85 protein-coding genes, 3 tRNA genes and 3 pseudogenes (1 of these 91 cut by a window edge) are annotated in these 102,492 nt (G+C 40.1%); 40 read left to right on the forward strand and 51 right to left on the reverse strand.

Going from position 1 to position 102,492, the window contains the following annotated elements; genetic code table 11:
* Together KJA62_RS04690 and KJA62_RS04695 are read left to right on the forward strand one after the other, a co-directional pair.
* On the forward strand, window positions 1–2,314 hold the 3' portion of the coding sequence (locus KJA62_RS04690) for an exodeoxyribonuclease V subunit gamma (protein WP_213318844.1). Its footprint begins 785 nt before the window's first position; the window shows 2,314 of its 3,099 coding nt (coding positions 786–3,099); the start codon falls outside the window, past its left edge; its stop codon occupies window positions 2,312–2,314.
* 11 nt (window positions 2,315–2,325) lie between these two features.
* Window positions 2,326–5,484, forward strand: a complete 3,159-nt coding sequence (locus tag KJA62_RS04695) for a UvrD-helicase domain-containing protein (protein WP_213318845.1) — start codon at window positions 2,326–2,328, stop codon at window positions 5,482–5,484.
* Here KJA62_RS04695 and KJA62_RS04700 read toward each other — a convergent pair.
* Entirely contained in the window at window positions 5,481–6,503 is a 1,023-nt protein-coding gene (locus KJA62_RS04700) for a rod shape-determining protein MreC (RefSeq protein ID WP_213318846.1), read from the reverse strand. The genes KJA62_RS04695 and KJA62_RS04700 overlap by 4 nt on opposite strands.
* A complete protein-coding gene (locus tag KJA62_RS04705) occupies window positions 6,490–7,686 on the reverse strand; it encodes an aromatic amino acid transaminase (RefSeq protein WP_213318847.1) in 1,197 nt (398 codons plus the stop codon). The genes KJA62_RS04700 and KJA62_RS04705 overlap by 14 nt, the downstream gene beginning before the upstream one ends.
* Window positions 7,687–7,758: 72 nt before the next feature.
* On the opposite strand from KJA62_RS04705, the gene KJA62_RS04710 reads away from it, so the two are divergent.
* Window positions 7,759–7,831 (forward strand) — tRNA-Ala (locus tag KJA62_RS04710).
* Between the two features lie 9 nt (window positions 7,832–7,840).
* On the opposite strand, the gene KJA62_RS04715 is transcribed toward KJA62_RS04710, so the two are convergent.
* The gene (locus KJA62_RS04715) at window positions 7,841–9,997 is read right to left on the reverse strand and encodes a GreA/GreB family elongation factor (RefSeq protein ID WP_213318979.1); all 2,157 of its coding nucleotides are present in this window, start codon (window positions 9,995–9,997) and stop codon (window positions 7,841–7,843) included.
* 114 nt (window positions 9,998–10,111) lie between these two features.
* Here KJA62_RS04715 and KJA62_RS04720 point away from each other — a divergent pair, with 114 nt between their 5' ends.
* Both KJA62_RS04720 and nqrA read left to right on the forward strand, forming a co-directional pair.
* A complete protein-coding gene (locus KJA62_RS04720) occupies window positions 10,112–10,546 on the forward strand; it encodes a hypothetical protein (protein WP_213318848.1) in 435 nt (144 codons plus the stop codon).
* Between the two features lie 33 nt (window positions 10,547–10,579).
* On the forward strand, window positions 10,580–11,968 hold the full coding sequence (nqrA, locus tag KJA62_RS04725; protein ID WP_213318849.1) for an NADH:ubiquinone reductase (Na(+)-transporting) subunit A: 1,389 nt from the start codon (window positions 10,580–10,582) through the stop codon (window positions 11,966–11,968).
* A 42-nt stretch (window positions 11,969–12,010) separates the two neighbouring features.
* On the opposite strand, the gene hemB is transcribed toward nqrA, so the two are convergent.
* Window positions 12,011–13,021 (reverse strand): porphobilinogen synthase, encoded by a 1,011-nt coding sequence (hemB, locus tag KJA62_RS04730; RefSeq protein WP_213318850.1) that lies wholly within the window; start codon window positions 13,019–13,021, stop codon window positions 12,011–12,013.
* A gap of 295 nt (window positions 13,022–13,316) precedes the next feature.
* On the opposite strand from hemB, the gene KJA62_RS04735 reads away from it, so the two are divergent.
* The 3 genes from KJA62_RS04735 (at window position 13,317) to KJA62_RS04745 (ending at window position 15,394) form a co-directional block, all read left to right on the forward strand.
* Window positions 13,317–14,939, forward strand: a complete 1,623-nt coding sequence (locus KJA62_RS04735) for an FAD-dependent thymidylate synthase (RefSeq protein WP_213318851.1) — start codon at window positions 13,317–13,319, stop codon at window positions 14,937–14,939.
* A 120-nt stretch (window positions 14,940–15,059) separates the two neighbouring features.
* Window positions 15,060–15,314, forward strand: coding sequence for a hypothetical protein (locus KJA62_RS04740; RefSeq protein WP_213318852.1), 255 nt, complete (start codon window positions 15,060–15,062; stop codon window positions 15,312–15,314).
* 6 nt (window positions 15,315–15,320) lie between these two features.
* Window positions 15,321–15,394 (forward strand) — tRNA-Pro (locus KJA62_RS04745).
* Here the strand turns inward: KJA62_RS04745 and KJA62_RS04750 are convergent.
* Both KJA62_RS04750 and KJA62_RS04755 read right to left on the reverse strand, forming a co-directional pair.
* Window positions 15,386–16,171: a coenzyme F420-0:L-glutamate ligase gene (locus KJA62_RS04750; RefSeq protein WP_213318853.1), complete on the reverse strand. Its 786-nt coding sequence runs from the start codon at window positions 16,169–16,171 to the stop codon at window positions 15,386–15,388. The two genes, KJA62_RS04745 and KJA62_RS04750, sit on opposite strands and share 9 nt — an antisense overlap.
* A 271-nt stretch (window positions 16,172–16,442) precedes the next feature.
* On the reverse strand, window positions 16,443–18,134 hold the full coding sequence (locus KJA62_RS04755; protein ID WP_213318854.1) for an RNA polymerase sigma factor: 1,692 nt from the start codon (window positions 18,132–18,134) through the stop codon (window positions 16,443–16,445).
* A 303-nt stretch (window positions 18,135–18,437) separates the two neighbouring features.
* Here KJA62_RS04755 and rpsT point away from each other — a divergent pair, with 303 nt between their 5' ends.
* Entirely contained in the window at window positions 18,438–18,722 is a 285-nt protein-coding gene (gene rpsT, locus KJA62_RS04760; protein ID WP_213318855.1) for a 30S ribosomal protein S20, read from the forward strand.
* Window positions 18,723–18,754: 32 nt separating this feature from the next.
* The gene (locus KJA62_RS04765; RefSeq protein ID WP_213318856.1) at window positions 18,755–19,642 is read left to right on the forward strand and encodes a hypothetical protein; all 888 of its coding nucleotides are present in this window, start codon (window positions 18,755–18,757) and stop codon (window positions 19,640–19,642) included.
* Between the two features lie 24 nt (window positions 19,643–19,666).
* On the opposite strand, the gene KJA62_RS04770 is transcribed toward KJA62_RS04765, so the two are convergent.
* Window positions 19,667–21,211, reverse strand: coding sequence for an AAA family ATPase (locus KJA62_RS04770; RefSeq protein WP_213318857.1), 1,545 nt, complete (start codon window positions 21,209–21,211; stop codon window positions 19,667–19,669).
* Window positions 21,192–23,066, reverse strand: coding sequence for a DUF1347 family protein (locus KJA62_RS04775; protein WP_213318858.1), 1,875 nt, complete (start codon window positions 23,064–23,066; stop codon window positions 21,192–21,194). Before KJA62_RS04775 ends, KJA62_RS04770 begins: the two co-directional genes overlap by 20 nt.
* A 184-nt stretch (window positions 23,067–23,250) precedes the next feature.
* Here KJA62_RS04775 and KJA62_RS04780 point away from each other — a divergent pair, with 184 nt between their 5' ends.
* From KJA62_RS04780 to KJA62_RS04790, 3 genes are all read left to right on the forward strand, one after another.
* Window positions 23,251–23,952 carry a response regulator transcription factor gene (locus KJA62_RS04780; protein WP_213318859.1) on the forward strand — a complete coding sequence of 234 codons (702 nt, stop codon included), beginning with the start codon at window positions 23,251–23,253 and terminating at the stop codon, window positions 23,950–23,952.
* Window positions 23,953–24,039: 87 nt separating this feature from the next.
* The gene (locus KJA62_RS04785) at window positions 24,040–24,675 is read left to right on the forward strand and encodes an LbetaH domain-containing protein (protein WP_213318860.1); all 636 of its coding nucleotides are present in this window, start codon (window positions 24,040–24,042) and stop codon (window positions 24,673–24,675) included.
* An 8-nt stretch (window positions 24,676–24,683) separates the two neighbouring features.
* Window positions 24,684–25,577: a polyprenyl synthetase family protein gene (locus KJA62_RS04790; protein WP_213318861.1), complete on the forward strand. Its 894-nt coding sequence runs from the start codon at window positions 24,684–24,686 to the stop codon at window positions 25,575–25,577.
* Between the two features lie 70 nt (window positions 25,578–25,647).
* On the opposite strand, the gene recA is transcribed toward KJA62_RS04790, so the two are convergent.
* The 5 genes from recA to KJA62_RS04815 form a co-directional block, all read right to left on the reverse strand.
* A complete protein-coding gene (gene recA, locus KJA62_RS04795; protein ID WP_246481901.1) occupies window positions 25,648–26,763 on the reverse strand; it encodes a recombinase RecA in 1,116 nt (371 codons plus the stop codon).
* A gap of 298 nt (window positions 26,764–27,061) precedes the next feature.
* Window positions 27,062–27,616, reverse strand: coding sequence for a 5-formyltetrahydrofolate cyclo-ligase (locus KJA62_RS04800; RefSeq protein WP_213318862.1), 555 nt, complete (start codon window positions 27,614–27,616; stop codon window positions 27,062–27,064).
* Between the two features lie 23 nt (window positions 27,617–27,639).
* On the reverse strand, window positions 27,640–28,953 hold the full coding sequence (locus KJA62_RS04805) for a toxin-antitoxin system YwqK family antitoxin (RefSeq protein ID WP_246481902.1): 1,314 nt from the start codon (window positions 28,951–28,953) through the stop codon (window positions 27,640–27,642).
* Window positions 28,943–29,566 (reverse strand): hypothetical protein, encoded by a 624-nt coding sequence (locus KJA62_RS04810; RefSeq protein ID WP_213318863.1) that lies wholly within the window; start codon window positions 29,564–29,566, stop codon window positions 28,943–28,945. Before KJA62_RS04810 ends, KJA62_RS04805 begins: the two co-directional genes overlap by 11 nt.
* On the reverse strand, window positions 29,563–31,002 hold the full coding sequence (locus KJA62_RS04815) for a hypothetical protein (RefSeq protein WP_213318864.1): 1,440 nt from the start codon (window positions 31,000–31,002) through the stop codon (window positions 29,563–29,565). Before KJA62_RS04815 ends, KJA62_RS04810 begins: the two co-directional genes overlap by 4 nt.
* Before the next feature lie 107 nt (window positions 31,003–31,109).
* Between KJA62_RS04815 and KJA62_RS04820 the strand changes: the two genes are divergently transcribed.
* Window positions 31,110–31,406, forward strand: coding sequence for a YggT family protein (locus tag KJA62_RS04820; RefSeq protein ID WP_213318865.1), 297 nt, complete (start codon window positions 31,110–31,112; stop codon window positions 31,404–31,406).
* On the forward strand, window positions 31,385–32,377 hold the full coding sequence (dusB, locus tag KJA62_RS04825) for a tRNA dihydrouridine synthase DusB (RefSeq protein WP_213318866.1): 993 nt from the start codon (window positions 31,385–31,387) through the stop codon (window positions 32,375–32,377). Before KJA62_RS04820 ends, dusB begins: the two co-directional genes overlap by 22 nt.
* Before the next feature lie 28 nt (window positions 32,378–32,405).
* On the opposite strand, the gene topA is transcribed toward dusB, so the two are convergent.
* Window positions 32,406–34,982: a type I DNA topoisomerase gene (gene topA / locus KJA62_RS04830; protein ID WP_213318867.1), complete on the reverse strand. Its 2,577-nt coding sequence runs from the start codon at window positions 34,980–34,982 to the stop codon at window positions 32,406–32,408.
* Window positions 34,983–35,213: 231 nt separating this feature from the next.
* Here topA and KJA62_RS04835 point away from each other — a divergent pair, with 231 nt between their 5' ends.
* On the forward strand, window positions 35,214–36,011 hold the full coding sequence (locus tag KJA62_RS04835; protein WP_213318868.1) for a hypothetical protein: 798 nt from the start codon (window positions 35,214–35,216) through the stop codon (window positions 36,009–36,011).
* 7 nt (window positions 36,012–36,018) lie between these two features.
* On the opposite strand, the gene rpoN is transcribed toward KJA62_RS04835, so the two are convergent.
* The gene (gene rpoN / locus KJA62_RS04840) at window positions 36,019–37,326 is read right to left on the reverse strand and encodes an RNA polymerase factor sigma-54 (RefSeq protein WP_213318869.1); all 1,308 of its coding nucleotides are present in this window, start codon (window positions 37,324–37,326) and stop codon (window positions 36,019–36,021) included.
* A gap of 2 nt (window positions 37,327–37,328) precedes the next feature.
* A complete protein-coding gene (locus KJA62_RS04845; RefSeq protein WP_213318981.1) occupies window positions 37,329–39,245 on the reverse strand; it encodes an ATP-dependent helicase in 1,917 nt (638 codons plus the stop codon).
* A 114-nt stretch (window positions 39,246–39,359) separates the two neighbouring features.
* Here KJA62_RS04845 and ung point away from each other — a divergent pair, with 114 nt between their 5' ends.
* Both ung and KJA62_RS04855 read left to right on the forward strand, forming a co-directional pair.
* On the forward strand, window positions 39,360–40,049 hold the full coding sequence (gene ung / locus KJA62_RS04850) for a uracil-DNA glycosylase (RefSeq protein WP_213318870.1): 690 nt from the start codon (window positions 39,360–39,362) through the stop codon (window positions 40,047–40,049).
* Window positions 40,046–40,282, forward strand: a complete 237-nt coding sequence (locus KJA62_RS04855; protein ID WP_213318871.1) for a hypothetical protein — start codon at window positions 40,046–40,048, stop codon at window positions 40,280–40,282. Before ung ends, KJA62_RS04855 begins: the two co-directional genes overlap by 4 nt.
* Here KJA62_RS04855 and KJA62_RS04860 read toward each other — a convergent pair.
* Window positions 40,265–40,885 carry a non-canonical purine NTP pyrophosphatase gene (locus tag KJA62_RS04860; RefSeq protein ID WP_213318982.1) on the reverse strand — a complete coding sequence of 207 codons (621 nt, stop codon included), beginning with the start codon at window positions 40,883–40,885 and terminating at the stop codon, window positions 40,265–40,267. The genes KJA62_RS04855 and KJA62_RS04860 overlap by 18 nt on opposite strands.
* Window positions 40,886–41,043: 158 nt before the next feature.
* On the opposite strand from KJA62_RS04860, the gene KJA62_RS04865 reads away from it, so the two are divergent.
* The 4 genes from KJA62_RS04865 (at window position 41,044) to KJA62_RS04880 (ending at window position 44,916) form a co-directional block, all read left to right on the forward strand.
* Complete coding sequence (locus KJA62_RS04865) at window positions 41,044–42,282, forward strand: exo-beta-N-acetylmuramidase NamZ family protein (RefSeq protein WP_213318872.1); 1,239 nt, start codon at window positions 41,044–41,046, stop codon at window positions 42,280–42,282.
* A 201-nt stretch (window positions 42,283–42,483) separates the two neighbouring features.
* The gene (gene groL / locus KJA62_RS04870; RefSeq protein WP_213318873.1) at window positions 42,484–44,124 is read left to right on the forward strand and encodes a chaperonin GroEL; all 1,641 of its coding nucleotides are present in this window, start codon (window positions 42,484–42,486) and stop codon (window positions 44,122–44,124) included.
* 111 nt (window positions 44,125–44,235) lie between these two features.
* Window positions 44,236–44,309, forward strand: a tRNA-Arg gene (locus KJA62_RS04875).
* Window positions 44,310–44,328: 19 nt separating this feature from the next.
* Window positions 44,329–44,916: a peroxiredoxin gene (locus KJA62_RS04880; protein WP_213318983.1), complete on the forward strand. Its 588-nt coding sequence runs from the start codon at window positions 44,329–44,331 to the stop codon at window positions 44,914–44,916.
* On the opposite strand, the gene KJA62_RS04885 is transcribed toward KJA62_RS04880, so the two are convergent.
* From KJA62_RS04885 to KJA62_RS04915, 7 genes are all read right to left on the reverse strand, one after another.
* Window positions 44,913–45,290, reverse strand: coding sequence for a hypothetical protein (locus KJA62_RS04885; RefSeq protein ID WP_213318874.1), 378 nt, complete (start codon window positions 45,288–45,290; stop codon window positions 44,913–44,915). The two genes, KJA62_RS04880 and KJA62_RS04885, sit on opposite strands and share 4 nt — an antisense overlap.
* Before the next feature lie 91 nt (window positions 45,291–45,381).
* Window positions 45,382–46,008 carry a LysM peptidoglycan-binding domain-containing protein gene (locus tag KJA62_RS04890; protein WP_213318875.1) on the reverse strand — a complete coding sequence of 209 codons (627 nt, stop codon included), beginning with the start codon at window positions 46,006–46,008 and terminating at the stop codon, window positions 45,382–45,384.
* The gene (locus tag KJA62_RS04895; protein WP_213318876.1) at window positions 45,998–46,573 is read right to left on the reverse strand and encodes an OmpA family protein; all 576 of its coding nucleotides are present in this window, start codon (window positions 46,571–46,573) and stop codon (window positions 45,998–46,000) included. Before KJA62_RS04895 ends, KJA62_RS04890 begins: the two co-directional genes overlap by 11 nt.
* Complete coding sequence (gene tolB / locus KJA62_RS04900; RefSeq protein ID WP_213318877.1) at window positions 46,570–47,898, reverse strand: Tol-Pal system protein TolB; 1,329 nt, start codon at window positions 47,896–47,898, stop codon at window positions 46,570–46,572. The genes KJA62_RS04895 and tolB overlap by 4 nt, the downstream gene beginning before the upstream one ends.
* A 31-nt stretch (window positions 47,899–47,929) precedes the next feature.
* Window positions 47,930–48,826 carry a hypothetical protein gene (locus KJA62_RS04905; protein ID WP_213318878.1) on the reverse strand — a complete coding sequence of 299 codons (897 nt, stop codon included), beginning with the start codon at window positions 48,824–48,826 and terminating at the stop codon, window positions 47,930–47,932.
* A complete protein-coding gene (locus KJA62_RS04910) occupies window positions 48,823–49,236 on the reverse strand; it encodes an ExbD/TolR family protein (RefSeq protein WP_213318879.1) in 414 nt (137 codons plus the stop codon). The genes KJA62_RS04905 and KJA62_RS04910 overlap by 4 nt, the downstream gene beginning before the upstream one ends.
* Before the next feature lie 9 nt (window positions 49,237–49,245).
* Entirely contained in the window at window positions 49,246–49,938 is a 693-nt protein-coding gene (locus KJA62_RS04915; protein ID WP_213318880.1) for a MotA/TolQ/ExbB proton channel family protein, read from the reverse strand.
* Between the two features lie 200 nt (window positions 49,939–50,138).
* On the opposite strand from KJA62_RS04915, the gene KJA62_RS04920 reads away from it, so the two are divergent.
* From KJA62_RS04920 to sdhB, 5 genes are all read left to right on the forward strand, one after another.
* Window positions 50,139–52,271, forward strand: a complete 2,133-nt coding sequence (locus KJA62_RS04920) for a protein-disulfide reductase DsbD family protein (RefSeq protein ID WP_213318881.1) — start codon at window positions 50,139–50,141, stop codon at window positions 52,269–52,271.
* Between the two features lie 122 nt (window positions 52,272–52,393).
* Window positions 52,394–53,197 carry a TatD family hydrolase gene (locus tag KJA62_RS04925; protein WP_213318882.1) on the forward strand — a complete coding sequence of 268 codons (804 nt, stop codon included), beginning with the start codon at window positions 52,394–52,396 and terminating at the stop codon, window positions 53,195–53,197.
* A gap of 109 nt (window positions 53,198–53,306) precedes the next feature.
* Window positions 53,307–54,164 (forward strand): succinate dehydrogenase/fumarate reductase transmembrane subunit, encoded by an 858-nt coding sequence (locus KJA62_RS04930; RefSeq protein WP_213318883.1) that lies wholly within the window; start codon window positions 53,307–53,309, stop codon window positions 54,162–54,164.
* Window positions 54,165–54,179: 15 nt separating this feature from the next.
* Window positions 54,180–56,066: a succinate dehydrogenase flavoprotein subunit gene (gene sdhA / locus KJA62_RS04935; RefSeq protein WP_213318884.1), complete on the forward strand. Its 1,887-nt coding sequence runs from the start codon at window positions 54,180–54,182 to the stop codon at window positions 56,064–56,066.
* A gap of 9 nt (window positions 56,067–56,075) precedes the next feature.
* Window positions 56,076–56,864 (forward strand): succinate dehydrogenase iron-sulfur subunit, encoded by a 789-nt coding sequence (gene sdhB / locus KJA62_RS04940; protein WP_213318885.1) that lies wholly within the window; start codon window positions 56,076–56,078, stop codon window positions 56,862–56,864.
* Window positions 56,865–56,868: 4 nt separating this feature from the next.
* Here sdhB and KJA62_RS04945 read toward each other — a convergent pair whose 3' ends face one another.
* The 14 genes and pseudogenes from KJA62_RS04945 to thrS form a co-directional block, all read right to left on the reverse strand.
* Window positions 56,869–57,792 (reverse strand): porin, encoded by a 924-nt coding sequence (locus tag KJA62_RS04945; protein ID WP_213318984.1) that lies wholly within the window; start codon window positions 57,790–57,792, stop codon window positions 56,869–56,871.
* A 62-nt stretch (window positions 57,793–57,854) separates the two neighbouring features.
* Window positions 57,855–58,736: pseudogene (locus KJA62_RS04950) on the reverse strand (porin); the annotation flags it as partial.
* A gap of 32 nt (window positions 58,737–58,768) precedes the next feature.
* Window positions 58,769–59,722, reverse strand: a pseudogene (locus tag KJA62_RS04955) (porin); the annotation flags it as partial.
* A gap of 32 nt (window positions 59,723–59,754) precedes the next feature.
* Window positions 59,755–60,756 carry a porin gene (locus tag KJA62_RS04960; protein WP_213318985.1) on the reverse strand — a complete coding sequence of 334 codons (1,002 nt, stop codon included), beginning with the start codon at window positions 60,754–60,756 and terminating at the stop codon, window positions 59,755–59,757.
* 21 nt (window positions 60,757–60,777) lie between these two features.
* Entirely contained in the window at window positions 60,778–63,633 is a 2,856-nt protein-coding gene (locus KJA62_RS04965; protein WP_213318886.1) for a hypothetical protein, read from the reverse strand.
* Between the two features lie 77 nt (window positions 63,634–63,710).
* Window positions 63,711–65,573, reverse strand: a complete 1,863-nt coding sequence (locus KJA62_RS04970; RefSeq protein ID WP_213318887.1) for a PP2C family serine/threonine-protein phosphatase — start codon at window positions 65,571–65,573, stop codon at window positions 63,711–63,713.
* A gap of 6 nt (window positions 65,574–65,579) precedes the next feature.
* Window positions 65,580–67,400 carry a PP2C family protein-serine/threonine phosphatase gene (locus tag KJA62_RS04975; protein ID WP_213318888.1) on the reverse strand — a complete coding sequence of 607 codons (1,821 nt, stop codon included), beginning with the start codon at window positions 67,398–67,400 and terminating at the stop codon, window positions 65,580–65,582.
* A 150-nt stretch (window positions 67,401–67,550) separates the two neighbouring features.
* The gene (gene eno / locus KJA62_RS04980) at window positions 67,551–68,825 is read right to left on the reverse strand and encodes a phosphopyruvate hydratase (RefSeq protein ID WP_213318889.1); all 1,275 of its coding nucleotides are present in this window, start codon (window positions 68,823–68,825) and stop codon (window positions 67,551–67,553) included.
* A gap of 15 nt (window positions 68,826–68,840) precedes the next feature.
* Window positions 68,841–70,823: an excinuclease ABC subunit UvrB gene (gene uvrB, locus KJA62_RS04985; protein ID WP_213318890.1), complete on the reverse strand. Its 1,983-nt coding sequence runs from the start codon at window positions 70,821–70,823 to the stop codon at window positions 68,841–68,843.
* A gap of 9 nt (window positions 70,824–70,832) precedes the next feature.
* Window positions 70,833–71,870 carry a tryptophan--tRNA ligase gene (gene trpS, locus KJA62_RS04990; protein WP_213318891.1) on the reverse strand — a complete coding sequence of 346 codons (1,038 nt, stop codon included), beginning with the start codon at window positions 71,868–71,870 and terminating at the stop codon, window positions 70,833–70,835.
* 7 nt (window positions 71,871–71,877) lie between these two features.
* Window positions 71,878–72,435, reverse strand: a complete 558-nt coding sequence (locus KJA62_RS04995; RefSeq protein ID WP_213318892.1) for a CT584 family type III secretion system tip protein — start codon at window positions 72,433–72,435, stop codon at window positions 71,878–71,880.
* 9 nt (window positions 72,436–72,444) lie between these two features.
* Window positions 72,445–73,212 carry a CT583 family protein gene (locus tag KJA62_RS05000; protein WP_213318893.1) on the reverse strand — a complete coding sequence of 256 codons (768 nt, stop codon included), beginning with the start codon at window positions 73,210–73,212 and terminating at the stop codon, window positions 72,445–72,447.
* A 7-nt stretch (window positions 73,213–73,219) separates the two neighbouring features.
* Window positions 73,220–73,984: a ParA family protein gene (locus tag KJA62_RS05005; protein ID WP_213318894.1), complete on the reverse strand. Its 765-nt coding sequence runs from the start codon at window positions 73,982–73,984 to the stop codon at window positions 73,220–73,222.
* Between the two features lie 12 nt (window positions 73,985–73,996).
* Complete coding sequence (gene thrS, locus KJA62_RS05010) at window positions 73,997–75,910, reverse strand: threonine--tRNA ligase (RefSeq protein ID WP_213318895.1); 1,914 nt, start codon at window positions 75,908–75,910, stop codon at window positions 73,997–73,999.
* A gap of 236 nt (window positions 75,911–76,146) precedes the next feature.
* On the opposite strand from thrS, the gene KJA62_RS05015 reads away from it, so the two are divergent.
* Entirely contained in the window at window positions 76,147–77,064 is a 918-nt protein-coding gene (locus KJA62_RS05015; RefSeq protein ID WP_213318896.1) for a DMT family transporter, read from the forward strand.
* Between the two features lie 82 nt (window positions 77,065–77,146).
* Here KJA62_RS05015 and sctE read toward each other — a convergent pair whose 3' ends face one another.
* The 4 genes from sctE to KJA62_RS05035 are packed head-to-tail and all read right to left on the reverse strand — an operon-like array spanning window position 77,147 to window position 81,091.
* Window positions 77,147–78,505: a type III secretion system translocon subunit SseC family protein gene (gene sctE / locus KJA62_RS05020; RefSeq protein WP_213318897.1), complete on the reverse strand. Its 1,359-nt coding sequence runs from the start codon at window positions 78,503–78,505 to the stop codon at window positions 77,147–77,149.
* A 34-nt stretch (window positions 78,506–78,539) separates the two neighbouring features.
* On the reverse strand, window positions 78,540–79,970 hold the full coding sequence (locus KJA62_RS05025; protein ID WP_213318898.1) for a secretion system protein: 1,431 nt from the start codon (window positions 79,968–79,970) through the stop codon (window positions 78,540–78,542).
* A gap of 37 nt (window positions 79,971–80,007) precedes the next feature.
* Window positions 80,008–80,358, reverse strand: a complete 351-nt coding sequence (locus KJA62_RS05030) for a hypothetical protein (protein ID WP_213318899.1) — start codon at window positions 80,356–80,358, stop codon at window positions 80,008–80,010.
* Window positions 80,359–80,395: 37 nt separating this feature from the next.
* Window positions 80,396–81,091: a SycD/LcrH family type III secretion system chaperone gene (locus tag KJA62_RS05035; RefSeq protein ID WP_213318900.1), complete on the reverse strand. Its 696-nt coding sequence runs from the start codon at window positions 81,089–81,091 to the stop codon at window positions 80,396–80,398.
* Between the two features lie 225 nt (window positions 81,092–81,316).
* Between KJA62_RS05035 and mutL the strand changes: the two are divergent.
* The 12 genes and pseudogenes from mutL to KJA62_RS05095 all read left to right on the forward strand — a co-directional run.
* Window positions 81,317–82,939: pseudogene (gene mutL, locus KJA62_RS05040) on the forward strand (DNA mismatch repair endonuclease MutL); the annotation flags it as partial.
* A 190-nt stretch (window positions 82,940–83,129) separates the two neighbouring features.
* Complete coding sequence (locus KJA62_RS05045) at window positions 83,130–84,209, forward strand: M24 family metallopeptidase (protein ID WP_213318902.1); 1,080 nt, start codon at window positions 83,130–83,132, stop codon at window positions 84,207–84,209.
* A 100-nt stretch (window positions 84,210–84,309) separates the two neighbouring features.
* Complete coding sequence (locus KJA62_RS05050; protein WP_213318903.1) at window positions 84,310–85,656, forward strand: hypothetical protein; 1,347 nt, start codon at window positions 84,310–84,312, stop codon at window positions 85,654–85,656.
* Window positions 85,653–87,977, forward strand: coding sequence for a secretin N-terminal domain-containing protein (locus KJA62_RS05055; RefSeq protein ID WP_213318904.1), 2,325 nt, complete (start codon window positions 85,653–85,655; stop codon window positions 87,975–87,977). Before KJA62_RS05050 ends, KJA62_RS05055 begins: the two co-directional genes overlap by 4 nt.
* The gene (locus KJA62_RS05060) at window positions 87,961–89,508 is read left to right on the forward strand and encodes a GspE/PulE family protein (protein WP_246481904.1); all 1,548 of its coding nucleotides are present in this window, start codon (window positions 87,961–87,963) and stop codon (window positions 89,506–89,508) included. Before KJA62_RS05055 ends, KJA62_RS05060 begins: the two co-directional genes overlap by 17 nt.
* A 13-nt stretch (window positions 89,509–89,521) precedes the next feature.
* Complete coding sequence (locus KJA62_RS05065) at window positions 89,522–90,697, forward strand: type II secretion system F family protein (RefSeq protein ID WP_213318905.1); 1,176 nt, start codon at window positions 89,522–89,524, stop codon at window positions 90,695–90,697.
* A gap of 11 nt (window positions 90,698–90,708) precedes the next feature.
* Window positions 90,709–91,089: a type II secretion system protein gene (locus KJA62_RS05070; RefSeq protein WP_213318906.1), complete on the forward strand. Its 381-nt coding sequence runs from the start codon at window positions 90,709–90,711 to the stop codon at window positions 91,087–91,089.
* Between the two features lie 43 nt (window positions 91,090–91,132).
* Complete coding sequence (locus KJA62_RS05075) at window positions 91,133–91,558, forward strand: hypothetical protein (RefSeq protein ID WP_213318907.1); 426 nt, start codon at window positions 91,133–91,135, stop codon at window positions 91,556–91,558.
* Entirely contained in the window at window positions 91,551–92,006 is a 456-nt protein-coding gene (locus KJA62_RS05080) for a hypothetical protein (protein ID WP_213318908.1), read from the forward strand. Before KJA62_RS05075 ends, KJA62_RS05080 begins: the two co-directional genes overlap by 8 nt.
* Before the next feature lie 36 nt (window positions 92,007–92,042).
* On the forward strand, window positions 92,043–92,606 hold the full coding sequence (locus tag KJA62_RS05085; protein ID WP_281412406.1) for a DUF1494 domain-containing protein: 564 nt from the start codon (window positions 92,043–92,045) through the stop codon (window positions 92,604–92,606).
* Window positions 92,607–92,611: 5 nt separating this feature from the next.
* Window positions 92,612–93,607 carry a hypothetical protein gene (locus tag KJA62_RS05090; protein ID WP_213318910.1) on the forward strand — a complete coding sequence of 332 codons (996 nt, stop codon included), beginning with the start codon at window positions 92,612–92,614 and terminating at the stop codon, window positions 93,605–93,607.
* Window positions 93,608–93,693: 86 nt separating this feature from the next.
* Entirely contained in the window at window positions 93,694–94,188 is a 495-nt protein-coding gene (locus KJA62_RS05095; protein WP_213318911.1) for a hypothetical protein, read from the forward strand.
* A 131-nt stretch (window positions 94,189–94,319) separates the two neighbouring features.
* On the opposite strand, the gene KJA62_RS05100 is transcribed toward KJA62_RS05095, so the two are convergent.
* The 9 genes from KJA62_RS05100 to lpdA all read right to left on the reverse strand — a co-directional run bounded on the left by KJA62_RS05100 (window position 94,320) and on the right by lpdA (window position 102,365).
* Complete coding sequence (locus tag KJA62_RS05100) at window positions 94,320–95,189, reverse strand: EscT/YscT/HrcT family type III secretion system export apparatus protein (protein ID WP_213318912.1); 870 nt, start codon at window positions 95,187–95,189, stop codon at window positions 94,320–94,322.
* Between the two features lie 12 nt (window positions 95,190–95,201).
* Window positions 95,202–95,483 (reverse strand): type III secretion system export apparatus subunit SctS, encoded by a 282-nt coding sequence (gene sctS, locus KJA62_RS05105; protein WP_213318913.1) that lies wholly within the window; start codon window positions 95,481–95,483, stop codon window positions 95,202–95,204.
* Window positions 95,484–95,493: 10 nt separating this feature from the next.
* A complete protein-coding gene (gene sctR, locus KJA62_RS05110) occupies window positions 95,494–96,411 on the reverse strand; it encodes a type III secretion system export apparatus subunit SctR (RefSeq protein ID WP_213318914.1) in 918 nt (305 codons plus the stop codon).
* Window positions 96,412–96,419: 8 nt separating this feature from the next.
* Window positions 96,420–97,148 carry an HrpE/YscL family type III secretion apparatus protein gene (locus tag KJA62_RS05115; RefSeq protein ID WP_213318915.1) on the reverse strand — a complete coding sequence of 243 codons (729 nt, stop codon included), beginning with the start codon at window positions 97,146–97,148 and terminating at the stop codon, window positions 96,420–96,422.
* On the reverse strand, window positions 97,145–97,981 hold the full coding sequence (locus tag KJA62_RS05120) for a hypothetical protein (protein WP_213318916.1): 837 nt from the start codon (window positions 97,979–97,981) through the stop codon (window positions 97,145–97,147). Before KJA62_RS05120 ends, KJA62_RS05115 begins: the two co-directional genes overlap by 4 nt.
* Complete coding sequence (gene sctJ / locus KJA62_RS05125) at window positions 97,981–98,997, reverse strand: type III secretion system inner membrane ring lipoprotein SctJ (RefSeq protein WP_213318917.1); 1,017 nt, start codon at window positions 98,995–98,997, stop codon at window positions 97,981–97,983. Before sctJ ends, KJA62_RS05120 begins: the two co-directional genes overlap by 1 nt.
* 136 nt (window positions 98,998–99,133) lie before the next feature.
* The gene (locus KJA62_RS05130; protein WP_213318918.1) at window positions 99,134–100,021 is read right to left on the reverse strand and encodes a hypothetical protein; all 888 of its coding nucleotides are present in this window, start codon (window positions 100,019–100,021) and stop codon (window positions 99,134–99,136) included.
* Between the two features lie 14 nt (window positions 100,022–100,035).
* Window positions 100,036–100,968 (reverse strand): lipoyl synthase, encoded by a 933-nt coding sequence (lipA, locus tag KJA62_RS05135; RefSeq protein WP_213318919.1) that lies wholly within the window; start codon window positions 100,966–100,968, stop codon window positions 100,036–100,038.
* A gap of 11 nt (window positions 100,969–100,979) precedes the next feature.
* On the reverse strand, window positions 100,980–102,365 hold the full coding sequence (lpdA, locus tag KJA62_RS05140; RefSeq protein WP_213318920.1) for a dihydrolipoyl dehydrogenase: 1,386 nt from the start codon (window positions 102,363–102,365) through the stop codon (window positions 100,980–100,982).
* Window positions 102,366–102,492 lie beyond the last annotated feature (127 nt).

The following is a 102,492-nucleotide window of genomic DNA, read 5'->3' on the forward strand; positions in this document are numbered from 1 at the left end:
ATTAGCCAACTTATCTAGTTCCTGTAGATCAGCTCTCAATTTCTTTTTAGATAAAAATCTTCCATCAACTGAACATTTTTTTCCTCCGGAAGAAAATTCCTCTCTGGGACTTTTAAAGAGTGATATTTTCCAATTACGCGAAAGTACTGAGGAAGCTTTTTCTCAAAAACCTTCTAGTATCACCATAAAGAAGGCTCTTTCTAAAACAAGAGAAGTTCAAAATCTTTTTTGCCACATCTCAACCTTAATTCATTCAGGAGTCTTGCCTAAAGACATTCGTGTCTTATGTAAAAATATTAAAGAATATGCACCTCTTATTCGTTCTATCTTCTCTCCACATATTCCCTTATCTATCCGAGGAATAATTTCACCCTCAGGGGAACGTCTCCAAAATAAAATTCGTGTAATTTCCACCCTTCTGTTATCCAAAGGTGGTCTTTCAAGCTTGTACAAACTACTTACTCACCCTGACATACGAATATCTGAATCTAAAGAAGATTTACTGAAACAATTGTCTTTTTTGAATAAAATCTTTTATCAGGTCCCCATTTCGGAGAGAAAAAAGGGGATTCACCTATATCGACTAGCGGATTCTATTATTGATAATTACCCATTTTCAGAGGCAACAGGAAAAACCATTTGTCCAGAAATTTTGGGAGAAATGTCTCTTATTCTTTATCGCACGCAAAGCGCGGTAGAGGAGCTTTATACAAAAGAAGAAAATGAGATAAAAACCTTTCTTGAAATTATCTTTTCTCTAATGGAGGATATTTTTCTTCTTGACGACGATGAACTCTTCCTTTTGGAAAAACTTAAAAAACACTTATCCCTATACCGGGAAATCCGTTGTTCTCTTCACTTTTTTTTAGATTTCTGTGTCCATTTCATAGAAGGCTCTCAACAAGACACATCCCTTCCTGTAGGAAAGCTACTTGTAGGACCAATTCATACTTTAGCTTCAATTCCATCAGCACACACTTTCGTTCTAGGGGCTTCTTCCCCAACCTCTTCTGAAGAGTTTTCTATCGCTCCAGATCCAACAGAGTTAGATGAGGATAGCAACAATAGTGACGATAAAAATAGTTTGTTTTTGGATATTATTATCTCTACTGCGGAAAGTTTACACATCAGCTTTTCTTCATCTGGAGAAAATCCTGAAACTCCTCTCCCACCAGTCGAGTGGATAGCTGAAGCCTCTTATATTCGAATAGAAACCATTCCGGCCTTACCTTTCTCCAAAGAAAATTTCCAGGAGAAGAAAGATTTGCACTCTTCTTTCGCGCGAAACTTTGATTTAGCAAGAGCTTTTTACTCTCCAAAAAATTGCGTAGAAACCTTTATCCCAGAGAAAATAGGAGATTTCCCCAGCAAAGAAAAAACCTTGTCTCTTTCCATTTCAGACATTATCTACACATTACAAAATCCTCTAAATGCCTTTTTAGACAAAAAAGCAAAATTTTCTCCCTCTATCTTTCCGACCATTTCTTCCCCACTTTTGTATACAACGTCGTACAAAGACCTCCTGAAAATATGGACTAGTCATATCTCAGGAAAAACTAACATAGAAAAAGACGAAGACCTGCTTCCTCATAAATATCTCTCGGAAAAATTAAGATTAGAACTTCTGAAACATTCTCAACTTTTAACTTCTTTCTTACAAGATCTACAAAAATCAAAACATTCTTCATTATCTTCTGTTTGCTTCTCTCCTTTGCTATTTCAAGAAAGTTCCAAGGTAAAATTTATCCCAGAGATTGAGTGGTCTTGGAATGACCATAAAATTAAACTTAGAGGATCTATTCACGGCGTCAGTTCCAGAGGATTGAGCATCCTATCTCCGTCAATAGGCCTGAAGTACAAAAAAAGTTTTCCCAACTCCATTTTTTCCGACAACCATCCCTACCTCTACCATAGGATAGAAGCTAAGCTCCACCTAGCATTACTTTCTCTGGCAAAAATATTTTCTTCTGATCACCAAAAAAAAATTTATGAAATTTTTTGTCTTCCCAACGAGATCTTTGTGGAACATCACTTCTTAGACGATTTTCAACCAGAAAAATACCTACAAACCGTTCTGGATACTTACTTCTCCGTATTAGAGGCTCCTTATCCTTTATATCAAACATTAGATCAGACTCATCAAATAAAATGGTCTTGTATGTCCAAAGGAGACTGGAGAAGATTTTGTGTTCCTAAAAATCTTGCCAGAGATCTCTCCCCTTTGTTTTGGGCCACGCAAAACAGGGAGCTTTTTTCAAAAGAGCTCGAAGAACAGACAAAGAATGTTTTCGATTTATATAATGCATTGCTGTAAATAAACAGGTTATGACAAAAACAGAACAAACAGTTGACTTCAACGTTGCAAATTTAGAGAGTTCTGTTAGAGGAAAATTCTTTCTGGATGCCTCGGCAGGAACAGGAAAAACTTTTGCGATAGAAAACATTATTTTAAGATTTGTCCTCTCGGGCGACATTTCCTGCTTGGATAAAGTTCTTGTTATGACTTTCACAAGAGCGGCCACAGAAGAGTTGAAAACCAGAATCAAAAGAACTTTACTATCAGCAAAAAAAAACTTAAAGAAACTGTTAGATCACCATGGGACTTCGATCGAAGATCGGCCTTACTATCTATCTCCAGGAATAAGTCAAGAAGAAGTAAAGCAGCTTTACATACGTGTACGATCAGCTCTTTCCACCATGGAGAGATCTTCCGTTTATACGATACACGGTTTTTGTAGAAAAATATTGGATAATTACTTACCCGGATTTCAAATACCCGCCCCTCCACCGGGAATGACTCGATCTCAAAGCTACCAAGAAGCTATTTCTTATTACTTATCCCAAGATTTATGGAAAGAAGTTCTTTTCCCTCAACAATTTCATTTTTTAGCTTACCAACACAACCCTAATAAACCGGGAAGTAATAGTTTAACGCAGAAATTGAAAGAATCTTTAAAAACAAATCAACCCGACCATCCAACAAAAGACTACTTCTCAAAAAAAGCTGGACATTACGCTTTAATCTTCGAACCTTTATTAGAAATGCCTTGGGAAGTTGTGTACAAGTCTCTAGACGCAGTAAGAAAAGAGCTAAAAAAAGAAATCCCCATAACGGAAACAGATCTCTCGTCTTTCTTGCATAGTTTATACAACTTAAAAAGTTTCCCCGAAAATGATTATTCCTTAGAAACTTCTGCTCCCTCTATATTCCTACACTATCGATTAGCTATGGCCTTTTCAAATAACGTCAAGAAGTCTGCCCAACAGGTAGATAATGTCATATTTTCCACCATAAAATCTTCGGGTTTACTCTCTGATATTTTACTTTTTTTTCATGAAGAGAACCTATTTTCTATTTTGTCTAATGATGTAAGAAAGTACTTAGAATCTATTTTTGGTCCTTGTCTCTCTTTTGATGATCTCATTTCCACAGTAGAAAGCCTGGTTTGTGGTAACTCCACGAGAAGCAATCAAATCCGAAATGACATCAGAAACCAGTACCAGTTAGTCTTGATCGATGAATCCCAAGACACAGACAAAACTCAATGGAATATTTTTTATTCTTTGTTCATTACCAAAGAGTATGGTGGCAATTTGTTCATCATTGGTGACCCAAAACAATCCATATATGAGTGGAGAAAAGCAGATTTATCCGCTTATTTAGACATTAGAAGCGCTTTTCCCTCTAAACACCTTTTACAAATGAACGTCAATTATAGGTCCACTCCAGATCTTATGCGTTCAATAAATAGTTTTTTTTCTCTAAAAAAACCTTTTGTATCTATTCATTCTAAAGAAACAGATACGCAAAAAGTTATTAACTACTGCCCCAGCCTGCCGGGAAGAAATGAAAAACCTCTTTCTCTTCCTAGAAATCCCATTCATTTTTTCCTTGCAGACAGTCTCGAAGATGCTATTTCCAGCATCAGCCAAGAAGCTTTGCGATTGCATAATGAATATGCTATTCCCTTCGGGGATATGGCTGTCCTTGTGTCACAAAATGACCATGCTTTCACTTTTATTCGAAACTCTTTACTTCCTACTTCTCTATGTAAATCCAAGTCTATATTTTCTAAAACACCTTCTCATTCTCTATTACTGATACTCCTAGAAATACTTTGGGATCCATGTAATGCCGACAAAATTTCTGCTATCCTTTCTAGCTGTTTATTCGGTTACTCTTCTTCAAAAATTCAACAAAGCTTAGAAAAAGAAATAGGATATTTTGTTGAATTGTCGGAATATTTAAAAACAAGAAAGTTGATTTCTACTTTTTACAAATTAATGAACCGTTGTGGGCCCACCCTATTATCAACAACTTCTGAAGGCTGCCTGATCTACCAAGAAATGGAATCTCTTAGCGTTTATCTAGAAAAACTAACGCCCTATCCTGATCAATATCTCATCTATTTAAAAGATTTAGAAGAACTAAAAGAGCAAGAAGAAGATTTACAAATTCATTTCTCTACGGAAGACAAAGAAACTGTAAAAATCACAACTATTCACAGCTCTAAAGGACTAGAGTATGAAATAGTCTTTCTTTTAGGATTATTCCCATCCTCAAAAAAATCAACGACAGAGTCAATTCATGAAACTTACGTTGCCGTAACCCGAGCTAAGAGACAAGTCTACATTCCAATCAATACAAAAACCAAAACGTCTCTCTTTCATAACTACATAAAAGACTTCTCACATGATTCCGCAGAAAATTTTGCAAAATCACTCGCAAAAGAACACCCAGAATCATTTTCTTTTTCCGAAAAACTCATTCATTCGGAGACACATAAGGAGGACTTAACCGGTTTATTATGTCCACCAAATATATTCTCTCTTCCCCATGTAGAAGCTTCTGATGTTTTATCCTTTTCCAAAGTCTATGAATCTCACCATTCATACTTCTCTTCTCCTACTAAAGACAGCGAATCTTCTCCTGGAGGTCGTTCTTTTGGAATTCTTGTTCATGAAATCCTAGAAAAATTAGATTTCTCCATTTTTGTTTCAGCAAAAACAGAAGATAAAATACGAGAAATTCTAAACCCCATTGTCTGCAACTTTACTAAAAATACTCCCTTCCACAGCTATGATGCTTTTATAACTCAAATCATTTCTAAAGCCTTTACAACCCCCATAACCTTCAAAAAAGACACCTTCCAACTTTGCGAAATCAATCCACAAAAAATTTTTAGAGAAGAAGATTTTTTAACTAAAGATGATACCGACAATATCTGGAAAGGAGTAATAGACCTATTCTTCGAATACCAAGGATCCTATTACCTCATAGATTGGAAGACTACCACACTGGACAACTATGATCAAAAAAGTCTTTTGGAATACGTGCAACACAATAATTTTGATAAACAAGCCAATATTTATCTTTCCGCCACCAAAAAATTTCTTAGACAATTCGATATTCAATCAAGCCCAGAAATAGCTTTCATCTTCCTAAAAGGACTGCACCAAGGTGAAGGAATTTTTACTTTTTAATCCCAAGGTGTTCCAAAAATATCGGGCCTGTCATTAGGATTAAACGACATTGGAGATAAAATACTCACCCAATCCAACCGCTCCAAACCACTTATCAAAGATTTTGCTTCCAAAGAAAATGTGCAAGACCCCTCTTTCAGAGGAAAAACTTTTGTAACTTCAGCAACTAAAAGACCTGGAGGAAAAATACCATCCAAGCCTGTTGTTACTAAAATATCTCCAGGAACCAAAGTCTCTTCTCCACCCTTCTCGGAAGCACTATAAAACCCTTCTCCGTGCAAAACGTCTACCTCTCTACTCCATAAAGGGTTTCCAGAACCACAGAGAATCCCCCTGAAGACTGGACCCTCTCCTTCGCAGTAAATAGAACGAGAAAATTCTGATATCAAACGAGTAAAATTAGTCTTCTCTTTTTCTTCTAAACAAGCTTTTGGAAGAGTTTCCAGAGAAGAAACCAGCCTATCCGCCAGAATTTGGATACTACCAGATTTCATAGAGCACTTTGCAGAAGCCACAGAAGGTTTCATTCCTACGTCGGAAATGACTCGAACTCGAGATTGCTTCTCTCCTACATAATCCACGATTCCTAAGAGAAGTTTTCCGCAAACAACAGGACTATGCTTTTGAATAACACTATCCTTACCAACATCAATCCAAAGAGAACTTCCCCAGTACGTTGGATCTCTAAAAATAATTCTAGCTTCTATGGATTTTTTGTAGTATGGGCGCAAAAATTCTTCCATAATAGGAGACAATCTTTTTGCTTCACAAACAGCCCTGAGCAAGGCTTTAGTCGATTCTAACTCCCCCTTCAACAAAAGATTTTCTGTTTCTAAAAAACTTGAGTTTGTTTTCTCCAGCTCTTTACCAGTCAATTCCTTGAAAAAAAACACATAGGCATCCACAAAAGCTATTCTAACTTTTTCTTGAAAAGTCTTTGGAAGACTCAAAGCACCAAAGACGCCCAAAAAAACTAAGAAATAAACTTTTGCTTTTTTAGGAAACTTACCGCTGCGCATAAGCCTCTGAAAACCCTTTAACAACCCTGGCTACATTCTTCTCAGAGATTCCGTTAAGGTTAAATCTACCCCCAGGAGCTGTGTAAATAGCATGCTTTTCTCTTAAAAACTTTACTTGTTTCTCAGAGAAAGCTGGATACCCAAAAAAACCTTTTTGTTTGAGAATATAGTCGAAAGAGTCCCCGCACTCCAAAGATAAATTTTCCACAAAGAAGCTTCTTTTTTTGTCCATAGAGGACCTCATTTCTTCTAATTCGTCACGCCATTCTTGTCGCAAGTACGGATTCTTCATAATAGTATTAACAATCAAAGCTCCATGTCTTGGTGGGTTAGAATATTCTCCTCGAATTTTCTCTTTGATTAAGGAAGAAACCTTCTTGACTCCGTCTTCCGTCTGACAAAACATAGCGAACATTCCAGTACGCTCTCCATACAAGCAAAAATTCTTACTAGAACTTGCAGCTACAGCAACAGGAATCTCTAGCTTAACAAAAAGTTCCGCAGGGAACCGATCCTGATCTAGCCCCTCTCCAAATCCTTGGTAAGCCATATCTATGACAGGGAACAAAGCTTTTTCTTTGACAATTTGAGCTATTTCTCTCCAATCGTCACTAGAAAAATCAGTTCCCGTTGGATTGTGACAACAACCCTGAAACAAGATTACAGACTTTTCCGGTATACTTTTTAAAAATTGGAAAAACTCTAGAGTTTTCAGCCTATGTTGATTAGAATCGTAGTATGGGTATCTAATAACCTCCAAGCCTTGACTAGAAAAAATTCGTTCATGATTTCCCCAGCTCTGCTCCGATATATATACTTGCTTGTTGACTTCTGAAGCCGCCGAGAACAAAACTGCAGCCAAATGTAAAGCTCCAGTTCCTCCCAAAGACTGGCAAGAGAAAATAGTACTTACGTTCTCCACAGAGCCAAAAACCATTTTTCTCATTTCATCAACATAACCAGAAAAACCCTCTATGGGCAAATATAACTTATTTGTTTCTTCTTCTGTTATCAGAGTCATAGCTTTTTTTATAGCAGAACACCCCCCAAAGCGCTTTGTAGGATGTACATAAACTCCTATAAGAAGATCTACCTTTTCTTCCCGAAGATCATCTTTAAAAGCTGAAGACAAACCAAAAATAGAATCTGGTGGAAAAGATGGCAAATTGCTAAAAAAACTCATATAACCTCATGTTTTCATGAAGAGGGTATTGATTCCAATACCTCTATCATGCTAGATTTACTGCTTCCCTTTGGGGCATTAGCTCAGTTGGTAGAGCGCAACAATGGCATTGTTGAGGCCAGCGGTTCGACCCCGCTATGCTCCAATCCTTCGTTTAGACTTTTTCCAAAAACGATCCTATCCTCAATATGGAAAAGGTTTCCCCCTTAAAAGAGAACTTGTCGTTTAGCTTTAATCCCTTCATGGCTTGAGCAAATTTAGATTGCATGGACAGTATGCTCCTTTCTGGATCTGCATCCCAAGCCCCAAGAAGGGTATATTCTATATCCTTTCCGGACTCATTCCTTAAGGAAACAACGCAACCGATACCGACGCTATCCGTGAATATATCCTCTTTTGTTAAAATCCTGGCCTTGTTCACTTGCTCTGAGAGCATTTTTATCCGCTCTTGAATTCGAGATCTTCTCTCCAGAGCGAATTTGTATTCAGAGTTTTCTCTCAAATCCCCAAGAGCCCTAGCTTCCTCTATCTCTCGCGCATTATCAACCATTTCTTTTCCGACAAGAGATCCCAACTCTTCCTTCACTCGAGAGAAACTTTCTGAAGTGCACCAGAAAATTTCTTCCTCCTCTTGCTTATCTTTCTTTAACTCAGGATCAATAGCTTCAGAAATACCTTGAAGAGCTCCAAGGTCTGTAGAAGAAAATTGTGGACACTTTGTTGATAACAACAAAAATTCTTTTAAGTAATTGTTAGAAGCTGAAGATAAAATCTCCCTAACAACTAGGTACCGTTTAGCTACCAAGAATGTATGCATCTTCTTTCCTAAATCTTTGTACTTTGGGGAATTACTAGCCTCGTACATAAAATTCAGAGCGGATTCAAGAAACGATAATCTTATCTGCTTATCCTCCTGAGGAAAGATTCCATCCTCTTTTCCACATAATTTTATAAAAAACCAAACAAAAACATCGGGAAACATCATGGGTCTATCTATCAACCCAAATAGTTTGTTTTTTAGTTCCTCTTTGCCAATACTATCATTCCTGAGTTCCTTGAAGATATATTCCCTAACAACTTGTGAATTAGTTGAAAAGAACACATTAAAAAATAGCTCTAACCAATTGGGAATCTCTGTCTTCAAATAGGTAAGCATACCCTTCTGCAGACTTATTATCCCCATACCATTAATCAGAGCAGGCACGTCAGAATACGAGCTGACAAAATCTTTGATTTCTTGACGTCTATCCTCATCAAAAAAGTCTGTTATCAGCAGAAGAGATTGAACACAGATAGAAGGATCCACATCATCTGCCAACCTATCTAGCTCCCCTCGAATAAACTTCCGTCCTTGCTCTCTTCTAGCTTCCCCAGGAAAATCTCTAAGAAAATTATAAATAACAGTCAATCTGGATAGTTTATCCAAGGAGTTTATCTTCAAGACACTGTTCTTGAAGACATCTAAATGAGAAACTTCTTTGGTAGTTAAAAAGAAAGGGTCTCTAACATTCGATGGGAATGCTATTCGAGTGTCTTTCTTTACCTTTAGCTTAGCTCCTTGCCACCATCGATTCCAATCCTCTTGAGGAATAATGAGATCTAAAAATTCATCTTTAATCTCTTTAGCTGTTTTAGGCCCTAAATCCTTCAACATTAATATAATTGCTTCAACAGGATTCTCCTTAGAAAATTTTTCAAAAGCGTCTGGGTCACCAAATCTTCTTGTCAAAAAATGATCCTTAGATATTGGAGAAAGATTTTTTATGGCTGAGTCAAAAGAAACATCTTTAACAGACATAACTCCCTCAAACTCAATACAAACTTTCTTCTGTAAGAAAGAACTATCCATAACCTCGCCAACTCCCCATCCTCCAGAGTGGAAGACAAAATTGCCCACCCTCAAGTGTTGAATTAACTCGAACCGAGTAATAGCAAATTGAAAATCCCCTTTCTCTCGCAAACCAACAAATCGTAAAGCATCATTAAAGTGGTCATAATCAGAATACCTATCTGACAGAAACTTAACAGCTAACTCAAAAAATGTTTTCGAGTTAGTCGTTTGTAAATCAACAGCCAACCTAAAAACTTCGTCTTTCTCTTCGCTCTTAGGAAGCTTCTCCCAGAGGGGAAGCACTGTTTCTGCTATTCTACCAAAAATAGGTGCAACAGAGGAGTCTTTGATGCTTTTCAAAATACTGACTAACTCATCCCCTCTGATAAAATCGTTGAAGCAAAACTCTTCCCAAAGAGTCACAAACTCGTTAGGCTGGTTGGAATCTATAAAGTATTGAAGTTTTTCTAAGTAGTCCACGGCGATCTCTAAACTTTTTGAAGAAATATACGGAGACCACAAAAAAAGAGCAATAAAACATTACAATTAATAAACCCTGTTTTAAAATAATAAAAAAACAGGGTTTTTATTATTATGAACAACAAATCTACTCAACAAATATTAGATTCTATTAAACAAATACTACAAATATATAAAATAGATATTGATACCTCTTTTGAAAACGCCCTATCTTCTGGAGAAGAAGCAGACTACCAATACCTTATAGAGAAAACTCAAGAAAAGATCGAAGAGCTAGATAAAAAAAGCAAAGAAATCCTGAAACAAACAGGGATGACCGAACAGGAAATGGAAGTATTCGCCAGAAATCCGGACAATTTTTCCCCTGAAGAGTGGCTAGCTCTAGAAAAGGTTAGATCTTCTTGTGAAGCATACAAAAGAGAAACAGAAGCTATCATCGATGATATTTCTAGAGGCATAGGACTTAATACTCCTTCCACAGCACAACAAAAAACACCATCTAAGAGTGGTGAGAAAAAAAATAAGAAAAAAAACTGGATTCCCTTATAGATTCCCTTATAATTCTCCTTTATGAGAATTTTTGTGAAAAAAGGCCTAGATTTGTCTCTTGGAGGGGCTCCAAACCCTTCCAAGAAAATTAGCAAGTTCAAATCACAGCTTGTGGCTGTGGACTTGGAGTCTTGTTTCCCCATCCCCCTACGCGTACTCGTTAAAGAAGGTGATGAAGTATTCGGTGGTTCTCCTGTCGCCGAATATAAGCAACATGCAGAAGTAAAAATAGTTTCTCAACACAGAGGAACCGTTGTCAGGATCGTCCGGGGAGAGAAGCGACGTCCAAGATTTATTGTAATTTCTGTGTCTAAAGACGATACTTCTAGAAACGAGGACAAGGTTCCTCCTCTAGAGGATTTGAGCAAAGACTCTTTGCGAGAAATTTTTGAATCTAAGGGACTTTTTTCTCTATTGAGGCAGAGACCCTTTGATATTCCTGCCCTTCCGTCTACAAAACCTAGAGACATCTTTATCAACCTAGCTGATGATAAGCCCTTCTTTCCTCCTTTGAAGAAGCAGCTAGAGATTTTTTACCCTAGAGAAGATGGTTTAAAAGCTTTTGCTTTAGCTGTGGAAGCCTTGTTTAAGCTTTTTGGCGTTAGACCCAAAATAATAGAAAGAGAGCGGTTTATCCTGCCCTTCACAGATATCAATAATGCTGATTTCTACGAAGTTTCTGGGCCATATCCATCCGGATCGCCTTCTATCCATATTCAGGAAGTAGCTCCTATAAAAAATGAAAAAGACACCGTCATAACTTTAGGTTTTTACGAAGCTCTGTCCATAGGAAACTATCTCCTTAATGGATCTTTGTTAAATTCCCGAATCATATCACTTGCTGGTTCTGGCTTAAAAGAGTGCTTTAGATCTTATTTAGAAGTTTATAATGGATTTAACATATCCCAGCTGTTACCCGAGGACTCTATGGAGAGCCCTTGTTCTGTTATTTCCGGAGATCCGCTAAATGGAAGACTCTGCTATGATGAAAATGATTCTTTCTTAAACCAGAATCATCACGTAGTTTCTGTGTTGCCCAAGCCAAAATCCAGAGAGAGCTTCAGTTTTCTTCGGTTGGGTGCTAGAAAGTTCACGATAACTAGAACATATCTATACAGCTTCCTCCGCCAGGCTAGGCCAACTCCAGATACCAACCTCCATGGAGAACCTCGACCCTTTATAGATTCCGATATTTACGATAAAGTTATGCCCATGAAGGTTCCTGTAGTTCCTTTAATGAAAGCCATAATCACTAACAATTACGATCTAGCAATACAATTAGGATTTTTAGAAATAAGCTCAGAAGATTTTTCTCTCCCCACCTTAATAGATCCATCTAAAAACGAAATGGTTAAAATTGTTAGAGATAAATTAAATGAGTATGTCATAGCTAATGGCTTGCTCTGTGAAGAACCTCACTAGAAGTCTTCGCTTTTTTGTTCTCCAAAGAACTTCTTCATTACCTCACCATTCCAAAGGGTTCTCTCCACTTCTTATGAGAGTCGCGACATCTTTAGCTGCATAGGAAACTATCATGGAGGCTCCCGCCCGTTTTATACAAATTAATGATTCATAAAGAGCTCTATCCCTATTTAAAATCCCTTGTTGAGCAGCTATATTCAACATAGCGTACTCTCCACTAACTTGGTAAGCAGCTAAAGGTAATTGTGTTCTACTCCTGACCTCCTTAAGTATATCCAAATAATATCCAGCAGGTTTGATCATTAATATGTCAGCCCCCTCTTCCTCATCTAACTTACATTCTAAAATAGCTTCTAAGGAATTCTTCGGGTTTATCTGATATCCTAGTTTATGTCCTTGCGATAAATGAGATCCCAAAGCGTCTCTGAAAGGAGAATAGAAAGATGATGCATACTTAGCACTGTAAGACATAATAGAAACGAAAGTAAATCCAGATTGATCTAATTTGGAACGAATGTACTGTACCCTACCATCCATCATATCACTTGGAGCTACAATATCGATTCCCGCTTCAGCAAGCATCAACGCCTTTTGCCCCAGAACATAAACTGTTTCATCGTTTAAAACTTCTCCAGAAACAGGATCTAAAATACCGTCATGACCATGGTCTGTATAAGGATCTAAAGCCATGTCACCTATAACACAAAGATCTGGAAAGGACTTCTTTATGTTTCTGATACTCTTGTACAGAAAATTATGGTGATTCAAAGAGTAAGAGCCAAAAGAGTCTTTATTAGAAAAATCTATAACTGGAAAAAGCATAACAGACTGGACACCAGTTTCTAAAAGTTCTTCTATTTCAAATAAAAGCATGTCACAACTCCACCTATGAACTCCAGGCATGCTCAGAATAGGTTCTTTTTTATTAGATCCCTCTAATAAGAAGAATGGAAATATTAAATCTGAAGGCGCCAAAAAAGTTTCTTGATTAAGAGCTCTTATAGCCAAAGATTTCCTGTTCCTTCTGGGTCTTTTTAAGATATTTAGAGGCATTTCTCTCTCCTATAAACATTTTCCACAAGAGCATAATAGAAATATAAATACTATTAATAAAATTCTCTTATTCTTTAGGGGGTGTGGAAATTGTTTAAATATGGGTTTTTTCGAGTGGAAAAGCAGTGGAAAATTTGTTTAAAACTTTGTTTAAAAAGTGAATATTTTGTTTAAAACTTTGCCTGCTTTTTAGATTTTGCTGTGTAATCGACGATAGATAAACAGAAATTCCCCAAAAATCATTTTGATTTTTCCTAAAGTATATGGCAGGCTCTTGTTTTTTGAGGTTTGGGTTATGTCGGACAACGGTGAAGTTTTTTCTGATAGGCAAAAAAAGGTTTTATCTCAGTATGTTTCGAACTTAGAAGGGGATGTTTTTGTTCTGAAAAATCTTCCTGAAGTCATTAAGGGGGCATTGTTTTCCAAATATTCTCGCTCGGTGTTAGGGGTTAGGGCTGTTCTTCTTCGAGAATTTTTAGAATCAGATGAGTCTGGTTTTGCTTTTGAAGAAAGAAGTTTTTCTGATAACGAAGACGGAGTCCGTAAAGCCAGTGCATTTTACGAAAGAGTTTTGGATGGTTACGGTGATGACTCGATTGGAGAGCTTGGGGGGGCTCATTTAGCTGTTGAAAGAGTTTCTATGTTAGCGGCCAAAGTGTTAGAAGATTCTCGTATTGGCGGTTCTCCTTTAGAAAAATCCACTAGATACGTTTATTTTGATCAAAAGGTTGATGGGGAGTTCTTATACTACCGAGACCCCATTTTAATGACCTCAGCTTTTAAAACATTATTTTTGTCGACTTGTGATAACTTGTTCCAAACTTATTCCGACTTAATTCCAGAGGTTACGGACTTATTTGAAAAGTTATATCCAAAAGATTCTGACGTTCCTAAATCTTCATATAACATTTCCATCAGAGCTAGAGTTTTAGATTGTCTTAGGGGGTTACTGCCTACCGCGACTTTGACTAATGTAGGTTTCTTTGGAAATGGAAGATTTTGGCAAAGTTTGGTCCAGAGGTTGCAGTTACATAATTTATCTGAGGTTAAGAAAATTGGCGAAAACATTCTGTCCGAATTGAAGTCTGTAATACCTTCTTTTGTGAGTAGGGCTGAATTTCATCACAGACACCATAGGAGCTTGGCCAGGTTTCAGGAGGGAATGGTTGAAAGGATACGTAGTGTTTCTAACAAAACTAAGGTTCCTTTGATGCCTCTAGAAGCCGGAGTAAATCTTGTTTATGGAGATCCAGAAGGGATTTATAAAGTTTGTGCTGGAATCCTTTTTCCGTATACGAATATCTCCCTCTCTGAATTGGTTGATCTGTGTAAAAAAATGCCTAATAAAGAGTTGAACAGCATTATAGAAGCTGTAACTTATCCAAGAGAGAATCGTCGCCATAAATCTCCTAGAGGCTTAGAATGTGCAGAGTTTGCTTTCGATATTGTTGCTGATTTTGGAGGGTACAGGGATCTTCAAAGGCATCGGATGTTGACTCAGGAGCGACAGTTGTTGACAGCCAATCTAGGCTACGATTTTCCGAAAGAACTGATCGACACTCCCATGGAGAAGCCTTTTAGGGACGCGCTGGAACGTGCTGGTGAGGCTTATAAAGCTATGGCAGATGAATTTCCTGAAGAGGCTCAGTACGTCGTTCCTATGGCATATCACATTCGATGGATGTTTCACATTAATGCTAGAGCTTTGCAGTGGCTCTGTGAGCTCAGGTCCCAACCTCAGGGTCACATCAATTATAGGAGCTTAAGCATAGCTATGGCCAGGGCTGTTTGCGAGTTCGACCCTAGGTACGAACCTTTCTTCAAATTTGTAAATTACGACGACGTAGGTTTGGGTAGATTGGAACAGGAGATCCGAAAAGAAGCAAAAGCCGAGGCTGCACCAGCGGAACAAGAATAACATATTTCAAGAAAGAAGATTTGTCTTTTGTTGGAGTTAGATGGAATTCTTTCTTGAAAGGAACAAGAGAAAACTGCTAGTCTCTTCCCCTAATGGTTCCTTCTCTTTGTTTTTGTATTTATGAAGAAGTTTTTAGAAAATAATCTCGTTCGGTTTAAAAATATCTCAAAGAATAAACAAGGGATGTTTGTTAATTTTAAAGTTAAAGGGGAAAGAGGAGGAGCATCTTTCACAGCCTCTATCACAGTGGATATAGCTGCAGCAGAAGTTGACACTGGAGACTCTTTAGAAAAGATAATAGAGAGTTGTGCCAAAATTGGAATTTCAGAGTTTCAACGTTGCGAGTTCCAATTCGAAGGGATTACTTGTCTATAGGAATATCTGGGTGTAGCGCAGCCTGGTAGCGCACTTGCATGGGGTGCAAGGGGGCGGAGGTTCAAATCCTCTCACCCAGACTTCTTTTTTCGGTTCTTTGATAGGCTAACGACCTTTCCTCTGGTCTTCCATTCAGCCGAGGATAAGATTGGTGCGTAGATGTCTTTTTCTTCATTTGGGAAAAATGCCTCGCGTTCTTCATCAGAAGGTGGGGAACTTTTGAACCTTATCTTTGGGGCTTCTGTTATTACTGCTAGAGGAGTTTGTTCGTTGCCCTCTCCCATACAAAAAACAGCACTTGCGGCCAAAGCATCTATGATGTTCATCTCGGTAGTTTCTAAAGCTCTACCAAAGCAATCAGGCTTTCCTATGTAGCTGTGGATGGGATCTAAACCACACCAAGAGAGCGCTAACCCCGAAACCCCTTTCCTCATAGGTGTCGTGTGGCTATCCGTAAGAATGACCCCTAAGTAATTTATTTTATCCCTGTGTCGAAGAAAAGACCAAATTTGAGTTGCTGAAGCAAAAATATCCTCAGGATACAGAACATACCCATTTAAGGAGTTTGACTCGTCTATTCCAGCAGAAGCTATAAGAATATTATTTTTTTTGGTCAAGATGGGATAAGATGGATTAGAGGAAATAGGGTCGACGTACATGTCGGCGTGGTTTCTTACCAAAATTTCCTTCGAAGGGACTTTAGTTTTATCTACAACACATCCTTCACAGATGCTGACGATTTTTGAAGAAACGGCAACGACAGCCCCCTCTTCCAAAGGTGGAAGATAGGCGTCTAACACCTGTTCTAAATCGTCGGAAGCAGATATAGCATGGGTTTTGTAAGCTCTAACAAACATAGAAACATCCTGGAGAAGTATTTTATTAAGTAGATCGAAGAAACGGAAGAGAGTTCTTTGGTTGTAAAAGAAGAGAAGTCCCTTGAAGAAGACTCCGAAGACGGAAACTTAGCGTTATTCAGAAAGAAGGGACAAAATGGAGAGAAAACCAAAAGAGATCCTAAGAATAAATTCGAGAGCTAAAGATACTATTTTTTGTTAGAATAAGCTTCAAGAATAAAAATTTCTTAGAAGTGGGCAAAAAATCTTTTTAAGGGTTTTTCTATAAAGATTATTTTATTTTATTCACAGTAGGTTTTTCTTCTTCAAGCAGATCAAGAAAGGCTCGCAATTGCTTAGATCTTATGGGGTGGCGCATTTTTCTCAATGCCTTAGCTTCTATTTGTCGGATACGTTCTCTAGTAACATTGAAAGCAGAACCGACCTCTTCTAAAGTCTTGGGCTTGCCATCCAAAAGTCCAAAGCGGTGTATCAAAACAAAACGCTCTCTTTCTGTTAAGGTTTTTAGGACTTCTTTCATTTTATCTTTTAGCATGGAGTAGCCAGTAGCCTCCGCCGGAGATTCTACACCTGTATCCTCGAGAAAATCTCCAAAGGAGCTTTCTCCACCCTCTCCAACTTCAGCCTGTAGAGATATAGGGTGTTGGGCTATTTTATAAATTTCCCGAACACGATCTGGAGTCAGACCCAATTCCTCAGCAAGCTCTTCCGGAGTAGGTTCTTTCCCCGTTTCCATCATTAATTTTTTCGCTCCACGAAGGACTTTATTGATAGTCTCAATCATGTGGACTGGGATTCGTATGGTCCTAGCTTGGTCTGCTATGGCTCGGGTAACTGCTTGTCGGATCCACCATGTAGCGTAGGTGGAAAACTTGTAACCTCTACGATACTCGAATTTTTCCACGGCTTTCATCAAACCCATATTTCCTTCTTGGATGAGATCTAAAAAAGATAACCCTCTGTTTGTGTATTTTTTTGCAATAGAAATAACTAGACGCAGGTTGGACTCCACCATTTCCTTTTTTGCTTCCTGACTTTTATCCATCCATCGTTGTAGCATTCGAACATCCTTTTTGAATTCTTCTAGGGTTCTGCCTGCTGCTACTTCTCTATTTCTCAATTTTCTCCTTGCAGCAGACAACTTGGCCGCTGCAAATTTATTGCGCTCTGCCCTCACCTTAAGATCATTGATTTCTTCCTCCAGACTTAGGAAAGAATCATAAGCTTTGAAGACGACTTCGCCAAAATCTTCCGTGACGTTGTGTCGGCAGTGAAAGCATCTCAGATAAGCCTGAGTCCTAATACGACATTTCTCCAAAGCATCATTGAGTTTAGTGATTTCAGCTTTAGACAAATTGGGCTCTCTGAGTTGGAGTAAGAGGTTTTCTAAAACAGAGTCTTCCTCCTTCAGCAAGTTGATTAGCTTAGGAAGAAGCTCTAAGAAACGGGCTTTGTCTTCGACTTCTTTTTCAGAAATAATTTTATCAAAACGCTCCTTTCCGTTTATCAGGTAATTAGCTATGGAAATAGCTTCCTTAGTGGAGTAGCGAAACCTCAGAATGATGCGCTCTATTTGAATTTGAGCCTTCTCTATTCTTTTAGAGATTTCTACTTCCTCTTCTCTAGTGAGCAACGGAACTGTACCCATCTCCTTCAGGTACATTCTTACAGGGTCGTCTGGAGTTCCTTCGCTTCGTCTGGCGAGACCTTCAAGTTCTTTAGCTTCCTTTTTTCGCTCTTTTTGACGCTCCACATCGGCTTGGTTAAGAACTTGAATATCCATCCCCGTGAGAAAGATAAGGACCTGGTCAATTTGTTCTGGGGTGTCAAAACTCATAGGAAGGATATCATTGATTTCTTCGTAGGTAATGAATCCTTGATCTTTTGCAAGAGCTACTAACTCTTCGAGTTTTTTTTGAGGTTCTTCCTCCAGAGAAATGTCTGCGTCAGTTTTTGTATTCATGCTTGAAGTTGTGCCTCTTTGGGAATCAATAAAGCGTTTATCTATTGGTTGGAATGCAGTTTATCTCAATAAGCATAGGAAAGCTAGGTATTTTTGAATCAGAAAGACGTAGGGGATTGTAAATAAAAAAATTTACACTTAACAGTATTTTGTTTGATGAAAACTATTTTTTTAACAAAGATAGGAGCGCCGATGAATGTGTTCATAGAATTTGTTTCTCAATTATTTCATCATGGTTTACAATGAGCGCCCTTGATGACCCCTCTTAGGGTCTGTTTTTTCAATTTTTTTGACTGGAGTCTTATGGTCACCAAAAAAAACGCGAAGAATGCGAAGGTTAAACGTTCTAGTGCAGAAAAGAGGGTGATAACCTCTAAGAAGCGTAACTTGATTAACCAAAGTTTTAAATCAAAAGTTAAAACTGTTGCTAAAAAGTTTGAGGCTTCTTTGAAAACGAAGGATTCAGCTCTTATCTCCGAAAGTTTGAATAACCTCTATAGTCTTATAGACAAGGGTGTGAAAAGAAAGATCTTCAAGCTTGGTAAAGGAGCTAGGATGAAGTCTAGGGCAACAGCGAAGGTTGCTTAAGTTTTTAACCCTCAAAAATTAGGTGGTGTGTTGTGAGTGCTCTACCCTCTCTAAGTTCTATTTTTCGTTTGGGAACGCGTCCTTTGGGCGGTATCGATAACGTTCTGGCAGGTCTTGGTTGTAAGTCCAAGGTCTTGAGTGATTCTGCTGGTTTAATGTCCGATCTTTGCAGCGCTGCGGCACATTCTAGCTCGTTGGCGAAGCATATTTTGGCTAAAGATGTTTCTCAACGTCCCGGACCTGGAGGAAAGATTCCTTCTCCTTTGGGTGACAGAGAGCCTGTCTTTGCGAAAGTAGACTCTGTCCTTTCCAGCACAGCTCTTTTGGCAGAGGGAGCCGAAGCTCTCGGTCTTTGGGGTAGGTTTTTGACCGGACATCTGTTCTGGGAGACAACTGCTAATGGTAATTTTAGGTACAACTCCCGAATGGGGTGTGACGGGGTCGTTCGCAGCGAAAGGTGTCGGAGGTCTTATCTGAGCATAGCAGGAAAGACTGCAGCTGTGGTTGGAAGGACTGCCGGTTTTGCCTCTGGGTTACATGCCAAAGGTTTGGTTGATCTTGGAACTCATGCGAGGTGCGTCGGTTACTCCGCTGGGGTTGCTTTCTTTGGGTCGGCGGTAGAGTCTTCTGCACAATTGTTAGAAGCTTCTTTGGATATTAAGCATGCTAGGGATTACTATGCAGAAATTTCTTCCAAAGAGGGTTTTGAAGGGGATGTTGCTCAAAATACACAAAAGAGTGTCAGGTGTTATCTGAGAGAGAAAGTTCTTTGCCTTATAAGTAATCTCTTAAACCTAATAGCGCTGCCTCTTAGTGTTGGATTAGTTACGGGATTTGGCTTTGTTGGGACTACTGTGTCTATCGTAGTTTGCCTCTTGGCTTCTGTCTTAAATATTCTTCGAGATTTCATAGAAGATTAAATCTTTCTCTCTTGCGGCGGGTAGCTATCCTCCTGCCGCAAGTTTTTGCCCTTCGGTTTTTTGAAAAAAGAGCTTCCAGGTTGTGGGATCTGCCCAGATTTCTACTGATCGTTTTGCTCTCGTCACGCCTGTATATATGAGAGAGAGGTCGAATTTCTCACTTCCTTTGGGTATCAACAATAGGACCTGTTCAAATTCGCTTCCTTGGCTTTTGTGAATAGATAGTGCATAGTTAAAGGAGTATTTAGGGATAGATTTTATAGGAATAGAGCTTCTGTAAGCAAAGAACACTCTTTGAGTCTTGGGATCCAATATTCCTACGTCTCCATTGTATAAGTCGAGAGAAGGAAAGCTATCTGTAATTATAATAGGGACCGGCAGAAGGGGGTTCTTTTGTCTGATTTTTCTCGAGATATGAATATTTAAATTAGAAGATCCCCAAGGACCGAGTCTTAGCGGAGTTAGAACACAAAAAGGACTATCGCCGGAAAGGGGAGACTTCTCAGACAGTTTCTCAAGGAAAAGATCTGTGATGATATTGACAGCATTTTCTAATTCAGGAAGGGGCTGGGAGGGTACAGGATTTTTATTTAAAAGTGAAGAAGATATGTTTTGAACGAGAAGATTTTTTGTTCGTTTAACTTCTGTTAAATAGAAAGTGTTTTTTTCATACTTATGGATCCATTCTCTTAAGGGTTTTCCTGATCCGATCCCTATAGGAGGAAGTTGGTTTGGATCTCCTAGAATAGTGAGAGAAGCACTAAAGCTCTGATTAGAGGGGTTCCTGTGCCCTTTGATTCCCTTTAAAATACTTAAAAGCATTCCCGTAGTTACCATGGAACCTTCATCTATAAGTATGAAATCAGGATGAGGAATGAGATCTCTGCTGATTTCATGAACTAACTTGTGGATGGTTTTTACGGAAATTTTAGAGAACAAAAAAGGGGAAAGATTTTGTCTTAGAAGAGAAGCCGCTTTCCCGGTTGGGGTTCCAACAGCGATCTTTTTTACTTGGTCGAATGATGCAAGAGTTTCTAAAATATGGGTAGCTAGAAAGCTTTTTCCTGTTCCAGGACCTCCACAAATAAAAGTGAGGCAAGAAGATATAGTATTGGCAAGAACAGTTTTCTGTTCTTGAGTTAGCAAAGTTGAAAGCTTGTCAGGTTGGGGTAGCTGCAACAAAGGTTTAGAACTGGCTAGAACATCCAATTTCTCGTAAAGTTTGCTTTGTTCTTGGAAACTTGGTTTAAAGAATAAAATGCCGTTGTCTTGGACAAAGAGCGAATCTTTGATAGTTAAAGGCAAGGAAAGAAACATCTGGTAAAATAGCGAAGGGCTGATACTTCTAGGAGAAGGAGAAATAGATGCTCTATGAACCAGGAAGGAGGAAACGCCATCCCTTAGAACAGATGAGAGAGCGCACAAAAACAAAAGATCTTGGCTGCTTGAAATATCATGCGCATGTCTTAAAGCAAAAGCTATATCTATAGGGATGAAGTTTTTGTCTTCCAGTAGGAAAGAGACATCAAGACCTTTATACTTTTTTCTGTCAGTTGGGAATAATTTCATTGCTACTTTTCTGGTGAAGACTCCTCTTATAATCCATAAGTAAGTCTTGAGGCAAATGATTCTGGCATATTGTTAAAGCTCTGAGTACCTTGGTGTCGTTGATTTTTTCGCTTGGGGGAAGGTGATTAAAACATTCCAAAGCTTGTTGGTATTCTTTTTGTTTAGTTAAGCATAGCCCTAACAGACGGTAAAAATGAGAGCTTGGGGAAACTCTTATTAACCAGCGGCAATATAAGGCTGATTTTGCATAGTGCCCATGAGCAAATAAATACTCCGCATCGGCAAAGAAGTTAATGAGTTTTTCCTCAGACAGATTGGATCGGAAAGGGAGGTGTCTTTTCAATACGAAATCTTCTAGTTTTAGCAACCTTTCTACTTCGTGAGAAGTTTCTGCCTGAGAATAGGCCTTCTTTACGAACAAAAGTACAGCACTTTCGCATTTTATGTCATAATGGGTAAATTTTAGAAGTTCACTAAGGATGTTTAGTGCTTTTTCGTCATCATTTTGATTCCAAAGAGTTTTTGCTAAAGATACCAAAGAGTTTACAAGAGCTTGTCTGTCAATGTTGTAAGGTTGAATTTCTTCCCATAGAGACAGGTAATTTCGTAATTTTTTATTTTGCGGATCATTTTCCAGAATCATTTCTTGAAGGGCTTCTTCTGAGAGCACTAGTCTATTGCTCAAAGAAAGACTGTCATCGAGGCGGTGGATAAGAGAAAGAAATTTCTTGGCTTGAAGAATATCTGATTTTTGAATGTTATGAGAAAGGTTGTTGGTTAGGTTGAGAATAAGTTCTGCCTTATAGCCGGAAAATGATTCTGATTGGGAAAGAAGCGAAAGGAAAACGAAGAGGTTGGAGATGTTTTCTTCTTCAAAAGTTTTTTCTATAAGTGAGACAAACTGTTGTGGATTTGGCGGCAGGGAGTTTTGTTTCCATATTTCTAACAGTTTTATGAGTACCGTTAATTTTTCTGGTGGGAATGAGGGTAAGTCTCCGATGAGGAGGGATAGAAGGAGTTCTGAAGGAATAAAAGTTTCAAAAACTTGCCTTTGGTAGGTGTTAATTTTGGACAGGTAGAAAAGAATGGTTTCGTAATAGTTTATTTTATTGCCCTTTATCTTTTCAGCCTCGAGTAAATAGCTTCTGGCCATTAAGAGCATAAGAGCGTCATATTTTTCCGTATTCCAGGAAGTATCGTTTTTTATTAATTCTTGAATTTTTTTGTTTAAAATCAATCTGCCTTCGAAATAAGAATGAGTTTCTATATGACAACGAGCTTTCAAACAGTCCTTAATATCTTCTAACAATTGATTTGAAAGAATTTTTTCTTCTAGAAATTCTTTATTTTTAGGTTTTTGTTGTTCCCATAGGGTAAGCTGATCTAAAGCTTCTTTGTAATATGATTTTTGAGCGAGAATAAGTGCTGAGAAGAAGGACTTAAAACTAGACTGGGGAAAGTCTTTAATAAAAATATTGACCAATTTTTCTAGATCATTAGCTTGGTTGAGATAAAATGTGTTTAGAATTCTTCTCGAGAGAACTTCTTTTTGTAAGGAAAGAAAAGAGTTATTTTTTTGTTTAGCGAACTCTTGATGTATTCGAGAAAAGCATTGTTCTGCTTCTTTATATCTTTGTTCGTTTTGTAGGGAGATTCCTTGCGAGTATGTAAAGGACAGAACGCTATTTTCCGTCGAGGAGGGGTCAAAGCTTCTAGAAGAGCTTCTGATCGTGGATTCCGAGGGGGAAGTTTTTTTGTTAGAATAGAGAGAAAAAAGAAAAAACATTCCATTACCTGCTATGAAGCATGAAAATATCAGTATTAGAAACAAGTAAAGTACTTTGGTTGACTTCATATTGCGTAAGGGGAAAGTTGTTTTAGCGAGGTTTCTCTAATTGGTTGAGGTGTAATAGTATATTTGTTTTGAGGTTAATGCAAATTGAATTTTTTAGTTTCCTAAAAACGAAAGGGTATCTCGCTTCTTTAAAAAATATTCCTATTATATTAACTTTCGATCATTCAATTGAGGTAAGAAGGGTATGGCCTCTACGAAGACAATCTCGCTAGTTTCAGAAAATCTGCAGTTGCGCTCTCAGTTGTCGGCGCTCTTCAAGGACACAGAGGGGTATGAATTTTCATCCACAGACACGTTTCCTTCTAATCCCACTGAAGGTGAATTAATTTTATGTGAACAGTCATTACTTCCTTTGACTTTTTTCTCTGAAGGAGTTGGGAGTAAGGCAAAATTTTACTTATGGGTTTTATTTCGCTCTTTTGATGAAGAGAAGATTATCAGGGTGATACACTTGGGTGCTAGTGATTATTTGGTCAGTCCATACACGGCGCCTACATTAAAAGCTAAAGTAGAAGCGTTTTTCCTAAGTACCTATAAAATTGTTGGGGTGATCCCCGAAACATTGTTCTTCGGGGAAGCCTTTTTAGATGTTTTGCATCACACGATTTCTTTTCCTGGAAAAAGTCCAATATCTCTTACCCCCTCTGAATCAGGAATTTTGAAACAATTGCTGGTCAATAAAGGGGAACTTTGTTTGCGAACAGATTTGCTTCAGGAGGTGAAAGGGAATCTTGAAACTATTATTCCGAGAAATGTTGATGTGCATATAGCTTCTTTGAGAAAGAAGTTGGGCAGATATGGTTCTTGGATTGTTACGATCAGGGGTATTGGGTACAAATTTGCTGAAGGTGAGGAAGAACCCTCTTTTGGGAGGCCTCAATTATAAATTTTTCCCGGAAATCTTTTTAATCCTTTGCTTGTAAATCTACTGATAAGGGAAAATACCTCCACGTTTCTCTTGGTTGCTGGCTTTATGTTTTTTCTGACAAAAAATATTTTTTCGCAGGATGGGTTCCCTTTTTCGAGTTTGTTTGAGGGTGCTGAAAATGTTTGGGATATTTTGGATGGATATAAAATGTTTGCCCATTCATACACCTTTAAAGGCATTCATGGAACTGTAGAGTCTGGAGTTTTTCTTAAAAATGAGGACAAGATTGAAATAGAAGAAGGCGCTTACGTAGAGTCTGGTGCTTACATTGTTGGTCCTTGTTTTCTAGGAGCGGGAACTGTTGTCAGACACGGTGCCTACCTGAGAGGAGGGGTATTTGCTGGCAGAGATTGTATCATAGGACACTGCACAGAACTGAAGAACGTATGTTTTGGTTATGGTGTCAAGGCTGCTCATTTTGCATATGTCGGTGACTCAGTAATAGCATCTCAAGTAAATTTAGGAGCAGGAGTTAGGTGTGCTAACTTTCGTCTAGATGGGGGTGATATTGTGTTGCGAGACGGAAAAAAGAAAATTTCGACAGGAAAACGTAAGGTTGGGGCTTTTATAGGGAAATTTGTTTCCGTGGGTTGTAACGTGGTTATTAATCCTGGGACTATAATAGCGGACAACATGCGTATTTTGCCTGGGGAAGTTATATCTGGAACAGTTAAGGGGTAGGACGTTTTATGAATCTTTCTGTAGTGAACGAAGTGTTGTCCTCGTATGCGTCGGATATTGAGGAGGTAATGAGAAATTCAATACAAGATTTTGGTCCAAAAGGGTCTGGGTTAAGGGAGCCTATAGAGTACGCGCTATTTTCTGGAGGGAAAAGGGTACGGCCCTTGATTGTATTGATGGTGGCTAAGAACCTTGGCAAGGGCTATGACGTTTCTGATGCGGCTGTAGCGATAGAGTTTGTTCATACTTCAACCTTGATTGCTGATGATCTGCCTTGTATGGATGATGATGCCGAAAGAAGAAATCGGCCAACTGTACATGTAGCTTTTACGGAAAGTAAAGCTTTGCTGGCTTCTTATGCGTTAATTTCTGCAGCTTACGAAAGGATTCGTTTAAATGCTCACAAATTGCGCGTTGTAGAGGATCCCGAATATGCTAATGAGGCTTACGATAAGGTGCTTGAAAATGTTACCTATAACACTGGTGCACAAGGTGTTATTGGTGGTCAGTATGAGGATATGTTTTCGTTGGAACTAGACGAAGATACAGTTCTCAGTATCTTACACAAGAAAACAGGCGCTTTGTTTGAGTTATCTTTTGTCATGGGATGGTTATTTGGTGGTGGAAGTTTAGACGGAGTAGATTTGATTAAGGATTTGTCATACCAGTTTGGATTGCTTTTTCAAATAGGTGACGACTTATTAGATTTTGCCCAGGATAGCTCGAAAGATGAAGTTTGCTTGAATTACGCTGTTCTTTTTGGAAAAGAACGTGCAAGAGAACAGATCAATTTATGCGTAAAACAAATAAGCTGTCTTTTAAAGGAGCTCAGCAGCAGACACGAATTCCAAATTAAAGAATTTGAAATGTTGGTAGATTTTTTAGCTTCTAGATTGTACTAGAATGCCGTTGGAAAACAAAGGTGAGGAAAGAGTGTTTAGGCACTCTTTCTTCTTTTGTGCAAGCCGTGAATTAAACTAAAGATTCTGCCGTCATGGGTTCCTGTTCCTTGACTGACGTGCTGGAGGTAGGGGTTCCTGTAGGTTTGGGGCCCTCTGATATTTCTAACCCCGGAGATGGGTTCTCGTTGGCTCGTTTTTCTACAGCTACAAGGATTTTCTTTTCTAATTCGCTAGATAGAGAAGCATTGCGCTTTAACTCCTCCCTGACAGATTCCCTACCTTGTCCAAGCTTTCGGTCTTGATAGTTAAACCAAGATCCTTTCTTTTCAATAATGTTATGTTCAACAGCAAGATCCAAAATACATCCTGCAGAAGAAATACCTTCATTGAACAATATATCGAATTCAGCTGTTCGGAAAGGGGGTGCTAGTTTATTCTTAGCGACCTTCACCTTGATTTTGTTTCCAATATCAGAGTTGTCACTTCCTTTGATCGCTCCTGTTCTACGAATATCTAGACGAATGGAGGAGTAGAATTTTAAAGCTCGGCCCCCAGTAGTTGTCTCTGGATTACCAAAGCTGACTCCAATTTTCTCTCTGATTTGGTTAATGAAGACAGCACAGGTATTGGTCCGAGAAAGCGTAGCCGTGAGTTTCCTCAGAGCCTGTGACATCATGCGTGCTTGTAAGCCCACATGAATATCTCCGATATCTCCTTCTAACTCGCTTTTGGGGACCAAAGCTGCTACTGAGTCAACAACAATAACATCAACAGCTCCGGAACGAGCTAAAAGCTCTGCAATGCTTAAGGCATCCTCTCCGCAATCTGGTTGAGAAATCATTAAATCATTAATATTTACCCCTATTAAGGAAGCATAATTAGGGTCCAAGGCATGTTCAGCATCGATGTAAGCAGCAACTCCACCATTTTTTTGTGCATTAGCCACGATATGAGTTGCTAAAGTAGTTTTTCCCGAAGATTCAGGTCCAAAAATTTCAATGATCCTGCCTTTGGGCACTCCTCGGATTCCCAGGGCCAAATCTAAGGAGAGAGCACCTGTTTTTATTACGGAAATCTCATTAATAGAAGAGTGTTTACCTAAGCTCATAATGGAGCCTGAGCCATACTGTTTTTCAATATAAGCAATGGCTGCTTCCAGAGCTTTTTTTCGATCTGGTAAGTTCATCCTGCTTGTCTCCTTGACATATTGTAATTGGTTTGTACATTTCATTTTTTCTGAGTGTTTAGTAAACTCTTCTCAGAGGACTATACACGATTACGGTGTGAATTCTAGGATACAGTTCATAAATCTTTCGGGACAAGCCTTAAAAAGCTTCTGAAGAAGAGAAAATGATTTATGATTTTCACAACCTCATTATTGGGAATGAGGGTTTTTCGTGAAATAGCAAAAAATCATTTTTGTTTAGAAGAGCTTTCCTCTAGAAAGGTTACGACTGTTTTTGCTTCTTGTTGGCTATAATATTTTAAAAGCATAACACATTGTTTACAGAAACATCGTGACTTTCGTTTGGTAATTTTTCATAAGATAGCTGTTCCTTGAAGCACACGCCCCAAGAAATAAGTTCGGGAAATTGAGCTAGAAGTCGGTCGTAACAGCCCAAGCCATATCCTATTCGTGTCCCCCAGATATCGAAAGCAATACCAGGAACAAGAATATGGGTAATGGTATGGCCAGAGACAATAGGATTAGAGGGAATTTTAGACAAAGATGAGATAGAGGTAAGATCTGTTGATTTTGAGACTCTAACGACAAGCAAACGATTATCTTTTGAGTGCTTAGGAAAAAATAGTTGGGAACGTTCAAGTAAGAAGAGATTGGCTAACAGAGTGTCTATTTCAGAACCGATAGAGGAGAAGGACAGAACTTTGGCTTCTTTGGGAATAGAAGAAATATAAGCCAGGAGATCTTTAGATGCTTGTTGTCTCCTAGTTGCGGGTAATTTTTTTCGTATTTGTAGGAACTGTTTTCTTATAAGAATTTTTGTGTTTTGCTTATCTTTCAAAGAATTTATGTTCATCAGATTAAGAGACTGGTAAAAAGCTACTGTTGAAGGGAGGGCTTACCATCTTGGTACCAAATTTTTTGTAGTTCACTCCCTGATGGGGAAAAGAAAACAGCTGTTCCGTAGCCTTTATCTACTTTTGAATAAGGAGTTTTGTCTTCTGGACGGAAGTATTCACCTTTAACTAGAAGGTCCCTGTCATACTCTTCGGTAGCCATAACCTTCCCATTAGGATAACGGAAGGTGCAAAGTCCAGATTTTTTGTTGTTTACCAATTCTTTACTGCTTTCCAAAGCTCCATTTTGATACCAAGTTTTTACTGGACCTTGTAAAACACCTTGGTGCCAGGTCATTAGAAGTTTAGGAGTTTCTGAGTTTGGGTGGTAAATAATTTCTTCACCTTCTTTCATATCATTGATTAGATTATAGGATCTGACAACTTGTGATGAGGAAGGATCAAGGATTTCCACTCGACCTTGACAAATACCCTCATGATACTCCCGAATCTCTATGGGAGAAGTTTTTCCATAGAGGGTGCGGAGGCCGTGACCCTCGGTGATTGCGGTTAGTAATTCTCCATTATCGTCATAATAAGCTCCTGAGAATAGTCTGTCATTTTTGTATTCTTCTCGAGACAAAATCTTTTGGGGAGAAGAGTTAGCGTAACGCATAAACACACCGTCCTTTTTGCCGTTAACGAAAAAGGATGTTTTAATAAGTATCCCTTCTGGGGAGAATACGGTAAATTCACCATCGGCCAAGCCCTTATGATAGGGACATTTCTTCCAGACTGAGCCATTATCATGGAAATACACAGACTCTCCCTCTAAGACACCTTTTTCGTAAAGGATAGAAGCTATCAAGAGTCCATCGTCGTTGTAAGCTAAAGTGGGACCGTGAAACAACCACCCAGATTCTGCTGAAGGATGAAGATCTGCGATACCTCCAATAACTGTTGCTTGGATTTTAATTTTCCCATTAGCGAACCACTCTCGATAGCGCCCGTTAGCTCTGTTGTTCAGACACTCTAAGTACTGTTTCAGTTGTCCGTTTTCGTGGTAAGAGGTTAAACAAGAAACTAATTCGCCTTGTTTATTCTTGTACATGCGAGAGACTTGTTTGTAAGGTTGGGGTTGCAAAAAGTCTATTTTTGCATATTTTTTTAAACGCTCCTTGGAACTAATGGTTTCAGACAACCCATTGCGATCGATGATATTAATGCTTACAAGAACAAGTTTTTCATAGGGGTTAGAGGAGATTGCGGAGGATTTTTTACTAGAAGCTTCTACAAAATGTTGAGGAAGAACAAAGGAGAAGGTTAGGAAAAAAAAGAGAGTAAATTTATTGAACATTTAAGACCTCTCGCTTGATTGCAGTTGCTTGCACTTGCCAAATTTCGTTTCCCAAAGGAGTTTTCTTTTTTTGCATTTCCCAATTTTTCAAAAAGATGGGTTCTGGTGACGAGTGATTGATAGAAGAGTCTAATTTTTTGAGTAAATGCCCTATATCTTTCTCGTTGCATTGAATAGGTTTCCGGAAAGAAAGAACGGTTAAGGCTCCTTCAGAAGCGGTTTCCTGGGAAAGAAAAAGTCTGTTTTGGACGGTGAGAAACTGGTAATACTCAAATTCTTCGGAGGAAATGATTCGACTTTCGTCGATAATAAGTGTTCTGAGGAAAGAACGTTCTCGCTCAAGTGGATTTGTTTCTTCAGATATTTTTTGGCAAAAAACTTCTACAGATTCAGGATGCTTGTTTGAGAGAAAACGTGCATTGTGCTTTTGAACAACGTATCTCTGGTTGGAATCTATTTTCAGCTGTAAAACTTCTTCATTAACCTGCGCCCAACGAAGCATATCCTGCTTGTGTTTGAAAAGAAAAATTCCGGAAGGAAGGACCGTGAGGGCCACCATTGCTATGGAAAACAGTCCTTGCCAAGCACTAGAATAAATTTTTGGTTTTTTCATGAAACGCTCCTTCGGGTTGCCTCAGGAGTAAAGGAAAACTCAAAATTTTCGCCCGACTCTTTCCAAACAATATTTGAGATAGAAAAGGGTAGCGAAGGGGAATGTAACAAAATCTTTAATTTTTGAAGAGCTTCTTTAGTTCCCGAACCTTTGACACAAACAGAAGAGGAGTAAGGGGTGTAGGGAGCCTCTTCTGTAGGAAAACTATTCAAAGCATAAGAAATATGCGATAATTTTATCGTCAAGCCTGAAGAGGTTTTTGTGAAATCAGCTAAAAATGCTAGGACGTGGTGTAGTCCCGGGGTATTTGGAACATAGGGATAATCTTTATTTTTCTGAAGTCGAGCTTCCCTCCAAGCTTTTATTTGAGTTAGAGCTAATCTAGATGATTGGGGTAGCGAAAAATCTTCTCCTATCGAGAAAAGGTTCTCTTGAATTTCATTTCGTACAGCCATTCTCCTGTATGTTGCTGGGAGGCCGACAAAAATCAAGGAAAACAAGGTCAACTTGGCCAACGGGGAGGATAACTTTTTGAGCAAAAATTTGCATCCGGTTCTAGATAATGACATGGCATTTCTAAAATGCACCTTCTGGGAAGAAAATCCATGATAAGCAGTAGCTATAGCACTTCCGTATAGTCTCCAGGAATCAGGTTGAAGGTCTTCTACACAAGAAGGCGGTATTATTTCTATCACAGGATGCTTAGTTTGTTCTTGGATAGCCTGGAGAAGATCTCTGCGAGTTTCGTTGATGCCGTTGTTATCGATGTCCCAGAGCTTTATCGAACGCAATTCTTCTCCGGGAAAAGAAGCCAACATGTGATCCAGGGTTGCTAGGCTCTCTTTGGCGTTTGCTGAAGCAGATTTTTTTTCAAAGCTTCTAGTTGCTAGTGGGTGTCTTCCTTTGAGAAGGGTGCAAGAGATCTCTCCGTCTATAGCCACGATTAAGAAGGAAAGACCTTCTTCATTAGAATTTGTTAAGTGCACGAGAGCTTCTGGTTCGCAAGAAATGTCATCTGCTTGCAAAGAAATTTTTTTTAATCGGTCAAAATAAGAAATTACGCGTTCTCTGGTCGTAATCCAAGAAGAAACTAGGGTTTCTTGTTTTCCTTCTTGATACACAATAGTTTCCATGAAGATAGAATCAGAGGGAAACGGGAGTGAGTGTTCTAAAGAGTTTTCTGCAATACGCTTGGCTTGTCTTTTATTCTTGAGAGTCGAAACTGTTGCTCGCAAGAGTAGTCCTGGGCCTTTCAGGGAAAGGACCACCGGACAAGAGTAATATTTCCCCGGCAGGTGGATACGCTCTCCTTCGGCAAACGTAGCAGACCACACTAGGACGTGACCTTTGCAGGTTTTCCGTAAAACTGCTATTTTGGTTGTCATGTCTTCACAAAAGACAACGCCAACTCGGTAATTGAGAAACCCAAAATGCATTTTATTTCATCATAAAAAAAACAAAAAAGACATTTTAAAGCATAGAAAAGGTTTTTTCAAGAGAAACACTAGTTAGTCGTTTTATTTTAAATAAAGAGGGTTTCTAGATGATATCCTATTTTGTAAGAACATTTGTTAATGTCTACAGCTTTTTAATTTTGATTTACATTTTAGCTTCTTGGTTTCCTGAATGGCAACGAACTAAATGGTACGACACAATACTTCGACTGGTGGCCCCCTATCTTAATGTTTTTAAAAAATTTATTCCTACCATAGGTTTCATAGATATCAGTCCTATGGTTGCCCTGATTTGTTTGGAACTCCTTCCTATCGTAGTTCTTAAAATTATTTATTTTTTTGTTGAAAAAGTGTTTCAGTCCCCGTGGATACTAAGATATATTTAAAAAACCTTTTACTAGATTCCCCCATTGTTTATGCCCCCCTAGCGGGCTTCTCGGACTTTCCCTATCGCCAGATGGCTGTTCCCTATGGTCCTGCTTTGATGTTTTGTGAAATGACTAAAGTGGAGGGGATTCTGTGGTCGCCTCAACGTACATTGAAATTATTAGAATTTTCGGAAGATATGCGGCCGATAGGAGGACAGATCTGTGGCAGTAATCCTTTTCTAGCAGCAGAAGCTGCTAGAGTTATAGAAAGTTTAGGCTTTGACCTTATAGACTTAAATTGTGGATGTCCTACTGATAAAATTACTAAAGACGGAAGTGGGTCCGGAATGCTCAAAGATCCTATAGGACTTGGGAAAGTAGTAGAGGCTATAGTTCAGTCTACATCTTTACCCGTAACAGTCAAGATCCGTTCAGGATGGGATTTCGAAAACATAAATGTTGAGGAAGTTGTCAGTGTTGTTCGTGAGTCTGGTGCAGATGCTGTTTTTGTCCATGGTAGAACTCGATCACAAGGGTATGTAGGCCCTGCCAACAGAGATTTCATTAGAAGGGCTAAGGCTGTCGCGGGAACTATGAAAGTCTTTGGTAATGGTGATATTTTCTCCCCAGAATCAGCGAAAGATATGTTGGAAGCTACGCAATGTGACGGAATTCTCGTTGCCAGAGGTACTATGGGAGCTCCTTGGATTGCAAAACAAATCAGAGAATATTTAGAAACAGGCACCTACCATGTGCCTTCGTTTTTAGAAAGGAAGGAAGCGTTTCTTTTACACCTACGTTACGTGGAGGAGTATTACTCAAGCGAAGCAAAGCTTCTGACTGAAACCAGAAAACTATGTGGGCATTATCTTGTTTCATCAGAAAATGTTCGATTTTTACGTGCAGCTCTGGGTAAAGCAAAAACTAGAGAAGAAATCTACTCCTCCATAGAGCGCTATTGCGAGGAGTATTGCAGGGATGAAATTTAACTAGTTAGTATCTTGATTCACCTGTCGGTTATGTTTCTGGTTTTAGAAGATTTTGAGATAAAAGTTTGGGTAATCGCAGCATATCCAAAGGCTCCGAGGAGCCGAAAAGAGCTTCCAGAGAATTATCGGGGATGATTATTTTTTTGTTTTTCGGATCCTGTAAAGAGTTGTTTTTGATGTACTCCCAAAGTTTCTTTGTTGCGTCAGTTCTGGAAATAGGTTGAGAGCCTATAATAGCTGCTAGTGCTTCAGAAGGAATGAAAAGAGACGCTAATTTTGTTGATTTCTTTGTTTTTGATGTTCTACTTAATTGTTTTTTCCCTGTTTTTTTCCCAGCGGCTTTTTTTGTCTTAACTTTTTCGTAAGCGGTCTTGGGCCTGTCGACATATTTTTCCATGATTTCGTCGACAGAATTTCCAATAACATCGCAAGATGGAAACTCGGAGCAAGAGTAGAAGAATTTATTAAATCTAGACTTTTTGCGCAGAATTTTTCCTGAACAACCCCTGGCTGGGCAGGGGACGGGGTCAAATTCTGGTGTGGATGCTTCGCCTTTTTTCAGTAAAGTGACAGTCCCTCGACATTTTGGATATTTTTCACAGCCAAGAAACGCGCCAAATTTCCCATGCCTGATTTTCATCGGACCTTGGCAGATAGGGCACGGACCATCCCAAGGGTTGTCTTGACTATAATCATCTTTGTTGAAAGACATCTCTTCTTCTGAGACTTTGTACTCACACTCCGGATACGACGAACATCCGAAAAAGTAATGATTCTTTGCCCATATTTTGGTCAGAGTGCTTTTCTTGCACGAAGGACAGGGGATATCTGTAGGAACACGGGGTATAGTGGCTTCTTTTTCTGCACTGGTAACTTCTGGAAGAAAGTGATCCCAAAATTCCCTGATAAGAGCTTTCCACGGCTTTTTGTTGTCGGCGATAAGTTCAAGCTCATCTTCCATACGGGCAGTAAATCCGACATTCATAATTTGTGGAAAATTTGTTTCCAGAAAAGCAGAGATCACTTTACCTAACTCTGTGGGTTTTAATCTGGAATTTTCTTTGACAGTGTACTCTCTTCGTTGGATTTTATCCATGATTGCAGCGTACGTAGAAGGCCTGCCTATGCCAGATTTTTCCAGTTCTTTAACTAACGAAGCTTCAGTAAATCGCGGAAGGGGTTTTGTAAATGACTGTTCATGAAAAAGATCTAGCAAGTTTAGAGTTTGCCCGACTGACAGAGGAGGGAGAGGGCAAAGATCTTTGTCTTCTGCTGAATCGTCATCTTCCTTTTCCTGGTACACGGCTAGGAAACCATTAAATTTCAGTACGGACCCAGAAGCTTTCAAATCAACCTGAGAATCCGTTTGGATGCGTACGGAGAGAGTGTCGTAGACGGATGGTTGCATCTGAGAAGCAACAAACCGTTTCCAAATCAGTTCATACAGATTTAGCTGATCTTTTGTCAGGTAGTTTGATAGGGCTTCTGGAGTTAGGGAGACATCGGTAGGACGGATAGCTTCGTGAGCGTCCTGAGTCATTTTTTTTGTTGAGTATCCATTAGGGGTGTTTGGTAGATACTCATTTCCATAAGTATTTTTGATAAAAGTTCTGGCTGCTTCGATAGCTTCTGGAGCTGAGCGTACAGAATCTGTTCTCATGTAGGTGATTAATCCTGTTGCTTCTCCTTCTCTAATTTCTACGCCTTCGTACAAAGTTTGGGCAATATTCATTGTTCTTGAAGCAGAAAAGCGAAAATGCCTACTAGCCTCTTGTTGTAAAGTGGAAGTTGTAAAAGGGGGCATAGGGTTTCGTTTTTTTTCTTTTGCTTCTACTTTGGAGACAGTATAGACGGCATTTTTGAGCCTTTCAATAACAGCTTCGGCTTTCTCCCGGGTATCTATGAGTAGGTAATCAGTTTCTTGTTTGTTTTCTGGGGGCTCTTTTTCCCACCGTTTCCCATCAACAGCATGGAGAGAGGCTGAGAAAGATTTTTGACTTTTTGGATCTTGGAGGTCTGCAGAAATATTCCAAAATTCTTTAGGAATGAACGTTTCTATAGCGTGCTCTCTATCCACGACTAGTTTGAGAGCGACGGATTGAACTCTTCCCGCAGATATTCCTGAGCGTTGTTGTAATTTTCGGCTGAGAATAGGAGAAATTTTATATCCGACAATACGGTCAAGAAGCCTGCGGGCTTGTTGGGCATTCACTAGGGCCATGTCGATTTGTCTAGGAGTTTGCAGAGCCGCAGTTACTGCGGATTTTGTTATTGCGTTGAACGAGACTCTGTGAACCTGGGTTGTTTTGGGAAGATATTTAGCAATATGCCAAGCGATAGCTTCTCCTTCCCTGTCGGGATCTGGAGAAAGATAAACGGCTTCGCATGAAGATGCCATTTTTTGGATATTGCGAATGACATCTTTTTTGTCTGGTAGAATTTCGTAATGAGGTTCAAAATCTTTTTCTATGTCTATACCAAACTCTTTACTAGGTAAATCCGCAACATGTCCGATGGAAGAAGCAAAAACGAAGTTCTTACCTAAAAACTTTTGTAAAGTTTTAATTTTGGCTGGGGACTCAACAATAATTAGGGATTTTTTCATATAAGCATTCCAAATCCAAAATTCCTTGTTCTTAAGAGAAAACATTTTTCCTTAAAGAGGAGTAAGAACTCAGGAACATCGACAATCCGAAGGTAGTTCCAATCTTTTGGCTAACGTTTTTCTGTTAACCGTAATTATTTATTTTAACAACGAAAATTATAGAGAACATGGTTCAAAATACTTTATAACGGATTTAGAGAAAAGCATATCTTTTACGAAGAGCTTTTTAATATGAGAGATATACCGTTTGCAGCTAGTTTTAAAACCGAGGAAGAAGAGATTTCTCAGGATCTAATCTCCTTAAATCGAGAAGGTTTTCTGGTAGGTCCCAATGAGGAACGTCCAGCTTTCTTTGCTCGAGTGGACCGAGACAAAGAGAAGGGGGGATATACCTTTCCTGAAGAATTATCCCGTATTTTTGATATTAGACCTTGTCATTTGGAAGTCATTTACTCTAATGAAGGTATTGGAGGGTGGGAAGGGGGCTGTACCTGGATAGAAAGTAGCGGAGTAACTATTCAACTGCGGAAAAGGTTTCTAAAATCTTCCAAGTTATTTTTTCTCTATTCCAAGGAGGAAATCTTGATGCATGAAGCAGTTCATGCCGTAAGAATGAAGTTTCACGAACCTCTATTTGAAGAAATCCTTGCGTATAGAACTTCTCGTGGATTTCGGAGATATGTAGGACCAATTTTTCGTCATCCAGGAGAGGGTTACTGGACAATTTTTGGCGCTCTTATTGGATTAGGTGTGAGTTCGTACGATTTAACTTATGGGGTAATAGTATCCTGTTCTGTTCCTGCATATTTTTTAGGTCGGTTATTTTTTTATCTAAGGATTTTTGCAAAGGCACAGAAAAAAGTCCGGAAGCTTTTAGGCGTTCCTCCTCTTTGGGTTCTTTTGCGATTAACAGATGCAGAGATAAAGTTTGTTGCTTCTCAACCTTTGAGAATGATTGAAGAGTACGCTAGAGCGATGAAAATCAAAAATCTTCGTTGGCGACAGATATATGCTTCTTATTTCATGTAAAGCTGTTTTACATTTTAGATTCTGAGATTAGGCTTTGTTTTCTTTTGTTTGCAGGTAAAATTTGCAGGATTTTTCTGTATTTACTGACCGTTCTTCTAGCGCAAACTATACCCATTTTTAGTAGATGTTCTGAAATAGCTTCGTCTGATAGAGGAATAATTTCTTTAGATACAACCTCTCTAATAGCATCTTTTGCTTTTTCCGAGTTGATAGAATTATTTTGTAGTGTTTGTAATTGATTTTTGCTCGAGGGGAAAAGTTGTTTAAGAGGAATAATTCCTATAGGGCAAGACACGCTCTTGTTCTCTATGGCGCGAAAAATTGTAGATACGTGATATCCAAGATCTTCAGCGATATCTTTAGGTGAACATGGTCTGGGATAAGTTTCCTTGCCTAGAAGAAATAGTTCTTGTATTGGAAGTACTTTTTGAATGAGAGCGATCAGTGTTTGTTCTCGTTTCTTTATGGATTTTAGAAGATGCTTCGCTGCCATTACCTCTTTTGACCAACTACCAAAGGTAGTTTCTTGAAATAGTTTGAGAATTTCCATATCTAGCTTTAGCTCAGGGATACCTTTCTTATTGACGTTTATCAACCATTGTCCTTCATGCTCTCGTAAATAAACATCAGGCAATGGCGGTCTTAGAGGAGATCTAGGTTTCTCTAGATCAGAAAACGGAACCCAAGAAATTTTTCGGAAAGCTTTTCTCAAGGAGCAGGAGAATTCCTCAATGGACACGGAAAGTTTTTTTGCAATTTTCACAAAGTCACATGCAATCAGCAAGGAATAATAATCGTTGACAGCTTGATACACTAGAGGAAAATCAAGTAATTTTAATTGCAGTAACCAATGTTCTTTTAAGTCAAAGGAAGCTACACCTACAGGAGAAAATTTCTTTACTCGATCTAAAACATGTTGAACAGTTTCTTCTGGGTAATCTGTGAGAATGGATAATTCTTTCACGGAGGTAGTAAGAAATCCATGTTCATCAAGACTACCTATAATAAATTCAGCTATAGAACGTTCTGCTAGAGAAGAAAAAGTAGCTTCAATTTGGCGGTTCAAAAGAGATATAGGGGAATTTTCTTCTGAGAATCCAAGAATAAATTCAGAAGCGAAAGAAGATTTTTCAGAGGAGATACCGATAGCTTCAGTTGAATCTAAAGAAGATAAATCAAATATGGGATTTGCGATTACCTGCTGTATAACCAGCTGAGTAAGTTCATCGATAGGAGCTTCTAAGATTTTCAAGCTCTGCTGTAACTCTTGAGAGAGGGTACACGTTGCAGAAACTTGTAAATCTTGGTGTAACATAATCAGCGCATGTGCACTAGGTAATCCATAGGAATCTCTCGGAGAAATCTACTAGGTTTCATTACTCGTATAGATCCCCAAAGGAATCGAGTTTGTGCTGCTGTGAGGTAGAGTAAATCCTGAGCCCTTGTAATTCCTACGTAACATAGCCGTCGTTCTTCTTCAAGATTTTCGTAATTACCTTTAGAGTTTGCGTGAGGGAAAAGATTTTCCTCGAGTCCTACTAAGAAAGCAATCTTGAATTCTAATCCCTTGCCGTTATGAATTGTCATTAAATTTAAACAATCCCCTGTTTGGTTAACTTCGTCGGTGGAGCTTTTTAAAGCTAGATCATCAAGAAATGCCTCTAATCCTCCCGAAGGGTTTTGTACCTCCCATTCATAGGTTTTGGAGATAAGTTCTTCTATGTTGCTTTTTCTATCTTCAAAAGTATCAGGATCATCTCTTAGGACGTCGAAATATTTCGAAAGTCGAACTGTTTCAACTAGCAATTCATGTAACGCGAGCTTGTTAAGACGTTCTCGAAGGGAATCTATAAGGGCAACAAATGCCTGTAATCCTTCTTTTTGTTTTTTCCCCAGTTTGAGAGATTTTTCCGTCAAAACCTTTTTACAAGCAGACAGAACAGGGAGATTTTCTCTGGAAGAAAACTCTATGATATTAGAGACCGATGAAGGACCCAAACCTCTTTTGGGTAAGTTAATAGTTCTTTCAAAAGCGACGTAATCTCTGTCCGAAGTAATCAAACGTAAGAAAGCAACGATATCATTGATTTCTTTCCTCTTATAGAAGGAAATTCCTCCAATGATCTCGTACGGGATACGTCTGCGTAATAGAGCATCTTCAAAAGTTCTAGACTGAAAGTTCGTCCGATAGAAGATACAGAAATTCCTAAGGGAGATGCCATAATTTTTGTGTAGACTCCAAATTTCGTCTGCAACAAAATCTGCTTCTTCCTTATCCGTTTTTCCTATGAATAAGCGAATTTTTTCTCCGGGACCTTTTACGCTGCGGAGAATTTTTTTAAATCTGGATTCGTTGTGTGCTATCAAAGCGTTGGCAGCTTCTAATATGTTTCCATGGCTTCGGTAATTATCTTCTAGGCGTACAATCAAAGCTTCTGGATAATCTTTTTCGAAGTTGAGAATATTATGAATGTTGGCGCCTCTCCACGAATATATAGACTGGTCAGGGTCCCCCACAGCAAAAATATTATGGTGTTTTTTTGCTATGGCTCCAGCAATAACGTATTGGGCGTGGTTTGTATCTTGATACTCATCGATCAACAAAGCATCCCACAGATGTTGATATTCTTCTAATGTTTCTGAGGATTCTTGAAACAATCGAACAGGCAAAAGTAACAAATCGTCGAAGTCTAGTGCATTGGCTTCTAATAATTTTTTTTGATAGTTCTGATATATGGGAATGATAGGCTCTTCGTACTCCCTAGGGTCAATGTCCTCAGGGCAGAGGAGAGAATTTTTTGCTCGCGAAATGTAGTACTGAACTGTGCCGGAAAGATTTTTTTTCAGATTAAGTTCTTGCAGGCATTGTTTAATCAATTTTTCTGAGTCGCTTTGATCGTAAATAATGAAATTGGGACTTCTACCAAGTTTGTGAATAGACCGCCTAAGGATGTACACGCCGAGACTGTGGAAAGTGCAAATCATAGGGCGTTGCTCAATGGAGAGATCCTGAGACATCATGTGAAGAACCCTTTCATCGAGCTCTTTGGCTGCTTTGTTGGTAAAGGTCATCACGAGAATTTTGTTAGGAGAGATTCCTTCTCGGACAAGCCTGAGGATCCTATAGCTTACAACACGCGTCTTTCCTGCTCCAGCTCCCGCAAGAACAAGGACTGGACAGAATGGAGCTGTTGCCGCAGCATACTGCGCTTCGTTTAACTCTGAAAATAACAAGGTCACGAGAAGGCTCCTTTTTTGCTTGTTTTCTCACCGTTTGCTAAAGAATTTATAGAGATGAAATCTGGTGGCAGAGTATTATATCTCACAGTTTAAGAAAATGGTATTTTTGTGAATGTCGTCTTAGACTTCGATAAGCTGGATTATTCTTGGCAAGAGAGGCTGGAGGTCGTCCGTGGTTCTCCAACAGTTAGGAGATTAGATGATTTTCTTGCTTCGGAATATGAAAATCGGCAGGTTTTCCCGAAACGGGAGGATATCTTTAGCGCTTTGTCTTTAACACCTTTTGATAAAGTCCAGGTTGTTATTCTAGGACAGGATCCTTATCACGGGGAGGGGCAGGCGCATGGGCTTTCGTTCAGTGTCCCGGATGGGGTTCCACTACCTGCATCTTTGGTCAATATATTCCGTGAGCTAGAGGCGGATATAGGTGTTGTGAATACCAAAGGTTGCCTGCAATCGTGGGCTACTCAGGGTGTCTTGTTGTTAAATTCTGTTCTTACAGTAAGGAAAGGATTACCTCGGTCTCATGCAGGTAAGGGATGGGAGGTCGTAACGGATGCTATCATTTCTGAGTTAGTGAACAGAGAAGACAGATTAATTTTCGTCTTGTGGGGGAGTGATGCTAGGAAAAAATGTAACATTTTGTTCCAAGCTCCACAACGTCATGCGATCTTGTGTGCTCCTCATCCTTCGCCGCTTTCCGCTTATCGAGGATTTTTTGGTTCTTCTCCCTTTTCAAAAATTAACTATCTGCTTAGAAAGCAAAATAAACCAATGATTAATTGGAAGCTTCCATGAGCGAAAACATCTGTTTGATTAAACTAGGGCAAATAAAGAAGGTAGTCTCTCGCCCTGCGGCTAGCTTAGAAATGACCGCTCTAGCTGAAGGGGTTAGGAAGAGCGAAGGAGTGGCCTCTTCAGAGAAAATACAAAATGACTTCGTAAGGGTAGAGAACATTCTTTCCGAAATGAGGGATCTTCGCCTAGAGGTTGAGCAGTCTTTGCAAAAAAGCTTACTCCCTCAGTGTTAAAGTTTCTTGCGAGAGAGTAGACAAAACTTCAGATAGCTTTTTCAGAGCTTTCGCCCTGTGAGAGACCCTATTCTTCAAGTCTTCTGTTAATTCCGCGAAAGTTAGATTGTAATCGTACTTGAAAAATAAAGGGTCGTAACCAAATCCACCGGAACCCCTCTCCGCATCGGCAATATACCCTTCACAACAACCTTGAGCTTTATGCACCTCCCCCGTTGGAGAATACAAAACCACGCTACACTCGAAATATGCAGACCGAGCGACAGGCCCAGAAAGATGAGTCATTTGACGAAGTAATTTTTGCCGATTATCTTTATCAGAAGAATTGGGCCCAGCAAAATCACTGGAATTCTTTCCTGGCAAACCATCCAAAGCAGGAACAATTAAGAACGACGTCTCTGCTATGGCCCACATCCTTAGCGTCGAAGAGGCTTGTTGTGCTTTTTTAAAGGCAACTTCTTCAGGAATATCCCCTTTCACAGGCTCTAGTCGGTAGGAAGGAAAATCCAGCAAAGAAAAAACGTCAAAGTCACCCACACTCTTTAGGAAGGCTTTTGTGGCGCGAATCTTGTAACCGTTAGTACTGACAATAACAATATCCATGAGGGCACCTTCAGAAAGAGATAACAAGCGCTCCAAGACGGCCGGAGAGGAGCGTCCCTGTCCTGAGGATATCATCAGTAAGATTAAAGAACAACCATCCAGAAATGCTTTTCAAGGCTTATTTTGCTTTAAAACTTTTTCACAGCTAGTATGGGCCTATGAGGAAGTTTTGTTTTGTCATAGTACTAGTTTACTCAAATATCCTATTTCCGCTGTTTTCCTCAGTGGTTGAGGTGGGCTTAGATCGTGTTTTCTCCGAGGATAAGTATCGAAAGATGCTTCAGGGGAAAAGAATCGGTTTGATCTCTCATCATGCAGCAATTAATCGGGAACGCAAGGACGCTCTCAAAGTATTTGAAGAGCAGGGAACATGTACTGTTAAAGTGCTAATGTCTCCAGAGCACGGTTTTTATGGAGCTTTTTTTGCTGAAACACTTGGGAAAGATCAGAGCGAGACAATAAAAAAATACAAACATATCTCTCTGTATGGAAAGTCGGAAATTCCTTCTTCCATTGTGGACTTATGTGATGTTTTGGTTTTTGATGTCCAAGACATCGGAGTGCGCTCATATTCTTTTATTCAGGTGCTTCTTAAGGCTGTACGAGCTTCTGAGAAGTATAAAATCCCATTGATAATTTTAGATAGACCAAACCCTTTAGGGGGTAACCTTGTTGATGGGCCTTTACCGACAAAAGGATTTGTTCCTGACGTTCCTTATTGCCATGGAATGACCTCTGGCGAATTAGCAAAATTTTTTCAATCGAAGTATTCTCCAGAAAGTAACGTAATAGTCGTCCCCATGGTGGGATGGCATCGATCAATGACTTTTCGTGATACTGGACTATTGTGGATTCCAACCAGCCCGCAAATTCCGGAAGATCGATCACCATTTTTTTATGCAACAACAGGTATTTTGGGACATTTATCTCTAACAAGTATAGGTGTAGGTTACACCTTGCCCTTTCAAGTGGTAGGTGCTCCTTGGATAGAAGAAGAAGTTTTTGCTAAGACATTAAATTCCCAGAATCTTCCAGGAGTATTTTTTTTCCCCTACCAGTATGAACCTTTTTTTGGAAAATTTAAAATGGAACTCTGCAAAGGAATTTTTCTAGTAATTACTGATTCAGAGAAGTTTCTGCCTTTGGAAACACAGTTTACCATACTAGGTGTCTTGAAAAGACTTTATCCAAAAAAATTTGTCGAAGCTATAGAAATTTTTAATCAGATTCCTTACCGAAAGACAGCTTTATCGAACCTTTTGGGAAGGGAGGATGTTTTCGAAATTTTGGAAAGGGAGACCTATATAATGTGGCCTTTGAGAAAGTTAAGTGCTTCAGGGAAAAAGCAATTTTTAGTTATGCGAGAACCATTTTTGCTTCCTGAATATGTAAATTAGCATTAACCCTAACAAGGTGCTAAAAGTCGGTCTGAATCGTTTGACAGGAATGTTTTTTGTTTTTAAGATGTCCGATTTTGTTGCTTTTTAGGGCTCAGAATGGCCCTAGCGCTAGTTAGTGAATCATCTCTGGGGAAAGAGGAGTCTTGCTAATGTAGTGTTGAGTTTCTTTTCGAGGAATTGAGTAGTAGGGAATTATCAATGACTAAGGTTTTTAATGATCGATTTGAAGGATTGAAAGCTATTTCCAAGGGTGTGTTTGCTTTAGCTAAGGCAGTGTCCGCTACTCTGGGACCCAAAGGGAGAAATGTTATTTTGAAGAAGCAATCTTCTGGTCCTGTTTCGACAAAAGATGGGGCTACAGTTACCAAAGAGGTGGAACTGGAAGATCCTTTTGAGAATATGGGAGTCAAGTTAATTCGAGAGGCTTCGATCAAGACTGCCGAGGAAGTAGGAGATGGTTCTTCAACTTCTGTTGTTCTTGCGGCTAAAATTTTTCAGGAGGGTATGAAGGGAGTGGCTTCAGGAATGGATGTTAGGAAAATAGTTCAGGGAATATCTCTAGGCGCTAGAAAATTGGATGAAGCTTTGAAAGAGATGGCTACGCCTGTAAAGAGAGATGAAGAGATATTGCAGATAGCTACGGTGTCTGCTAGTAATGATGCTGCTATCGGAGGCATAATTGCTGAGGCCATGAAAAAAGTCGGCAATGATGGTATGATTACGATTGCCGAAGGTAAAGGTGTGGATACAGTTCTGGAAGTCGTAGAAGGTATGAGCTTTGATCAAGGATACGCTTCTCCCTACTTCGTGACATCACCGGAAACTATGACTGTAGAACTAGAATATGCGTACGTGGGGATTTTAGATTACAAGTTGTCTTCGGTCAGCAAGCCTCTAATTTCTTTTTTAGAAAAAGTAGTTGCAGAAAACAAGGCTCCCCTTGTTTTAATTGCTGAAGACTTTGATGATCAAGTGTTAACTACTTTAGTAGTAAATAAACTAAAGGGAGGGTTTCCCGTCTGCGCTGTCAAAGCTCCAAGTTTTGGAGATCGAAGAAAAGCTATCCTTTCAGATATAGCGCTGTTGTCTGGAGCTACTGTTGTTTCTAATGAGGTGGGATTGTCTCTGGAAAGTGTAGGAACAGAAGTTCTTGGCAAGGTGAAGAAGATTTCTGTGGCTAAAGATAAAACAGTAATTATCGGTGGGTTTGGATCTTCTGAACTTGTTGAGGAGAGAGTGCGTCTGTTGAGAGGGGAAATAAAGGCTTGCGAATCCGGTTATGAGAAAACGTTCCTGGAAGAACGCTTGGCAAAACTAAGCGGAGGAGTCGCTGTGATAAAGTTGGGAGCTGTTACTGAAGCCGAGTTAAAAGAGAAGAAATATCGCGTGGAAGACGCTTTGTATGCGACCAAGGCCGCTGTCTCTGAAGGTATAGTGCCTGGTGGGGGAGTAGCTCTGGCAAAATGTTCTCTTGTGCTGGAAAATATGCAGGGCAAGGATTCTGATGAAAATTTTGGTTTGGCTGCGGTTCACAAAGCCTCCAGGACTCCTTTACTGACAATAGCTTCTAACTGTGGCCGAGAAGGAGAAGTTATTCTAGAGCAAGTATTGAACCAAAAAGACAAAAATTTTGGGTATAATGGACTAACAGATTCCATTGAAGATTTGGTAACTTCTGGGGTTCTAGATCCTGTTTTGGTGACCCGTTCAGCGTTAAAAAATGCTGTTTCTATGGCATCGATGTTGTTGTCAAGCGCATATTTTATTGCGGATAAACCTTCAAAGAAAAAGTCATCAGGTTCAGATTTTTCGGGAAGCGATGGATTTCCAGGGATGTAATCAGTCAGATTGTTGATCATGTTGATTATTAGAGAGTTGTTTTATTCAGGCCTGTTTGAAACAACTTGATCATTTTTCGATTTCTTGGTTACACTGCTCTGTGCAAAACGTGCACTGGTAGCTCAGTTGGATAGAGTACCTGGCTACGAACCAGGCGGTCAGAGGTTCGAATCCTCTCCAGTGCGTAAATATAGGAGGTATAGAATGAGGTCTTTAGTAGGAAGCCAAGCCCCTTCTTTTGTTGCTAGGGCTGTTGTTGATGGAGAAGTGGAGACTATATCTCTAGAGTCCTATAGAGGGAGGAATGTCGTCCTTTTCTTTTACCCTAAAGATTTTACTTTTGTTTGTCCGACAGAGTTACATGCTTTTCAAGATGCTTTATCTGATTTTGAAAAAAGAGATGCCATTGTTTTAGGATGTTCTGTTGACGACGAAGAAACACATAAACGCTGGTTAGACACTCCCAAAAAGGAGGGGGGCGTGGCCGGGATTTCTTATCCTTTGATATCTGATGTCAGTAGGGAAATTTCACAAAAATATGGAGTTTTGCATCCTGAGGAGAATTTGTCTTTTCGAGGACTTTTTCTAATAGATAAGATAGGGATAATTCGTCATGCTGTTATTAATGACCTTCCCCTGGGTCGTTCTGTTGAAGAAGAACTTCGTGTTTTAGATGCTTTACTTTTCTTCGAAAGGAACGGAATGGTTTGCCCAGCAAATTGGAAGCAAGGTAGCAGAGCCATGGTTCCTAATGAGGAAGGACTTAAGGAGTATTTTAGTACCATCGATTAGAAGGTAAATAAATCGTAGAGGTCCTTTTCCGAAAATAAGAGTAGACTGTTGTATTTCCTACATGCTGAACACAGGGCCTCTATGATGTTGTTATCGCCGACCCCGGGTAGGGCTATGGCGATGATGTTTTTTATGGAATTTTGAGTGTTAAGAAAGTGTATTCCGTAGAAATAATTTTCTATAGAGTATCCTTCTTCCTTTACTCGAAAGTAGACGACGCTGTAATTATACATCAGTGTCTTAATAGCCAAAGAGATCCCGCAACTATTGGAATGTCCCAGGTGGGTACAAAGATCCATGGGTGAGTGGCACAGATACGCAGCATCAAAGCAGCCCTTTTCTGCTTCGCCAAACAACGCTACAGTTGGTCGCATTTTGGAATTTAGTTGGTGATTTTCCCTTGATTTTGGATCTTACAAGAGCGTTTTATTATTAGCCATCGAATAATAGTTTATTGTAGAAAAGTTATTTGTCTTTTTTTTCTGAAGTTAAACAAAGTCTTTGACCAGCATAGATATCATCGGAATTAAGTTTATTAATTTTTTTTAACTCTTTAGGGGAAATTTGAAATTTTTTAGATATGGTCCAAAGACTATCACCCTTTTGAACCGTATAAAACCTTTTAGAACTTTCGCAAATAATCTCGGGATACTCTCCAGGCGTTGAGCCATCTATCAGCGAGGCCAAGGAGCGTCGGAGGAGTTTCATGTCTTTCAGTAAAAGCTCATGATTATCTCCCAAGGCCTTAAGCTTGTCGTATAGACAGGTCTGAGTCTCTTTTAGAGAGGAAGCTAAAGCTGTTACAGTTGCTTTTAGTTTCTTTTGTTCCGCCTCTAGACAAGTAATTTTAGGCTGCAAAGAATTTTTGTCTTTTAGCAATGATGAAGAAATTTTTGCCTCTAAATCGTCCAAACGATCTGAAAGCAGAGAGAGCTCTGCCTCATGGTGCGAAAACTTAAGCTCCAACTCTTCCAGTTCAGCTTCTAGCAACTGAGAGATAGGGACTTTCTTAGATTCTTTAGCTGCAACGATTTCTAAAGATCCTGTTAAAATACAAATTATGGCAACTCTTAAGAATTTTTTAGCCCGCATGAATCTTGAACTCCGTGCGACGATTTTGTTGCCAGGCAAGCTCATTATGTCCGGGATGAACGGGATGTTCTTTTCCGTAAGAGACAGTTAAAAGACGATTGGAGGATATCCCTTGTTTGATAAGATATTCTTTCACTGAATTAGCTCTTCGAGATCCCAATGATAAATTGTAAGCCGCCGCACCGCGCTCATCGGTGTGCCCCTCTATAAACAAGGTAGTCTTTGAGTTTTTCTTTAAGTATTGAACCAAACTTTGCAGGATAGCTAAGTTATTCTCCCCCTTTATAGTGTAACTATCTGTAGCAAAGGTAATGTTTCTGAAAGAGTTGGTAGCTTTAGGGGCTTGTTTATAAAGTTGTTCCTCTTTGACATCGTAATCACCAACTTTGCCTTGGGCAAGATCCTCTTCCTCGTAAAAAGGAACAAAAGCAAATTGAGAACGATGCCCCTTTCGTGGAATCCCATGGCATCCCCCACAACAATTGTCCTGCCACGCAGGCATGCCGCAAGAGGATAGAAGAAGACTGGTAACTAGTAGGCTAAAGAATAGGTGGTATATTTTCATAATAATCTCTTTGGTTGACTCGCAAAGGCTCCCCAGGAGGGAAAGCGTTTTTCTCCTGGTCCTGAAGTAATTTTAGTTATTTTTTTAGTAAAAACGCTAAGCAAATAAATATCTGACTTATCCGAAGATCCGGAACTAAACACCAAGTGACGGTCATCTTTTGCCCATGAAGGATTTTCTTTATTTTCTGGAGAAAAGGTTAGTTGCAAATCTTCTTTCGTCGTTAAATCGTGTACAAATATTTGGCGTGTACCCTTGACTACCGCACAAAAAGCTACAAATTGTCCGTTATTAGACCAAGTTGGGCAACTACAGTTGCGGTAGCGTTTGGTGAGTAGATAAGGAGTGCTCAATTCTGGCTCTATAGGCATAACATAAATTCTTGGAGAGCCGTCTTTATTTGAAACAAATAATATCTTGGTACCGTCAGGACTGAAAGTCGGATTGCCTTGTGTGCCGAAAGAAGCATTCAGCAAAGGAAAAGGTTTCCCAAGAGCACCGGAAGTTAAGGAAAATGGTTGTAAAAAGATATCTGGATTTCCATTGATGTCTGAAACAAAAACAAGCTTATTTTTGTGACAAGAAATATCTGGCATCAACTGGTTGCCCCTCAGAGATACTACACGTTGTCCCTGAGATTTATCGAAAGTATTGATAAAAATTTTGGGCACGCCTGTCTTATAAGAGACATATAAGTAGGGACAGGACTTTGAGGGAGAGCGAATAAATTTAGGGGTGACAGAAAGAGATTTCTCTTCTGTTTTTTGGGCTAAATTGGCTCCATCGTAATCGATAGTCCAAAGTTCTCCCTGTTTCAAGAGTTCTTCATTTTGTTGGCAAGTATTACTTAGGGTAAAGAGAATAACTCCAGAACAAATGCCCGGAATCCCTGTGAGAGCTTCATGGACGGCATCAGCAACGAGATGAACCTTCTTTCGATCTTCTCCGAGGACTCCAGAAAGTAACTGAGGAGGGAATGTGAAGTCTTCCTTCATTTTCCCAGAAAAAAAACAAGACACTGAAATTTCTGGGTAACGTATCCTCAATAAGACCTTCAAGGATGGATCAGAAGCATTATTTTTGGAAGCAACAGGAGCTAACCGATCCCCCGCAGCAAGATCTCTTTTAAAAATTTCAAACAACTGTTCTGAATAATTACGCTTATTATCAGCCTGTGTTTGGGAAACAGAAAAATCTAAAACTACATTTACAGGAACGGAACGAGCCTCTGTTCTTACCGAAACCTCTAACTCTTTAGCAAGAGAGGAGGAAAAAGGAAGAAGCTGCAGCAAACAGGTGACTATGAAGGACAAAAAACTTCTCATACACACTGGATAGCAAAAAGTCCCAGAATAATCAAGGCTCTCCCACGAGTTTAATGTGGAAAGAGATATTTTTCGAGTTTTTGTGTTTTTTTACAAAATCTTCGAAAGAAATTTTGTGAATTTTTGATAAAACATACTGCTTGTTAAGTTCTGTTTCTGATTCGTATATAAGGCAGTTTAACAACTCTCCCGTGGGGGAGATAGAAAGTTGCATGCGTAATATTCCTGGTAAGGGTAAAACCAGGTGTTTACGTAAAAGCTGAGTCAAGTTTTCTGGGTTTAATCCTACAGAATTTTCTGCATCATCTCCGGTGGAAACAAAAACAGCTGTTTTCCTCAGTACGGGATCATGTAAACGTTTGTTATCTGCTTCCAAACGTTTAGTCATCTCGTTAGCCATCTTTGCTAATTCGCGGAGTTTTTCGTTTCGGTAGTTATCTGCAGTATTTTGTTTCTGCTGAGATGGGGCATCGGTTTTTGTGTTAAGAATAACTTTTGTCGGAGGAGAAGGAAGTTTTTCTTTAAATGTTTTTTGCTCTCTTGAGGTCTCTGAAGGGAGTTTCTGTGGTGACTGTTTAGAGGGTAGAGTTTTCTCAGAAATTTCTTTGGGAGTAAGTGTTTGTGAAGAGAGGAGAGAGGATTGCACAGTGGAAGAATATTCTCGGGCCTCAAGGCTTTTTGATGAGGATATTCCTTCCTGTGGGCGAGAGCTTGGTATGGCAGTTGGGGAAAGAAGAGGTGTTGATGAGTTCCCGACTCGTTGCTCTGACGATAACAAAGATGTTTCTACGAAAGTTTCCACAAAATGTTCTCGTAACTTTATGAGAGGCCGTTTGGAGGGAGCAATGTCTAAAGATAATAGCGAAATACAAACAACATGAAGGCTTAAAGAAAAAAATGCTTTGCCAAAGGGAAAGTTTTTATTCACGAACTCCTCAAAGCTACGTGGAGATCTTTAAATCCAACTGTTTCCACTTGGTCCTTTACTCTTCTGTAAGTTCCAAAAGAGGCTTTTTCATCATGCAAGAGGAGAGGAATAGCGCTAGGAAATTGTTGCTTTAAAGCTTTTAATTTTGCTGACAAGGAAGACAGATCTATTTCTTGATCGTTTACAGTGACTGTATTGTTGGCAAAAACTCGAAGGACTATTTCTGGTGATTTTTGTTCAGGAGAAGATGTATTTTTTGTTAATGAAGGGCAGAGGGTCACAGAATCCAAGCGAATAAAAGGGACAGAAACCATAAATGTCATGAGAATGACAAAAACAACATCTATTAGTGGAGTGAGATTCACAGAAGGCTCGTCTTCCTCCTTGGAAGTAAATAGGAATCGTTTCATACGAAAACCTTAAAGAGTATTTTGCCTGTACTTCACAGAGATAGCATTTAGAAGCAGGTAGGCAGTTTGTTCAATCTCAAAAGTTAGGGCATTTTCCTGCGCTTTTAAGTAGTTGTAGGTGATCAAAGAAGGAGCGGCTACTAACAAACCTGCTACTGTTGTACCTAAAGCCGTTGCTATCCCTGCCATTAGTGTTTCTCCGTTTGAGGTTCCCATCCCAGAAAAAGCCTCTAAGATTCCCCATACGGTCCCCAGAAGCCCAAGAAAAGGAGCCACGCTAATAGCAGTTGCTGGAATAAAATTATTTCTCCCTAGTAAGGAACGATATTTAGGCATGACTACGCCGAAGAGGTTTTCCAAAGATAGAATATCTTCGCTAGAAAGAACAGGACCTTTGTCAGGAGAAGCTGCTCGGTTTTTATCCAGTAATTCAAGCGTTCCTCTCTTTAGAGTGTAGTACAAGTCGGCGAAGGGGCTGATCTCCGGATGAATATCCAGAGAGAGAGGAGTATTGCGGTTTTTTATTAGAAATTCTTTAAGGTTTCTGCCTGACTTACGAAAATTTTGTTGGACAGTGATCTTTTGCTGCAAAATTATCCACGTGAAGACGGAGATTAGTAGTAGTAATAAAAATATTGCTTTTCCGAAGAAGCCAGCCTCTTTATAAGCATAAAAAACGGGATTTTGGGCCAAAAGTATCATGGGATCGAAATTCGGTGTTCTTTTTAAGTTAGCTGTAGTAGATAGAAAGAATTTAAACTCTCGACGATGATCCTAGCAGATTTTTATTATAGATCCAAGATTGTTTTGTTAAAAATTTTTAACAAATTAAATCTAAGGGTGGCTTTTATTATAAAATGAAATAATAATATATGGTTTTCACGTTATTTAGATAGTAAATTATGTCCAAAATAAAATCTTATCTAGCAACATTTTGGGGTCTTCTTCTTGTCTTTGCCCCTACAGTTTCTCAGGGAAAAGAATTTTTTGCCGAAACGAATTCGTCGAAGGCTACTCTTATTTCTGAGTCCGCGCATATTTCTGAAGGGCAAGCTTTTCATTTAGCTGTTAAGTTGAAAGTCCCCGAAGGTGGGCACATATATTGGAAAAATCCTGGGGAAATTGGGCAACCTCTGGAAATATCCTGGGAGATTCCTCAAGAGTTTCGTATTTCCGAAGAGTTTTGGCCTTGCCCAGAAATTTTTAAGGAAGCAGATATAACGAGTTATGGATACACGGGGTCTGTTTTAGTTATAGCGAAAATTATTCCCGCAGAAAGGTTAGTGGAGGGTAAGCATTATATTTTTAAAGCTAAGGCAAACTGGTTGGCTTGTGCCAGTAGCTGCGAGCCAGAAGCGGCAGAAATGAAGTTGTCTCTGCAAGCAAGTTCTTTGGCTCCTAAACTTAACAATGACAGCGCGGCAGATTTTGCCCAAACGCTCCTATCCCTACCTCGAATTATAGATAGAGAAAAGGAGTCTCTTGTAGCTATCAGAGAGGAGGAGAAAATTACTATCTCCTTACAAAGTTCTATAGCAGCCAAGATTTGTGGTGCTGAATTTATCCCAGAGACTAGAGACCAAGCCGTTGATTATTCTAGTGAGCAATTATTCTCTTCTAAAGACGGAGAAAAATTTACTCTAGTGGTAAAAACAACACCAGGTTCAGAGCAAGTTTCTTTTGTTAAAGGAATCCTGCTATTGAAGGATGAGGGGGGGAATGTTGCTCAAGCCCTGGCTGTAAACACAAATTTTGATGAAAAAATGCCCGGACTTGTGGAAGTTTCAGACTTAATTTCGTCGTCCTTCTTACTCATTCTAGCTTCTGCATTCCTAGGAGGATTACTATTAAACATTATGCCTTGTGTTTTGCCTTTGATTACTCTTAAGGTGTACAGTTTAGTAAAATCCTCTGGTGAACATAATTGTTCTGTGGTGAAAAATAGCTTAGCCTTTGTTTGTGGTGTTATCGGATGTTTTTGGGCTTTGGGCGCAGCAGCGGCTCTACTTAAGTTGTTAGGCCATAACATAGGGTGGGGTTTTCAGCTGCAAGATCCGACATTCTTAATGATTCTTATTTTGTCGATGTTTTTATTTTCTCTAAGTTCCTTAGGCTTATTTGAATTGGGGGCGATTTTTGTTAACTTAGGTAGCCATTATGATTCTTCTAGAAAACGTTCCGGATGGGCAGGTTCTTTTTTCAACGGCGTTTTGGCTACGCTAATCACTACTCCTTGTACCGGCCCCTTTCTTGGTTCAGTGCTAGGATTGGTAATGTCTCTGCCGATTGTCAAACAAATAAGTATTTTCACCAGTATGGGACTAGGAATGTCTTCGCCATATCTTGTGCTAGCTCTGTTTCCTAGACTGCTTGTTCTCCTGCCAAAACCTGGTGCTTGGATGGGAACATTTAAACAAATCACTGGGTTTTTGTTGATGGCTACCGTGGTTTGGTTGATTTGGATTTTTAGTGTGGAAACAAATGTTGAAGCTGTTAATCTTCTGTTAGTTGCTCTCCTGGTTGCTGCTTTTGCTGTGTGGATTTTGGGCCGATGGGGTTTGCCAATTACGCCCAGAAGGAAGAGATGCTTTGCTATTACTGTCTCAGTCGTGATATTGGGTTTTTCTTTGTTCTTAGGGGTGAAAGCTTCTTGGACTGAGAAAGATAGAACTGCCCCTTCCTTCCCTAACGCTGGGTGGGAAAAGTTTTCTAGAGAGAAAGTGGAAAAGTATCAAAGCCAGGGGCGAGGAGTTTTTGTTCATTTTACTGCTAAATGGTGTTTAACTTGCCAAGTGAACAAGCCAGTATTATATGCCCCAGAAGCCCAGCGCTTTTTCAAGAGTCGCAATATTGTAACCATGGAAGCCGATTGGACAAAAAAAGATTCTGCAGTTACTGAAGAATTAGCTCGATTGGGTAGAGCTAGCGTGCCTACTTACGCTTATTACCCTCCAGGGAGATATTCAAAGCCTATCCTTTTGCCTCAGAATTTATCTCAGAAAGTCATAGAGACAACCATAGACTCTGTGACCTAGTAGAAGATTTTTACTAGTTTTATTTACTAGGAACAGGTAGTTTGATGTCCTCTCGTCTTTCCGTTTTGTTTGGAGAGACGATACGAGTACCTGTCTAAGTCATAAGGTAACGGAAGGATTTTATGTCTCTCATAGATGCGCATCTTCATCTTGCAGATCAATCTTTCCAAGATGATATTTGGGAAGTTTTGCTACGAGCTGAAGCAGAAGGCGTGGGAACTCTGCTTAACGTTTCTACGACTCAACAAGAATTAAAAAATGCTTTCCGCTATGCGGAGGCTTCTCCAAACATAAGATTTCTTCATGCTGCAGGAACTCCCCCTCAAGATGCTTTAGGAGATATGGAAGAGGATTTTGCTTTTTTCACCAAAACAGCTCGGGAAGGAAGGTTATCTGCTATTGGGGAGATTGGGTTAGATTATGGCTTTGTTCACAATGAGCAAGAGAAAGTCCGTCAACAAGAGGTTTTTAAGAAATATTTGTCTTTGGCTCTAGAATGTGATCTCCCGCCAGTAATTCATTGTAGGAATGCCTTTGAGGATTTTTTTGCCATAATAGATACTACTTATAAGAATGGGCGACCTGGAATGTTACACTGTTTTACAGGATCTTCTGAGGAAGCTATGCAGCTAGTCGAAAGAGACTGGTACATTTCCATTAGTGGTATAGTCACTTTTAAGAATGCTGAGTCCTTGAGGGAAGTGTTACAAGCTTTGCCCTTAGAACTTCTTCTAATAGAAACGGATGCTCCCTATTTGGCTCCCGTGCCTTTTCGAGGGAAAAAAAATGAACCAGCTTTTATTCGGCATACTTTTGAAAAAATCTCTTCTTTGAAGGGAGTTTCTGTTTCAGAATTGGCAAACATAGTGAAGGCCAACATGTATCAGATGCTCTCTATCCATGAAAGAATTAGTGATTCTCAATAAGATAAGGAGATAACCTTCTTTAAGCTCGAGAATTCTTTGCCAGATTTTTCTTACAAATTTTTCCCTTTTCAGCTTATTTTGAAGAAATAAATTGAAACAGGAGCCTTTGATGTATGAAAAAAGCAAGAAACCTTGTGTAGCTGGTGGTCGGTTTTCTTTTTTCTTGCGAGTACTTCACTCTATTTCTGGGGTAGCATTCACATTCTTTCTGTGTGAACATCTTCTTACAAATTTTTTGGCGTCGTCCTTTGGAGGTAACGGGAAGTTTTTTGTAGCTCTTGTCAATAGATTTCACGCTATCCCAGGCTTAAAATTTATAGAGATTTTCTGTTTAGCTTTACCTTTCATGGTACATGCTATCATTGGGGTAGTCTATGCAATTAATGGACAGTTTAATACGCACAGTAAGTATGGAAATACTCCAAAGTGTAATTTTGCAAGAAATCATGCTTACGTGTGGCAACGCGTTACAGCTTGGGCACTTCTATTAGCAGTAGGATTTCATGTAGTACACATGAGATTTGTTTTATACCCGTCCAAGGTGGAATGGAGAGGAAAATTTTATTTCGCCGTGACATCTCTTGGGAAACAAGTTCTTCCAACGGTGGGGGAAACAGCAGAATATCAAGTGCTGGTCCAGAAAGAAAGACTGGCTTTCCCCGATGAGTTGGAGAAAAATCTGGCTAATGAGAAAGTTCTAATATTGGCATCGAGTGCTGGCAAAGCCTTCCATTACATTGTTAGAAAGGCTTTGGCTTCACTCTGGGTAGCAATACTTTATACAATTCTTGTCTTAACTTCTGTGTTTCATGGTTTTAATGGGTTGTGGACGTTTTGTTCCCGATGGGGAGTTGTTGAAACAGCCAGGCAACAAAAAATTTTGCGTTTGGGAATTTATGGGATAATTATTCCTATATTTTCAATTTTGGGTGTTTACACCATTTGGAGTTTACATTTTGCGTTTTAAGTAAAAAGGCTTGTTATGGGAAGAAGTGGTAGAGTTATCGTTGTCGGGGGAGGATTGGCTGGATTATCTGCAGCGATAAAGTTAGCAGACGCTGGGCTGCTTGTGGAAATCATTTCTTTGACCAAAGTTAAGAGGTCACATTCTGTTTGTGCTCAAGGTGGAATAAACGCTGCAGTCAATCTCAAGGAAGGAGAGGAGGATTCTCCTCACAGACATGCTTACGATACGATAAAAGGGGGAGATTTTTTAGCAGATCAACCCCCTGTTTTAGAAATGTGCTTGGCTGCTCCTAGAATTATCAGAATGTTGGATAATTGGGGATGTCCTTTCAACAGAAATTCAAAAGGGGAGTTGGATGTACGACGTTTTGGAGGAACACTCTATAGTCGAACAGTGTTTTGTGGAGCGTCCACTGGTCAACAGTTGATGTATACTCTAGATGAGCAAGTACGACGCAGGGAAGTGGCCGGCCACATTACGAAAAGAGAAAACCATGAGTTTGTCAGACTAGTGATGGATGACTCTGGACGGACATGTGGTGTTGTTCTCATGAATTTATTCAATAACCGTCTGGAGATTTTGTCAGCAGATGCTGTTGTCATAGCTACAGGCGGGCCTGGCGTTATATTTCGCTTGTCTACAAATTCTGTTTTTTGCACAGGGTCTGCTAATGGAAAATTATTCATGCAAGGTATGCACTACGCGAATCCTGAATTTATTCAGATCCATCCTTCAGCTATTCCAGGAAAAGACAAATTACGGTTGATATCAGAATCTGTTCGAGGAGAGGGTGGACGAATTTGGGTCCCTGGGGATGCTTCGAAGACTTTGCTATTCCCTGATGGTTCGAAAAGGGCTTGTGGACAGACAGGAAAACCTTGGTATTTCCTAGAAGAGATGTATCCCGCTTACGGAAATCTGGTTAGCAGAGATGTGGGAGCTAGAGCTATCTTGCAAGTGTGTGAAGCTGGAATGGGTATTGGGGGAGGTCAGGAAGTATTTTTAGATGTCACACACTTACCTGCTGAAAACAGAAAAAAATTGGAAGCTGTTTTAGAAATTTACAGAAAATTTACCGGAGAAGATCCAAATACTACGCCTATGCGGATCTTTCCTGCTGTTCATTATTCCATGGGTGGGGCTTGGGTGGATTGGCCAGCTGCTGATGATATTGATAGAAATAAACGCTACCGGCATATGACAAATTTAGAAGGCTGTTTCAATTGTGGGGAGTCAGATTTCCTATATCACGGAGCTAATCGGTTAGGGGCAAATTCGCTATTATCTTGTATTTACGCAGGGTTTTTAACGGGCGATGAAGTAGCCGCTTTCATCAGAGATAAGGGACACCAAAATAAAGTTTCTTCTTCGGTTTTTGAAAATTCTCTAACGGAGGAAAAAGAATATAATGAGAAGTTATTGAAAAATTCTGGCAGAGAAAATGTTTTTCGTCTTCATGAAGAAATAGCGGACGTTATGGTGAAGAATGTCACAGTAAAAAGAAATAACAAAGACTTGAAAGACACCTTAGAAAAGCTTAAAGAGTTTCGAGAAAGATTTAACAATATAGGGATACAAGATTCTTCAAAATTTGCCAACAAAACCTTCCATTTTGCTAGAAGGTTAAAGCCTATGCTTGAGCTGGCTTTAGCTATTACTAAGGGTGCTTTATTGCGAAATGAATTTAGGGGGTCGCATTTTAAACCGGAGTTCCCTGAACGAGACGACAAAAATTGGTTGAAGACAACTATTGCAAGTTACTCTCTAGATGAACCATCTATTTCCTACGTGCCTGTTGATGTAAGACATGTTGTGCCAGTGTCCAGAGATTACACGAAGGGAAATAAAGAGGAAAAGATAGAGTTAATGAATGTACCTCAAAATATAAAGCTGCCTGTATAGGAGGGTCTTTTGAGTAACGAGAAATTTTCGCGGACGTTTATATTAAAGGTTTTTCGAGGAACACCAGGTTGTCAGTTTTGGGAGCAGTTTTCTTTGCCTTTGCGGCCAGGGGAAAATGTTATAAGTGCTCTGATGGAAGTGGAGAAAAATCCCGTCAATATAGACGGAAAATCAGTTGATCCCATTGTATGGGAACAAGGTTGCTTGGAAGATGTTTGTGGATCCTGTTCCATGCTTATCAACGGAAGACCAGCTCAAGGTTGCACAGCATTGATAGCTAATCTATTAGAGGAAACAGGGACAGACACTGTCACTTTAGCCCCTTTTACTAAGTTTCCTTTAATCAGAGATTTAATGGTTGATAGATCTATCATGTTTGAGAACCTCAAAAGAGTACAGGCTTGGGTGGAGAATCCAATGGAGGGGGATAAATATGGAGTCGCTGTGTCTCAGGACCAACAGGAGTTAATGTACACGTTGTCTACTTGCATGACTTGTGGTTGTTGTGCAGAATCGTGTCCACAAGTCCACGACGAATCGGACTTTATTGGGCCTGCACCCGTTTCACAGGCGCGACTTTTCAATACTTATCCAGGAGACAGAAATACGAGAAAGCGATTGAAGGTTCTGGCAAGCAGAGGAGGTTTAGAGGGGTGTGGGCAAGCGCAAAATTGCGTAAGAGTTTGTCCCAAAAAATTACCTTTAACGGAAAGTATTTCTGCTATGGGAAGAGCTGTTTTGAAACATGAAGTTTTTTCTTTTTTTAGCTCCTTCTTTAAGAAAAAAAAGAAAAAATAATTGTTCATAAAACAGGTAATATTTTTCTAGACTTCAATTTATTCAAGGTGACGGATACTTTGGTTAAAACATCCGCATGAGCTGTACCTGTAGATGTTCCGGATAGTGTGGGGTTCCATGTAGATAAATTGAATAAGGCTGAGTCTAGCTGTGGTTGAGCAATATAAGCGCCATCGAAGTCGATTTTAGCTCTAGACCACTTGATACCGATGTAAGGCGAAATAAAGTTGAGTCTGTAAGCTAAAGCCAATCCTACTTGCCACTCACTGTAATCAGCAATCACAGCTTTTGTTTTTTCTAATTTTGGAGCTCCAGAGGATTCTGCTGGTAAAGGAAGTTTGGTTTCTTTCCCAACAAATCCCTTAGGATGAGCGATAGAGAATTGAGCGACGTTAGAGACGACATTGATTTGAGAGATTTCGGGTTTGGCTTGAGCATATTGGAATTCCGCCCCTAGTGTAGCACACCCGCATTCCCAAAGAGCGCCTCTAGCCCCGATGCTCCAAGAAAACTCAGCATCCGTGTAAAGTTCCACGAAAGCATTTCCTATGGAGGCGTTAGGAACAACTGTTGCATTGATGGCATCAGTGTTTCCAATGAGTCCAACAAGATTAAAAGCAGCCGAAGATCCTTTGATATAGGCGTTAGTAGTGCCTAGGGTACAGAAGACATCGAAGCGATCCCAGATATTGAGAGCGAGATAGCCTGCATTGGTGTAGAGTTCAGATTGCGTCATATTTTTGTGCAGAGCTACGTTGGGTCTTTCTTTTCCTACGAAGTGACTTGATACAGCCGTATCTGATTCCTCCTCAGACATAAAGAAGGTATTGGGTACATCGGTTTTAAGGAGTCTATTGAAGACGTAGTCGCCGAAGAAGCCCGCGCGTAAAGAGAGAGCGTGGGCTTCGAGGTTAGGCTTTTCTTGCAGAAAAGCCTAATAGATGTATAAGCCCCTCTATTGTATAGAGGGGCTAATCCTTTAACCTTCAATTTATTCAAGGTGACGGATACTTTTGTTAAAACATCTTTCATTTGATTTGTTACTGTGCCTAAATTATCTCCAGCCAGTGTGGGATTCCAGGTGACGAGGTCCAACTTTTCTGCATCTAGTTGAGGTTGGGCGATATAAGCGCCATCGAAGTCGATTTTAGCTCTGGACCACTTGATACCGATGTAAGGAGAGATAAAGTTAAGTCTATAAGCTAGAGCCAATCCTACTTGCCATTCACTATAATTTGCTGATAAAGATTTTGTTTTTGAAAAATCTGGCAATGGAGAGGTTGTGGTTTTTGTTGGCAAAGGTAATTTAGCAAATTCCCCAACGAAACCTTTAGGATGGGCAATAGAGAATTGAGCGACGTTAGAGACGACATTGATCTGAGAGATTTCGGGTTTGGCCTGAGCATATTGAAATTCTGCCCCTAGTGTAGCACATCCGCATTCCCAGAGAGCACCTCTAGCGCCAATACTCCAAGAAAACTCAGCATCGGTGTAGAGTTCTACGAAAGCATTGCCGATTGAAGCATTAGGATAGGCCTTATCTATGTCGGTTATTGATGTGTCCGTATCAGTAACTCCCAATAATCCTACGAGATTAAAAGCATTGGAAGATCCTTTGATGTAGGCGTTGGTAGTGCCCAGGGTACAGAAGACATCGAAGCGATCCCAGATATTGAGAGCAAGGTAGCCAGCGTTGGTATAAAGCTCAGATTGCGTCATATTTTTGTGCAGAGCCACGTTGGTTAAGTCTTTGCCAGTGAAGTTACTGCTTGCAGCTGCATCTGTACTTTGGTTCGACATTTTAAAAGTAGGAGGGACATCGGTTTTAAGGAGTCTATTGAAGACGTAGTCGCCGAAGAAGCCCGCGCGTAAAGAGAGAGCGTGGGCTTCGAGGTTAGGCTTTTCTACAAGAAAAGCCTAATAGATGTATAAGACCCTCTATTGTATAGGGGGTCTAATCCTTTAACCTTCAATTTATTCAAGGTGACGGATACTTTAGTGAGTACGTCTTGAAATTTATCTGTAACAGCAGTATCTATCTTGTCCCCGGCTAAGGTTGGGTTCCAGGTAAGTAAGTCAAATTTTGCTTCAGTAAGTTGAGGTTGGGCGATATAAGCGCCATCGAAATCGATTTTAGCTCTAGACCACTTGATGCCGACATAGGGGGAGATAAAGTTGAGTCTGTAAGCTAAAGCAAGTCCTACTTGCCATTCACCATAGTTCGCGGACACAGATTTGGTTTTTGTAAGATTTGGTTGAGTGGAATTTGTAGCCATTGTAGGTAGTGGAAGTTTAGCATCTTCTCCGACGAAGCCTTTAGGATGAGCGATAGAGAATTGAGCGACGTTAGAGACGACGTTGATTTGAGAGATTTCGGGTTTGGCTTGGGCATACTGGAATTCCGCACCTAGTGTAGCACACCCGCATTCCCAGAGAGCGCCTCTAGCACCGATGCTCCAAGAAAACTCAGCATCCGTGTAAAGTTCTACAAAAGCATTTCCAATAGAAGCATTTGGAACGGCTTTATCTACATCAGTTATCCCTGACGTATTTGTATCATTAATGCCCAGGAGTCCAACCAAATTAAAAGCTGCTGAGGACCCTTTGATGTAAGCATTGGTAGTGCCTAGGGTACAGAAGACATCGAAGCGATCCCAGATATTGAGAGCGAGGTAGCCTGCATTGGTATAGAGCTCCGATTGCGTCATATTTTTGTGCAGAGCCACGTTGGTTAAATCTTTGCCAGTAAATTGCCCATGAGCTGCATCTGTACCTTGGTTGGACATTTTGAAGGTATTGGGTACATCGGTTTTAAGGAGTCTATTGAAGACGTAGTCGCCGAAGAAGCCCGCGCGTAAAGAGAGAGCGTGGGCTTCGAGGCTAGGCTTTTCTACAAGAAAAGCCTAATAGATGTATAAGACCCTCTATTGTATAGGGGGTCTAATCCTTTAACCTTCAATTTATTCAAGGTGACGGATACTTTTGTTAAGAGGTCTGCATATCGCGTCGCTGTACCAGTTCCGGCTAAAGTTGGGTTCCAGGTAAGAAGGTCTGATTCTGCTGTTTCTAGCTGAGGTTGGGCGATATAAGCGCCATCGAAATCGATTTTAGCTCTGGACCATTTGATACCGACATAAGGCGAGATAAAGTTAAGTCTATAAGCTAGAGCCAATCCTACTTGCCATTCACTATAATTTGCTGACACAGATTTAGTTTTGCTGAGATCAGGAATGGATTTATCGTCCAGTGTAGGTAAAGGAAGTTTAATATCTCTTCCAACGAAACCTTTAGGATGGGCGATAGAGAATTGAGCGACATTAGAGACGACGTTGATTTGGGAGATTTCGGGTTTGGCCTGAGCGTATTGGAATTCCGCACCTAGTGTAGCACACCCGCATTCCCAGAGAGCACCTCTAGCGCCAATACTCCAGGAAAACTCTGCGTCTGTGTAAAGTTCTACAAAAGCGTTTCCGACGGAAACGTTGGGTACGGTTGTTTCGATGTTATTTGCTTCGGTTGTATCAGTATTCCCAAATAGTCCGACAAGATTAAAAGCAGCCGAAGATCCTTTGATGTAGGCGTTAGTAGTACCTAGGGTACAGAAGACGTCGAAGCGATCCCAGATATTGAGAGCGAGGTAGCCTGCATTGGTATAGAGCTGAGATTGTGTCATATTTTTGTGAAGAGCTGTATTTGGTCTTTCTGTACCGGAAAAACTGTTAGCTCCTACAGTACCTGTTTTAGCTGCTGACATAAAGAAGGTATTGGGTACATCGGTTTTAAGGAGTCTATTGAAGACGTAGTCGCCGAAGAAGCCCGCGCGTAAAGAGAGAGCGTCGCACCAAGTGGAGCAAGGGTCGCAAGGATCTCCGTTAGTTCTTTTTGTATTGATTTGATAGTTTTGTCTAAAGGATTAGAAAAATCCTTTAGGCAATCCAGATCGATAACCTGGGGGTGGGGGCATACCGTACTGGACAGGGTCGGAGAAGAGGACCCATTCCTGGGAAATATTTAGATATTGTTCCCATTCTACCATAGGGAACCCATTGGCTCCGACATAATTAAATCCCCAGAGTTCTACAAGACCATTCCCCGGATTTACTGTAAATCCTAGGTAAGTATTGTCCCAATTTGAGTCTGCAAACAGCAACGGAGCGGGGTAAGCAAGTTTATGGTGTCGCATAGCGGATAATGTACGGAAGTACAGATCTTCGTCAAAATGTGTTTTTTGTAAAGCTTGGAGAAGTATGCAAGAGAACAAATGAAGAAAATCTGTCGAAGACAAGAAAGAAAATTTACCGAAATGATCTTCTATTATTTGTTGAAGATGAATTTTTTTTACTTTTGAATATACCCCAACGTAAGAGGCGACTTTCTCTACAGCGTCAGGAACTGACTGTTCTGGAATTAATGGAATCAATTGGAAAAGGGTTTTACAGAGGAGTTTTTTTAATTGTAGGTTGGGATGTTGGTTGTTTTGTTCAAAGAACTTTAAAATTTTTGTATAGAATTCTGGGAGAGTCAAAGAGAAATCTTCAAAGAAAGAAAACATATCTTCTGCCAGGGAAGAGAAGTGTAAATTTTCTGTGAGCTTTACAATTAAGGCATGAATTTCTTGTTTTGAGAGTATATGGGACGATAAAAACTGCTCATGTTGTTTTACCCATACATCTCGGATCCATGTGTAGCTATACCAATCGTTATTCCAAGCATCTATGAATAAAGGATGGGAAGGGATTATGGAGAAAGCATGATTAGGAGAAGTTGTGATGAGACTATGTCCTTCTTCTAGGTAGCTCTTGATTTTCATTGGAAGGTCTTTTAAAGCGTCTGCGTAGAAAGCTATAAGTTCATGGGCATTTTCTGGGTGTTTTTTCATATTTGCCAGTGGAGCACTTTCTTCAAAGTAACAAGAGGCAAAAATAGATAAAGATCCCCCAGAGATATATGTCCATGGTGTAAACGGTAAAGAATCTGTTTTTGTTATTGATAAATCTTGTTTGGGGCAGTTGTAGTGAGAAAGAATTCTGTCGAAAGCTCCGGAGAGGAAAATGTCCGAGTGTATGAAAGCTGTAATATTTTGAATAATGAAGCTTACTTCTTCTTTGATGGTAGATATGGATCGTTTATCCTTAATTTCTTGATCCATAAAGGAAAAGAAGCTTGATAAGAACTGTATATATTCTGCCGAGGAGTATATAGGGGACCAAGCGTAATTATTTGCTCTTCCGTGGGTAAAGAACAATCGGAATCCTGCAGCGGAGTCGGAATATGAAGCACTTGCTGTTGGTAGCAATTCCGCATCATAGGAGCTCTTGAAATATGCTGGAAGTAAGTTTGATAACGATTTAAAGAAAAATTGTGGAAAAGAGAGCAAATGTTTGATTTTTTCTTTTATTTGCTCCCAATCGTAGAGGGACGCATTTAATTCTTGCTGAAACCTATGATGATCATAGGACAAAATTTGATTGTCTTGGGAGTTTATGGGATTTTGCATACGACTATTTACGTAGTCGAGCTGGGATTGAGCTTCATAGTACCTAGATTCGCAATCTTTCGCTGCTAGGTTTAGTTTTTCTAACAGGTTATGAATAGTTTCTTCAAGGACACTGCCGATGCAAGAAACGTCTTTGTTATCGATTCCCATACCTACTAGTAGGTGAGAAGTTGTTTTATCAGAGGGTTTTTCTGCCAGCGTAGCTAACGAGAGTTCCCAAACCTTTAGTAGGGCATTCTGAGACATATCTACAAAAGCATTTCGAGCTCTTTCATAAGCTTGCAGATATTGGTGGGTGTTGGGGAAGGCCCCGTTTGGAGCATCCTTTTCTCTGATTCTTTGAGAAGAAAGGTTTTGTTTGACCTGATCTCCCTTAAGGTTAAAGATGTGAAGTAAAGTAGATTGGATGATTTCGTGGGCAGTAATCGATGCTAAAGGATCAGAAAGTTTTTCTGTTAAATACTCGTTAGCCAGCAATGTTTGGAGTTGTCGCTCTGGCTGTTGTTCTAAGGAGAAGATATTGGCTGCGGAGAAAGCTTGTAGTAGTTCAGGAGAGGAGGCTATAGCAACGAATGGATCTGGGTACAAAGAAGAAATTGCTACGGGAGTGTACAGATCTCCTAAGGATGCAGATAAATTAATGGGGGCCACATATTCCTTATCATCGATAATTCTTGATAGACGACCACTGCTTAGTAATTTGTCAATATCGGTAATAAACTTTTCCGGATATTCCTTTTGTACAATGATGGCTAGAGCTGAAGCAAAGCAAGTTCCGACATCTTGTCTAAGATAAGAAAGCAGAGCTGATACAGCAGCTCTACGGGCATGAGCAACGGAAAGTTCTTCTTCAGGAGGGAGAGCAAGTGTGCGTCGAATAATGTTTTGCATAGCTTTTTGTGTAGGAAGAAAAATTCGTTTTAGAGTGTCTTTGATGTCGGGTTTCTCTTTGATAGCTTTTAGCATGTTGAGTGTATGTTCTCGAAAAGGAGCTTCTTCCTGTCGAAAAGGGCCTAAAGGGTAAACACCCTTAGATAAAGTTGTTATGGAGGATACTACAATAGAAATATCCAATTCACCAGAATCAGAAATAATCCTTTGAGCCAAAGATCTGGCAAGTTTTAAATTTCTAAAAGCAAATGGATTTAGAAATCTTTGGAAAGAAAGTAGGTGAGAGCTTTCTGCATCTTCCTCGAAGAAAATACTCTCCTCATCAGAAAGATTTCTAGCCTTAACGATATCTTGGAAAACAGAGAGATGAAAATTTCTCATCACTTTCGAATAGTTTATTAATTTAAACTTTCTTTAGCATTTCTTTCATCTTTCTTCCAGTAAACTCTCTAATTATTTTAATTCATTTGATAAAGAGAAATTTTTGTCTCAGAAAGATGTTTAGTTTTTATTGCATCTTCAAATAGTTCAACGAGCGAATTTCCTCGCACTGGATGCAACGAATCAGACAAAAAAGGAGCAATCTCCTCTGCAAGGTTTACAGTAAAACTTTCGCTTGCACTAACGATGATGATTGCATCTTCAGAAGAAAGGACATGTTTAGAAGAGAACGAAATTTCTTTGCATGTAGAATTTTTTCTCAAAAAAATTTTAGGCTGAGTTTCTCCAAAAAAAGATAGGTCTACAGATTTCTCTTTAAGGTCGAAGTCAATGATGACAAAGCTTACTGAATGGTTTGCCGATACAAGCGTCTGAAGATTGGAGAAAATTTTGGATCCGATTTCTTGAATATTTGAGGTCGTACTAGCTTCTGCTAGGAAGAGACTTTTTGCTGACAGAGCATATAAATATGAAGGTAGGCCCTTATCTGCAGAATATCCTATAGCTCCTACAAGATGAGGTTCAGAACTGGAATTTTCTCTTTTGATCCAGCCTTCGAAATGACCTCTTTGGGCAAGTTGATCTGATTTATTAGAAAATTTTTGGATCCCGTCCTTAAACGAATAATGGGAAGAAAGTAAAGAGATCTGTAAAGACTGCAAAAGAGATAATTCGTTGCGTAAAGCTTGGTTAGCTCGCCATTCTTTATCTGCTTTTTCCATGGAAATAAGCAGTCTGAGCAGTGTGCAATTGAATACATTGCCGAGGTCATTAACCTCATAACCATACTTATCTGGTTCGAAACGAACATTATAGTTGCCCTTCCAAGCAGCTTCCATGCACGTTGTTAGTTCTTGTAAAGGTCTGCTAACTTTTTTGTTTAATCTTGTTAACAGGAACGCCATTAAGGAGAAGGTGATAATGTAAAAAGTGATGATAATTATAGGTAATCGGAAGGTTGACAAAAGAAATTGAGATAATGGTAAGAGAGACAGTGTATAAGTGTTCTCTATGGGCAGTTTATCTAATAGGAACCCTAGGTAATGTTTTCCATGGATTTTAGTTGCTACTAGTTTACTGTGTTTCATGAGCCTAGGCGTATAGATGGGAATAGCTGTAGATGGATCTTTAGATTTAATATTCGGAAATCCATCGACTGCGCTTTCAAAAGTATAAGGGAAATATTCAAAACCTAGCTCCTTAGGAAGAAATTCTGAGGAGCTTAGAAGGATTTCTCCTCGATGATTTACAAGTAAAATATCACCATGGGAAAGAGTGATATTTTGAAAAAGCTCCTTTTGTAGGTTTTTCAATTTCTGAAAAGAGATGAGGAACCCTGAGAGCGAACTCGTGGAAAATCCATTTTTTGGAGTATCTATTTCTTCGACTATGACAATATAAGGGATTTTTTCCTCAGATTTCGCGTTAGATATGGTGGTGATAAATGTCATGCCAGCATATCTGAATAACTTACTCCTTAAAGAGTTTTTTTGAGAGAGATTAAAGACAAATGGGTCGTTAGGGTTTTTTGCCCATACTTTGCCTGTTTTGCTATCTAATAAGCACAATTCAAAGGAATCAGAAACTTCAGATAGCTCGGAAGATACTGTGGAAAAGAGGGCCTGTTCTTGGGTTGAAACAGTAAGTTCTTTTAGAGCAATAGTATTTGCGATTCTTTCTAAGAATAATTTTTTAAATGATAAAACCTTCTTTATTTCTAAGCTTAAGTTGGTTGCATGAGTTCGAAAACATTGCTCTGTCGAGTCCAAAGATTCAGAAAAAGAGAAGAGAGTGAAGATTCCTAAGTTTAAAACTAAAGGAATAGGGATGATGATAAAAAGGAATAGTAAAATTCGACTAGTAAAAGTTTGTTTGGGCATAGTTCTTTAGAGAAATTTAAAGATAAACAAAGTTATATCATCATGTTGGGGATGATCTTCAGCAAAGTTTTTAATTTCCGAAAGGATAGACGAGGAGAGCTCTTTGGGTGACAGTTTATAATATCTTTCCAAGCATTGCTGTAATCTTTGCTCTCCGAACAAGAGATCTTTGTTATTATGGGCTTCTGTAACACCATCGGAATATAGTGTAATTACAGAACCTTTTTGAGGTTTCAGTGTTGATACCGGAAATATGGGCACATCGGGAACAAATCCCAAGGCCATTCCTGGGTGATAAAGCGTTTGTATCACACCTTCTGGGGAGATATAATATCCGGGGTTGTGCCCACAAGAGTAGTAGTCGATGATTCCGGAAGAATGTGTGTATCGATAGATACATAGAGTGACAAACATGCCTGTTTCTTCTGTGAAAGGGAAAAAGGTTACAGCAGTTTTTTTTACTGCCTCTTCTATAGAAGATAGTTCCATGAGGAACGTCTTTAGCATATTCTTCAAAAATAGAGAGTGCCCGCAAGCATTGACGCCCTTCCCTGAAGCATCGGCTATTACGACAAAAAATTGTGCTTGCTCGCCCTCACCTTTTACAAAAACATCAAAAAAGTCTCCTCCAACAGTAGTTGCTGGAGAAAAATTATAAGTGGTTGCTATTCCCGGATATGTGGGGATGGAGCTTGGCAAGAGGCTGCGTTGGGCTTGTTCTCCTAGTTGTAACTCTTGTAGAGCGGATTCTTTTTTGTGAAAGTTTTTTTCTGCCAGTTTTTGCTGAGTAGAGAGATTTTGGATGAGGTCATTGAAGATAGTGCCCAATCGGTTAATTTCAAAACCAAATTTTGTTGCTGTGTAAGGGGTAGAATTGTCTACATAGCGAGTTTGAGTCATTACTGTGGCCAACTTGCGAATAGGGTAGGAAAGAATTTTAGCTATGCTATAAGCGAATAATCCTCCCAAAACGATAAAAAGTAGATAAGCACAATATAGAAGTATTCTTATTTTCAATGGTTTTAGAAGTTGATCTCTAGGACAATAGGAAAGAAGAGAAATTTCAAGTTCTGGAATTTCTTCTATGAATCCCCACATTTCCTGGTTGCTATGGTGAAATTTTATAAAAGAAGTACCTAGTTTCAAGGTGTCAATGGTTAAGTGTTTGGACGGTCGTATATTGGAGGAAGGTTTTGTCAGCTGGTGTAAAAAAAGAGTAGGATCAGAGGCTTTGATAATTAACCCATCTTGAGTGATGACAGCTGTTTGGATAATAAAGTTTTCTTGCTGACCGATTAGGAGATCTTGGAAAAATTTTTCTGCACTGTAAGTTGTTAATAATACTCCCTCTAATTTTTTAGAGAACTTATTATAAATATTAGATGAAGAGGAGACTACGATAGCTTTTTCAATATCTGAGTAAGACACTGAAATTTGAAAAGGTTCGTTCAAAGAAGTTTTTAGGGCTTGTTGTTGCCCAATTTTTTCTATCCGTGTTGAGGCTATAATGGAACCTGATAGTGACGTAGGATGGCTACTTTCGAGATCAATTTTAATCAGAGATAGTTCGCTATATACTTCTTGAAATAAGTGGTGCATTTCCTGACTTAAAGATAGATCTGGTGAAGAAGGGAAGCGTTCATCTAGATCTAAAGCATCAGATAAAAATGATAATGCATTTCTTGACAAAGGAACAATTTTAGTTACCGTCGAGACCTTGAATGCTGAATCTTCTCTTAGTACTGTGGCAGCGGAAGACAAGGTTTTTTGGTATCGGGACTTCGCCAGCAGGAAGATGTTTACCCCCAGAGGGGTAATTATTGCCACGCTGCAGGCGAGCCAAAGGCGGAAACCTATCGTTCTTGTGAAGGGGATCATATCCGCATGATAGGAAAAGATAAAAAAAATAGTTAGAGGAAAAAGTTCGGAGTCTTTAAAAAAACTCCGAACAGAGAAAAAATGAAGATAAAAGAAGCGTTAACAAGCAAAGATATTGGAATCTTTGAAAAGTGCTTGGCTACTGAGTTCTGCTTCTATTGCTAAAAGACGATTGTATTTAGCTATGCGCTCTGAGCGCGAAATGGATCCAGTCTTAATCTGACCAGCTCCCAGGGCTACAGCTAGATCTGCTATAGTGGTATCTTCTGTTTCCCCTGATCGATGAGAAATGATGGTAGCGTATCCATTGCTTTGTGCCAAAGAAATAGCTTCTATGGTTTCTGACAGAGTGCCTATTTGATTAAATTTAATAAGGACAGCATTGGCGATTCCTTGAGAGATGCTTTCAGCAATGATTTGCGGGTTGGTAACGAAAATATCGTCACCTACAATTTGAACTTTATCTCCGAGAATGTTTGAAAGTTTTTTCCATCCTTCAATATCGTCTTCGGCTAAACCGTCTTCTATGGAATCTATAGGGAACTGACTGCAAAGTTTGGACAACAGAGTTATTTGTTCTTCACTAGTTCTTGATCCTGCATAAAGGCGTGCCTTAGAATCGTAGAAAGAAGAAGCGGCACAGTCAAGAGCTAAAGAAATGTCTTTTCCAGGTATGAAGCCAGCTTTTTCTATAGCTTCCAGTAATAATGTCAAAGCTTCTTCGTTAGAAGAAAGGTTTGGAGCAAACCCACCCTCGTCTCCTACGCCTGTCGCTAGGTTTTTTGTGTTGAGCAATTTTTTTAGCGCATGAAAAACTTCTGCACCCATACGTAGGGCCTCAGCAAATGTAGGAGCTCCCACAGGGCGAATCATAAATTCTTGGAATTCCAACCCGTTATCTGCGTGCATTCCACCGTTAATAAGATTCATCATAGGACAAGGTAATATGGAAGCAAAAGCACCGCCCAAGTAGCGATAGAGAGGGATATCTAAAGAAGCTGCCGCTGCTTTAGCAACAGCAAGTGAAACGCCTAGAATGGCATTGGCACCCAAATTGGATTTGTTGGAAGTGCCATCCGCTTCGCACATCATTGTATCGATAAGGATCTGGTTAAAAATATTTTGACCGACGAGAAGCTTACGTAAGGTCGTGTTGACATTGTGGACAGCTTTTAGAACGCCCTTGCCTGAATAACGCTGATTATCGTTATCACGCAATTCCAGGGCCTCTTTAGTACCAGTGGATGCTCCTGACGGTACAAGAGCTTCAGCCTCGATTCCCAAATCAGTGAAAATTTTTACGGATACTGTAGGAAACCCTCTGGAATCCAGGATCTCTCGGGATTGAATATCAACTATAGCTACTTCTTGCATAGAGTTTTTTCCTCATCATTGTTTATACAACAAGAATTCCTTGTATTTTTGAACTAAATCTCTGTAGTAAGCCGCTTCTTCAAAAAGAAATTTTTGAGCAGCATCTTTCATTTGTTTTTCATATTTTTTTATGATTCTCTCCAGTTCTTCATTAGAGAGAACAGATAGATCTTCCTCCGATCCTTTATTTTTTGTCGTTTCTTTTTTAGGAATCAAAGAGGATGCAATTTCTTTGATGATAGGCTTAGGGACAATTCCATGTTTTTTATTGTAGGCCTGTTGTATTTCTCTTCGCCTTTGAGTTTCTGTTAAAGTTTGAGATATGGATTCTGTTATCATATCGGCATAAAGAATTGCTTTGCCTGAAACATTTCTTGCTGCCCTGCCGCAAAACTGCATAAGGGAAGAGAAACTTCTCAAAAACCCTTCTTTGTCTGCGTCTAGGATAGCGATCAAAGATACCTCAGGCAGGTCTATACCTTCCCTTAGCAGATTAACACCTATCAGGACATCAATGAACCCTTTTCTCAGATCAGCAAGGATTTCTGATCGTTCGGCGGTTTCTATTCCTGAGTGCAGATACGCAGATCGAATATTTAAATTAGATAAGTAAGAAGCAATATCCTCAGCAAGTTTTTTTGTGAGGGATACAACGATGATTTTTTCGTGAAGATTTTTTTGTAAACGAGAACGGATTTCTTCTAATAAATCGTCAATTTGTCCTGTAGCCGCCCGAACCTCAATTTCTGGATCAGGAATTCCTGTGGGACGAATTACTTGTTCAACAATGAGCCCAGAACTTTTTGCTATCTCTTCTTCACCTGGGGTAGCGGAAACGTAAACAACCTTACGAAAATATTTGTAGGCTTCGTCAAAAGTTAAAGGTCTATTGTCATAAGCGGAAGGCAAACGAAATCCAAACTCTACCAAGGATTGCTTCCGGGATCTATCTCCGTGATACATAGCTCGAATTTGCGGTAAAGTTCTATGAGATTCATCAACAATTAACAAAAAATCTTTAGGGAAATAATCTAAGAGGCAACAAGGGGGAGAACCTGCTGGTAACCCTGTGAAATGCGAGGAGTAGTTCTCTATACCCTTACAAAAACCTATTTCCCTGATCATTTCCATATCATATTTTGTTCGATTGAAAAGGCGTTCCCTTTCTATCGGACGATCTTCGAAGAAAAGTAGCCTATCTTCCAGTTCTGCTGCAATGGATCGCAAAGCTTTTTCTCGCACTTCTTCAGGTGTGACGTAATGAGAGCCGGGGAATAAAGTAATTTCTTGTAAAGTTTTGATGAGAGAGAAGTTAGCAGGGTGTAAAAGAAGAATAGTTTCTAATTCGTCATCACAAAACTCTAAGCGTAAAGAATACTGAGTGTCATAAGCAGGAACTATATCTAAAATACTTCCTGTCTCCCTAAAGGATCCCCTTTCAGGAACGGTGTCTGTAGCTCGATAGTGCATCTCCGCAAGCTGAGTTAACAACTGATCTCTGGGGTACGTGTGGCCTACGTGAAAGGAAATACTCATTGCCAAATAATACTCTGGAGATCCTATGCCGTAAATACAGGAAACAGAGGCAACGATAATGGTATCTTTCCTAGAAAGCAACGAGCGTGTAGCTGAAAGTCTGAGTTTATCTATTTCATCATTTATCAGAAGGCTTTTTTCTATGTAAGTGTCACTTCGCGCAATGTAGGCTTCTGGCTGGTAGTAATCGTAGTACGAAACGAAATACTCGACGGCATTAGTAGGGAAGAATTCTTTAAATTCCAAATACAACTGAGCCGCTAATGTTTTGTTATGAGCGAGAACAAGGGTAGGAAGACCTATTTGAGTTATGACGTTGGCAACAGTGAACGTTTTTCCCGACCCCGTAACGCCTTTGAGGACTTGTGCAGGCCTTCCTGCTTGCAAGCCTTCCACCAAAGATTTTATGGCTTCTGGTTGGTCTCCGCAAGGGGAATAAGAACTATTGAGCGAGAAACCCATGAAATCTTTTTACCGATTGAAGAGCAGCTGGTGCCAGTGTCTGCTAAATCCTATAGCTTCACGGACTTCAGCCATTGTTTCTTTAGCTATTTTGGACATTGTTTCTGTCCCTTTGGCTACAGCTTCTTTTATGAGAACTGGGTTGGCTAGCAGAGCTTCACGCTTTTCTCTGAAGGGAGACAGAAACTTAATTATTTCTTCTGCTAAACGATCTTTGACTTCAATATCCTTGATACAGCCTCTTCGATATCGCTCTTTAAATTCACTAACCTCATCAGGATCGGAATTAAACAGATCATGGTAAATGAACACGGGATTGCCTTCTACTCGACCAGGGGTTGTTGCGTGGATGCGATTAGGATCCGTGTACATGCTACGCACTTTCTTACGTATAGCAGTGTCGTCATCGCTTAAAAATATGGCGTTATTAGCAGATTTGCTCATTTTTCCCTGACCGTCAATGCCTACCAGGGATGACAACTCTCCTTGCAAAACTTGAGGCTCGGGGAAAATGCTTCCGTATAACCGATTAAATTTTCTGGCGATATCCCTCGTAAGCTCTATATGGGACTCGTTATCTTTGCCTACAGGAACAACTTGGGCTTTAGCTAACAAGATGTCAGCACTCTGTAGGACAGGGTAGCCTGCCAAACCAAAAGGAATGCTGGCCTCGTCTATGGCGGCATTAGCAGCCATCTCCTTAATGCTAGGAATTACTGTTAACCGATTCAGGGACACTAACATAGAGAGCAACAACTGCAATTCATAAATTTCGGGGATGGCTGATTGCAAATACAGCGTGGTTTTATCTGGATCTATACCGACTGCCAACCAGTCCGCTACAACATCATGGATATGCTGGTCTATTAGGGCTAGATCTTCTTTCCGTTGCTTAGTTGTTAGACAGTGTAGATCTGCTATTAGCAAAAAACAAGAGTAACGCTCGTCACCTTGCAAGGCCAGGCGACTCTTCAAAGACCCCACCCAGTGTCCAAGATGAAGCTTTCCCGTGGGTCTATCGCCTGTCAATACACGAATTTTTTTCATTGAGGAGTTATTTAAGGCTTTTTGATAATTCTTCAAGATAATTCTTTAGAGACAAGATATCCTCGCTAATCTCTGCAAGATTTTTTTCCCCAGCAGGATTCTTCTGTGCTTCCATGAGACGCGCAATGAAATGGCGGATAAGGTGACAAGTATTTTGAACATCCGTCATAAGTAAAAACTCTTGACCATCCACTCTAGCCAACCTGTTCAAAAAAACGCAACGATCTTGTTGGGCTATCATATCGGAAGTGACAAAATTAATGAATTCCCCGCGTTCATGGACATCCTTAGCCACTCGAATGGGCATCATGAACTCACTGATGAGCGCGTGAGCAGCAGTTTGTTGCTTGGCCGGCAGTTCTTTTGTTAATTTTCCATTAATAAGGAGTTCAAAGAAAAAGTTTGCCTTTTCCTGGTCATTTTCTGAGCAATTGAAAACAACATTCTGCACTTCACGAAAAGTTGTGTACCCGACAGGAGTGGCGAAGATCCGCTTCAAGTTCCCTTCAATGAGAAGAAAAACATTGTCTTCCAAAGCAATCTGGTTTGCGGTCTTTTGTGCCATATCTATCTCCTAGTCGTCTGAAGTAAGCCCATTTGTAATCGTTTCAAGCTTTTTTAGCAATTTATTAAGCTTAGAGAATTTTTGTTTGGAAGCTTTCTGGGGCGTTTCTTGCAATAGTAAGGAGGCTTTTTCTAAATGTTTTATTGCTGCGGAGAGAAGGCATGTTCTTCGAGCATCAGATTCCTCTAAAGGAAATTCCCTGCGGATTAAAGATAAAATTTGATCTTTAGTTTCTCCGCAGTAGTTGCGAATGATTTCCTCCTTCTTTTCCTTCGAGCCATTACGAGAAGCTAAAGTGTAGAGAGCTTGCTTGGGCATTTTTTCAGCTTCTTTTTTTAGGGCGTCCGGAAGGGAACTATAAAGCTCGTAATAGACTAGAAAATTATAAGGAGTTTGCCTATTGCCGTAAGCAAACAATAACCAGGCAGAAAAAGCGCCTTCACGATATTTTTTTAGGAGCTCTCTTGCCTTGCTAATGCGCTCCCCGTGTAACAGAATAGCTTGTCTATGAATTTCTTTGACTTCTGCTGACAGGGAAAGCAGAGTCGGGAGGTCTGAGGTTTTTTCTGAAGAGTTTTCTTTCGGGGAGTATTTTGTAAGAATATGTTGCAGATGATCACAGTCTTCTTGGGAGAGCTGTCTTGTTTGAAAAATCCCAGAGAAAGGGGATAAATCTCCTTCTATCCGTTTATGAACAAGATCGCGCATCTTTTGAGATCTTTGATCATTGGGCTTTTTTTTAAACCTGCCCTCGAGAATAGTCTTCAAATTTGTCATGTGATAGCTAATCCTTTAGGAGAGATAACAATTCATCTGTTAGCTCTAAATAATCCGCTGAAGCTCTCCCTGCAGGAGCCGTTACAAACACGGGTTTGCCTCGTATAGCGGCCTCAGATACTGTAATGTCCCTACGAACTTTAGCATTTAAAAGTTTCCCTGGGAAAGTTTTTTGAATCAGCTGGGTGAAAGCTTCGTTATTTTTTCCTCTATGGTTCCAGAAAGATAGAGCCACTCCTAGAACAGACAGAGGGTGTCTTGAAGATATTCCACTAATGAAATCTGCCAATCTCTCTAATCCCTTTACGCTGTAGAATTCTGGAGTGGCACATATGAGGGCATAGTTCGCAGCGATTAACGCGGACTCTGTTAACCAGCAAAGGGAGGGAGGGGTATCGATGATGACATAGTCATAAGAGGACTCCAATTTAAGCAAAACATGCTTCAGCCTTTCGTGAGAGTACCTATCCGCAGCTAGATTGCCAGAAACTTCTATGCGTTCCAACCAAGTGTCAGCCGGAATTAAATCCATGTTGGTATCTTCTATAGGCCTAATAACTTCTGAAACGTCCTTTTCTCCTTGCAAGACAACAGCTAGGCTGTCGTGACAATCTGGGTCTAACCCCAGTCCTGCGGTGAGATTTGCCTGGGCATCAAAGTCTATAAGCAACACCCGAGCTTTGTGATACGTTGCTAAAGCAGCGCCCAGATGCAACGCTGTTGATGTCTTTGCTGTTCCGCCTTTGAAGCTGTTTACGGCGATAGTTTTCATATCTCTCCTTGTCTAGATCAAAGCATGGAGGCTTTTGTTGTCTCTTTCTAAGCTAATAACAGAGATGAATTCTTCAAGATTTTTCTCGCCGATAACACGATTGTCTCTGGTTCGGATAGAAATCGTCTGATTTTCACACTCTTTGTCCCCTAAAGTTAACATATAGTTGACTTGCATATTTTGTGCGTTACGGATTTTTTTGCTTACAGACTCGTTAGAATCATCCAATGTAGCTATAATATTTTGTTCGTGGAGTTTTTGTAATACAATTTTACCAAAATCGGCATGTCTGTCAGCAACGGTGACAATGCGGACTTGCTCTGGACTTAGCCACAAAGGAAACCTTCCTTTGAAATGTTCTATGAGTATTCCTAAGAATCGCTCTATCGAACCGAATAAGGCTCGGTGTAGCATGATGGGGACTTGTTTTTTCCCTTCTGAGTCTGTGTAATTTAAATCGAAGCGTTCGGGGAGAAACATATCCAACTGAATTGTTCCGCATTGCCATGTTCGGCCAATAGCATCTTTAACATGAATATCTATCTTTGGACCGTAAAAAGCGCCTTCTCCAGGGCTTATTTTGAATTCTTTGCCACAGGACTGAAGAGCTCGAGTTAGAGCTTGAGTTGCTAGTTCCCAAATTTCATCGCTGCCGATAGTGCTTTTCTCGGGTTTTGTAGATAATTCTAAGTGGTAATCTAATCCGAATGTCCCATACAATTTTTCTACCAATTGCAGAATGGCTAGCGTTTCATTTTCCACTTGTTCTGTTGTTAAGAACACGTGGGCATCGTCTTGATGAAAGCTCCGTACACGCATTAAGCCGGACAAAGCTCCGGACGCTTCTTGTCGATGAACGTGACCTATTTCTGCTACTCGTAAAGGAAAGTCTCGGTAACTGTGCAGAGATGTTTTATAATACAACATACATCCAGGACAATTCATAGGTTTGATAGCATAGTCATCGTTGTCTATGGACAGAGTGTACATATTTTCTGAATAGTTTTCCCAGTGGCCGGAAATTTCCCATAGTTTTCTATTCAGTAGTTGGGGAGTTTTTATTTGTAGGTACCCAGCATTTTTGTGGAGGTCTTTCCAAAATTGTATTAAAGCATCCCAAACGATCATTCCTCTAGGGTGAAAGAAAGGCATTCCTGGAGAAAAGTCTTGCTGAGAGAATAAGTCCAAACGAGATCCTAATACTCTGTGATCTCTCTTTTTAGCTTCTTCCAAAAATTGCAAATGAGCGCGTAATTCTTTCGTAGTTGGGAAAGATATGCCATAAACGCGCACTAAGGATGCCTTGGAGGGGTCCCCACGCCAATAGGCTGCGGAAGTTTTTAAGAGTTTAAAGGCTTTTATTAGTTTGGTTGATGGAAGATGGGGACCTCTACAAAGATCAAAAAACTCTCCTTGGCGGTATCCTGTGATGGAGGAGTCTTCGGAGAGTTCGGCAATGAGTTCCTTTTTAAAGGGATTATTGGGAAAGGCCTGTGAGGCTTCCACCTTGTTGGAAAAAACTTCTCTCCGTATGGACAAAGATTCTGCGACAATTTCTGCCATAACGGCCTCTATTTTTGGAAAATCTAATTCGCTTATGGAGACATTAGCAAAATCATAATAGAACCCCTGCTCAATCACTGGGCCAATAGTTGGTTGTGCTTGGGGCCACAACCTAAGCACTGCTTGAGCCAGTAGATGTGCTGAGGAGTGAAGAAAAATTTCTCTTCCTTCAGGGTCATCAAGAAATATGAATCGGATATCATCGTTGGGAGCGAGCACCGTAGAAAGATCTTTTAGCACTCCATTAACGGAAACGCCCACAATTTGGGAGAAATTTGAAGGGTGAACGGTTTTTGCAAAATCTGCTGCTGTAGAGTTTTCTGCTACTTGGTAAGTTTGCTCTTTATGAAGAACCGTTGTCATAATATACACCCATTATCTTGCTAAAATTAAATTACGAACCTAAACAGAAGCTATTCTCTTGAAAGCAAGGAGTCATTGTAAAGAAGAAAGTTTCAAAATAAAAGTACAAAGGTGTGAAGAAAGATTTTTAAATGGTTTTGTATTTTTTTGTTTAATTTTTAGAAAGAGCTTCTTTCCTGTTCTAAAAACTATTTTTTCGATAAAATGGCGGAGTTTTTTGGAGCCAAGAGATTTTTGTGGGTATAGTTGCAATATTTTTCACGTTGTTTATCTGGTCCTCATCTTTTGCTCTTTCCAAAATGGCTTTGGATGCATCAGCGCCTCTTTTTGCTACAGGCAGTAGGATGCTCGTAGCAGGGGTGGTACTGGGTCTATACTCTGCTTTGAGATCTCCTTCCAAGGTGACCTTCTCTTGGCGTGTATGGCGGGATGTGTTGATTTTGTCTTTTACTGGGTTTTATCTCGCGAATGTTTTTGAGTTTCTAGGGTTGCGGCATATTAGCGCTGCTAAGGCGAGTTTCATTTATGGCTTGTCTCCTTTTTTGGCCGCCTTATTTTCTTATCTTCAGCTGAAGGAAAGAATTACGCCTAAAAAAATTCTTGGACTGACTTTAGGTATTGCAGGATATGTAACTTACTTGTTCTTTGGTGGAGAGGGGACTTATAATGCATTCTTTAAAGATTTTCAGTTGGGAACTCCAGAGTTGTTACTGCTATCTGCAACCTGTGTATCTTCCTTTGGCTGGACATTAATGCGAAAAATAGAGAAGCAAGCTCCGGGAATTCCCACTTCTCAAATCAATGCTGCTTGCATGATATTTGCTGGGATTTTGTCATTGGTACATTCATACTTTTCTGAGCACTGGGCTCCACTGCCTATTTCGGATATTTCAGCTTTAGTTAAGGCCTTAGTGTCATTGATCATTTTATCAAACTTTCTCTGCTATAACCTTTATGGAAAATTGCTCAGAAAATATTCTTCGACATTTCTGTCTTTCTGCGGGTTGGTTATGCCTATTTTTTCAGGGTTTTATGGGTTTGTCCTTTTAGGGGAGACGACATCTTTGGGCTTGTTTATCGCGGTGTGTATGACTTTGGTTGGGTGTCGGATGGTGTACAGCGAAGAATTCAAGCAAGGCTACCTTGCTTCTTGATTTTGTCAAACGGTTTTACAGAAAAAAGGCTTCGTTTTTATACGAAGCCCCTCTCTTGAATGGAAAGCCGACTGTTCCGACTCTAGTTAAAAATAGCACTAGTAGTTTGAGTTTGGGAATCGGCAATGTTTTGTAAAGTTTGTAATGCACTAGTGAAAGATTCGCTAGCTTTGTCAGCTAAGCTGCCTGCCTGAGAAGCGTATTTGTCTTGAACAGAAGCGTATTGTTGTAGCATAGCTGACTGTGCTTCTGCGGCTCCGGCAGCTTTTTGGTGGGCGGCTACTTGTGATTGGTAAACATATCCAGCAATTCCATCCACTCCAGCAGTCACAACATGGATCATTTGGGATGCTTGGGCGGCTTTCATGAAGGCTTCTCCGGCCATCTTAGCAGCTCTTCCTCCTTGAACTTTTGCTACATTCATTCCTCGCGCAAACTTATCTTTCCATCCAGGATTGTTCAAAGCTTGACTAAACGCGGAACTTCCTTTGGATGTTGCTGCCGCGGTGGCTTTGGAAGTAGACGCTGCTACATCGTCTAAAGTTCCCATAGCTTTTGATGCGGCAGAACCAGCTGCCGCAGCTCCTTTTGCAGCAGATCCAACGGCTTTTCCTGCACTTTCGACAGTTTCCATGGCGGCGGAGGATAAGGAAGAAGTAGCCTTCATGGCGGATGAGGAAGCTGCAGAGGCTGCAGCGGAAGCCCCTTTCGCTGAAGCTGTTTCTGATTTAAAAGCCGCAGATTTTAGTCCTCCGAGCTTACTGGAAACCGACATAATACCTATACCTGCGGAAAGGGCGAATCCAGCAATATTTGTAATACCAGATATCAAAGATTGGGTAGCCTGAGCTTGGGTGGCAGCAGCTTGATGATCTGCCTGAGTTCGAATAGCGTTACCAATTTCAGGGGCCATAGCCACTTGATTTTGAATGGCTTGGTTTTGTTGTTGGAAGCTTGATTGCCAAGATTTTGCACTGGCTTGTGCAAGCATGGTCATGATCAGCCCCAGAAGAGCCAAAGTACCCATACCTTTTTTAATCCTCACTCCATCGACAGAAGTGTTGTCTGGCACAGGAAGTTTTGGTAATTCATAATTGTTTTGTGCTGGACCCTTGGGAGCTTTTACTGCTTGAGCAGTTGCTGTTTTAGATGCACTGGAAACAGAACTATTGGAGGATGTGGCACCAGCTTTTTCGTTTTTTGCGCTTTTCTTGGTTTGAGAAGTGCCTTCTTGTTTACTGGTTTTTCCTGTTTCTGTGGAGTTGCTAATTAGGTCTTCAAATCCTGCTGCAGCTTCCGTGTCTCCAGCTCCTGCGTTTCCTGCGGTTTTTTTTGCATCACCACTCTTAGCTGCCCCTGCTGCTTGATTGTTTTGCGCTAACTGGGCTTGTAAAGCGGGATCGAAACTATTTCCGCTGCTTCCACTAATTCCAGATGTCATAATAAATTCTCCCGAAAAATATGGGTTGTTGGGTTTACACAGCGCCTGCTAGCCCTTGACTGATGGCAGCAAAGGCTTTAGTAATGCTGGCGGCTAATTTTGTTGCTTGTTCACTCATTTCGTTTGCATCTCCAGTCTGTTTTGATGCAATCTTGCTAGCTTGTTGCCAAAATTGCGTGAACATCGCGATCATTTCGGATTGAGCGGAGAGTTTTCCTGTTTCTTTTTGAATTTTGGCTAAGTCTTCCTGCATTTTGGAAAGTTCTACGCTGCCCACCCCTTGTATTAAGGAGGGGACTGCAGTAGCGATCCCTACTCCAGCCATGACCCAGTGATTTCCTAATGTATTCATTACTTTGGAGAGATTTGGGTAAGCTTTGGAAATAACGCCTTTACCTTGGCTAAATATTTTTCCAACGTTTTTGGCTAAAGTTTTGGCTCCAGCTTTAATAGCAGCTTTGAGCCCTTGCTGGGCCATAGCTTTGACCCCTTGTTGTACCGCAGTTTTTACTGCTTGTACGACGGCAGTTTTTACTGCCTGCATGACGGCTTGCGTTGCTACTTGTGTTGCTACTGATGTTGCTACGGAAGTTCCTGCAGCGGCTCCGGCTGTAGCTCCAGCGGCTGCAGCTGTTGCTCCAATGGCTCCTGCAGAAGCTAGCAATCCTGCTCCACATGTGAACAAAGCCGAGACTACAGAAATGACAGTAATGGCTATAGTGACGCCCATCATAACTTTGTTCACGGTGTCCATTTTGTTCATTCCGTGCATCTTCTTCTCAATTTCCTGCATTTTTTTGAACTCAGTACGTTCGGAATCTATCTTCACAGCTTGCTTTTCGAGTCCAATTTTGCTCATGGTAGAAGCTAGACTCTGCGTTTCCTGGTAGTTGGAAAGAGCTTCTCTAGTGGTTTCTCCCAAAGCTGTTATGGCCTTCGCTAATGACAAACCGATTTCCATAACATCCTGTCTTGGAGTGATATGGGGTTTGGGTAGCGCGGGAGTATCAACGCCTTTTGAGGCCATTTCCCCAGAGATAGCTTGGTTGACAATCTCCTGGATTTCTTGCAGGTGCATAGCCGAAACTTCTGACATGGACGAGACGGAAGAGGAAGAGAGAGTTTGGCTGGCTTCTCTTATCTGAGATGCACTTGTTGCAGCACCGGTAGCCCCAGCAGATTGTGTGGCATCGATACTCTTAGCAGCTTTGCCAGAGACGGCTTCCGTTGTTTCCGTACTTTCAAATAATTTAGAAGCAGCAGTCTTTACGCCATCATCTTTTTGTTTCCCAGAGATAACAGCGTCGCCTTCCATTTGAGTTTCGTTGCCAGTCCGTGTTTGAGTGACTTGCTTATTCTCCTTTCCATTTTTATCTGCATCAGGTACCCCTTGTGGAGTGGATGCAATAACTTGTTGGATGATGGAGTTGTTATTATCGGCTCCCGATGACGAAGAAAGACTCATAATATTCCCAAAAAATTGTGAGTTGCTTTTTTGTTTACTAAATGCCTTTTTGTAAGGAGCTAGAGAGTTTCTTTATTTCGGACAGGACGTTATTCAATTGCTTAGAAAAGCTTTCACTGGCATCTGTTTGGTCAAATAGATCCTCTGCTAATTCTTCCACAGGGATAGAAGAAAGACTTCTAGTCAGAGTGTTCATTAGTTTGTTCAGTTCTTTTTCAGAATTTTCAAGAGTAATAGATTGGAGAGCTGGTAGCTCGCTGTAAATAGAAGAAACAATAGCTTCTAATTGTTGTGGGTAGTGATCTTGTTTGGTTTTTGTTTTTTTTACACTTTTGGTAGGTCTCTTTGTAGAGACTTTTTTTGACTTGTTGGATTTGCTTTTTCCCATAACGTTGCTTCCTATTTGTGCGGATTAAAAAGTTCTGTTAAGAGGATTTTTTAGATTTTTTGCTCTTAGTAGAATTCCCTTTTGGAGAAGAAGCTTTCGGTTTACCTTTTTTCTCTTCTTTACCAAGCATTTTGCTCAGAGAATCTTTCATAATGTAGCAGCGTTCTTTTAAGATTTTGAACTCTGGCTTGTCTCCGCAGATATCCATGGTTATTTCTAAGAAATTATTAGACTCTTCTGGCATATCGGCTTTCATTAGACTGTCGGCAATGTAGTAAGGTGGGATAGGATTGTCTGGTTGAGAGTCGAAAGCGAGAAAGAATCCGAAGGCAGCCTCGTTATACATTTTCAATTGGTGGTAGCAGGAGCTAAGCCCGAGTGTGTATTTGTAGCAAGCAGGTTTAGAAGCAGTAAGTAGTTGGAATAAACCGACAGCTTCCATGTATTTACCTTGAGAGTAGAAGCTGTAGGCGATAGTGTAAATTTCTTCTAGGAGGAAATCTGATAACCCCAAGATGTCCTGTAGAGTTCGTCCTTCGCCGACCCCTTGTAAAATATTCATTAGGGCTTGCTTGGTTTGTTCTTCCGTGGGCAAGGGTTGATTCTGTTTTAACTCTTCTGCGTTGATTTTTTTTTGTGCAGCAATTTCTGCTAATCGGCTTCGTTGTTTTTTATTAAAAGAAGCAGAAGGTTTATTAGAGGATTTGGAATTTTTAGATGCACGTTCTTTCATGGATTAATTCCTAGAATAAAAAAATTTCTAATTTTCAAAATAATTATAAAACTAATTTTTGAGCTAAAACAATAAGTTATTAAAAATTATTTTTAATAACTCGTAATTCTTTGTTTTAAAGAGAGTTGTTAGTATTTATAAATCTTTACAGGTTTCATTCTTGACAAGCTCTTCAGGTTGCTTTAATGTGCCCGCCTTAATTGATTGGATAGAAAGTTGTACAGCATGAGAGAAATTCGCTTACTGGACCCTATCACTATCAATCGCATTGCCGCAGGGGAGGTTATAGAAAATGCATCCTCTGTAGTTAAGGAGTTGGTAGAGAACTCGTTAGATTCTGGCGCAGACTCTATTGTAGTGGAAACTTTAGCAGGAGGTCAGGGGTCTGTTATTATCCGGGATAATGGGTGCGGCATGACTGAGGAAGAGATTTTACTGGCTCTAGAGCGCCACGCAACTTCTAAGATCTCGGCTTTCGAAGATTTGTATGCCCTCAGTAGCTTAGGTTTTCGCGGAGAGGCTTTACCTTCAATAGCTTCTGTTTCCCGAATGGAGATTCTGTCTTCCATTAACGGGAGAGAAGCCTCCAGGGTTTTTATAGACGGAGGAGACATAGGGGGTACGGAGATGGGGGTGCGCTCTCAGGGGACAACGATTTCTGTCTCCTCCTTGTTTTATAATGTTCCTGCAAGGAAAAAGTTCCAAAAACATCCCAACGCAGACAAAATAAAAATTCGCCGGTTGTTGGAAGGTATGGTTTTATCTTTTGATAATGTCGGTTGGAGCTGGGTAAGCGAAGGTCAGGAGGACTTTAGTGTTCCTAAAAGCATGTCTTTTGAGGAGCGAGTAGCCTTTATTATGGGGGAGGCCTTTTTTGATTCGGCTTTGCGAATACAGTCGAAGGACCCCAGTGGACAGATGGAGGTATATGGTTTCTTGGGATCTTCGGATTGCCATAGGCCGTCTCGGCAAGGGCAGAAAATTTTCTTGAATGGCCGTATAGTAGAGTTGCCATTTGTTGGGTTTCGTGTGGAGGAAGCTTGTGGGACCATCTTCCCCACACGTAGATATCCCGTCTTTGTTTTAAAATTAACATTGCCTCCCGACTGGTGTGATGTCAATGTACATCCACAGAAGGCGGTGGTCAGGATTCGTGAAGAGCAGAAGTTAGGGCCTTTTATTTATTCTGCGATCTCTTCAGCTCTAACGACTTCTGTTGGGAAGAGTATATCCATTTCTCATCCTAATATTGAAAGAGAAGAGTTCCCCTCTATGCATAAGTTTTCAGGACGGCAGAGACCGAACCCAGAGCTGTTTCGGACTCCGTGGAAAGGTGGAGAACAAGTAGGTGTTCTGGACAGCTTTGAGCAAATCAAAAGCTCTTTGCCAAAAAAGAAAATAGAGCATTTTTCGGCGGAAGGAAGGCCTTGTCAGGAGCTGTTAAAGCAGAGTTTTGTCAGGAGCGATATTCAGCAAGAAGCTATTGATTTTGCCTCTAGGGATGTGCGGCCATTAGTTTGGGTTGGAGAATATCTTTTTGCTGAAGATGAGGAGGGGTTGCACATTGTTCATATCCCTTCTGCGAACAAGTTTATTTTATTCTATTCTGTGATGGAGAAAACTACTTCTTCTGTCAATGTACAAAAGTTACTGTGTCCGGTTGTTTTGGAAGTAACTGCTGAAGAAGGGTGTATTTTGGAGGAATATCATACGCTATTTGCTTCTATGGGTTTTGATCTGCGTTCAATAGGGAAAACTTCCTACGCAATAGAGTCAGCGCCTGCATCCATATGTGAGGAAGAGATTTCTTTATGGGTGTTTGCTGCTCTCTCATCTCTTCAGTCAGGGAAAAGGGATATATCAGATTATTTTGTTCAAAAACTTTTGACTAAACCTTTGCCAAAAAAATCTTCCAAAATCTTTCCTGAAGAACGACTAAGATTGTTTTGGTCTTTGGGTAAACCAGAAAAAGGATTTGACGGAACCCTAATCCGTAGATTAGTCTTGGAAGTCGATCTTAGTAAATGGTTTAGAATTTATGGGTAGTAATGTTCGGATCCAGGCTGCAAGGAAACTGTTAGAGCAGCTAGGTGTGGATGCTGTGCTGATTGATAATCAGATAGATTTGGAGTATCTCACTTATGACAGTGTATCTTCAGGGAAACTGCTAATCACTCAAAACTCCGCTACTCTTTATGTGGCTTTGATAGATAAGGATATGTACCCCTCCGTGCCTGGGGTCAGGGTAGAAGTCTGTGCACCCAAGTATATGAGAGTTTTTTCCGAGAAAATTCGAGGTAAATACGCAAGGTTAGGGTTTGACGGAGCGGATACTTCTTATCGGGCTTTTCATGACCTATCTTCTTTAGATTGTGAGTTAGTTCCACTTTCCTTTTTTTCTGAGCAGCTTAGAGCTATCAAGGATGACCAAGAGATTAAGCTTATGAGAGAAGCAGCGTTGTTAGGTTCTCGGGGGTGGGATTATATTTTGTCGCTTTTAGAAGAAGGTGTTTCTGAGAAAGATTTAGCATATGCCTTGCACGTTTTTTGGGTTAAGGAAGGTGCTGAGGGTTTCTCGTTCGACCCAATTATTGCTTTTGGTTCCAATGCCGCTCTTCCTCATGCGAAACCCTCAGAAAGGAGATTACAGAGAGGTGATATCATCATTGCGGACATAGGTGTTAAATGGAAGGGATATTGTTCCGATATGACTCGTACAATAGCTTTTGGAGAACCTTTAGGGGAGCTTTGTGAAGCGTATACTGCTGTAGCAGAAGCTCAGGCTGTTGGAATTGCTGCTTGCAAGGAGGGTGCTCTATGTGGCGATATCCACAATGAGGTAGTTAGCGTTCTCGAAAGTAGAGGGTTAAATGAATTTTTTATTCATGGAACCGGTCACGGGGTGGGAAGGGAAGTTCATGAATATCCTTACCTTTCTATAGCTAACGCCACATCTTTTGTCCCTCTTCAACCCGGGATGATTGTTACAGTTGAGCCTGGGTTGTATTTCCCAGGAAAGGGCGGTATTCGTTTGGAAGATTCAGTGCTTATTACTAAAGAAGGGGCCGTTAGTATAACCGATAGGGCCGTTTCTAAGGAAATTCCTATATTAAATTAATAATTTGGAATTAATTTATTAGGTTTTTTATTTTTTTTGTTTGAAAATTGATATTTAATTCCCCTTAAACTATTCTTTTTCTTCATTTAAAGAGTTCTTTGTGCCCATGTATCGACTTCTTCATGTAAGCTGCGGGACTTTGTTTGTGACAGCGGTTTTTTCATGCGCTGCTATACTTCCTTCTCAAACGAAGATGACAGGGGATGTTTGTGCTCGGCTTCTGAAGAAAGAAGAAACTTCTGCCTGTCTTCCACGCCCTCTCAATGAAGAAGTTGTAAAGCAAGTTTTTTCTGATAAAGGTATTTTATCCTTGCCTGCTCTTGAGGTGGCAGAAAAGTTACCGGACCTCAGGAAAGAAATTGTTTCTATTTCTTACAATGGGCGTCCTGACGCAAAAAACGCCAGATACCAGCTTAAGTTGTCCTCGGGAGAGATGCAAACGGTAGCTGCCGGGGAGAGAATTTTTCTTAAGGCAAAGCGTGAAGGGAGAAATTACTCCTACCATTTTTCTAAAGTTCCTGGAAACTTATGGGTGCAGTGTTCCCCATCTATGCACGGTAATAATGTAGAAGTGCAGGTATTTCTATTCGACAGCGGAGGGCAAAGGGTCTCAACTCCTTTCGAACGAAGCAAATTTTCTGTAGTGGCGTCAGGAGATGTTGCTGGGACATCGTGGGAAATTAATGGAGATCGGGTGGACGCTAGCTTTGGAGTAAAGCAGCAAATGCGAAGGCTTGGGAAAGATTTGTTTCTAATTGTTCATGGAGGAGAGGAATACATAACTTTCGCAGCTAAGGAGCGATTTGATTTTCGATCTTCTCGAGGATGTCGGTATTCCCAGTATTTGTCTCAGGGGGATTGGTTGTTTTGGGATGGGGATCGATGGGTTCCTAGGGGCTTGTTTACTGGGGATTCATCGCAAGCACCTCTTTTGGAGGTTAAGCGATTGGAGGATAAGACCACAGTTTTTGATATCTGGAATGTTAATGGCAATCTCAAACAATCTATTACTTTGATGAAATATCAATCCTCCGTCATGGAGATTTCTGACGCAATAAGGGAGATAGCTTTTGTAGGAATGAAATCATGGTCAAGTGCAGTAGTTGTTTTTCAGGAAGACATGGTGACGCGTACAGTTGTGCGCCCTGATGATTGGTTTATCCGGAAGGAGTCTGGTTGGGAAAAAATTTCCTCTTTGGAAGATGTGGAAGAATACGTTGATGGCCGCTTGGAAGGACCCCTTTTTGTTGTGGAAGGGATTGTTAAGGAAGAAAGAGGGTTTGTACTCAAGGGTCATATTTTTAATTCATATCGGACAATTCTAGAAAATATATCTATACCTTTGAAGGGAGAGCACTTTCCCTCCGAGTCACAAGCAACGGGGACAACTTCACAAGTCAAGGAAAATACTGCCTCCATAGAAAAATCTGGAGAAAATGAGCGATGAGAAAACGAAAAAGTTTATGTTTCGCAATGCTTGTAGCCATGCTCCTTTCTCAAGTAAATTCTTTGCAAGGGCTCACCATTGCGGAAAAGAAAAATTCTTTTCAAGGAAAGGAGGCAGCCTCTTCCGGCAGTGCTGGTAGGAACAGCGTAAATTCATTTAATAAGGAGATCAAAGGACTTAATCAACATTTGAGCTCTTTATATGCTGAAGTTTGGGAGCAGAAAAGTCGCGGAGTTTCAGAAGAATTACTTCTGCATTTTGTTGATGAGATTGCGGAAGTCAAGGAAAAAATACAAGTTCTTCAATCCTTGTGGGTTGAAGAGATGAAAGAAGTAGAAGAAGACGCTGAAGGATATGTTCTTTGGCACCAGCCCGATGCTTCTATTTACAATCTAGTAGCAGATTATGGAGGCGAAGGGAAGATATATCTCATTCCAAAGGAAATTGGTAGTATACGCGTTTCTGCTTTGTCTAGTCTTAGTGTTCCTAAGGAATGTTCGGAAGAGTCGTTAGAGTTGCTTTTAAGCAGGCTAGGGATAGGGGTTAGAGAAGTTTCGCCTTTCATTCGAGAACTATATCGGATGCAAAGTACAGCGCTATCGTCTGTCGCGGGGTTGTTTTTCAACCGTGCGGAATTATCTATTCTTCCCGCTCAAGCATATGTCGGCTTCGCTATTTCTTCTCGTAATCCTGATATAAAAATTGATACAGAGATTCTTAATAAATTTTCAAATCCAGAAACTATTCGTATAGAAGTCATAGGAGGTCAACCTTTCATCTTCGGCACTGTCGGAGAAGTATCTGAGCTTTTAAAGATCTATGATTTCATAGCTTCGGATTGCGTACAACAAGAAGTCAAACTAATTTCTTTGTCCAAGTTAGAAGCGGATGAAATGGTTACCATTTTGAAAGCTGCTTTTAGAGAGGACTTTGCCAAAGACAACAACGAAGGGAGCGCTTCAAAGCTCAGCGTAGTGCCCTTACAGTATAGAGCGAGAACACTTTTTTTAAGTGGAAATTCAGGATTAGTTCATAGGGCTGTTAAACTGATCAAGGAATTGGAGGACGAAGTAGAGAGCCCGTCTGACAAAACAGTGTTTTGGTACAACGTTAAGCATTCTGATCCGGAGGAACTGGCTACGTTACTATCTCGAGTTTACAATGTTTTTAAAGACAAAGAATCCAATATGGTTTTTGCGGGGGATGAAAAGACAGTTTCAGCTTTGCCTGTGGCAAAAGAAATTCGAGTGGATCCTAGGGCGACTCCGTCCAAACCAAAAAGCGCCCGAGATTCAGGGAATTTAGGGAATTTCATCGTAGATGATAAGACGGGGACTTTGATCATGGTTGTGGAGAAGGAGGCTTTACCACAGATCAAGATGCTTCTGAAAAAGTTAGACGTCCCTAAAAAGATGATTCGAATAGAAGTGCTCCTTTTTGAAAGGAAACTATCTCGGCAACATTCATCAGGGTTAAATCTTCTTAGATTGGGAGAAGAATTGGGTAAAAAGAGCTTGTCCACAGGTGTTAATTACGATGCGTCTAAGGGGATTTTAGAATTTTTAATAGGAGGAAAAACTTCTTCTTCTCTTTTGCCCGGATATGATTTGGCTTACCAATTCTTGATGGCCCAGGAGGACGTCAGAATAAATGCAAATCCATCTGTCATTACAATGAACCAAACTCCGGCGACTATAGCTGTTGTTGAAGAAATGTCCATAGCTGTCGCAGCGGATAACAACACTTCTCAGTATAACAGGGCTCAGTATGGAGTGATGATTAAGATTTTACCTACCGTCAATATAGGTGACGTAGAGAACGAAAATGGGAAACATTACATCACCCTGGAAACAGACATAACGTTTGATACTACTGGGAAGAATCACAATGACCGTCCCGACGTTACTCGTCGACACGTTACTAATAGAGTTCGCATTGCAGATGGGGAGACAGTTATCATAGGCGGTCTTCATTGCAAGCATAGTGCTGATTCAAGAGAAGGCATACCGTTTTTGGGGGATATTCCGGGTATAGGTAAATTATTTGGAATGAGTGCGTCGACAGAAAACAACACAGAGATGTTCGTTTTCATCACACCCAAAATTTTAGATGTTGCCTCTGAGGGAGAGGAAAATTTGGCGCAGATCCAACGACTTTCTTGTAGACCAGGAGAAGGTGAGGAATATCGTGTTGCTTTGAGAAGTGCCGAAAAAGTTGCCGAACAGAACGTGAGAAGGAAAATTGAAAAATCCTTAGATGAAGACTCTTTAGACTTGTTTGCTCTGTCAAGTGAGGGGTTGGAGTATGATGGAAAATACTAGAGAAAGTTCTTCTAGCTCTAGAAGAGACGTCAAAGATATCCGAGTTTCTTCTGCTTTGCTAGAGAAAGTTCCTTATCATTTTCTAAAGAAGCATTTTCTGTTGATTTTGGAGGAAAGGGACGCAGAGATTGTTATTGCAACGAGCAATCCAGTAAATTACTTCGTGATAGATCAGCTAAAGCTCTTGGTTGGAAAGTCTATAATAATTCAAGAGTCTTCGGAAGAGTTAGTACTAGAAGGTCTTAGAGAACTATACCGACCTGATGATGAAGGGACCTCGAAATTTCTCTCACAGATGGCCTCAGTGAAGACAGAAAATATAGAGAATATCGAGGATCTTCTAGATAAAAGAGGGGAAGACGTCCCTATTATTAGATTTTTAAATCTAATTTTTAAAGAGGCCATAGAACAGAGAGCTTCAGATATCCACTTTGAGCCCACAGAACAGGGTGTAGTGGTTCGCTACCGGATTGATGGGATGTTATACGAGAGGCATACATCTTCGGCTGAGTTTAAGTCTTCTTTAATTACCCGTATTAAAGTGTTAGCGAAACTTGATATTGCGGAGAGAAGGCTTCCTCAAGACGGAAGGATAAAGCTACATATTGGTGGCAGGGAGGTGGATATGAGAGTGAGTACAGTTCCCGTCATCAATGGAGAGAGGATTGTTCTCAGAATTCTTGATAAACAGAATATAATTTTGGACATCGACGCTTTAGGAATGCCCGCTAACATGGGCGCTGCTTTCAAGGATCTTATTTCTTATCCTGAAGGGATTATCTTGGTAACAGGGCCAACAGGGAGTGGTAAGACAACAACTTTATATAGTGTTTTAAAACATCTTTCTGGTGGTTTTACGAACATTATGACGATAGAAGATCCTCCAGAGTATAAATTGCCCAATATTTCTCAGATAGCGGTCAAACCCAAAATAGGGCTCACGTTTTCTCAGGGACTTCGTCATTTGCTTCGGCAGGATCCTGATGTCTTAATGGTCGGGGAAATTAGGGACGTCGAAACAGCAGAAATAGCCATCCAAGCTGCCTTAACAGGACATTTAGTTGTAAGCACGTTGCACACAAATGATGCTATTTCTGCTATACCCCGTTTAGTGGATATGGGAATAGAACCCTATTTGCTGTCTGCGACGGTGATAGGGGTCGTAGCTCAACGATTGGTAAGGCGAGTCTGCCCTCATTGTAGAGAGCTACAACCGATAAACGAGATAGAAAAATCCTTTTTGTCACAGCAGCTTCCGAAAACTAGGAAAAAATGTTCTCGTCTAGTGCGGGGGAAAGGTTGTGAGCACTGTTTTGGAGCCGGGTATAAGCACCGTCATGGGATTTATGAGTTACTACGCCCAGATGCTATTTTTCGTTCGGAAGTAGCTTCAAGAAGCCCCTACCATGTGTTGAAATCCGCAGCTGAGCAAGGAGGGTTCTGTTCGTTAGTTCATCATGGAGTAGAACTGATTCTCTCTGGAGAGACTACTGTAGATGAAGTGTTAAGAGTCACTAAAAAGTATGATTGAGGGAGACAGAAAAATGCCCCGGTACATGTATACCTTCCTCAACAAAGAAGAAAAAACAAAGAGAGGTTTTATAGAAGCCTCTTCTCTTGAAGAAGCCAAAGAGAATTTGCATCGTCAGGGACTAATGATTCTTGGTGTAAAGGAGAAGCGTGTATGGATAAAGCAATCTCCTAAAGCGCGAGATGTAATAACGTTTTCTCAACAGCTAGCCCTTCTTTTAAAATCCGGTCTTCCTCTTTATGAGAGTTTAATTTCTTTAGAGGATCGTTACCAAGGTCAACCGCTGGGGCGTGTAGTAACAGCATTTGCTCGTAGAATCAGGGAAGGGGCGCCCTTATCCGAAGCTATGGCGGAATTTCCGGATATTTTTGATGAATTTTATAGGGGAAATATTATTGCCGGAGAAGTTTCAGGAGCTTTGGACGAGGTGTTAAGTCGATTAGCAATGGTTTTGGAACGAAGGGCTAAGTTTAAGAGCAGCATAATTTCTGCTTTGGCATATCCCATGACTCTGATTGTTTTTTCCTTTGGAGTGATAATATTTTTTCTCTTGGGGGTTGTTCCTTCTTTGAAAGAAGTTTTAGAAAATGCAGAGAAAAATACGCTGACGCAATGCGTGTTTGGAGTTAGTGATTTTTGTTGTCAGTACAAAACTTTTCTGGGGGGGATCTTTCTTGTTTTAGGATCAGTATTCTTTTTTTTACGAAAACAAATTCCTTTTCTGCGTTACGCAGAGATCCTTGTTATGAAAACAGCCTTTTTGCGAACGTTGTGTGTAAAAAGTCTTTTAGGAGAGTTCTTTATTCTCGTAAGTTCTGTACTGAAGGGAGGAAGTTCGTTGATCAAGGGGTTAGAAATTGGTCAGCAAGCAATAGCTTTCCGTTGTATTCGAGAGGATATAGCGGAGGTTGCGGAGGCGATTGTTTCTGGGGGGACACTGAGTACAGCTCTGCAAACTAAATCATGGGTTCCTAAGCTCGTGATACATATGACAGCTTTGGGAGAAGAAACAGGCGAGTTGCCAGAACTATTGGCTTGCTTGGGAAATATGTACGTTGACGATACTCAAAAGACACTGAATGTGTTGGCAACTTGGTGTCAGCCAGTGATCCTCGTCTGTTTAGGGGGTGTCATTGGAATTATTATGTTAGCAATATTGTTACCGCTTACAAGTAGCGTTAGTATTTAAGGAGAACAACTGTGCACAAACAGAAACGAATTAAGAGAGCAATCACCTTGATAGAAATGATGGTCGTGATTTGCTTGATAGGAATCATTGGTGGAGCTCTCGCTTTCAACATGAAAGGTAGTATTAATAAAGGTAAAGTATTTCAAACTGAGCAGAACTGCGCCAAAGTTTATGACATTCTTATGATGGAATATGCATTAAGTTCTGATACTTTAGAAGATATTGTTCGGAATAAGAAGCGTATAATAGAAGAGTCAGCTTTAGGAAAAGATTCTAGTAAATTATTGACAGATGCTTGGGGGGAAGAGCTAGTTGTTAAAGTTTGCGATGGTGGAGAGGATCTTGAAGTATATTCTAAAAAAGCTAGGGCACTTTCTAAAACCACTCGGTAGAAGTAAGAGCAAGAGTTTTTCTTTAGTAGAAATTTTGGTTGTTATGGGGATTTTGCTCCCCCTAGCTTTTTCTTTTACGCTGCTCAATCCTATGGCGAGGGAACGCAGTGATCAAAAGAAGTTACGTAATGAAGCAGTTAAATTGCAGGAATTTCTTTATACGGTAGAGAGATGCTCCGTGTATCATGGGGTGGATGCTGAAGTGTGGTGCTCCCCAAACGGTAACGGAGGGTACTTATGCAGGATGTATTTGCAGCGCTCTTTGCCGGCTAAAGTATGGGCACTACTTCCTAAGACGTTAGAATTACCTTTTGTCCAAGAGATATCTTTTTCTGGGAATAGACACGCTCATGCTGTGGTGTTTGAATTTGACGGGGTATTGGGATGTCGCCCTTCAGGAACGGTCTTGCTACGCAGTAACAAATGTAGTCAGAAGTTACAACTTTTTAGTGGAGGACGGCATGTATAAAAGGTGTAAGAAAAAAAAACGGAGATCTTTTTTTCTTGCAGAGATAATAGTCTCGTTTTCCTTGTTAGTATGCACAATGATTCCTTGTTTGCGTTTTTACAGGCAGATGGAATGTACTTTAGAAAAAAAATTAATGGAAATGCAGCTTCCTGCATTAGTGGATACAGCATTTTTTCTTGTGCAACAAGATTTGCGGGATCCTCGTGTGTATAATAGTGCTCATGGTTCAGACGTTGTTGATAGAAACTATAATGAAGGAGGACCCTGTATATATAGCTCTTCGGGGAAAAGATATGATGTTGCCTGTCAGTATTCCGCTAGAGTGAAAAAATCGGCAGTCGGCCCTTCCGGGGGAGCAAAATTATTCGTTGTGGATGTTATCTTAGATATCCCTAGTCCTTTTAATGAACGAGTAGAAGCTCAAAGGCTTGTGTGCGTTGTGTATTAGAAGATCAAGAAATATATCGGGGGGTAAGTAATAGTGGTGTTTTTTAGGGAAAAGGTCAAAAGATCCTTTTTGTTAACAGAGGTTGTGGTTTGTCTTTCTCTAATGATAATACTGTTAGGGAGTATTGGTTTTTGGCAGCTGCTGGTTGTCAAGAAGCATGAAAGGCATAAAGAAATTTGTAAAATGTTTGAAGATGAAAGTTTAGCTTATAAACGCTTACGAGCGGTTTTTGGTGCTATTGTTGGAGATCTTTCATTAACCCCCAAAGAAAAAACTATATGTTCTTTCATTTTTGATAGAGGGGTTTATAAAGTTCCCGCTCTCTCAGGCAATGTGTATGGTTCATTAGTATATGATGAGGAAGAGGGTGTGTTGTCTCTTGTAATCCAATCTCAGAATTCTCCAGACCTTGTAGAAGAAAGTTATCTCCTTAGTAATGTGTCTTCCCTTACGTTGGTGCCGATATTCAATTTAAATGATGTTCCTCTTAAAGATGAGCGCTTGGGCATGCCCTCTTTCATAACATTTAACTTATCCCGAAAGGCTACAAAATACACTGCTTCAAGAAATTTTTCTTTTACTGTAGCTTCGGGTAGGTAGATAATATGAATGCATATTTATTAACCTTATTGTGTTTAACATCTTTGATTATTATCACAACTAAAGACGCTGTAATGTCCAGAAATCAAATGGTCTTATTACGATCTTCTGATTATTTAGAAGATGTTCATGCTACGGCGCAGTCTGCCTTGGCAGAAGCAAAATATAGTGACTACAGCAAAACTTTTTCTGGCTCCTCCAAGGGAGGTAAAAATACTAACCCAGAAAGTAAAAAATCTATTAGTGTTGGGAAACGCAGGAATTATTCTCTTCGAGTTCCTTTCACCAGGCCCCCCAATAATTCAAGACTTAATGTCTATGCTTTGTTAGAAGAGCCCCCAGAATGCAGAGAAAGTCACTTATCTTGGTATTCCATCTTTTTGCGCTTTTTGCGTAATGCTTATGTCAATTCTGGGGTATTACCTTCTGGAGAAGACAAGATTTTGGTAGAAACTTTGTTAGAGAAAAAAGAGGAAATTCTACGAAAAGCTGAAGAAGGGGTCCCTGATGTTATTGCTACTTTGGAGTTTGATAATCCAGTGTTACAAAAAAGTTGGTATCAAATTCTTAAGGGGACGGATCAAATTCCCTCTATATTAAATTATATCAATTATTCATCTAAGAAAAGTTCGGCTTACAAGTTGAACTTATTATTTATGGATCCGCTTCTTTTGTCTGCTATAGTAGATAACTCTGAGGCTTTTGATCGTTTGGATGCATTAAGGACGCAAATTTGGCAAACGGTTAAACAACAAGAGATTGCTGTCAAAGAAAGAGGTAGGGAGGCTTTGTTAGAAGGGTTTCGTAATCGAACTGATTTTCGGATAGAGTTGAAGGAAAAAACGGAAGGGCTACTCAGAGACTACTATTTGATCGACTTGCTGGACAAGAAAATATTTGATTACACCTTAGGTTCCCAAGGAGACTTTTTATTTGTTGTAGATTCTGAAACAGGATGGATTACTCGATGTCGTTGTTCTTCAACAAGTAAAAAAAGGTGAGGATTTATACTTTACTTATTAAAAAATTTTGTTACTCTTTGCTAAAAGTATAATATATTATTTGTTTTAATATTTTAGGAGCTTGTATGGCTGATAAAGCTCATAATGCCCCCAATGATTCAGAAAATAGTAGCAAAGAAAAGAAAGGCTTGAAGATAGGACTTTCCAAACGGGATGTATCTTCGCTACAACGTTCTGTTGTTGGACATATTAAAGAAGTTATTGGAGGAGTACTGATCTTTTCTGGAATCGTCTCCGCATTTTTCTCTAGCATAAGCAGTCTTTTGGTTGCCGGTGGATTTATCGTAAGCTTCTACCCTGAATTGCGAAAAATTTTGAATAACTTACCCCAGCTTTATACTGACAATGGTCCTATCAAGAACGTCGTCCTTTGTGGGTTGCTGTTATTTTTCGGCATAAAGATGACGGGGTTTACTATCTCGTTCGTTCTTATTTGTGCTATCATAGCCTTCGTGGCCAAAGATGCTGAAAATGAAGCTGCAGAGCACATCGAAGAAGCCGAGAGTAGTTCTGCTACCGAAGAGAAATCCAAGTCTAGTTCAACAGGAAATAAAAAGTAGATATTCCGTCTTTCTGAAAGGGCATCATTCATTTTCAGGGTGCCCTTTTTACTTTTTCGTTACACTCTCTTTTCGATCTAAAAGATGGTCTTTGCCCCATTTAAAGATATTTTGAGTTTTCTGAATAGAGCTTAGATAGAAGAAATGGGACTACCAAAGATCATAGCTGGAATCTTTTTGAACCATGCCAGAGTAAATAAGTCTATTTGCTTTACAATAAACCACCAAGAAATACAGAGGAACAACATCCCCATAAAAGCTTTAAGCGCAGACAGTAGGTAGATCACTTGAACTTGTGGAGCCATTCGGTTAATAATTCCTAAAAATAAATCTGACATTAACATAGCAAGAGTAGAAGGAGCACTAAGTTGAATGGTCATAATCAAGCATAGCTGGGCCATTTTGATCAAAGTTACCCAAAGAGGAGAATCTGGCATGAGAATATCTTTGGGTAGAAATTGTTCCAGGGGTAACACTTGCAGGGAATGTAATAACAAATCTATCACTATACGATAACCACCTACTAACCAAAATGTAATAGTTACTATGTAATGATATAGGATCCCTTGTGGAGAAGTCTGTTCTATGGATATTAAGGAGGTAGCGCCTTCCAGTCCTTGAATACCCTGTTGGTTAGAGACGAAGGAACCAGCAGATTGAGCGGCATAAAAGGGGAAAGATAAAACCAAGGCCATTACGCTACCTAGGAATACTTCTTTAACTAGTAGCACATAGAAGATGGAGTTTTCAAAAAGATCTACGCGACCTGTTTCAGCCAATAATTTGGGAAAAAGTAGTGCCAGCCAAGATATGGCGATACCTATTTTTATCGGGGAAGGGAATAGCTTCCCTCCCAAAAAAGGGACGATACCGAAAATTGGTAACAATCTAGCCAGTAGAAGAAGAAAAACACACCACACATGCTGAGCTGGGAACTGAAAAATGTAATCCAGGTATTCAGATTTCAGAGCTAAAGCAAGGTCCGGCAGAGTCATGCTCATAGCAGCTTCTCTTTACTTCCATTTATAGAAATTCTGGAAGATCTGAAAGGCAAATCGGTAGATAACGGTTCCTAACCATCCGCCAGAGACCATAAGTGTGCCGAAGATAACTACGAGCTTAATTGCAAAAGCAAAAGTCTGCTCCTGAATTTGCGTGGCAGCTTGAAAGATAGCCACCATAATCCCAACTATAGAAGCCAAGATAATTGGAGGAGCTGAGACGATTAAGATGAGTAGCAATGCTTGATATGAGTACTCAAACAAAACAGCTTTAAAACTTGTCGCTAGGAGCATGACAAAACCTTTATTTAAAACTAATCATGAGTCCCTGTAGTAACAAGGTCCACCCATCTACCATTACAATTAGCAATAGTTTTAATGGTAAGGATATTGATAGAGGAGAAAGCATCATCATTTGCATAGCCACTAAAACGTTTGCCGTTACCAAATCTATGACAAAGAAAGGTAAATAAATTAATACACCAATTTCGAACGCATTACGAATTTGTCCCATAATAAAGGCTGGGATGACAATGACAAAATCGTGCATGGAAAGTTTGGAACGTATCTCTTCAGGAAAAGTTTTTTGTGAAATTTTATAAAAACTTTGAATTTGTGTTTTGGGCGTATTACGTACCAGGAAGGAACGTAATGGTTCTTTAGATTTATTAAGAACTACAAAGACTGTTTCCGCTCCTTCAGCAGTGAAAAGGTTTCTAGATATGCTCTGTGAGTCTATTTCCTTTCGAGCGCTCTCATACATAGCCACTCCCGTGGGAAACATGACATATATGGAAAGAATGAGCGCTATCCCGTTCAATACCTGACTTGGAGGAGTCTGTTGAACTCCAAGTGCATTTCGCAGCAATACCAACGTGATGATAATTTTAAGGTAAGAAGTCAGCAACATCACCAGGAAAGGAGACAAAGCTAAGAATACCAGGATGACAGCCTGAGTGGTTAGATCGGGATAGGTATCGGAAAAACTTCCTTCTGAAAGACCTTCTCGGGGCAGAACATCTTGCGCAACGACTTGTTGCCTAAATGCTGGACAGGGTTGAATTTTTTTCTCTTCCACAGGAGCAGGAGGGATGGGCGGAGGCGTGAGCTTACACGAATAATTTTCCGAACAGGACCTGGAACAAGACCTCGATTCAGCCTTTGCAACAGAGGGCAATCCAAGGATCAGAACAGTAAGAAGAAGACGGAAAAATTTCTGCATGTAATTTTCTACTCACCAGGTTCTTTATTTTCAGTACTTTCTTTTGGAGGAGTATGATTTGTCGATGAAGGATTTCCTTGTTTTTCAACAGAAGACTCTGGATTAGAGGGAAAATCCTTTTGTTTTAGGATCTTGTTGAATGCATTCTCCAATGCCTGGAGCTGTACATCGAGACTGGCGTTGATGATACCTGATTCAGTTTCTATAAGGCAACCCCCAGGTTCTACATCTGGCTTAGGAGAGATAATAAAAACCTCTGCGTACTCTATAATCTTTTTTAGTTCTGCGCGTTGTTTTTCTATAGCTTCTAAATCACTCGGATTTACAAAAATAACTACGCGGTTATTTTGAGATAACTCCTTAATAGCTCCGGAGATGATAGAAACAACAGTTTCTTTATTAGTTTCTAGTTCCTTGCCTATAATCTTCTTCACACTAGCGATAGCTAGAGGAACTAAAGATGCTTTAATGCTTTCTTTAAAGGATTTGATGCTAGCGTCAAGCTCAGCTAGCTTAGTTGTCCACTCCTGCAGTCCTGATTTGAAGCCTGCATTTTTAGAAGCTTCTTTCAAAGCAAAAGCTTCTTGTTCTGCATGCAGCCTGTACTCCTCAATGTCACTCTTGGCTGTCTTAAGCATTTCTTGGGCGTCTAAAACAGTCGAAAAAGCTTCTGGAGCCAGAACTTTGCTATTGGGAGAAATAACGTCTTTTTTGAAAATTAGACTGAAAAATTTCATTGTGCCAGCACCTTCATGCATTGCGAAATACGGTCTCGGAAATATTCTGAATGAGGCTCTTTCATAGCTTTCTTTAAAGCTGATTCCAAAATAAAAGCTCTTCCAATATCTAACCTTCTTAAAAGATGCCATAAGAAAGAGGCATCCTCTTTAACTAAAGCTAGAGCTAAAATCTCCAACCCTTCTCTGTGAATGAATTTACGAAAAGTATCCTTAGCTCCATTCCATGAATGAATAAACAACTCGCGAGATAAATATTTGAGAGGATTAGCCCGACAATAAGATAGGAAATGCTTTTCTGTATCGGAAAGAGAATCTTGAATTTTCTTGATGATAACTTTGTCAACAATGTTCTTCATCTCTTTAACTATTGAGAATAACCCTAAACAGTCAATAAAAGTCATTTTGTTCTCCATCGAGTAATAAAGGAGATTATTGAAGGGAGACACGGGGAGAAAAATTTCCTCTGTTACTCCTGGAGGACGAATCTTTTTGCTTAACATATCTAGAATATAGAAGGCTCCAAAATCAGAGCAACGAGTAACTTTGGGAAGTTGAGTTGATAAATAAGGGTGGATCTTTTGCGTTATTTGATCTGGGAGAAGAAGCAAAAACTCTGCCTGCATGAAGGAAGGAAAATCTTTCATAGCCATTACAATCCATGATGGATGTATAGCTGCTAACCAACGAAGGTTAAACGATAGCGAAGTTAGAGGAATATCCTGCGGATGGACACCTTTGACTAGCAACTTCTCTGGGAGAAATTGTTCTAGATGATCCGCCTTTGAGTATTTCATCAAAATGTCTAACGTGCCAAAGGTGTTTGCAGTCACTAAGCATCCTCATTATTATCGTTAGAAGGTTCTGTAGGAGCTTCTTCTTTACTTGACTCTCCTCCTGTTTCCTCAGCAGATTTTTCTTCGCCAGCAGCTGTGGTTGCACTTTCTCCTTCAGAAGCTGAAGTTGGAGCCTCAGTAGGTTTTTCTATTGCAGCTTCCTTGGGTTTTACATAGGGGGAAGGATCTAACAGAGATTTAGCTCCTCCGAGAGCTCCGATAACGGCATGAGTTTTCCAAATAAGCCACATGAAACAACATGAAATCAGGAATAAAACGAGGATCATGCAATAGAAGATGACTCGAAATTTAACTAACGAAGACTTAGCTAAAATGATTCCCCAAACGGAGACGTAATCAATTTCGTCCGTTAATCCCCAAGGTCCATTGATACTAATTTCGCTGTAAGAAGCTCGGTCTCCAATAACAGAGACATTCTCTGGCGTTAACCCTGGGACAGCACTGGCCACTAAACGTTTAATCTTAGAAACAACTATACTGTTTGGGTTGTCTAAAACCCCGCGATGCTTGATATATACGGAAGCTGTCAGTGGCAGCTCGTCTTCCGCATCGGTGGAAAATGATATTTGGACACTAGCATCAATAATACCATCCATTTTTCGGATAGTGGTGGCCATTTGCTCAGAAAGACCTTCTTGGTAGCGGATCTTCTCTTGCAACTCCGAAGGAACCAAGCCCTGTTTGGCAAACAAATCTAAAAGACTGGTACCTTTTAACCGAGGTAGACCAGCTTGGTTCAAGATAGATAATGCTTCTGTGATTTGGGAGGCTGGCACAGAAATGTCCCAAAGTTGTTCTGCAGATCCTCCACCAGAACTTCCAGCTGCCTTAGGCTGCTTTTGAGCAGCGATCCCTTTACTGACTAACAAGACGACAATTTCGTTAGCTTCTCTTCCTGGTAAATTATGAGCAATGAAGGAACGACTATCGCATCCTGTCATTGTCCCTAGTAAAACAAACAATGAAAAAAAAGAAATAAAACGACGAAACATAATTGGTACACCTTTTCACTCACCATAGCAAAAGGTGAGATTAGTGCCAATCGCGAACATATACTGATTCGTAAAACGATTATTAAGAGTGGGTTCAATTGTTGTTGCGAATTGATTTGGGGGGGAGAAAAGAAAATTACGAAAGCATTCGTAGGATCTCCTCTTTCAAAAATGGAGGTATTTTTCGGGGTAGTTTTTCTTTCAGTTGTTCGGCGAATAAAGGGTCTTTTCTTTGTAGAGAAACATTTGCTAAATGGAAAATAGCATGGGGAAAGAAAGTCAACTCAGGGCGGAAAATTTGTTGTTTAGCAAATTCTATAACTTCCTCGTCATCAAAGAAGGCCAGACAAAAGCTAGCTGTTTCGTGGTCTTTAGTTACTGGGGAAGAAGCAATAAGTGCAAACAAGAAATCCTTGGAAGGGGCTCCTATTTTAGCAAGGGCAGAAGCAACTTCATCGTCGTACCCCGACGTTTGCGGGCTTCCTATCATTTCGAAAAGAGGACGTATAGCTAAAGGGCTTCGTATGTGGCCTAGGCATTCTATTAGTCGAAGAGGGGCAAGGCTAAATCCTGGCGACAAGGGATGAAACAAATCGAAAGTATTCAACAGGTTTATAATTTCAGGGACTATGGCCTCGCCTTCCTCTATGACGGCATCTCTGTCAAACGAAGATGTAGTGAAGGGGGCTGTCAGAACCAGAGTAGCAATTTTCCCTTTTTGTGAATCTGGATCACAATCTTCCAGAAATTCATAGGCGGCTTTAGCTTTCTGTATTTCTTCCATATCCTTCTCGGATAGCAACACTTCTACAAGGTTCACTTCATTAGAAGCTTCTATATTTGCTAGGTATTCAATATCTTTGACCGAAATATCTGGATCTGTTCCTAAGAAATCTTCATCTTCATAGCAAGCTTTCATATCATCGAAACTTCCTGAAAAGTGAACTTCTCTCAGAAGAACAATTTTTTTGAATTGTTCATCTGTTACGTCAAAACCTGATTCGTAGTAAAAAGAGTCTTTCATAAAAAGAGATTTATTTATTTATTCAAAAGATCAAACACCGCGTCAGCGTTATAACTGGAGCGAACGAAAGGCCCTGCATACACGAAAAGTCCCAAACTTTCTCCATAAGAGCGGTAATAATCATAAGTCTCAGGAGTAACATATTCTTTAACAGGGATCTTCAATCTATTAGGTTGCAGATACTGCCCAATGGTAACAATTTTTACTCCAACTTCAGCAAGATGTCTTAATGTTTGACGAACTTCAGGTTCCGTTTCCCCCAGGCCTACCATGATACCAGATTTGATCCATAATGAGGAGTCAAACTTGGCTGCAACTTCCAGCATTTTGAGAGAACGTCCATAGGTAGCTTTATGACGAACCAATGGGGATAAACGCTCTACAGTTTCTACATTATGATTGAAGATATCTAGTTCGGTTTTGAGAAGATGGTGAAGGGCAGGGACGCTACCTTGGAAATCAGAAGAAAGAACTTCTATAGAAACTTGAGGTGAATCCTGTCGCACGGTTTCTACAATCTTGGCAAGCATGGATGCTCCGCCATCTTCTAGATCATCGCGAGAAACCATTGTTATGACAACATGACGTAAGTTCAATTCTTTGACAGAGTTAGATATTTTTTTAGGTTCTTCAAGATCTAAGGGAGGTGGCGTGGTTGAATAATCTATGTTGCAAAATCCACATTTCCTCGTGCAAACGCTTCCTAAAGCTAGATAAGTTGCGGTCTTCCTTGACCAACAAGAGGTTCGGTTGGGACAGAGAGCCTCTTCACAAACAGTGGCAAGACCCTTTTTGTTGATAGAACCTTGAGTTTTTTGAAACACAGTATTCAGGGGCAAAGGTTTCCTCAGCCATGCAGGGAATCTTTCTGCCGGGCGGACTCTCTTTTTTTTAGAAATAGAGGGTTTGTCTGGCTTGCAGGGAATGTCTCGGGGGGAGGTGCCCATAGAATACTCGTTTACTTAGGTGGCATATGCAAAGGGTCACCATCTGCTAGAAGAGCCGCTTCCATCCAAATTTCAGACAAAGTAGGGTGAGCATGGACAGTTTCATAAATACATGACAATGTCAGCTCATTGCGGATGGCCAAAGCCATCTCTCCTATGAGGGAAGAGGCATGAGGGCCCACAATGTAAGCCCCTAACACCTGACCAGTTTCGGTATCGCTAACGATGGAAGCGAACCCGTCGGCATCTATCATGGCAACAGCTTTACCTATAGCTCGGAAAGGAAAAGTAGTTAATTTTGCAGAAAACCCCTGACTTTGAGCTTGTTCTAAAGATAAACCGACCGAAGCAACTTCAGGAGAGGTGAATATGACAGAAGGAATAGCAGAGTAATCCATAATGGTATTCTTTCCTGCAGCATTTTCTGCAGCAATAATGCCTTGATGAGAAGCTACGTGAGCCAGCATCCATTTCGCCGTAATATCTCCAATAGCAAAGATATTGGGAACATTAGTGCGCATGTGTGCATCCGTCGGAATGACCCCTTTTTCGCAAATGACGCCAGCCTTGTCCAAATCTAAATTTTGTGTGTTTAACAGCCGCCCTATGGAAACCAATGCTAGGGAGTGTTCCAAGGAAGAGCCATCACTCAATGTCACCTTCACTGAGCTGGGGGTTTCTTCTAAATTGGAAACAGAAGCGGAGGTTATAACTTGGATGCCCTTCTTCACAAAAACATCTGTTATAAATTTCGAAATTTCTTTGTTATCAATAGCTAAAATTCTGTCAGCAGCTTCAACAATAGTGACTTTCGTTCCCAGAGTGTTGAACAATGAAGCAAACTCACACCCTATAACCCCGCCCCCTACAATCAGTAGACTTTCAGGAATTTCTTGCAGTTCCAGAATGTCTGTGGATGAACAGATGCGTTTACCAAAAGGAACCCCAGGGAATGGGCGGGGCTCCGAACCTGTGGCTAAAATGATGCTTCGCGTTTTTAGAACAACATTTTCTTCGCCCAAAACCTTGACTTCTGTTGAGGATAAAAGTTTCCCTTTGCCTCGGAAAGAGGATATCTTATTGCTCTTAATCAATCCCTCCAAACCAGTACGAATACCTGAGACAACAGCATTTTTTCTCTGCATCATGGAAGGAAAATCCACGGAAAAATCCGAAACTTTGATCCCAAAACTACTTGCATTCTTAATAGCATTAAGGACAGAAGCTCCAGCTAACAGAGCTTTCGAGGGGATGCATCCCCTATTTAGGCAAGTGCCTCCGGCCAGATCATATTCGACCAGCGCCGTCTTTAATCCAGATCGAGAAGCCTTAATAGCTGCAACATAACCTCCAGGTCCACCTCCGATTACTACGCAGTCAAAATTTTGGGTTGTCATCTTCTTATCCACTCTGTTTAAGCTAGGAAAAATGTCTCTGTCATGCAGCCGTTTCGCCAAGAAGAGAAAAAGGGACAGGCACTTGGGAAACTAAGTTTATATTAAAGCGATTTATTAATTTTCAGCA

The organism is Chlamydiifrater volucris (assembly GCF_902806995.1).
GTDB lineage: Bacteria > Chlamydiota > Chlamydiia > Chlamydiales > Chlamydiaceae > Chlamydiifrater > Chlamydiifrater volucris.

Coding starts and splice junctions, on each gene's coding strand:
- topA (WP_213318867.1), bottom strand. CDS start 34,982: ATGAAAAAATCCCTAATTATTGTTGAGTCCCCAGCCAAAATTAAAACT.
- KJA62_RS04890 (WP_213318875.1), bottom strand. CDS start 46,008: ATGCGGGCTAAAAAATTCTTAAGAGTTGCCATAATTTGTATTTTAACA.
- uvrB (WP_213318890.1), bottom strand. CDS start 70,823: ATGGGTTTCTCGCTCAATAGTTCTTATTCCCCTTGCGGAGACCAACCA.
- KJA62_RS05035 (WP_213318900.1), bottom strand. CDS start 81,091: ATGAAAGAACGTGCATCTAAAAATTCCAAATCCTCTAATAAACCTTCT.
- KJA62_RS05130 (WP_213318918.1), bottom strand. CDS start 100,021: ATGAAAGACTCTTTTTACTACGAATCAGGTTTTGACGTAACAGATGAA.
- KJA62_RS05060 (WP_246481904.1), top strand. CDS start 87,961: ATGATGGAAAATACTAGAGAAAGTTCTTCTAGCTCTAGAAGAGACGTC.
- KJA62_RS04735 (WP_213318851.1), top strand. CDS start 13,317: ATGTCGGACAACGGTGAAGTTTTTTCTGATAGGCAAAAAAAGGTTTTA.
- KJA62_RS04740 (WP_213318852.1), top strand. CDS start 15,060: ATGAAGAAGTTTTTAGAAAATAATCTCGTTCGGTTTAAAAATATCTCA.
- KJA62_RS04755 (WP_213318854.1), bottom strand. CDS start 18,134: ATGAATACAAAAACTGACGCAGACATTTCTCTGGAGGAAGAACCTCAA.
- KJA62_RS05030 (WP_213318899.1), bottom strand. CDS start 80,358: ATGGGAAAAAGCAAATCCAACAAGTCAAAAAAAGTCTCTACAAAGAGA.
- hemB (WP_213318850.1), bottom strand. CDS start 13,021: ATGCCTCTAAATATCTTAAAAAGACCCAGAAGGAACAGGAAATCTTTG.
- KJA62_RS04910 (WP_213318879.1), bottom strand. CDS start 49,236: ATGAAACGATTCCTATTTACTTCCAAGGAGGAAGACGAGCCTTCTGTG.
- rpsT (WP_213318855.1), top strand. CDS start 18,438: ATGGTCACCAAAAAAAACGCGAAGAATGCGAAGGTTAAACGTTCTAGT.
- sctJ (WP_213318917.1), bottom strand. CDS start 98,997: ATGTTTCGTCGTTTTATTTCTTTTTTTTCATTGTTTGTTTTACTAGGG.
- KJA62_RS04970 (WP_213318887.1), bottom strand. CDS start 65,573: ATGCCCAAACAAACTTTTACTAGTCGAATTTTACTATTCCTTTTTATC.
- KJA62_RS04695 (WP_213318845.1), top strand. CDS start 2,326: ATGACAAAAACAGAACAAACAGTTGACTTCAACGTTGCAAATTTAGAG.
- KJA62_RS05045 (WP_213318902.1), top strand. CDS start 83,130: ATGGGTAGTAATGTTCGGATCCAGGCTGCAAGGAAACTGTTAGAGCAG.
- sctS (WP_213318913.1), bottom strand. CDS start 95,483: ATGCTCCTAGCGACAAGTTTTAAAGCTGTTTTGTTTGAGTACTCATAT.
- sctE (WP_213318897.1), bottom strand. CDS start 78,505: ATGACATCTGGAATTAGTGGAAGCAGCGGAAATAGTTTCGATCCCGCT.
- KJA62_RS04880 (WP_213318983.1), top strand. CDS start 44,329: ATGAGGTCTTTAGTAGGAAGCCAAGCCCCTTCTTTTGTTGCTAGGGCT.
- KJA62_RS04705 (WP_213318847.1), bottom strand. CDS start 7,686: ATGAGTTTTTTTAGCAATTTGCCATCTTTTCCACCAGATTCTATTTTT.
- KJA62_RS04920 (WP_213318881.1), top strand. CDS start 50,139: ATGTCCAAAATAAAATCTTATCTAGCAACATTTTGGGGTCTTCTTCTT.
- KJA62_RS04820 (WP_213318865.1), top strand. CDS start 31,110: ATGATATCCTATTTTGTAAGAACATTTGTTAATGTCTACAGCTTTTTA.
- KJA62_RS05075 (WP_213318907.1), top strand. CDS start 91,133: ATGGGGATTTTGCTCCCCCTAGCTTTTTCTTTTACGCTGCTCAATCCT.
- eno (WP_213318889.1), bottom strand. CDS start 68,825: ATGCAAGAAGTAGCTATAGTTGATATTCAATCCCGAGAGATCCTGGAT.
- KJA62_RS04860 (WP_213318982.1), bottom strand. CDS start 40,885: ATGGATATTGTTATTGTCAGTACTAACGGTTACAAGATTCGCGCCACA.
- KJA62_RS04720 (WP_213318848.1), top strand. CDS start 10,112: ATGAACAACAAATCTACTCAACAAATATTAGATTCTATTAAACAAATA.
- sctR (WP_213318914.1), bottom strand. CDS start 96,411: ATGCAGAAATTTTTCCGTCTTCTTCTTACTGTTCTGATCCTTGGATTG.
- trpS (WP_213318891.1), bottom strand. CDS start 71,870: ATGAAAAAAATTCGTGTATTGACAGGCGATAGACCCACGGGAAAGCTT.
- KJA62_RS04995 (WP_213318892.1), bottom strand. CDS start 72,435: ATGGCACAAAAGACCGCAAACCAGATTGCTTTGGAAGACAATGTTTTT.
- KJA62_RS05025 (WP_213318898.1), bottom strand. CDS start 79,970: ATGAGTCTTTCTTCGTCATCGGGAGCCGATAATAACAACTCCATCATC.
- KJA62_RS05115 (WP_213318915.1), bottom strand. CDS start 97,148: ATGAAATTTTTCAGTCTAATTTTCAAAAAAGACGTTATTTCTCCCAAT.
- KJA62_RS04855 (WP_213318871.1), top strand. CDS start 40,046: ATGAGCGAAAACATCTGTTTGATTAAACTAGGGCAAATAAAGAAGGTA.
- KJA62_RS05055 (WP_213318904.1), top strand. CDS start 85,653: ATGAGAAAACGAAAAAGTTTATGTTTCGCAATGCTTGTAGCCATGCTC.
- KJA62_RS04930 (WP_213318883.1), top strand. CDS start 53,307: ATGTATGAAAAAAGCAAGAAACCTTGTGTAGCTGGTGGTCGGTTTTCT.
- KJA62_RS04810 (WP_213318863.1), bottom strand. CDS start 29,566: ATGAAAAAACCAAAAATTTATTCTAGTGCTTGGCAAGGACTGTTTTCC.
- groL (WP_213318873.1), top strand. CDS start 42,484: ATGACTAAGGTTTTTAATGATCGATTTGAAGGATTGAAAGCTATTTCC.
- KJA62_RS04700 (WP_213318846.1), bottom strand. CDS start 6,503: ATGCGCAGCGGTAAGTTTCCTAAAAAAGCAAAAGTTTATTTCTTAGTT.
- KJA62_RS04925 (WP_213318882.1), top strand. CDS start 52,394: ATGTCTCTCATAGATGCGCATCTTCATCTTGCAGATCAATCTTTCCAA.
- lipA (WP_213318919.1), bottom strand. CDS start 100,968: ATGGGCACCTCCCCCCGAGACATTCCCTGCAAGCCAGACAAACCCTCT.
- KJA62_RS05065 (WP_213318905.1), top strand. CDS start 89,522: ATGCCCCGGTACATGTATACCTTCCTCAACAAAGAAGAAAAAACAAAG.
- KJA62_RS04770 (WP_213318857.1), bottom strand. CDS start 21,211: ATGAAATTATTCCCAACTGACAGAAAAAAGTATAAAGGTCTTGATGTC.
- KJA62_RS05095 (WP_213318911.1), top strand. CDS start 93,694: ATGGCTGATAAAGCTCATAATGCCCCCAATGATTCAGAAAATAGTAGC.
- sdhA (WP_213318884.1), top strand. CDS start 54,180: ATGGGAAGAAGTGGTAGAGTTATCGTTGTCGGGGGAGGATTGGCTGGA.
- KJA62_RS05090 (WP_213318910.1), top strand. CDS start 92,612: ATGAATGCATATTTATTAACCTTATTGTGTTTAACATCTTTGATTATT.
- thrS (WP_213318895.1), bottom strand. CDS start 75,910: ATGACAACGGTTCTTCATAAAGAGCAAACTTACCAAGTAGCAGAAAAC.
- KJA62_RS04780 (WP_213318859.1), top strand. CDS start 23,251: ATGGCCTCTACGAAGACAATCTCGCTAGTTTCAGAAAATCTGCAGTTG.
- KJA62_RS04965 (WP_213318886.1), bottom strand. CDS start 63,633: ATGAGAAATTTTCATCTCTCTGTTTTCCAAGATATCGTTAAGGCTAGA.
- KJA62_RS04800 (WP_213318862.1), bottom strand. CDS start 27,616: ATGAACATAAATTCTTTGAAAGATAAGCAAAACACAAAAATTCTTATA.
- lpdA (WP_213318920.1), bottom strand. CDS start 102,365: ATGACAACCCAAAATTTTGACTGCGTAGTAATCGGAGGTGGACCTGGA.
- KJA62_RS04895 (WP_213318876.1), bottom strand. CDS start 46,573: ATGAAAATATACCACCTATTCTTTAGCCTACTAGTTACCAGTCTTCTT.
- KJA62_RS04885 (WP_213318874.1), bottom strand. CDS start 45,290: ATGCGACCAACTGTAGCGTTGTTTGGCGAAGCAGAAAAGGGCTGCTTT.
- KJA62_RS05080 (WP_213318908.1), top strand. CDS start 91,551: ATGTATAAAAGGTGTAAGAAAAAAAAACGGAGATCTTTTTTTCTTGCA.
- KJA62_RS05100 (WP_213318912.1), bottom strand. CDS start 95,189: ATGAGCATGACTCTGCCGGACCTTGCTTTAGCTCTGAAATCTGAATAC.
- KJA62_RS04785 (WP_213318860.1), top strand. CDS start 24,040: ATGTTTTTTCTGACAAAAAATATTTTTTCGCAGGATGGGTTCCCTTTT.
- KJA62_RS04815 (WP_213318864.1), bottom strand. CDS start 31,002: ATGCATTTTGGGTTTCTCAATTACCGAGTTGGCGTTGTCTTTTGTGAA.
- KJA62_RS04915 (WP_213318880.1), bottom strand. CDS start 49,938: ATGATACTTTTGGCCCAAAATCCCGTTTTTTATGCTTATAAAGAGGCT.
- KJA62_RS04805 (WP_246481902.1), bottom strand. CDS start 28,953: ATGTTCAATAAATTTACTCTCTTTTTTTTCCTAACCTTCTCCTTTGTT.
- KJA62_RS05000 (WP_213318893.1), bottom strand. CDS start 73,212: ATGACAAATTTGAAGACTATTCTCGAGGGCAGGTTTAAAAAAAAGCCC.
- KJA62_RS04750 (WP_213318853.1), bottom strand. CDS start 16,171: ATGTTTGTTAGAGCTTACAAAACCCATGCTATATCTGCTTCCGACGAT.
- KJA62_RS04835 (WP_213318868.1), top strand. CDS start 35,214: ATGAGAGATATACCGTTTGCAGCTAGTTTTAAAACCGAGGAAGAAGAG.
- KJA62_RS04775 (WP_213318858.1), bottom strand. CDS start 23,066: ATGAAGTCAACCAAAGTACTTTACTTGTTTCTAATACTGATATTTTCA.
- rpoN (WP_213318869.1), bottom strand. CDS start 37,326: ATGTTACACCAAGATTTACAAGTTTCTGCAACGTGTACCCTCTCTCAA.
- KJA62_RS04790 (WP_213318861.1), top strand. CDS start 24,684: ATGAATCTTTCTGTAGTGAACGAAGTGTTGTCCTCGTATGCGTCGGAT.
- KJA62_RS05005 (WP_213318894.1), bottom strand. CDS start 73,984: ATGAAAACTATCGCCGTAAACAGCTTCAAAGGCGGAACAGCAAAGACA.
- KJA62_RS04865 (WP_213318872.1), top strand. CDS start 41,044: ATGAGGAAGTTTTGTTTTGTCATAGTACTAGTTTACTCAAATATCCTA.
- tolB (WP_213318877.1), bottom strand. CDS start 47,898: ATGAGAAGTTTTTTGTCCTTCATAGTCACCTGTTTGCTGCAGCTTCTT.
- recA (WP_246481901.1), bottom strand. CDS start 26,763: ATGAACTTACCAGATCGAAAAAAAGCTCTGGAAGCAGCCATTGCTTAT.